Source organism: Paraburkholderia sp. BR13439, from assembly GCF_040948805.1.
GTDB classification, from domain to species: domain Bacteria; phylum Pseudomonadota; class Gammaproteobacteria; order Burkholderiales; family Burkholderiaceae; genus Paraburkholderia; species Paraburkholderia youngii.
This window is the reverse complement of sequence record NZ_JBFPKN010000013.1, coordinates 115,344-230,201: the sequence shown is the minus strand read 5'-3', so window position 1 is coordinate 230,201 and position 114,858 is coordinate 115,344. Positions and strand designations below refer to the sequence as shown.

97 protein-coding genes, 3 tRNA genes, 1 pseudogene and 1 riboswitch (1 of these 102 cut by a window edge) are annotated in these 114,858 nt (G+C 64.7%); of the genes and pseudogenes, 59 read left to right on the top strand and 42 right to left on the bottom strand.

What is annotated here, in order from left to right; genetic code table 11:
- From thrS to AB3X96_RS25125, 9 genes are all read left to right on the top strand, one after another.
- Positions 1 to 372: the end of a threonine--tRNA ligase gene (gene thrS, locus AB3X96_RS25165; protein ID WP_176368087.1), read on the top strand. 1,536 nt of this gene lie to the left of the window's left edge; 372 of the gene's 1,908 nt are visible here — the last part of the coding sequence; the start codon falls outside the window, past its left edge; it ends in the stop codon at positions 370 to 372.
- A gap of 48 nt (positions 373 to 420) precedes the next feature.
- Positions 421 to 945 carry a translation initiation factor IF-3 gene (gene infC / locus AB3X96_RS25160; RefSeq protein ID WP_075643713.1) on the top strand — a complete coding sequence of 175 codons (525 nt, stop codon included), beginning with the start codon at positions 421 to 423 and terminating at the stop codon, positions 943 to 945.
- 258 nt (positions 946 to 1,203) lie between these two features.
- A complete protein-coding gene (rpmI, locus tag AB3X96_RS25155) occupies positions 1,204 to 1,401 on the top strand; it encodes a 50S ribosomal protein L35 (RefSeq protein WP_006052501.1) in 198 nt (65 codons plus the stop codon).
- A gap of 29 nt (positions 1,402 to 1,430) precedes the next feature.
- The gene (rplT, locus tag AB3X96_RS25150; RefSeq protein ID WP_006052502.1) at positions 1,431 to 1,790 is read left to right on the top strand and encodes a 50S ribosomal protein L20; all 360 of its coding nucleotides are present in this window, start codon (positions 1,431 to 1,433) and stop codon (positions 1,788 to 1,790) included.
- Between the two features lie 158 nt (positions 1,791 to 1,948).
- A complete protein-coding gene (gene pheS, locus AB3X96_RS25145) occupies positions 1,949 to 2,962 on the top strand; it encodes a phenylalanine--tRNA ligase subunit alpha (RefSeq protein WP_368591845.1) in 1,014 nt (337 codons plus the stop codon).
- A 159-nt stretch (positions 2,963 to 3,121) separates the two neighbouring features.
- Positions 3,122 to 5,557, top strand: coding sequence for a phenylalanine--tRNA ligase subunit beta (gene pheT, locus AB3X96_RS25140; RefSeq protein WP_368591844.1), 2,436 nt, complete (start codon positions 3,122 to 3,124; stop codon positions 5,555 to 5,557).
- Positions 5,558 to 5,626: 69 nt separating this feature from the next.
- Positions 5,627 to 6,037 carry an integration host factor subunit alpha gene (locus AB3X96_RS25135; protein ID WP_176108086.1) on the top strand — a complete coding sequence of 137 codons (411 nt, stop codon included), beginning with the start codon at positions 5,627 to 5,629 and terminating at the stop codon, positions 6,035 to 6,037.
- A 43-nt stretch (positions 6,038 to 6,080) separates the two neighbouring features.
- Positions 6,081 to 6,497, top strand: coding sequence for a MerR family transcriptional regulator (locus tag AB3X96_RS25130; protein WP_176108087.1), 417 nt, complete (start codon positions 6,081 to 6,083; stop codon positions 6,495 to 6,497).
- A 75-nt stretch (positions 6,498 to 6,572) separates the two neighbouring features.
- Positions 6,573 to 6,649, top strand: a tRNA-Pro gene (locus AB3X96_RS25125).
- A gap of 101 nt (positions 6,650 to 6,750) precedes the next feature.
- Here the strand turns inward: AB3X96_RS25125 and AB3X96_RS25120 are convergent.
- From AB3X96_RS25120 to AB3X96_RS25110, 3 genes are read right to left on the bottom strand one after another with little or no spacing between them, the layout of a single operon-like run.
- Entirely contained in the window at positions 6,751 to 7,914 is a 1,164-nt protein-coding gene (locus tag AB3X96_RS25120) for an acyl-CoA dehydrogenase family protein (protein WP_368591843.1), read from the bottom strand.
- A 12-nt stretch (positions 7,915 to 7,926) separates the two neighbouring features.
- Positions 7,927 to 9,135, bottom strand: coding sequence for an acyl-CoA dehydrogenase family protein (locus tag AB3X96_RS25115; RefSeq protein WP_368591842.1), 1,209 nt, complete (start codon positions 9,133 to 9,135; stop codon positions 7,927 to 7,929).
- Between the two features lie 30 nt (positions 9,136 to 9,165).
- On the bottom strand, positions 9,166 to 11,286 hold the full coding sequence (locus AB3X96_RS25110; protein ID WP_368591841.1) for a 3-hydroxyacyl-CoA dehydrogenase NAD-binding domain-containing protein: 2,121 nt from the start codon (positions 11,284 to 11,286) through the stop codon (positions 9,166 to 9,168).
- A 126-nt stretch (positions 11,287 to 11,412) separates the two neighbouring features.
- Here AB3X96_RS25110 and AB3X96_RS25105 point away from each other — a divergent pair, with 126 nt between their 5' ends.
- Complete coding sequence (locus AB3X96_RS25105) at positions 11,413 to 12,321, top strand: LysR family transcriptional regulator (RefSeq protein ID WP_184226607.1); 909 nt, start codon at positions 11,413 to 11,415, stop codon at positions 12,319 to 12,321.
- A gap of 10 nt (positions 12,322 to 12,331) precedes the next feature.
- Here AB3X96_RS25105 and AB3X96_RS25100 read toward each other — a convergent pair whose 3' ends face one another.
- Positions 12,332 to 13,198: a hypothetical protein gene (locus tag AB3X96_RS25100; RefSeq protein ID WP_368591840.1), complete on the bottom strand. Its 867-nt coding sequence runs from the start codon at positions 13,196 to 13,198 to the stop codon at positions 12,332 to 12,334.
- Positions 13,199 to 13,523: 325 nt separating this feature from the next.
- On the opposite strand from AB3X96_RS25100, the gene AB3X96_RS25095 reads away from it, so the two are divergent.
- Complete coding sequence (locus AB3X96_RS25095) at positions 13,524 to 15,200, top strand: acyl-CoA synthetase (RefSeq protein WP_368591839.1); 1,677 nt, start codon at positions 13,524 to 13,526, stop codon at positions 15,198 to 15,200.
- Between the two features lie 49 nt (positions 15,201 to 15,249).
- A complete protein-coding gene (locus tag AB3X96_RS25090) occupies positions 15,250 to 15,630 on the top strand; it encodes a DUF5594 family protein (RefSeq protein WP_368591838.1) in 381 nt (126 codons plus the stop codon).
- A gap of 110 nt (positions 15,631 to 15,740) precedes the next feature.
- Here AB3X96_RS25090 and AB3X96_RS25085 read toward each other — a convergent pair whose 3' ends face one another.
- The 5 genes from AB3X96_RS25085 to AB3X96_RS25065 all read right to left on the bottom strand — a co-directional run bounded on the left by AB3X96_RS25085 (position 15,741) and on the right by AB3X96_RS25065 (position 21,414).
- A complete protein-coding gene (locus AB3X96_RS25085; RefSeq protein ID WP_368591837.1) occupies positions 15,741 to 17,858 on the bottom strand; it encodes a phosphocholine-specific phospholipase C in 2,118 nt (705 codons plus the stop codon).
- Positions 17,859 to 17,978: 120 nt separating this feature from the next.
- A complete protein-coding gene (locus tag AB3X96_RS25080; protein WP_368591836.1) occupies positions 17,979 to 18,290 on the bottom strand; it encodes a hypothetical protein in 312 nt (103 codons plus the stop codon).
- Between the two features lie 121 nt (positions 18,291 to 18,411).
- Positions 18,412 to 19,272: an alpha/beta fold hydrolase gene (locus AB3X96_RS25075; RefSeq protein WP_368591835.1), complete on the bottom strand. Its 861-nt coding sequence runs from the start codon at positions 19,270 to 19,272 to the stop codon at positions 18,412 to 18,414.
- A gap of 11 nt (positions 19,273 to 19,283) precedes the next feature.
- Positions 19,284 to 20,873: a benzoate-CoA ligase family protein gene (locus AB3X96_RS25070; RefSeq protein WP_368591834.1), complete on the bottom strand. Its 1,590-nt coding sequence runs from the start codon at positions 20,871 to 20,873 to the stop codon at positions 19,284 to 19,286.
- A 73-nt stretch (positions 20,874 to 20,946) separates the two neighbouring features.
- Positions 20,947 to 21,414, bottom strand: a complete 468-nt coding sequence (locus tag AB3X96_RS25065; protein WP_176108099.1) for a DUF4863 family protein — start codon at positions 21,412 to 21,414, stop codon at positions 20,947 to 20,949.
- Between the two features lie 229 nt (positions 21,415 to 21,643).
- Between AB3X96_RS25065 and AB3X96_RS25060 the strand changes: the two genes are divergently transcribed.
- The 5 genes from AB3X96_RS25060 (at position 21,644) to AB3X96_RS25040 (ending at position 28,201) form a co-directional block, all read left to right on the top strand.
- Positions 21,644 to 22,633, top strand: a complete 990-nt coding sequence (locus tag AB3X96_RS25060; RefSeq protein WP_368591833.1) for a helix-turn-helix transcriptional regulator — start codon at positions 21,644 to 21,646, stop codon at positions 22,631 to 22,633.
- A 114-nt stretch (positions 22,634 to 22,747) separates the two neighbouring features.
- The gene (gene boxC / locus AB3X96_RS25055; protein ID WP_368591832.1) at positions 22,748 to 24,427 is read left to right on the top strand and encodes a 2,3-epoxybenzoyl-CoA dihydrolase; all 1,680 of its coding nucleotides are present in this window, start codon (positions 22,748 to 22,750) and stop codon (positions 24,425 to 24,427) included.
- Positions 24,428 to 24,524: 97 nt separating this feature from the next.
- Complete coding sequence (gene boxB / locus AB3X96_RS25050; RefSeq protein WP_368591831.1) at positions 24,525 to 25,952, top strand: benzoyl-CoA 2,3-epoxidase subunit BoxB; 1,428 nt, start codon at positions 24,525 to 24,527, stop codon at positions 25,950 to 25,952.
- Between the two features lie 59 nt (positions 25,953 to 26,011).
- Entirely contained in the window at positions 26,012 to 27,250 is a 1,239-nt protein-coding gene (gene boxA / locus AB3X96_RS25045) for a benzoyl-CoA 2,3-epoxidase subunit BoxA (RefSeq protein ID WP_368591830.1), read from the top strand.
- A gap of 171 nt (positions 27,251 to 27,421) precedes the next feature.
- Positions 27,422 to 28,201, top strand: a complete 780-nt coding sequence (locus tag AB3X96_RS25040; RefSeq protein WP_368591829.1) for an amino acid ABC transporter substrate-binding protein — start codon at positions 27,422 to 27,424, stop codon at positions 28,199 to 28,201.
- 127 nt (positions 28,202 to 28,328) lie between these two features.
- Here AB3X96_RS25040 and leuA read toward each other — a convergent pair whose 3' ends face one another.
- Positions 28,329 to 30,035: a 2-isopropylmalate synthase gene (gene leuA, locus AB3X96_RS25035; RefSeq protein ID WP_368591828.1), complete on the bottom strand. Its 1,707-nt coding sequence runs from the start codon at positions 30,033 to 30,035 to the stop codon at positions 28,329 to 28,331.
- Positions 30,036 to 30,365: 330 nt separating this feature from the next.
- Here leuA and AB3X96_RS25030 point away from each other — a divergent pair, with 330 nt between their 5' ends.
- A complete protein-coding gene (locus AB3X96_RS25030) occupies positions 30,366 to 30,698 on the top strand; it encodes a hypothetical protein (protein ID WP_368591827.1) in 333 nt (110 codons plus the stop codon).
- Positions 30,699 to 30,714: 16 nt separating this feature from the next.
- Here AB3X96_RS25030 and AB3X96_RS25025 read toward each other — a convergent pair whose 3' ends face one another.
- On the bottom strand, positions 30,715 to 31,332 hold the full coding sequence (locus AB3X96_RS25025; protein ID WP_368591826.1) for a cadmium resistance transporter: 618 nt from the start codon (positions 31,330 to 31,332) through the stop codon (positions 30,715 to 30,717).
- A 145-nt stretch (positions 31,333 to 31,477) separates the two neighbouring features.
- On the opposite strand from AB3X96_RS25025, the gene AB3X96_RS25020 reads away from it, so the two are divergent.
- Positions 31,478 to 31,921, top strand: coding sequence for a hypothetical protein (locus AB3X96_RS25020; protein WP_368591873.1), 444 nt, complete (start codon positions 31,478 to 31,480; stop codon positions 31,919 to 31,921).
- A 48-nt stretch (positions 31,922 to 31,969) separates the two neighbouring features.
- Here the strand turns inward: AB3X96_RS25020 and AB3X96_RS25015 are convergent, their stop codons facing one another.
- Both AB3X96_RS25015 and AB3X96_RS25010 read right to left on the bottom strand, forming a co-directional pair.
- On the bottom strand, positions 31,970 to 33,226 hold the full coding sequence (locus AB3X96_RS25015) for a DUF3443 domain-containing protein (RefSeq protein WP_368591825.1): 1,257 nt from the start codon (positions 33,224 to 33,226) through the stop codon (positions 31,970 to 31,972).
- Between the two features lie 70 nt (positions 33,227 to 33,296).
- Positions 33,297 to 33,761: a DUF2844 domain-containing protein gene (locus AB3X96_RS25010; protein WP_368591824.1), complete on the bottom strand. Its 465-nt coding sequence runs from the start codon at positions 33,759 to 33,761 to the stop codon at positions 33,297 to 33,299.
- Between the two features lie 397 nt (positions 33,762 to 34,158).
- Between AB3X96_RS25010 and bamC the strand changes: the two genes are divergently transcribed.
- On the top strand, positions 34,159 to 35,388 hold the full coding sequence (gene bamC, locus AB3X96_RS25005; RefSeq protein ID WP_176108111.1) for an outer membrane protein assembly factor BamC: 1,230 nt from the start codon (positions 34,159 to 34,161) through the stop codon (positions 35,386 to 35,388).
- An 83-nt stretch (positions 35,389 to 35,471) separates the two neighbouring features.
- On the opposite strand, the gene AB3X96_RS25000 is transcribed toward bamC, so the two are convergent.
- The 6 genes from AB3X96_RS25000 to AB3X96_RS24975 all read right to left on the bottom strand — a co-directional run bounded on the left by AB3X96_RS25000 (position 35,472) and on the right by AB3X96_RS24975 (position 42,287).
- Positions 35,472 to 36,401: a DMT family transporter gene (locus tag AB3X96_RS25000; RefSeq protein ID WP_368591823.1), complete on the bottom strand. Its 930-nt coding sequence runs from the start codon at positions 36,399 to 36,401 to the stop codon at positions 35,472 to 35,474.
- Positions 36,402 to 36,692: 291 nt separating this feature from the next.
- Positions 36,693 to 38,291 carry an L-lactate permease gene (locus AB3X96_RS24995; protein ID WP_368591872.1) on the bottom strand — a complete coding sequence of 533 codons (1,599 nt, stop codon included), beginning with the start codon at positions 38,289 to 38,291 and terminating at the stop codon, positions 36,693 to 36,695.
- Positions 38,292 to 38,509: 218 nt separating this feature from the next.
- Positions 38,510 to 38,989 (bottom strand): hypothetical protein, encoded by a 480-nt coding sequence (locus AB3X96_RS24990; RefSeq protein ID WP_368591822.1) that lies wholly within the window; start codon positions 38,987 to 38,989, stop codon positions 38,510 to 38,512.
- Positions 38,990 to 39,233: 244 nt separating this feature from the next.
- Positions 39,234 to 39,458, bottom strand: a complete 225-nt coding sequence (locus AB3X96_RS24985) for a glycine zipper 2TM domain-containing protein (protein WP_176368061.1) — start codon at positions 39,456 to 39,458, stop codon at positions 39,234 to 39,236.
- A 148-nt stretch (positions 39,459 to 39,606) separates the two neighbouring features.
- Positions 39,607 to 41,538, bottom strand: a complete 1,932-nt coding sequence (thiC, locus tag AB3X96_RS24980; RefSeq protein ID WP_368591821.1) for a phosphomethylpyrimidine synthase ThiC — start codon at positions 41,536 to 41,538, stop codon at positions 39,607 to 39,609.
- An 88-nt stretch (positions 41,539 to 41,626) separates the two neighbouring features.
- Positions 41,627 to 41,744: riboswitch (TPP riboswitch) on the bottom strand.
- A 141-nt stretch (positions 41,745 to 41,885) separates the two neighbouring features.
- A complete protein-coding gene (locus tag AB3X96_RS24975; RefSeq protein WP_368591871.1) occupies positions 41,886 to 42,287 on the bottom strand; it encodes a GreA/GreB family elongation factor in 402 nt (133 codons plus the stop codon).
- A gap of 586 nt (positions 42,288 to 42,873) precedes the next feature.
- On the opposite strand from AB3X96_RS24975, the gene AB3X96_RS24970 reads away from it, so the two are divergent.
- The 6 genes from AB3X96_RS24970 to AB3X96_RS24945 all read left to right on the top strand — a co-directional run bounded on the left by AB3X96_RS24970 (position 42,874) and on the right by AB3X96_RS24945 (position 47,591).
- Positions 42,874 to 43,332, top strand: a complete 459-nt coding sequence (locus AB3X96_RS24970) for a hypothetical protein (protein WP_368591820.1) — start codon at positions 42,874 to 42,876, stop codon at positions 43,330 to 43,332.
- Positions 43,333 to 43,440: 108 nt separating this feature from the next.
- Positions 43,441 to 44,304, top strand: coding sequence for a DUF1223 domain-containing protein (locus tag AB3X96_RS24965; RefSeq protein WP_368591819.1), 864 nt, complete (start codon positions 43,441 to 43,443; stop codon positions 44,302 to 44,304).
- Between the two features lie 49 nt (positions 44,305 to 44,353).
- Entirely contained in the window at positions 44,354 to 45,004 is a 651-nt protein-coding gene (locus tag AB3X96_RS24960) for a cytochrome b/b6 domain-containing protein (protein ID WP_176108120.1), read from the top strand.
- A 75-nt stretch (positions 45,005 to 45,079) separates the two neighbouring features.
- Entirely contained in the window at positions 45,080 to 45,883 is an 804-nt protein-coding gene (locus AB3X96_RS24955) for a molybdopterin-dependent oxidoreductase (RefSeq protein ID WP_368591818.1), read from the top strand.
- Positions 45,884 to 45,976: 93 nt separating this feature from the next.
- On the top strand, positions 45,977 to 46,225 hold the full coding sequence (locus AB3X96_RS24950; protein WP_368591817.1) for a pentapeptide MXKDX repeat protein: 249 nt from the start codon (positions 45,977 to 45,979) through the stop codon (positions 46,223 to 46,225).
- A 436-nt stretch (positions 46,226 to 46,661) separates the two neighbouring features.
- A complete protein-coding gene (locus AB3X96_RS24945; protein ID WP_368591816.1) occupies positions 46,662 to 47,591 on the top strand; it encodes an EamA family transporter in 930 nt (309 codons plus the stop codon).
- A 35-nt stretch (positions 47,592 to 47,626) separates the two neighbouring features.
- On the opposite strand, the pseudogene AB3X96_RS24940 reads toward AB3X96_RS24945, so the two are convergent.
- Positions 47,627 to 48,631: pseudogene (locus AB3X96_RS24940) on the bottom strand (FAD-dependent oxidoreductase); the annotation flags it as partial.
- A gap of 452 nt (positions 48,632 to 49,083) precedes the next feature.
- On the opposite strand from AB3X96_RS24940, the gene AB3X96_RS24935 reads away from it, so the two are divergent.
- Positions 49,084 to 49,881, top strand: coding sequence for a DUF4397 domain-containing protein (locus AB3X96_RS24935; RefSeq protein WP_368591815.1), 798 nt, complete (start codon positions 49,084 to 49,086; stop codon positions 49,879 to 49,881).
- Positions 49,882 to 50,140: 259 nt separating this feature from the next.
- Here AB3X96_RS24935 and AB3X96_RS24930 read toward each other — a convergent pair whose 3' ends face one another.
- Both AB3X96_RS24930 and AB3X96_RS24925 read right to left on the bottom strand, forming a co-directional pair.
- Positions 50,141 to 50,278 carry an entericidin A/B family lipoprotein gene (locus tag AB3X96_RS24930; protein WP_013089876.1) on the bottom strand — a complete coding sequence of 46 codons (138 nt, stop codon included), beginning with the start codon at positions 50,276 to 50,278 and terminating at the stop codon, positions 50,141 to 50,143.
- Between the two features lie 218 nt (positions 50,279 to 50,496).
- On the bottom strand, positions 50,497 to 51,984 hold the full coding sequence (locus AB3X96_RS24925) for a sensor histidine kinase (protein ID WP_368591814.1): 1,488 nt from the start codon (positions 51,982 to 51,984) through the stop codon (positions 50,497 to 50,499).
- Between the two features lie 189 nt (positions 51,985 to 52,173).
- On the opposite strand from AB3X96_RS24925, the gene AB3X96_RS24920 reads away from it, so the two are divergent.
- The 5 genes from AB3X96_RS24920 to AB3X96_RS24900 all read left to right on the top strand — a co-directional run bounded on the left by AB3X96_RS24920 (position 52,174) and on the right by AB3X96_RS24900 (position 54,631).
- Positions 52,174 to 52,350 carry a DUF1328 family protein gene (locus AB3X96_RS24920; RefSeq protein WP_368591813.1) on the top strand — a complete coding sequence of 59 codons (177 nt, stop codon included), beginning with the start codon at positions 52,174 to 52,176 and terminating at the stop codon, positions 52,348 to 52,350.
- 93 nt (positions 52,351 to 52,443) lie between these two features.
- The gene (locus AB3X96_RS24915) at positions 52,444 to 52,605 is read left to right on the top strand and encodes a DUF1328 domain-containing protein (RefSeq protein ID WP_006052455.1); all 162 of its coding nucleotides are present in this window, start codon (positions 52,444 to 52,446) and stop codon (positions 52,603 to 52,605) included.
- A 218-nt stretch (positions 52,606 to 52,823) separates the two neighbouring features.
- Positions 52,824 to 53,369 carry a bacterioferritin gene (locus AB3X96_RS24910; protein ID WP_368591812.1) on the top strand — a complete coding sequence of 182 codons (546 nt, stop codon included), beginning with the start codon at positions 52,824 to 52,826 and terminating at the stop codon, positions 53,367 to 53,369.
- A 181-nt stretch (positions 53,370 to 53,550) separates the two neighbouring features.
- Positions 53,551 to 54,183 (top strand): response regulator transcription factor, encoded by a 633-nt coding sequence (locus AB3X96_RS24905; protein ID WP_062129555.1) that lies wholly within the window; start codon positions 53,551 to 53,553, stop codon positions 54,181 to 54,183.
- 16 nt (positions 54,184 to 54,199) lie between these two features.
- On the top strand, positions 54,200 to 54,631 hold the full coding sequence (locus AB3X96_RS24900) for a response regulator (RefSeq protein ID WP_368591811.1): 432 nt from the start codon (positions 54,200 to 54,202) through the stop codon (positions 54,629 to 54,631).
- Positions 54,632 to 54,705: 74 nt separating this feature from the next.
- Here AB3X96_RS24900 and AB3X96_RS24895 read toward each other — a convergent pair whose 3' ends face one another.
- The 7 genes from AB3X96_RS24895 to AB3X96_RS24865 form a co-directional block, all read right to left on the bottom strand.
- Positions 54,706 to 55,905: an MFS transporter gene (locus tag AB3X96_RS24895; RefSeq protein ID WP_368591810.1), complete on the bottom strand. Its 1,200-nt coding sequence runs from the start codon at positions 55,903 to 55,905 to the stop codon at positions 54,706 to 54,708.
- A gap of 142 nt (positions 55,906 to 56,047) precedes the next feature.
- A complete protein-coding gene (locus tag AB3X96_RS24890) occupies positions 56,048 to 56,872 on the bottom strand; it encodes a phosphodiesterase (RefSeq protein WP_368591809.1) in 825 nt (274 codons plus the stop codon).
- Between the two features lie 57 nt (positions 56,873 to 56,929).
- Positions 56,930 to 57,976: an ABC transporter ATP-binding protein gene (locus AB3X96_RS24885; RefSeq protein ID WP_368591808.1), complete on the bottom strand. Its 1,047-nt coding sequence runs from the start codon at positions 57,974 to 57,976 to the stop codon at positions 56,930 to 56,932.
- Complete coding sequence (locus AB3X96_RS24880) at positions 57,973 to 58,911, bottom strand: ABC transporter permease (protein WP_368591807.1); 939 nt, start codon at positions 58,909 to 58,911, stop codon at positions 57,973 to 57,975. The genes AB3X96_RS24885 and AB3X96_RS24880 overlap by 4 nt, the downstream gene beginning before the upstream one ends.
- 14 nt (positions 58,912 to 58,925) lie before the next feature.
- Positions 58,926 to 59,750, bottom strand: coding sequence for an ABC transporter permease (locus AB3X96_RS24875; RefSeq protein ID WP_368591806.1), 825 nt, complete (start codon positions 59,748 to 59,750; stop codon positions 58,926 to 58,928).
- A complete protein-coding gene (locus AB3X96_RS24870; RefSeq protein WP_368591805.1) occupies positions 59,747 to 60,829 on the bottom strand; it encodes an ABC transporter substrate-binding protein in 1,083 nt (360 codons plus the stop codon). Before AB3X96_RS24870 ends, AB3X96_RS24875 begins: the two co-directional genes overlap by 4 nt.
- 97 nt (positions 60,830 to 60,926) lie before the next feature.
- Positions 60,927 to 61,994, bottom strand: a complete 1,068-nt coding sequence (locus AB3X96_RS24865) for a LacI family DNA-binding transcriptional regulator (RefSeq protein WP_368591804.1) — start codon at positions 61,992 to 61,994, stop codon at positions 60,927 to 60,929.
- A 141-nt stretch (positions 61,995 to 62,135) separates the two neighbouring features.
- On the opposite strand from AB3X96_RS24865, the gene AB3X96_RS24860 reads away from it, so the two are divergent.
- From AB3X96_RS24860 to AB3X96_RS24850, 3 genes are all read left to right on the top strand, one after another.
- Positions 62,136 to 62,220, top strand: a tRNA-Leu gene (locus tag AB3X96_RS24860).
- Positions 62,221 to 62,255: 35 nt separating this feature from the next.
- Positions 62,256 to 62,411 carry a hypothetical protein gene (locus AB3X96_RS24855; protein ID WP_368591803.1) on the top strand — a complete coding sequence of 52 codons (156 nt, stop codon included), beginning with the start codon at positions 62,256 to 62,258 and terminating at the stop codon, positions 62,409 to 62,411.
- Positions 62,412 to 62,567: 156 nt separating this feature from the next.
- Entirely contained in the window at positions 62,568 to 63,071 is a 504-nt protein-coding gene (locus tag AB3X96_RS24850; protein ID WP_368591802.1) for a M48 family metallopeptidase, read from the top strand.
- Between the two features lie 36 nt (positions 63,072 to 63,107).
- Here AB3X96_RS24850 and AB3X96_RS24845 read toward each other — a convergent pair whose 3' ends face one another.
- Positions 63,108 to 65,444: an FdhF/YdeP family oxidoreductase gene (locus AB3X96_RS24845; RefSeq protein ID WP_368591801.1), complete on the bottom strand. Its 2,337-nt coding sequence runs from the start codon at positions 65,442 to 65,444 to the stop codon at positions 63,108 to 63,110.
- A 140-nt stretch (positions 65,445 to 65,584) separates the two neighbouring features.
- On the opposite strand from AB3X96_RS24845, the gene AB3X96_RS24840 reads away from it, so the two are divergent.
- The gene (locus AB3X96_RS24840; protein WP_368591800.1) at positions 65,585 to 67,003 is read left to right on the top strand and encodes a PLP-dependent aminotransferase family protein; all 1,419 of its coding nucleotides are present in this window, start codon (positions 65,585 to 65,587) and stop codon (positions 67,001 to 67,003) included.
- A gap of 47 nt (positions 67,004 to 67,050) precedes the next feature.
- Positions 67,051 to 67,341 (top strand): helix-turn-helix domain-containing protein, encoded by a 291-nt coding sequence (locus tag AB3X96_RS24835; protein ID WP_176108142.1) that lies wholly within the window; start codon positions 67,051 to 67,053, stop codon positions 67,339 to 67,341.
- A gap of 66 nt (positions 67,342 to 67,407) precedes the next feature.
- Here the strand turns inward: AB3X96_RS24835 and AB3X96_RS24830 are convergent, their stop codons facing one another.
- On the bottom strand, positions 67,408 to 68,001 hold the full coding sequence (locus AB3X96_RS24830) for a lysozyme inhibitor LprI family protein (protein WP_368591799.1): 594 nt from the start codon (positions 67,999 to 68,001) through the stop codon (positions 67,408 to 67,410).
- 260 nt (positions 68,002 to 68,261) lie between these two features.
- Here AB3X96_RS24830 and AB3X96_RS24825 point away from each other — a divergent pair, with 260 nt between their 5' ends.
- From AB3X96_RS24825 to AB3X96_RS24790, 8 genes are all read left to right on the top strand, one after another.
- Positions 68,262 to 69,146, top strand: a complete 885-nt coding sequence (locus AB3X96_RS24825) for an SH3 domain-containing protein (protein ID WP_368591798.1) — start codon at positions 68,262 to 68,264, stop codon at positions 69,144 to 69,146.
- A 283-nt stretch (positions 69,147 to 69,429) separates the two neighbouring features.
- Complete coding sequence (locus AB3X96_RS24820) at positions 69,430 to 71,745, top strand: putative bifunctional diguanylate cyclase/phosphodiesterase (protein ID WP_368591797.1); 2,316 nt, start codon at positions 69,430 to 69,432, stop codon at positions 71,743 to 71,745.
- A 135-nt stretch (positions 71,746 to 71,880) separates the two neighbouring features.
- Positions 71,881 to 72,069 carry a hypothetical protein gene (locus AB3X96_RS24815; protein ID WP_008922008.1) on the top strand — a complete coding sequence of 63 codons (189 nt, stop codon included), beginning with the start codon at positions 71,881 to 71,883 and terminating at the stop codon, positions 72,067 to 72,069.
- Positions 72,070 to 72,238: 169 nt separating this feature from the next.
- Positions 72,239 to 73,636: an FAD-containing oxidoreductase gene (locus AB3X96_RS24810; protein WP_368591796.1), complete on the top strand. Its 1,398-nt coding sequence runs from the start codon at positions 72,239 to 72,241 to the stop codon at positions 73,634 to 73,636.
- Between the two features lie 28 nt (positions 73,637 to 73,664).
- A complete protein-coding gene (locus tag AB3X96_RS24805) occupies positions 73,665 to 74,018 on the top strand; it encodes a cupin domain-containing protein (protein ID WP_368591795.1) in 354 nt (117 codons plus the stop codon).
- Positions 74,019 to 74,165: 147 nt separating this feature from the next.
- On the top strand, positions 74,166 to 74,741 hold the full coding sequence (locus tag AB3X96_RS24800) for a TMEM175 family protein (RefSeq protein WP_368591794.1): 576 nt from the start codon (positions 74,166 to 74,168) through the stop codon (positions 74,739 to 74,741).
- 2 nt (positions 74,742 to 74,743) lie between these two features.
- Positions 74,744 to 75,562: a hypothetical protein gene (locus AB3X96_RS24795; protein ID WP_368591793.1), complete on the top strand. Its 819-nt coding sequence runs from the start codon at positions 74,744 to 74,746 to the stop codon at positions 75,560 to 75,562.
- Positions 75,559 to 76,047, top strand: coding sequence for a metallophosphoesterase family protein (locus AB3X96_RS24790; protein ID WP_184226637.1), 489 nt, complete (start codon positions 75,559 to 75,561; stop codon positions 76,045 to 76,047). The genes AB3X96_RS24795 and AB3X96_RS24790 overlap by 4 nt, the downstream gene beginning before the upstream one ends.
- Positions 76,048 to 76,115: 68 nt before the next feature.
- On the opposite strand, the gene proP is transcribed toward AB3X96_RS24790, so the two are convergent.
- The 3 genes from proP to argA form a co-directional block, all read right to left on the bottom strand.
- Entirely contained in the window at positions 76,116 to 77,585 is a 1,470-nt protein-coding gene (gene proP / locus AB3X96_RS24785; protein WP_368591792.1) for a glycine betaine/L-proline transporter ProP, read from the bottom strand.
- Between the two features lie 735 nt (positions 77,586 to 78,320).
- The gene (locus AB3X96_RS24780) at positions 78,321 to 78,593 is read right to left on the bottom strand and encodes an oxidative damage protection protein (protein WP_026228676.1); all 273 of its coding nucleotides are present in this window, start codon (positions 78,591 to 78,593) and stop codon (positions 78,321 to 78,323) included.
- A 131-nt stretch (positions 78,594 to 78,724) separates the two neighbouring features.
- A complete protein-coding gene (gene argA, locus AB3X96_RS24775; protein WP_176108152.1) occupies positions 78,725 to 80,113 on the bottom strand; it encodes an amino-acid N-acetyltransferase in 1,389 nt (462 codons plus the stop codon).
- Positions 80,114 to 80,323: 210 nt separating this feature from the next.
- Here argA and AB3X96_RS24770 point away from each other — a divergent pair, with 210 nt between their 5' ends.
- Positions 80,324 to 80,464 carry a hypothetical protein gene (locus AB3X96_RS24770; protein ID WP_368591791.1) on the top strand — a complete coding sequence of 47 codons (141 nt, stop codon included), beginning with the start codon at positions 80,324 to 80,326 and terminating at the stop codon, positions 80,462 to 80,464.
- On the top strand, positions 80,461 to 84,819 hold the full coding sequence (hrpA, locus tag AB3X96_RS24765) for an ATP-dependent RNA helicase HrpA (protein WP_368591790.1): 4,359 nt from the start codon (positions 80,461 to 80,463) through the stop codon (positions 84,817 to 84,819). Before AB3X96_RS24770 ends, hrpA begins: the two co-directional genes overlap by 4 nt.
- Positions 84,820 to 84,902: 83 nt before the next feature.
- Here hrpA and AB3X96_RS24760 read toward each other — a convergent pair whose 3' ends face one another.
- The gene (locus AB3X96_RS24760) at positions 84,903 to 87,326 is read right to left on the bottom strand and encodes a YadA family autotransporter adhesin (protein ID WP_368591789.1); all 2,424 of its coding nucleotides are present in this window, start codon (positions 87,324 to 87,326) and stop codon (positions 84,903 to 84,905) included.
- A 579-nt stretch (positions 87,327 to 87,905) separates the two neighbouring features.
- Between AB3X96_RS24760 and AB3X96_RS24755 the strand changes: the two genes are divergently transcribed.
- From AB3X96_RS24755 to AB3X96_RS24740, 4 genes are all read left to right on the top strand, one after another.
- Positions 87,906 to 88,925, top strand: a complete 1,020-nt coding sequence (locus tag AB3X96_RS24755) for a beta-propeller fold lactonase family protein (protein ID WP_176108156.1) — start codon at positions 87,906 to 87,908, stop codon at positions 88,923 to 88,925.
- 82 nt (positions 88,926 to 89,007) lie between these two features.
- Entirely contained in the window at positions 89,008 to 90,006 is a 999-nt protein-coding gene (locus tag AB3X96_RS24750) for a sterol desaturase family protein (RefSeq protein WP_368591788.1), read from the top strand.
- A gap of 210 nt (positions 90,007 to 90,216) precedes the next feature.
- Positions 90,217 to 91,050: an EI24 domain-containing protein gene (locus tag AB3X96_RS24745; RefSeq protein WP_368591787.1), complete on the top strand. Its 834-nt coding sequence runs from the start codon at positions 90,217 to 90,219 to the stop codon at positions 91,048 to 91,050.
- 19 nt (positions 91,051 to 91,069) lie between these two features.
- Positions 91,070 to 91,924 carry a competence/damage-inducible protein A gene (locus tag AB3X96_RS24740; protein ID WP_368591786.1) on the top strand — a complete coding sequence of 285 codons (855 nt, stop codon included), beginning with the start codon at positions 91,070 to 91,072 and terminating at the stop codon, positions 91,922 to 91,924.
- 176 nt (positions 91,925 to 92,100) lie between these two features.
- Here the strand turns inward: AB3X96_RS24740 and AB3X96_RS24735 are convergent, their stop codons facing one another.
- Positions 92,101 to 92,565 (bottom strand): rhodanese-like domain-containing protein, encoded by a 465-nt coding sequence (locus AB3X96_RS24735; protein ID WP_013089841.1) that lies wholly within the window; start codon positions 92,563 to 92,565, stop codon positions 92,101 to 92,103.
- Positions 92,566 to 93,020: 455 nt separating this feature from the next.
- Between AB3X96_RS24735 and glnA the strand changes: the two genes are divergently transcribed.
- The 4 genes from glnA to AB3X96_RS24715 all read left to right on the top strand — a co-directional run bounded on the left by glnA (position 93,021) and on the right by AB3X96_RS24715 (position 99,599).
- Complete coding sequence (glnA, locus tag AB3X96_RS24730; RefSeq protein WP_368591785.1) at positions 93,021 to 94,436, top strand: type I glutamate--ammonia ligase; 1,416 nt, start codon at positions 93,021 to 93,023, stop codon at positions 94,434 to 94,436.
- 199 nt (positions 94,437 to 94,635) lie between these two features.
- Entirely contained in the window at positions 94,636 to 95,778 is a 1,143-nt protein-coding gene (glnL, locus tag AB3X96_RS24725) for a nitrogen regulation protein NR(II) (RefSeq protein WP_176124098.1), read from the top strand.
- Positions 95,779 to 95,814: 36 nt separating this feature from the next.
- Positions 95,815 to 97,353, top strand: a complete 1,539-nt coding sequence (ntrC, locus tag AB3X96_RS24720; protein ID WP_176108161.1) for a nitrogen regulation protein NR(I) — start codon at positions 95,815 to 95,817, stop codon at positions 97,351 to 97,353.
- A 140-nt stretch (positions 97,354 to 97,493) separates the two neighbouring features.
- Complete coding sequence (locus AB3X96_RS24715; RefSeq protein WP_368591784.1) at positions 97,494 to 99,599, top strand: prolyl oligopeptidase family protein; 2,106 nt, start codon at positions 97,494 to 97,496, stop codon at positions 99,597 to 99,599.
- Between the two features lie 51 nt (positions 99,600 to 99,650).
- Here AB3X96_RS24715 and xth read toward each other — a convergent pair whose 3' ends face one another.
- Complete coding sequence (gene xth, locus AB3X96_RS24710; protein ID WP_368591783.1) at positions 99,651 to 100,427, bottom strand: exodeoxyribonuclease III; 777 nt, start codon at positions 100,425 to 100,427, stop codon at positions 99,651 to 99,653.
- A 260-nt stretch (positions 100,428 to 100,687) separates the two neighbouring features.
- On the opposite strand from xth, the gene AB3X96_RS24705 reads away from it, so the two are divergent.
- Positions 100,688 to 100,764, top strand: a tRNA-Met gene (locus AB3X96_RS24705).
- Between the two features lie 147 nt (positions 100,765 to 100,911).
- Here AB3X96_RS24705 and AB3X96_RS24700 read toward each other — a convergent pair.
- The gene (locus tag AB3X96_RS24700) at positions 100,912 to 101,613 is read right to left on the bottom strand and encodes an aspartate/glutamate racemase family protein (RefSeq protein WP_368591782.1); all 702 of its coding nucleotides are present in this window, start codon (positions 101,611 to 101,613) and stop codon (positions 100,912 to 100,914) included.
- Between the two features lie 163 nt (positions 101,614 to 101,776).
- On the opposite strand from AB3X96_RS24700, the gene AB3X96_RS24695 reads away from it, so the two are divergent.
- On the top strand, positions 101,777 to 103,078 hold the full coding sequence (locus AB3X96_RS24695; protein WP_368591781.1) for an amidohydrolase family protein: 1,302 nt from the start codon (positions 101,777 to 101,779) through the stop codon (positions 103,076 to 103,078).
- Between the two features lie 74 nt (positions 103,079 to 103,152).
- Here the strand turns inward: AB3X96_RS24695 and AB3X96_RS24690 are convergent, their stop codons facing one another.
- The 4 genes from AB3X96_RS24690 to fixL form a co-directional block, all read right to left on the bottom strand.
- The gene (locus tag AB3X96_RS24690) at positions 103,153 to 105,258 is read right to left on the bottom strand and encodes a M3 family metallopeptidase (protein WP_368591780.1); all 2,106 of its coding nucleotides are present in this window, start codon (positions 105,256 to 105,258) and stop codon (positions 103,153 to 103,155) included.
- A 320-nt stretch (positions 105,259 to 105,578) separates the two neighbouring features.
- Positions 105,579 to 106,442 (bottom strand): bifunctional methylenetetrahydrofolate dehydrogenase/methenyltetrahydrofolate cyclohydrolase FolD, encoded by an 864-nt coding sequence (folD, locus tag AB3X96_RS24685; RefSeq protein WP_176124105.1) that lies wholly within the window; start codon positions 106,440 to 106,442, stop codon positions 105,579 to 105,581.
- A 439-nt stretch (positions 106,443 to 106,881) separates the two neighbouring features.
- Positions 106,882 to 107,526, bottom strand: coding sequence for an oxygen response regulator transcription factor FixJ (gene fixJ / locus AB3X96_RS24680; RefSeq protein WP_008922736.1), 645 nt, complete (start codon positions 107,524 to 107,526; stop codon positions 106,882 to 106,884).
- Positions 107,523 to 110,039: an oxygen sensor histidine kinase FixL gene (gene fixL / locus AB3X96_RS24675; RefSeq protein ID WP_368591870.1), complete on the bottom strand. Its 2,517-nt coding sequence runs from the start codon at positions 110,037 to 110,039 to the stop codon at positions 107,523 to 107,525. Before fixL ends, fixJ begins: the two co-directional genes overlap by 4 nt.
- A gap of 275 nt (positions 110,040 to 110,314) precedes the next feature.
- Between fixL and aceE the strand changes: the two genes are divergently transcribed.
- Together aceE and aceF are read left to right on the top strand one after the other, a co-directional pair.
- On the top strand, positions 110,315 to 113,020 hold the full coding sequence (aceE, locus tag AB3X96_RS24670; protein WP_368591779.1) for a pyruvate dehydrogenase (acetyl-transferring), homodimeric type: 2,706 nt from the start codon (positions 110,315 to 110,317) through the stop codon (positions 113,018 to 113,020).
- Positions 113,021 to 113,103: 83 nt separating this feature from the next.
- Positions 113,104 to 114,756 carry a dihydrolipoyllysine-residue acetyltransferase gene (gene aceF, locus AB3X96_RS24665; protein ID WP_368591778.1) on the top strand — a complete coding sequence of 551 codons (1,653 nt, stop codon included), beginning with the start codon at positions 113,104 to 113,106 and terminating at the stop codon, positions 114,754 to 114,756.
- The last annotated feature ends 102 nt before the right edge of the window (positions 114,757 to 114,858 follow it).

Genomic DNA, 114,858 nt, shown 5'->3' with positions numbered 1-114,858 from the left:
ATCGTGGGATCGATGGAACGCTTCCTTGGGATTCTCATCGAGCACCATGCTGGTGCAATGCCCGCCTGGCTCGCGCCGATCCAGGTCGTCGTGATGAATATCGCGGAAAGTCAGGCCGAATATGCGCAGTCGCTAGCCCAATCGTTGCAAAAACAAGGGGTTAGAGTCGAGGCCGATTTGCGCAACGAGAAGATTAGCTATAAAATACGCGAGCACACGCTGGAAAAGGTGCCGTACCTGCTGGTGGTCGGCGACAAGGAGCGTGAAGCGCAAACGGTAGCCGTGCGTGCCCGTGGTGGTGTCGATATGGGTGTGATGCCTGTTGACGCCTTCATTGAGCGTCTGCGCCAGGACGTGCAGTCGTTCAACTAACCACTCGGTACCCGGCTCGTTTTTTTTAATTTTTAGAGGAAACGTAACATCGCTACTGATAAGTCTGCGCACCGCATCAACGGTGAAATTACAGCACCCGAGGTGCGTCTGGTCGGCGTCGAGAACGAACCGCTCGGCATCGTGAAACTCGCTGATGCGTTCCGCATGTCGGAACAGCAGGACGTGGATCTGGTCGAAATCGCCCCGCAAGCGGTTCCGCCGGTTTGCCGCTTGATGGACTACGGCAAGTTCAAGTACCAGGAAGCGAAGAAGCAACACGAGGCCAAGCTCAAGCAGAAGGTCATTCAGGTCAAGGAAGTCAAATTCCGCCCGGGTACCGACGACGGCGATTACAACGTCAAACTGCGCAACCTCGTCCGCTTCCTCGAAGACGGCGACAAGACGAAAATCACGTTGCGTTTCCGTGGCCGCGAAATGGCTCACCAGGAAATCGGCATGCGCATGCTCGAACGCCTGCGCACCGACCTCGACGAAGTCGGTCAGGTCGAGCAGATGCCGAAAATGGAAGGGCGCCAGATGATCATGGTGCTCGCTCCGAAGAAAAAGAAGTAAGCGCGAAGCAGTTGGCCGGAGCGGCGGCGTGCCATGCGGCCCGCTCTCCGGTAGCGCAAGGTTGTTTGATGCTGTGCTGGGTGTCTGGCGCGGTGTTGGAAAATTTCGGAACGTCGCGCATGCAAGCGCGCAGTCGTTCCCGAAAAGCGGCCGCTGGCGGTATCGGCGGTCTGCATACCAAGTGGAATGGGTTTCGAAGGGCGGGAAATGGCCATCTGGCCGACCGCACACCCATGTCCATCTAATAATGGAGTTGTCATGCCGAAGATGAAGACCAAGAAGAGCGCTGCAAAGCGCTTCGTGGTGCGTCCGGGCGGTACCGTTAAGCGCGGTCAGGCCTTCAAGCGTCACATTCTTACCAAGAAGACCACCAAGAACAAACGCCATCTGCGCGGCTCCACGGCAGTTCACGATTCCGATCTGAACTCCGTTCGCGCAATGCTGCCGTTCGCTTAACCCTTAACCGACACTCATAGGAGCGAAACATGCCTCGAGTAAAACGTGGGGTTACCGCACGGGCCCGTCACAAGAAGATCATCAAGCTGGCCAAGGGTTACCGCGGCCGTCGCAATAACGTCTATCGCATCGCCAAGCAGGCGGTCATGCGCGCAGGCCAGTACGCCTACCGCGATCGCCGCAACAAGAAGCGGGTGTTCCGCGCACTGTGGATCACGCGTATCAACGCGGCGGTGCGTCAGCACGACATGACGTACAGCGTGTTCATCAACGGCCTGAAGAAGGCGTCGATCGAACTGGACCGCAAGGTGCTGGCCGACATGGCTGTATTCGACAAGGCTGCTTTTGCTGCGATCGTTCAGCAGGTGAAAGCCGCCGTTGCAGCCTGATTGCGCTTCTGGCAATTAAAACTGCGTGGTTCGTTGCAGCGAACATCCGGTAGTCTCGGTGACGCTGCAACAAAAACGGGGCTCCTCACCGAGCCCCGTTTTTGTTGGTAGAACCAGTTTTGTTTCGATAGAACACTGACGTTGAAATGATGGGATCAATGGATCTGGACCAGATTGTCGCCGACGCGCAAAAAGCCTTCGCAGAAGCCCCCGACGTCACCACCCTCGAGAACGAGAAAGCGCGCTTTCTCGGTAAGGCGGGTGCGCTGACCGAGATGTTGAAAGGCCTTGGTAAACTCGATCCCGAAACGCGCAAGACAGAAGGCGCTCGGATCAATCTCGTCAAGCAACAGGTCGAAGCCGCGCTGACGGCACGTCGTCAGTCGCTCGCCGATGCGCTTCTGAACCAGCGCCTCGCCGCTGAAGCGATCGACGTCACGCTGCCGGGCCGCGGCTCCAATGCTGGCAGCCTGCACCCGGTGATGCGCACCTGGGAGCGCGTCGAGCAAATTTTTCGTACGATCGGATTCGACGTGGCCGACGGCCCCGAGATCGAAACCGACTGGTACAACTTCACTTCGCTGAACAGCCCGGAAAACCATCCGGCGCGTTCGATGCAGGATACCTTCTACGTTGACGGCAAGGACGCCGACGGCCGCCCGCTGCTGCTGCGTACGCATACGAGTCCGATGCAGGTACGCTACGCGCGTACCAACACGCCGCCGATCAAGGTGATCGTGCCCGGCCGCACGTATCGCGTGGATAGCGACGCCACGCATTCGCCGATGTTCAACCAGGTCGAAGGCCTGTGGATCGACGAGAACATCAGCTTCGCGGACCTGAAGGGTGTCTATACCGACTTCCTGAAAAAATTCTTCGAGCGCGACGACATTCTCGTGCGCTTCCGTCCGTCGTATTTCCCGTTCACCGAACCGTCGGCCGAGATCGACATGCAGTTCGAAACGGGCAAGAACGCGGGCAAGTGGCTCGAAATTTCGGGCTCCGGTCAGGTGCATCCGACCGTGATCCGTAACATGGGTCTGGACCCGGAGCGCTACATCGGCTTCGCTTTCGGCAGCGGCCTCGAGCGTCTCACGATGCTGCGTTACGGCGTGCAGGACCTGCGCCTGTTCTTCGAAAACGACCTGCGTTTCCTGCGTCAATTCGCGTGAACCGGCGCGCGCGAGCGCGACAAAGCATAGAACGCGGCAGCGCACCCGGTGCGCGCCGCGAGCGTCCCCGGCAGAGCTCGCTGAACCGGCGCAAGACCACCGGCTTTACGAAGCACCTGCCGGACGTGGACCTAACCTGATCAGAACGTACACAGAACCATGCAATTTCCGGAATCCTGGCTCAGAACTTTTGTCGATCCCCGACTGACCACCGACGAACTGTCGCACGCGTTGACGATGGCGGGTCTCGAAGTCGAGGACCTGCGGCCGGCCGCGCCGCCGACCTCGAAGATCGTCGTCGGCCAGGTGCTGGAAGTCGTCAAGCACCCGGATGCGGACAAGCTCAACGTGTGTCAGGTCAACGCCGGCACCGGCGCGACGCTGAACATCGTATGCGGCGCGCCGAATGTCGCGCCCGGCATCAAGGTGCCGGTCGCGCTGGTCGGCGCGCAACTGCCGCCGGCCGAAGAGGGCGGCGCACCGTTCGCGATCAAGCTGTCGAAGCTGCGCGGCGTCGAAAGCCAGGGCATGCTGTGTTCGGCGCGCGAGCTGAAGCTCTCCGAAGATCACAGTGGTCTGATGATCCTGCCGGAAGATACCCCGATCGGCCAGGACATCCGCGAGACCCTCAATCTCGATGACACCGTTTTTGAAATCAAGCTGACGCCGAACAAGGCCGACTGTTTGTCGGTATTCGGCGTCGCGCGCGAAACGTCGGCGATTACCGGGGCACCGCTGCGCTCGCTCGACATCAAGCCGGCTCCGGTGAAGCTGAATGAAACGCTGCCCGTGAAAATCTCGGCGCCCGATCTGTGCGGCCGTTTCTCGGGCCGCGTGATCCGCGGCGTCAATGCGCGCGCGAAGTCGCCGCAATGGATGGTCGAGCGTCTCGAGCGCTCGGGCCAGCGTAGCATCTCCGCGCTCGTCGACATCTCGAACTATGTGATGCTCGAGCTGGGGCGTCCGTCGCACGTGTTCGATCTCGATAAGATCCACGGCGGCATGGACGTGCGCTGGGGACGCAAGGGCGAAACGCTGAAACTGCTGAACGGCAACACGGTCGAGCTCGATGAAACGGTCGGCGTGATCGCCGACGAGCAGCATATCGAAAGCCTCGCGGGCATTATGGGCGGCGACAGCACCGCGGTCACGCTCGACACCACCAACATCTATCTCGAAGCCGCGTTCTGGTGGCCCGATAGCATTCGTGGCCGCTCGCGCAAGTACAACTTTTCGACCGATGCAGGCCATCGCTTCGAGCGCGGCGTGGATTACGCAACGACCGTCGATCATATCGAGCGCATCACGCAGTTGATCCTCGACATCTGTGGCGGCGAAGCGGGTCCGGTCGACGATCAGATCGTCAACGTGCCAAAGCGCGCGCCCGTGAAGATGCGCGTTTCGCGCGCGAACCGCATCATCGGCGTCGCGATCGGCGCCGATGAAATCGGGCAGATCTTCACGCGCCTCGGCCTGTCGTTCGAGCGTGACGGCGATACGTTCTCGGTGATGCCGCCGTCGTACCGCTTCGATATCGAAATCGAAGAGGACCTGATCGAAGAAGTCGCACGTATCTACGGCTTCGAAAAGATTCCGGCGCGCCCGCCGGTCGCGACCAGCGAAATGCGTGCGACCAACGAGACGCAACGCTCGATCCACGCGATCCGGCATGCACTCGCCGCGCGCGACTACGCGGAAACCGTGAACTTCAGCTTCGTCGACGCCGAGTGGGAGCAGGACTTCGCGGGCAATAGCAACCCGGTGCGTCTGATTAACCCGATCGCAAGCCAGCTGTCGGTGATGCGCACGACGCTGTTCGGCAGCCTGATTCATGTGCTGCGCACGAACCTGAACCGTCGCGCGGCGGACCGCGTGCGCGTGTTCGAAGCGGGCCGCGTGTTCCTGCACGATCCGTCGATCAAGGCCGGCGAGCTGACGGTCGAAGGTTTCGCGCAGCCGAAGATGATCGGCGCGCTCGCCTATGGTCCCGCGCTCGACGAGCAGTGGGGCGCACCGACGCGTGCCGTCGACTTCTTCGACATGAAGGGCGACATCGAAGCGCTGCTCGCACCGGCGCTCGCGCGGTTCGTAAAGGCCGAGCATCCGGCGCTGCATCCGGGACGCAGCGCGCGTATCGAATTGAATGGTCGCGCAGTGGGCTGGATTGGCGAATTGCATCCGCGCTGGATGCAAAAATATGATTTGCCGCATGCGCCGATTCTGTTTGAAATCGAAGCGGAAGCATTAATGCAACGGGTATTGCCGGTTCCGTCGGAAGTTTCAAAATTCCCGCCGGTACGACGTGATATTGCGGTGGTCGTCGATCAGAAAATCGAGGTTCAGGCGCTGCTCGACGAGCTCCAGAAGGCCCAGTCCGAACCGGCCTGCAAGGCTGTCCAGAAGGTTGCGCTTTTCGACGAATTTCGTCCAAAATCAAACACTTCCGGTGGTCTGGCCGCGCACGAGAAAAGCCTTGCGTTCCGGGTGACCTTGCAAGATACTGGCGGAACCCTTCAGGATGAAACGGTCGATCTGGCTATTCAAACTCTGGTGGAACGTCTGGCTCGAGTATATGGCGCACGGTTGCGCGGATAACCCGCATTTAACATTTGCACGGCTGTTTCCGCATCCATTGTTTTACGCTTGGCGCGCCATTTGATAGATATGAACGAAATGAACTCGAGTGATTTCGAAGCCCTTCTTACGGCGCAACGCAGCGCCATGATTCGAGAAATTCCGACATCACCCGCCGTCGTTTCCAATGAAACGCCGACGCTCACCAAGGCGGAACTTGCCGAGTTGCTGTTCGACAATGTCGGGCTCAACAAGCGGGAAGCGAAGGACATGGTCGAGGCGTTCTTCGAGGTGATCCGCGATGCGCTCGAGAGCGGCGACAGCGTCAAGCTGTCGGGCTTCGGCAACTTCCAGTTGCGCGACAAGCCGCAGCGTCCCGGAAGAAATCCGAAGACGGGCGAGGCGATTCCGATCGCCGCGCGTCGCGTGGTGACGTTTCATGCAAGTCAAAAACTGAAGGCGCTCGTCGAAAACGGCGCCGAAGCGAGCTTCGCGCGCTGATCGACTGGCGCGCTTTCGGGCAACCCATCACGGCTAACTGACGATGACAGCGACGATCGAAAAAGTCGTCTTGCCTCCGATTCCGGCGAAGCGATACTTCACGATTGGTGAGGTCAGCGAACTTTGCGGCGTGAAGCCCCACGTGCTGCGTTACTGGGAGCAGGAGTTCACCCAGTTGAGGCCGGTCAAGCGGCGCGGTAATCGTCGGTATTATCAGCATCACGAGGTGCTGCTGATCAGGCGGATTCGAGAGTTGCTGTACGAGCAGGGTTTTACGATCAACGGCGCCCGCAACCGGCTCGATTCGCATGGCAGCGGTGGGCCGGATGCCGTCATCGAAGAGGGTGAGGCTGCCGCCGGAGCCGCAGGGCAGGTCCAGGCATCGGCGGCAACGGTTGCTGTCGATGTCGAGAAGTTGCGCGAGGAACTGCAGAGCGTAATCGATCTGCTGGGCCACTAGTTAATGGCTCGTTCGCTTTGTTCGTGTCGGGCAGTTCTAATCGAATGAAGTGTCTGTTATAATTTTTCTTCTGTTCGGGGCGTAGCGCAGCCTGGTAGCGTACCTGCATGGGGTGCAGGTGGTCGGAGGTTCAAATCCTCTCGCCCCGACCAAGATCAAAAAAGGACTTACGGTGAAAGCCGTAAGTCCTTTTTTCTTGCCCGTCGCGGATAACTGCGACGCCCCGCGTCTCCGACAGGCAGGTGCCTGATGATCAGGCCTGCGCGAGCGACGCCGCAGCTCCCAGCGCCACAAACCGCTCCAAATGATGATCCTCATCCCCAAGCTGATGATCGATCATCACGAGCCGCTTCGCGTAATGCGCAAGCGGCAACTCCCATGTCATGCCGATCCCGCCGTGCATCTGGATGCATTCCTCTGCGACCCGGGTGCCGATCCGGCCGATGCTGTACTTCGCCGCCGAGACCGCGCGCTCGCGCGCATTGCGATCACCATCGAGAACCGCCGCCGCATTGATCACCGCCGAGCGCGCCTGCTCGATTTCGAGCAGCAAATCGGCCATGCGATGCTGCAACGCCTGGAAGCTGCCGATCGGCACGCCGAACTGCCTGCGCGTGCGCAGATAGTCGAGCGTGTAGTCTTTCGCGACGTCCATGGCGCCGACCGCTTCCGCGCACAGCGCGAGCACGCCGCAGCTCATCGCATATTCGAGCGTCGCAAAGCCCTGGCCGACTGAGCCGAGCACGGAGTCGTCGTCGAGCGTGACATTGTCGAACGTCACTTCGGCCGCGCGTCCCCCGTCGATCTTCCGATAGCCGCGCACGCTCACGCTCGCCGCGTTCCTCGGCACCAGAAACAGCGTGATGCCGGCTTCGGCATCGTCTTCGCCGCTCGTGCGTGCCGAGACGAGGAACACCTGAGCATGCTCGCCATGCTGAACGACGGCCTTCGCGCCATACAAAGTCCACGCGCCGCTGTTGCCCTTAACGCTGCGCCGCGCGCGCGTCGCTGCGACACGAGCCAGTTCGTAATGACTGTCCGGTTCGCCATGCGCGAGCGCAACGATTCGCGAGCCGTCGATCAACGAATCCAGTGCCGATTTTTGCGCGTCACTGCCGCTGCGAGCGATCGCCCGGCCGACGATCAGCGTATCGAGAAACGGCTCGACGACGAGCCCCCGGCCGATACTCTCGAACACCACGGAAATATCGAACCCGCCGCCGCCAAAACCGCCGCTCGCTTCGTCGAACAGTGCGCCGATCACGCCAAGCTCTGCGAAGCGCGCCCACAATTCGGTGCTGAAGCCTTGCGTCGAGCGCGCGATCTGGTCGCGCGTCGCGAAGCCGTACTGCTCGCTGATAAACCGGTTCAGCGTATCCGCCAGCATGCGGCGGTCTTCGGTGTGCTGGAAATTCATGACGCGCGCCTCTTACAGTCCGAGGATCGTTTTGGAAATGATGTTCTTCTGGATTTCGTTCGAGCCGCCGAAGATCGACAGCTTGCGATTATTGAAGTACTGCGACGCGGCACTCGCGGCTTCGTCGGGGCCGACCGGCACGCCGTCGAAGCCTTCGTACAGCGCTTCCTCGACGAATGGCTGCGCAAAAGCGCCCATCGCGCGCCGCGTCAGCGACGAGATTTCCTGACGGATTTCGGTACCGCGAATCTTCAGCATCGAACTCTCGGCACCAGGCACGCCGCCGCCCGCCACTGCCGCGATCACGCGCAGGTTGGTCGTCTTCATGTTCTCGAGATTGATCTCGACGCGCGCCATGCGTGCCGCGAACGCGGGATCCTCGGCGAGCGGCCGGCCATTGCGCAGCTGCTTCGCGGCAATCTTGCGCAGACGGTTGAACGCGGCGACCGAAAAGCCGACGCCCGCGATATTGGTGCGCTCGTACGTGAGCAGATATTTCGCGTAGGTCCAGCCCTTGTTCTCTTCGCCGACGAGATTTGCGGCAGGCACGCGCACGTCGGTGAAAAACACTTCATTGACTTCGTGCTCGCCGTCGAGCGTGATGATCGGCCGCACTTCGACGCCCGGCGTATTCATGTCGATCAGCAGAAAGCTGATGCCTTCCTGTTTGCGCACGTCGGTCGCGGTGCGCACGAGGCAGAAGATCATGTTCGCGTAATGCGCGAGCGTGGTCCACGTCTTCTGGCCAGTGACGATGTAGTATTCGCCCTGCGCATCCTTGCCGCGCACCGCCGTCGTTTTGACTGACGCGAGGTCGGAGCCCGCGCCCGGCTCCGAATAGCCCTGGCACCACCAGTCGGAACCATCGAGAATGCGCGGCAGCCAGTGACGCTTCTGCGCTTCGCTGCCGTACCTGATCAGCACGGGCCCGAGCATGTTGACGCCGAACGGTACGACGCGCGGCGCGCCGGCCAGCGCGCATTCGTTCTCGAAGATGAACTTCTGCACCGCGTTCCAGCCCGGGCCGCCGTATTCCTTCGGCCAGTGATGCGCGAGCCAGCCCTGCGCGTTCAGTATCGCGTGCCACTCGGCCATGTCGTCGCGCGTCAGACGCCGGCCGGCGTGCACCTTGCCGGCGAGGCGTTGCGGCAGCTTGTCGCGCAGAAACGCCAGCACGCTGGCGCGAAACGCTTCTTCTTCAGGGGTGAAGTTCAGATCCATCGCAGTCGTACCGTCCGGGTTCGTGGCGGCTCAGGCCGTCGTGTTCAGGCTCGCGAAATCCGCTCCGCGCTCGACCAGTTCAACGAGCAGCGGCGACGGCCGCCAGAACAGCGGGTCTTCCTTCGCGTACTCGCGGATGTCGGCGAGGATCGTCGCCAGGCCGACGCTGTCCGCGTATTTCATCGGACCGCCGCGGTAGCGCGGAAAGCCGTAGCCGTACAGCAGCGTCACGTCGACGTCGAGCGGGCGCAGCGCGATGCCTTCGTGCACGACGTTCGCGCCTTCGTTGATCATCGCGGCCATATAGCGGCGCATGATCTGCTCGTCTGTGAAGCTGCGCGGCGTGACGCCCGCGCGCTTACGTTCGGCGTCGATGATCGCCTCGACTTCGGGATCGGGCATGCCGCCGCGTGATCCTTCGGGGTACAGATAGAATCCGCGGCCCGTCTTCTGGCCGAACCAGCCACGCTCGCACAGGCGGTCGGCGATCTGCACGTAGCGTGCGTTCGGGTCGCGCGTGGCCGCGCGGCGTTTGCGCGCCGCCCAGCCGATGTCGCCGCCCGCGAGGTCGACCACCTGGAACGGGCCCATCGGCAAGCCGAACGCGCGCACGGCCGCGTCGATCTGATACGGCGACGCACCGTCTTCCATCAGCGCGTCCGCGGCGGCGCGATAAACGGCGAGCAGGCGATTGCCGATGAAACCGTCGCACACGCCCGCGCGCACCGGCGTCTTGCGCAGCTTCTTCGCGAGCTCGAACGCGGTCGCGACGACGTCGGCGCTTGCCTGCTTCGGCACCACGACTTCGAGCAGCTTCATGATGTTGGCGGGCGAGAAGAAGTGCAGGCCGATTACATCGGCGGGGCGCGAGATGCTGGCCGCGATCGCTTCGATGTCCAGATACGACGTGTTGGTCGCGAGCACCGCGCCGGGCTTGCAGACGCGATCGAGCTCGGCGAACACGGCCTTTTTGACGTCGAGATCTTCGAACACGGCTTCGATCACGAGGTCGACGTGAGCAAGCGCATCGTACGACGTGCTGCCGCTCCAGCGCGCCATGGTCGCGGCTTTCTTTTCGGCGGTGAGGCGGCCTTTGGCGATCAGCCCGTCGTAGACCTTGTCGATGTGCGCGCGGCCGCGCGCGAGCGACGCTTCGTCGCGTTCGATCATCGTGACGGGCAGACCCGCGTCGAGCAGCGCGACCGCAATGCCGGCGCCCATCGTGCCGCCGCCGATCACGCCTATCGCCTCGAGCGCGCGCGGTTTCGCGTCGCGCGTTTCGGGCGCTTTCAGCACTTCGCGCTCGGCAAAGAACGCGTGCACGAGACCTGCGCGCTGCGGGCTGTCGAGGCATTGCAGGAACAGCTTGCGTTCGAACTTCAGGCCTTCGTCGAAGGGCTGTTCGATCGCGGCTTCGACGGCGTCGACGATTTTTAGCGGCGAGAACAGGCCGCGCGCTTTCTTCGCGGTTTCGTCACGCGCTTTCGCGACGGCGGCGAGGCTCGCGGCGCGATCGTTCAATGCGGCGGCGTCGCGCGTGCGGCGCACCGGCGCATGCGCGGCAAGCAATTCGTGCGTGTAGGCGAGTCCTTCGGCGAGGATGTCGTCGCTGTCGCCGAGACGGTCGATCAAGCCCAGCGCGAACGCTTCCTTCGCGCTCGCATGACGGCCGCTCAGGATCAGATCGAGCGCGGCCGGCGCGCCGATCAGGCGCGGCGTGCGTTGCGTGCCGCCCGCGCCGGGCAGCAGGCCGAGCTGCACTTCGGGCAGGCCGAGCTTCGCGCCCTCGACGGCGATCCGGTAATGCGCGGCGAGCGCCACTTCGAGCCCGCCGCCGAGCGCGGCGCCATGCAACGCGGCAATCACGGGTTTCCCGCAGGCCTCGATGCGATTGCACACGTCCGGCAGCGAAGGCGGCACCGGCGGCTTGCCGAACTCGCGAATATCGGCACCGGCGATGAAATTGCGCCCCGCGCCGACGATCAGCACGGCTTCGACGGCGCGATCGGCGTCGGCGGCTTCGATCGCGGCCAGCAGGCCGCGCCGCACGTCGGCAGAGAGCGCGTTGACCGGCGCGTGGTCGATCGTGACGAGCAGGACCTTGCCGCGCAATTCGCGCGTGACGACGTCTGCTGTGGGGGAATGGTTCATCGTGGTTGTCTCCGTATGAGGGTGGCGAAGTGCGCCGGATCGCCCCATTCTGGAGTGGTCAACGTTCATTGACAATCACATGGCTGATTGACAGACTGTCAAAATTATTTTGACAACGACATGCCAATGGACGTCAACTCGCTGACCCTGCTCGTCGACATCCTCGATGCCGGCAATCTGAGCGAAGCGGCGCGCCGGCTCAAGATGAGCCGCGCGAACGTTAGCTATCATTTGAACCAGCTCGAGCGTTCGGTGGGCCTGCAATTGGTGCGGCGCACCACGCGCCGCGTCGAGCCGACCGAGATCGGTCTGCGGCTCTACGAGCACGGCCGTACTATTCGCAACGCATTGCTGGCCGCGCGCGAGTCGGTGACGACGCTGGGCCAAAGCCTGCAAGGGCGAGTGCGGCTGAGCGTGCCGAGCGGCTATGGCCAGCTCGTAATGTCCGACTGGCTGATCGCGTTCAAGCGGCTATATCCGGGCATCGTGCTCGACGTAATGTTCGAGAACCGCGTCGAGGATCTGATGCGCGACGAGATCGACATCGCCGTGCGCGTGATGTCGGAGCCGCCACAAAACCTCGTCGCTCGGGACATGGGGCCGGTCCGGTACGTGGCCTGCGCATCCCCCGAATTCGCGCGGACGCACGGCATGCCCGCGACGCTCGACGACCTGCGCACCGCGCCGTTGATTACCGCGGCCGTGATCGGCAAGCAATTGCGGCTCGCAGCGTATCTGCGCGACGAGCGTCATGAAGTGCTGCTCGAACCGACGATTATTTCGGAAAACTTTCTATTTTTGCGGCAGGCGGTGCTGGCCGGTCTGGGCGTCGGACTCGTGCCGGACTACGTGGTGCAGGACGATCTGAAGCGCGGCGCCGTGCTGAGCGCGCTCGATGCCTGGCGGCTCAGCATCTTCGGCACCCACATGTACATGCTGTACATGCCGAACCGGCACCACACGCGCGCGGCCGCGACGTTCATCGACTTCGTGCTGGAGCAGGCGCAGGGCTCGGGCAGGGGCGGCGCGAACTGAAGCGGCGAACTCAGGCGCCGAGTCTGCGCGCAATGGCCGTCGTGACCATCGGCACGCCGACGCGCAGCAACTTGCGCACGCCTTCGTCGCTGCCGACTTTCTCCACCGCGTTGTCGATCATCGCCTGCATCACGCTCGCCGGATAAAACTCGCGAAACAGCTCGTTGGCGCCGGTTTGCTCGAAGACGTGATGCAGGAACGACCCAACGGGCGGGCCGATGCGCTTGAAGAGTCCCATCTTGACGACACGGTTGTTCCACAGATGCAGCGTGTACGCGTCGGAACAGAGCGCCGCGCACTCTTCGAAATAGCGCGGCAGGAACACCTTGTAGTAATCGTTGAAATGCACCGGATAGAAGAGGCTGTCGGGAAGACCGGCCTTCACGCCGTAGACGGCGGTCAACAGACGAGGGCCGGTGTCGCCCCACTTGATGGCCGTACCCTTCATCGCTTCGACCCGTTCAATCAACTCGTGCAGGCGCGGCTGATCCGGATCGAGCCGCAGCAGCGCCGTGCAGATACTCGAAGGCGTCTCGCGGCCGATCAGGTCGCCCTTGGCGTTCAGGTCGAAATCGCGCAACAGCAGCATATCGGTGTCGACCCAGATCTCGTCGGTCTTCGTGAACATCACGAAGCGGAAATAGTCGGTGAAATGCGCCATGGACCGCACCCCGCGAATCGGGAAGTCGTTCAGCGAATCGCTCGGCAGGATCGTGGTCGCATCTTTCGCACTCACGCCGGGCGGCAATTCAGCGATCGGCTCGTAGCTATAAAGCGCGACCTCGCTGCCGTACTGCGTGAACGAACTGAGACAGGCGACTTCATAGGGAGATAGTTCCGGACCGTGCCAGAACGATGCAAATCTTGCCTTGCGCATATGTCATCCGGGGTAGCGATCATGCGGCGCAACATAGGCGCCGAACCTGTGTAACGATCCTAGACGGGGACGGCACTGGTCAGACCTAAAGGGCTTGAATCACACAGGAGTTGTCGCAAAACGTTGAGTTCAGCGCGACGCGTCGGCGATTATGTGCGGGACTATGTCGTATTTGGCGAATCCAATTGCGCAAGGCGACGCGGCGAACGGGACAGGCAAGATAGTGGGCTAAACTGCGGAGCACCGGCCATGCGCGCGCAGCAGAAGCAAGCAATGGGCCATGCATTACTCCATGCAGCGATACCGACGATATTCAGGAGACGCGATGAACCTCGACGGCGAGACTTACGATTCGCTCACGGCCAATTTCACGTGGCGCATTCCACCGCGCTACAACATCGGCGTCGATGCATGCGACAGGTGGGCCGATGGCTCGGGGCGTCTCGCGCTGATCTACGAAGATGCCGGCGGCCGCGCGACCCGCTATACGTTCGACGAACTGAAAGCCCTGTCCGACCGCTTCGCCAATGCGCTGCTCGCGGCGGGCGCACGGCGCGGCGAGCGCGTCGGCATCTTCCTGTCGCAATCGATCGAAACGGCCGTCGCGCATCTCGCGGCCTACAAGGCCGGCATGGTCGCGGTGCCGTTGTTCGCGCTGTTCGGCGTGGACGCGATCGAGCATCGGCTCGGCGATAGCGGTGCGGTCGCACTTATCACTGATCACGCCGGCGTGCAAAAGATCGACACAATCCGCGGCGCGCTGCCGGAGTTGCGACACGTGTTCAGCGTCGATATCGAACAGGATGACGAAGCATCGGACACGCCCGTGAGGTCGTTCTGGCAGGCGTTGCATAGCGCTTCCGCTGAGTTCACGCCGGCCGATACCGCCGCGGACGATCCGGCGATCATCATCTATACGTCGGGCACGACCGGAAAACCGAAGGGCGCGCTGCACGGGCATCGCGTGTTGCTCGGCCATCTGCCCGGCGTCGAGATGTCGCAGCAGGGCTTTCCCGCGCGCGCGACGCTGATGTGGACGCCCGCGGACTGGGCGTGGATCGGCGGTCTGTTCGATGTGCTGCTGCCGTCGTGGCATCACGGCGTCGCGGTGCTCGCGCGCCGTTTTGCAAAATTCGACGGCCACGCCGCGTTCGATCTGCTCGCGCGTCACGCGGTCTCCCATGCGTTTTTACCGCCGACCGCGCTGAAGATGATGCGCGGCGTCGAGCGGCCCGCTCATCTGCGGCTCGCGTTGCGATCGGTCGCGAGCGGCGGCGAATCCCTTGGCGAGGAACTGATCGGCTGGGGGCGCGATGCGCTCGGCGTGACGATCAACGAGTTCTACGGGCAGACCGAGTGCAACGTCGTGGTGTCGTCGTGCGCGGCGCTGTTCGAGCCGCGCTTCGGCGCGATCGGGCGCGCGGTGCCGGGGCACCATGTCGCGATCGTCGATGCCGCCGGCAACGAACTGCCGCCCGGCGCGATCGGCGATATCGCGGTGGCCGCGCCCGATCCGGTGATGTTTGTCGGCTACTGGCGCAACGAGGCGGCGACGCGCGAGAAATTCCGCGGCAAGTTTCTGCTGACCGGCGATCTCGGCACGCGCGACGCGGACGGCTTCATCCGCTTCGTCGGCCGCGGCGACGACGTGATCACGAGCGCCGGCTACCGGATCGGGCCCGCGTCGATCGAGGATTCGCTGCTGCGTCATCCGGCCGTCGCGATGGCCGCCGTGGTCGGCGCGCCCGATCGCGACCGCACCGAAATCGTGATGGCGTTCGTCGTGCTGAAAGCGGGCTTCGTCGGCGACGATGCGCTGGTGCGCGAGATCCAGCAGCACGTAAAGACGCGTCTGGCTGCGCACGAATATCCGCGCGAGATTCGCTTCGTCGAAAGTCTGCCGATGACGGCCACCGGCAAGGTGATCCGCAAGGCGCTGCGCGAGGCGCTGGGGGAGACCGGCGCGCACGACCCGGACGCGATCCCACCGGCGAAAAACTGAGTCTGCTACGATGACCCACCCACGATGAGAATCACAGCGGAGACATGGAATGGGCCCCGAGAGTGCAATTCGTTTCGACCACGAGTTCGCGCCGCGCATTGCCGAGGCGATCGCCGCGTGTGTCGCGAAGACCGTTCACACCGACGTGCTGCCGCATGGTGAACCGGGGCAGCCCACCCGCGTGCGGATTCACGCCACGCCGCTCGATGAACTCGGTCATTACCCTCATCCATTGAATCTGTATCTGACCTGGGACAGCGATGAAATAGAAAGACTGATGGGCGAGCAGGGCGCGACGCGTTTCGCCAGATATCTGGCCGCGTTGCCGCGCAAGCTTAACGCGTGGACCCAGGCGCGCGAACTCGATTTCTCCACGCACACGCAGGGTGAACCGGTTACGTTGATCGGCGGGCTCGATTTCGAAGCGTAGACGCTCGCGCGCGTTTGCGGGTTTGCGCTCGAGATAGCTGGATAAAAAACGGCCGCTGTGCTCGAAGAGCCAGCGGCCGTTGCTTTTGCAGCGTTGGGTGAGCGCGACGTTCAGCCGCCCAGCGCCGGATCGCTGATGCTGTCATTGCCCGTCTCGACGTGACCGGCGATGCGGCGGGCAAACGTCGGGTCCGTATCGACGGTGATCGCGAGATCGTACCAGCCGTATGCTTTGCGCAGATCGAGGTACAGATTGTCGGTGTCGCCGCCGCGCACCGAATGCTTGATCACATGGTCCTTGTCGTACGCGTTGACGATCGTGAACTGGCACCGCGCGCTGCCGACGTTCTCGAGCCGCAGTTGGAGATTGCCGTTCGCGACATCATAGCCTTCGACGACGGCCGGCCGTGCGGTGTCCGAACCATTCCACCCGTTACGCGTGACCACATTGCCCGCGAAGCGGCGCAGAAACCCATTCGGTCCGTGCACGCTGAAGTCGTAGCTGCCATCGGCGTTGAGCATCAGCCTGTCCTGCAGATGCTTGCCCGCTTCGACGGTATAGCTGCGCGGCGCGTCGGCGCTATCGGCCGCGTACACGAGGAACACCGCGCCCGCGCGGCCCGTGTTGACGAAGCGCATCGTCAGCTTGCCGTTCGAGCCTTCGTCGACGCGCACGAACAGTTCGTACGGCAGCGCGCGTGCCGGGCGCACGCCCGCTTCCTGCTTCGGCACCGTCTGCACCGTTGGCGCTTGCGGCACGTAGTCCGGGTGACGGTTCTGGTCGGGCGGCACGTAGCCGCTCGTGCTCGGCAGCGACGGCACCGACGCGTTCGGATTCGCGAAATTGAACGCAGAGGTCAGATCGCCGCACACCGCGCGACGCCACGGCGTGATGTTCGATTCGCCGAGATTGTGCTCGCGGCCGAAGCGCTTTTCGATGAAGCGGATCACCGACGTATGGTCGAACACTTCCGAGCATACGTAGCCGCCTTTGGACCAGGGCGACACCACCAGCATTGGCACGCGCGGTCCGAGCCCGTACGGCCCGGCGACGTTCTTCGGATCGCCCGGATAGATTTCATTCGCGATCTCGACGGTCGACAGACCGTTCGCGCTCGACGCGGCCGCGAACGGCGCGGCGATGTGATCGAAGAAGCCGTCGTTTTCGTCGTAGTTGATCAGCAGCACGGTCTTGCTCCACACGTCCGGGTTCGACGTGAGGATCTGCAGCACCTGGTCGATGTACCACGCGCCGTAGTTGGTCGGCCAGTTCGGGTGTTCGCTGTACGCTTCGGGCGCGACGATCCACGATACCTGCGGCAGCGTGCCGTTTTGCACGTCGCGCTTCAGGATGTCGAAGTAGCCGTCGCCGTTCGCCGCGTTGGTGCCGGTACGCGCGTTGTCGTACAGCGGGTTGCCCGGCTGTGCGTTGCGATACTGGTTGAAATAGAGCAGCGAGTTGTCGCCGTAGTTGCCGATGTACGCGTTCTGCGTCCAGCCCCAGGAGCCGTTCGCGTCGAGCCCGGTGCCGATGTCCTGATAGATCTTCCACGAGATGCCCGCGTTCTGCAGCACTTCGGGGAAGGTCGACCAGCCGTAGCCGAGCTCCGAATTGTCGATCACCGGACCGCCGCCGCTGCCGTCGTTGCCGACCCAGCCGCTCCACATGTAGTAGCGGTTCGGATCTGTCGGACCCATCAGCGAGCAGTGGTACGCGTCGCAGATCGTGAATGCGTCGGCGAGCTGATAGTGGAACGGGATGTCGTCGCGCGTCAGGTAGGCCATCGTGGTCGCGCCTTTCGACGGTACCCACTGATTGTTGCGGCCGCCGTTCCATGCGGCGTGCGTGGTGCCCCAGTCGTGCGCGAGATCCTGCAGGAATTGCAGGCCGAGGTTCGGCGCGCTCGGACGGAACGGCAGCACGTGGCTGGCGCCGGTGGTATCGGTGGTGAGCGGCTGATACCACACCGGCTGGCCGTTCGCGAGGTTGATCGCACGCGTGTCGCCGAAGCCCCGCACGCCCTTGAGCGTGCCGAAGTAGTGGTCGAACGAGCGGTTCTCCTGCATCAGCACGACGATGTGCTCGACGTCGCGGATCGTGCCGGTGCGGTTGTTGGCCGGAAGCGCGAGCGCATTGCGGATGCCGGGCGGCAGCATGCTCAACGCGGTGAAGGAAGTGGCGGCTTGCGCGGCCGAGCGCAGAAAATCACGGCGATTTGTTGAGGTCATGGTTGTGGCTCAGATCTTCGGTGGAGGAAAAAGGCACGGGGAAGACGAATTGCGGTACTGAAACGGCAATGTTGCGTCGGACGCGCGAAGGCAGGCTAGTCTCCGCGCGCGGCGCAATTCTCAATCGACGGTATGGATGACGGGGCGGGCAAGCGGCGGTGAGGCGGCGGACAGCGCCGTGCCGGCTTCGGATGCCGGTGCCGCCGGTGTCTGGATCGTCAGTGTCGGCGGCGCGGAGTCGGCCGGCGGCGGGGCGATCGACGGGTCGCCGGGGTTAGCGGCGGAATGTTCCGTTGAACTGATCGTATTCGTGCTCGCGGGCGGGTCGTCGTTGCTGCATGCTCCCGCTAGCGCGCACAGCGCGATGACCGTCACGGCGCCGCTCAAACGTTTGCGGCGCGGCGCACGAATCGGCTTCGACACGAAAGGCATGGCACAGTCTCCGGGCGGGGAAGGGATGCCTCGCCATCGATGTGCCGAGGTCAGCGATGCCGCAGCATAATCGCCGATCCGTGTAATTTTTATGAAGTATCGGTAACAGCCAGGGCGCCGCTTATCGCTGCGCGCGAACAAACGCAGCGATCGCGTCGTTGAGCGCCGCGGGCGCATCGCGATGCGGCGAGTGTCCGCATGCGTCGAGCTTCACGAGTTGCGCGTGTGGCACGCGCGCGGCGATCGTGTCGATCTGCGCCATCGTGCCGTAGTTATCGTCGCGGCCTTGGATCGCGAGCAGCGGTCGGCGGATCGGCGCGAGCGCCTCGACGATCGACCACTGCCTGAACTCGGGATCGAGCCAGATATCGTTCCAGCCATAGAACGCGGAATCGACGTCCGCGTGATAGCGGGCGAGCTTCGCCCGCAGATCGGTGGTTTCGTAAAGCTGCTTCGTCTGCGCGATGCTTTGCACCGAGATGTCTTCGACGAATACGTGCGGTGCGATCACGACCGCGCCCGCGAGCGCATCGGGATACAGCGCCGCGTACAGCAGCGCGATCGAGCTGCCGTCGCTATGGCCGATCACCCACATCCGCTGGCGTTGCCGCAAGTCGATATCGAGCGCGTCGAGCAAAGCGGGGAGAATGTCGCGCGCCTGCGCGGTCATGAAATCGACCGGCCATTTCTCGTCAGGCGCACGCGGGGTCGAGAGTCCGTAACCGGGCCGCGAATAGACGAGCCCGCGCATGCCGAGCCGCTCGCACAACGTCTGCGGCCAGTCGCGCCACATCGCGATTGAGCCGAGACCTTCGTGCAGGAAGACCGCGATCGGCGCATCGTCCTGTTGAGCATTCGCCTGCTCGTTGACCCAGCAATACTCGATGTGCAGCGAGCCGTGCGACGCAGTCGCCGGCAGTTCGGCGAAGCCTCCCGCGGCCCCCGCGGAGGAAGTGGCAGGGGCTGTACTTCGGTTCTGCATCAATGAAACACCTATGACAGTTCGCGTAGTTTGAAGCGTTGAATCTTGCCGGTGGCGGTTTTCGGCAGATCATCGGTGAACACGATATCGCGCGGGTACTTGTGCGGCGCGAGCCGTTCCTTGACGAAGGCCTTCAGTTCGTCGGCGAGCATCTCGGACGGCATGAAGTCGCGCTTGAGCACGACGAACGCGCGCGTCTTAACGAGTCCGCCATGATCGACGCCGACCACTGCCGCTTCGAGTACCGCCGGATGCGCGACGAGCACCATCTCGACTTCGACCGGCGACACATACTGGCCGCTTACTTTCAGCATGTCGTCGCTGCGGCCGGCGTAAACATAACAGCCGTTCGCGAGACGCCGATACTTGTCGCCGCTTCTGATCCATTCGCCGAGAAACGTCGCGCGCGTTTTCTCGCGATTGCTCCAGTACATCAGCGCCGCGCTCGGCCCTTTGATGAACAGATCGCCGACTTCGCCATCGGGCACTGGCCGCCCAGCTTCGTCGCGCAACTCGACTTCGTAGCCCGGCACGGGGCGTCCGGTCGTGCCGTATTCGACTTCGCCCGGACGATTCGACAGGAAGATGTGCAGCATTTCCGTCGAGCCGATGCCATCGAGAATCTCGGCACCGAAGTGCGCGGTGAAGCGTTCGCCGACATCGCGCGGCAACGCCTCGCCGGCCGACGCGCACACGCGGATCGCGACGTCGGCGCGCGCGGGCAGATTGGGCGACACCAGCATGTTCGCGTACAAGGTCGGCACGCCGCAGAACACGGTCGGGCGCTGCTTGACGAGGCGCGTGAAAATCGCGTCGGCGGTCGGGCGCTCGGCCATCAGGATCGCGGTCGCGCCGACCGACAGCGGAAACGTCAGCGCGTTGCCGAGCCCATACGCAAAGAACAGCTTCGCCGCCGAAAACACCACGTCGCTCTCGACGATGCCGAGCACCGGCTTCGCATACAGCTCGGCGGTCCAGTACAGATTCGCGTGCGTGTGGACGGTGCCTTTCGGCTTGCCGGTCGAGCCTGACGAATAGAGCCAGAAGGCGATGTCGTCCGCGTTGCTCGCGCAGCCTTTGACGGCGGGCGGTGCAGCGTCGAGCAGCGTTTCGAAGCGGGGCGCCGTGAGCGGCTTTCCGGTGGCAGCATCAGGCTGCGAGACGATCAGCTGACAGCCATCGTCGTCGATGCTGCTCAGCGCCTGCGTCACGTTGGGTAGCAACGGTTCCGACACGATCACCGCGCGCGCATGGCTGTGCGTCAGCATGTACGTATAGTCGGCGGCGGTCAGCAAGGTGTTCGCGACGACCGGCACGATGCCCGCGTACAGCGCGCCGAGAAACGCGACCGGCAACGATACGGTGTCGAGCATCACGAGCAGCACGCGCTCCTCGGGATGCACGCCGAGCGCACGCAGTGCGCTGGCGCAGCGCCGCGCGCACTGTTCGAGTTCGCCGTAGGTCGTCGCGCCGTGGTCGTCGATATAAGCGACTTTGCTCGCGCGCGCTTCGTTCAACTGGAACAGGTGCCTCGCGAAGTTGAACAGCGGGGGCGGCGGCGCAACCGGCTTGCGCGCGTCCGTTTCCAGCAGGGCTTCCATATGTCTCCTCCATCCGTGGATGCGGTCCGGCTTTTGTCTGCTCGTGATCCGCTCGATGCTTGCCGCTCGCGGCTCACGCGCGCGTGAATTCGATCGCCCCTTGCGGCAGCAGGTACAGCACCAGCGCCTGGCCGTTCGCGACGGTCGGCCGATGCGCTGAGCCGGGGCCGTACACGCACCAGCCGGCCGGATGGCCGTCGAACGTCGCGCCTTCGGTGAGCGGCATGATCAGATCGATCTCGCCGTGCGGATGGACGTGATGCGGACCGGCAATGTCCTGCATGTCGACGACGTCGACGGAAAAGCCGTGCGTGTCGGGCAACGCCTTGAAGATGCGGCCGTAGCGGATGCCGCCGGCCTCGCGGTTGCACAGCCAGCCTTCGGCGACGCCTGTGCGGCATGCGTTCGCGAGTTCGTGAAAGGTGGGACTGTCGGCGGGCCAGGTATCGTTCAGCCAGTCTGCGAGCGCGGCGTCGAGCGGCCGCCCGGCGAGTTGCCCAGTGACGCCTGCGATCAGGCGCTGGAATTCCTGTGCGGACATGCGAGCCTCCAGAAGCGCGCTCACGCAGGCCGGTTGGCCGGCCCCCGGATGGCCGGCCCCCGGAACTTTGGTGCATGCGCGGTGCGGCGCCGTCTCCGTGACGCGGCCGGAATGCCAGGGCGGCGCGCGACTGTTTGTGATTGGATCAGCTTTTGGCGAAAATTAAACCGTTCAGCCGGTGCGTGTCAAGCACTATAGTACATATGTCGTAGTCACGAGGTCGGAAAACATGAACCAAAAGTACCCTCCCGCACCGTTGGACGCAACCGACGGCGACGCGGCCCGCGCCGAACGCACCGAGCGCGCGGCCGAACGCGGCGGCGATCGCGAAGAACGCGACCCGTTCCTGACCGCGATGGGCGAGCGCGTGCGTTTGCTGCGCGCTCGCCGCGGCATGACACGTAAGACGCTGGCGGCCGAAACCGGTTTGTCGGAGCGGCATCTGGCGAATCTCGAATCGGGCGTCGGCAATGCGTCGGTGCTGGTGCTGCGGCAGCTCGCGGCCACGCTGAACTGCCCGCTCGCCGAGGTGATCGGCGACGAAACCACTGCGTCGGCCGAATGGCTGCTGATTCGCGAACTGCTGCAGGGGCGCGACCAGGCGGCGCTGCAGCGCGCGCGCATCGCGCTCGCGGAGATGTTCGCGCAGGCGCCGCGTGACCCGCATCGCAAGGACCGTATTGCGCTGATCGGTCTGCGCGGCGCGGGCAAGTCGACGCTCGGACGCATGCTCGCGCAGGAGCGCAAGGTGCCGTTCATCGAACTCACGCGCGTGATCGAACAGCTCGCGGGTTGTCCGCCGTCGGAGATTCATTCGCTATACGGCGCGAGCGCGTATCGACGCTACGAGCAGCGCGCGCTAGAGGCGGTGATCCACGAACATTCGCGCGCGGTGATCGCGTCCCCGGGCGGGCTGGTGTCGGAATCGGGCACGTTCAACGTGCTGCTGTCGCACTGCTTTACCGTGTGGTTGCAGGCGACGCCCGAAGAACATATGCGCCGCGTCGTCGCGCAAGGCGATCTGCGGCCGATGTCCGGCAACCGCGAGGCGATGGACGACCTGAAACGCATCCTTGCCGGGCGCGCGGAGCTGTACGGGCGGGCCGACATGACGTTCGACACCAGCGAAAAGACGCTCGCCGATGCGTACCTGCAGTTGCGCGACCGTCTCGCCGCGCGTCTCGCGGCGGAAGCGCCCGACGAAGCGCGCATGAACTGACCGATCGGGAGCGCCAGGGTTTCCCCGTAAAAATGCACTAAAGTGCTTTACGCTGGTATGTTGATGCACTATTGTTCAAAAAACAGATTGCATCGTCCAGTCAGGAGACGCCCCATGTCCACAGCACCTACCGTCGTTGCCGAGGCCGCGCCGGTCGACTACCGCACCGAGCCGTCGCAGTACAAGCACTGGAAGCTGAGCTTCAACGGCCCGGTTGCGACGCTCGGCATCGACATCGCCGAGGACGGCGGCATTCGCGGCGGCTACAAGCTGAAGCTCAATTCGTACGACCTCGGCGTCGATATCGAGCTGCACGATGCGATCCAGCGGATTCGCTTCGAGCATCCGGAAGTCCGCACGGTGGTGGTGACGAGTCTGAAGGACCGGGTGTTCTGCTCGGGCGCGAATATCTTCATGCTGGGGCTGTCGTCGCACGCTTGGAAGGTCAACTTCTGCAAGTTCACGAACGAAACGCGCAACGGGCTCGAAGATTCGTCGCGCCATTCGGGGCTGAAGTTTCTCGCCGCGGTGAACGGCGCATGCGCGGGCGGCGGTTATGAGCTCGCGCTCGCCTGCGACGAAATCTATCTGATCGACGATCGTTCCTCTTCGGTGTCACTGCCGGAAGTGCCGCTGCTCGGCGTGCTGCCCGGCACCGGCGGTCTCACGCGCGTGACCGATAAACGCAAGGTGCGCCACGATCGCGCGGATATTTTCTGCACGGTGGTCGAGGGTGTGCGTGGCGAGCGTGCGAAGGCATGGCGTCTCGTCGACGAAGTCGTGAAGCCCAACCAGTTCGAGCAGGCGATTCAGGCGCGCGCGCTCGAACTCGGCGCGCACAGCGATCGTCCGGCCGATGCCAAGGGCGTCGCGCTCACGCGCATCGAACGCACGGATCGCGAAGACGGCCTCGGCTATCAAACCGTGGACGTGACCATCGATCGCGCGAAACGTGTGGCGACCTTCACCGCGCGCGCGCCGCGCACCGAGCAACCGACCGACCTGGCCGCGATCGTCGCGGCCGGCGCCAACTGGTGGCCGCTGCAATTCGCCCGTGAACTCGACGACGCGATCCTGTCGATGCGCACCAACGCGCTCGACATCGGCACCTGGGTGTTCAAGACCGAAGGCGACGCGCGCCATCTGCTCGCCGTCGATGCGACGCTGCTGCGGCACAAGGATCACTGGTTCGTGCGCGAAACGATCGGCATGCTGCGCCGCACGTTCGCGCGCCTCGACGTGTCGTCGCGGTCCATCTTCACGCTGATCGAGCCGGGTTCGTGCTTCGCCGGCACGTTCGCCGAACTCGCGTTCGCCGCCGATCGCGCCTACATGGCAGCGCTGCCCGACAACGAGGACGAGGAGCCGGTGATCACGCTGTCGGAAGTCAACTTCGGTCTGTATCCGATGGTCACGCATCAATCGCGGCTCGGGCGGCGCTTCTACGAGGAAGCCGAGCCGCTCGACACGGTGCGCGCGCTGATCGGCCAGCCGGTCAAGGCGCTCGATGCCGAGCGCCTCGGTCTCGTCACCGCGTCGCCGGACGATATCGATTGGGCCGACGAAATCCGCATCGCGCTCGAAGAGCGCGCGGCGATGTCGCCCGATGCATTGACCGGCCTCGAAGCGAACCTGCGCTTCAACGGGCCGGAGACGATGGAGACGCGCATATTCGGCCGTCTCACCGCCTGGCAGAACTGGATCTTCAACCGGCCGAACGCAGTGGGCGACAAGGGTGCGCTCAAGGTGTACGGCAAGGGCAGCAAGGCGCAATTCGATGTGTCGCGCGTGTAATCGGCATCGCGCTCACACCGACTAAACGACGCCGCCTGCCGATACGCGCCTTTCGCACTGCAGCTTCCGAACAGGGAATTGACCCAGGGAACCGACCATGTCCTCGATCAACTTCAGCGAAAAGATTCCGAACAACGTCAACCTCGCCGACGACCGAGCGCTGCAACGCGCGCTCGAACAGTGGCAGCCGAACTTTCTGTCGTGGTGGTGCGATATGGGCCCGGAAGGCTCGCACAGCTACGACGTGTATCTGCGCACCGCGGTCAGCGTGGACGCGGGCGGCTGGGCGCACTTCGACTACGTGAAGATGCCGGAGTACCGCTGGGGCATTTTCCTCACGCCGGGCGAGCAGGATCGCAAGATCCACTTCGGCGAGCACAAGGGCGAGGCCGCGTGGCAGGACGTGCCCGGCGAGCATCGCGCGAACCTGCGCCGCATCATCGTCACGCAGGGCGATACGGAGCCGGCTTCGGTCGAGCAGCAGCGTCACCTCGGCTTGACCGCGCCGTCGCTGTACGATCTGCGCAACCTGTTTCAGGTCAACGTCGAGGAAGGCCGTCATCTGTGGGCGATGGTGTATCTGCTGCATCGCTACTTCGGCCGCGACGGTCGCGAGGAAGCCGAAGCCTTGCTCGGCCGCCGCTCGGGCGACGAAGACAATCCGCGCATTCTCGGCGCGTTCAACGAGAAAACGCCGGACTGGCTCGCGTTCTACATGTTCACGTACTTCACCGACCGCGACGGCAAGTTCCAGCTGTCGGCGCTCGCGGAGTCGGGTTTCGATCCGCTCGCGCGCACCACGAAGTTCATGCTGACCGAGGAAGCGCATCATATGTTCGTCGGCGAGTCGGGCGTGTCGCGCGTGATCCAGCGCACCGCGCAGGTGATGAACGAGATCGGCACCGACGACGTCGCGAAGATCCGTGCGGCCGGCGTGATCGATCTGCCGACCATCCAGCGCTATCTGAACTTCCATTACTCGGTCACGATCGACCTGTTCGGCGCCGATCATTCGTCGAACGCGGCGACGTTCTATAGCTCGGGCCTGAAGGGGCGCTACGAGGAAGGCAAGCGCGACGACGATCATCGCCTGAACGAGCATAGCTACAAGCTGCTCGACGTGCAGGACGGCAAGCTCGTCGAGCGCGAAGTGCCGATGCTCAACGCGATGAACGAAGTGCTGCGCGACGATTACATCAAGGACTCGGTCGCGGGCGTCGGGCGCTGGAACAAGGTGCTCGAGAAGGCCGGCATCGACTTTCGCATGACGGTGCCACACAAGGCGTTCAACCGGCAGATCGGCACGTTCGCGGGCACGCGGGTGTCGCCCGATGGGCGCGTCATCAGCGAAGCCGAATGGGCCGCCAACGAAGCGAAGTGGCTCGCCACGCCGGAAGACCGCGCGTTCGTCGCTTCGCTGATGGGTCGCGTTGCCGAACCGGGCAAGTTCGCGAACTGGATCGCGCCGCCCGCGATGGGCGTGAACCGTCAGCCGGTCGATTTCGAATACGTGCGCTTCAACTGAAGCAAGCGAAGCACGAAAGGCGCGCCACGCAAGCGCCGTATTGCCAGGTGGAGGAAGTCATGAACGGCCCAGTATCGGTCGAAGTCTTGCGGCAACATCTGATCGATCCGGAGATCTGCATTCGCTGCAATACCTGCGAAGAGACCTGTCCGATCGATGCGATCACCCACGACGACAACAACTACGTCGTAAAGGCCGACGTCTGCAACGGCTGCATGGCCTGCGTGCCGCCTTGCCCGACCGGTGCAATCGACAACTGGCGCACGGTGCTGAAGGCCGACGCGTATTCGATCGACGAGCAGTTCACATGGGACGTGCTGCCGGAGCAGAACACGATGGCGGTGCCGGCTGAAGAAACGGCGGCCGCGTCCGCCGCGGGCGACAGTTCCGACGAAGCGGACGGCCTCGAAGTCGATATCGTGCGCGGCGCGGTCGTGCCGCCGTGGTCGGCCGCGAAGCCGTACGTGAATCTGTACACGCACAAGGCGCCGACCACCGCGACGGTGGTCGGCAACTACCGGCTCACCGACAGTGCGACGTCAAGCGACATCCATCACATCGTGCTCGACTTCGGCTCGATGCCGTTTCCGGTGCTCGAAGGCCAGTCGATCGGCATTCTGCCGCCGGGCACCGCCGCCGACGGCCGCGTGCACCACGCGCGCCAGTACTCGATCGCGAGTCCGCGCGACGGCGAGCGGCCCGGCTATAACAACGTGTCGCTGACGGTGAAGCGCGTGTCGCAGCAGCACGGCGACGCGATCGACGGCGTCTGCTCGAACTATCTGTGCGATCTGAAGAAGGGCGACGTGGTCAACGTGATCGGTCCGTTCGGCAGCACCTTCCTGATGCCGAATCATCCGAACTCGCATCTGCTGATGATCTGCACGGGCACCGGTTCCGCGCCGATGCGCGCAATGACCGAGTACCGTCGGCGCAAGCGCCTCAAAGGCGCGACCGGCAAGCTGATGCTGTTTTTCGGCGCGCGCACCAAGGAGGAGCTGCCGTACTTTGGACCGCTGACGAATCTGCCAAAGGACTTCATCGACACCACGCTCGCGTTTTCGCGCACGCCGGGACAGCCGAAGCGCTATGTGCAGGACGCGATGCGCGAACGTTCGGCCGACGTCGCGAACCTGCTGAAGGACGATAACACCTATATCTACGTGTGCGGCCTCAAAGGCATGGAGGACGGCGTGCTGCAGGCGCTCAAGGACATCGGCGAGCAGCATCAGCTCGATTGGCAAGCGTTGTGGGCGAAGCTGAAGCGGGAAGGGCGGCTGCATCTGGAGACGTACTGACGTACTGACGTACTGACGGACTGACGGACTGACGGACTGATCGCGCGCGCGACGCTTTGAAAATCGCGGACGGTTTGCTACAGTCGGCCCACGCAGCCGGCCGCGCGCCGGCGTCCCCTCGTCGAACGCGGCAGGCCGCCACCTGCGCAGCCACTCAGACGGAGCCGTCCGATGAAGCCGATTCGTTCACTCGCGATGCTCGCGCTATTGCAGGCAGTGCTGGCGCATCCGGCGAGCGCCGACGACCTCGCGAAGATCAAGGCAGCGGGGGTGTTCCGGATCGGCACCGAAGGCACGTACGCACCGTTCACTTACCACGACGAAGCGGGCAAGCTGACCGGCTTCGACGTCGAACTCGCCCGCGCGATCGCGCAGCGTCTCGGGGTCAAGCCGCTATTCATCGAAGCCAGATGGGATGGGTTGATCGCCGGTCTCGACGTCAACCGCTACGACGCGGTGATCAACGAGGTCGCGATCACCGACGAGCGCAAGCTCAAATACGATTACTCGGACCCGTACATCACGTCGCACGCGGTGCTGATCGTCGCATCGGACAATACGACGATCAAATCTTTCGATGACCTGAACGGCCGCAAGTCGGCCAATACGCTGACCAGCAACGTCGGCAGGATCGCGGCAGCGCACGGCGCGCAGGTGATTCCGGCGCAGGGCTTCGACGAATCGATCGATCTGCTCGTCACGGGCCGCGTCGATGCGACCGTCAACGATTCATTGTCGTTTCTCGACTATAAGAAGCGCGTGCCCGACGCAAGAATCAAGGTCGTCGCGGTCGATACGTCGCCCGATAGCAGCGACAAGTCGGCGGTACTGATCCGCAAGGGCAATCCGAAGCTGCGCGTCGCGATCGACGACGCGCTCGCCCGCATGAGAAAAGACGGTACCTATCAGCGGATTTCGCTGAAGTACTTCGGCCGCGACGTGTTTCATTGAATCTCGGCCTGCGGTGACGCGGACAAATTCACGAAAAAAAGGGGTGTCGTCGAGACACCCCTTCTTCATTGCCATCAGCCCGTTGAACATGCGGCGGGACGCGCGTTCAACGCGGCAGACTCAGGCATCACACCGTCGCGTCGCTCAGCGCTGCGTCGAAGAAACGCTCCTGTGCATCCGCGTTCACGCGTGCATACGCGCGGTTCACGCCGCTGATCACCGCGCGAATCGACGCGGTGATCAGGTTCGCATCGACACCGACGCCGAACGCGCTGCCGGCCACATCGGCGCCGGCCATTTCGGCGATCGCGATCGCGCGCGCATCGGCGCCCTGCGTGAGCGCGCGTTCCTCGTAGTGCTGGATGCGCACGGGCACGTCGAACGCGTGCATCAGCGCGTCGAGCGGGCCGTTGCCGGCGCCCGTCAGCACGCGCGGCGTGCCGTTGATTTCGACGTTGAGCTTGATGTGCTCGCGGCCGTCATGTTCGGACAGGCTGTGGCTGACATAGCGGACCGGCTCGGCCGTGCGCACGTATTCCTGCTGGAACAGTTCCCAGATCTGCGCGGGCGTGACTTCCTGGCCGCTGTCGTCGGTGAAGCGCTGCACAGCCGAGCTGAAGTCCACCTGCAGCCGGCGCGGCAACACGACGCCGTAGCTCTGCTCGAGCAGATATGCGATGCCGCCCTTGCCCGACTGGCTGTTCACGCGAATCACGGAGTCGTAGGTGCGGCCGAGGTCGCTCGGATCGATCGGCATGTACGGCACTTCCCAGATCGCGTCCGGCTTCTGCGCGGCGAAGCCCTTCTTGATCGCGTCCTGGTGCGAGCCCGAGAACGCGGTGAAGACGAGATCGCCGACATACGGGTGACGCGGATGGATCGGCAACTGCGTGCATTCCTCGGCCGTGCGCGCGACTTCGTTGATGTTCGAGAAATCGAGCTCGGGATCGACGCCTTGCGTGTACAAATTCAACGCGAGCGTGACGAGATCGACGTTGCCGGTGCGCTCGCCGTTGCCGAACAGGCAGCCTTCGACGCGATCCGCGCCCGCCATCACGGCGAGCTCCGCGGCGGCGACGGCCGTACCACGGTCGTTATGCGGATGGACCGAGACGATCAGCGAATCGCGGCGTGCGAGATTGCGGTGCATCCATTCGATCTGGTCCGCGTAGACGTTCGGCGTGGCCATTTCGACGGTGGCCGGCAGATTGACGATCGCCTTGTGCCCGGGCGTCGGTTGCCAGATGTCGAACACCGCGTCGCAGACTTCCTTCGCGAATTCGAGTTCGGTGCCGCTGAACACTTCCGGGCTGTATTGCAGCGTGAAGTGCGTTTCCGGCTGCGCGTCGGCGAGGCGCTTCACCGTGCGCGCGGCCTTCTGCGCGAGTTCGATCACGCCGCTCTTTTCGAGGCCGAACACGATCTTGCGGAAGTCCGGCGCGGTCGCGTTGTACAGGTGGACGATCGCGCGCGGGGCGCCGCGCAACGATTCGAACGTACGCTCGATCAGATCGTCGCGCGCCTGCGTGAGCACTTCGATCGTCACGTCGTCGGGAATATGGCGACCCTCGATCAGCTCGCGCACGAAGTCGAAATCGGTCTGCGAGGCTGACGGAAACCCGACTTCGATTTCCTTGAAGCCGATCTGCACCAGCGTCTTGAACATGCGCATCTTGCGCTCGGCGTTCATTGGCTCGAACAGCGCCTGGTTGCCGTCACGCAGGTCGGTGCTCATCCAGATCGGCGCGCGCGTGATGGTGCGCGACGGCCACTGGCGATCCGTCAAATTGATCGGCTTGAACGAACGGTACTTGGTAGCGGGGTTTTTCAACATTTTCATCATCCGAGGGAGAGACCGTGGAACGGGTGTCGACCGGACGACGAAAACGCGATACTGGGCCGCCGGTCGGAAACCGGGGCTGGGTCAGTTACTGGGGATTCAAGCGATGCTTCGGTGTATCAGAGAGAAGCGGACGCGCGCAGCAGCAGACCTAGCCCGGTAGAGCGGGCTAGTAGTAGCGATAGGGTGGTCTGGGCGCGGTACATAGTGCGCAATGGGAACATATTATTGAGATTGCGTCAAGGGCACGCAGTGTGCTCGTGCCGCGTTCGATTCACGGGTGAGCTCACGAGGCATCGTCAAATCACTGAGCAGGAGGCGAACATGAAAAGAGTAGCGTGGAAATCCGCTGTCGCAAGGATCGGCGCGTGCGCGGCGTTGGCGTGCGGGTTCGTCGGGCAGGCCGGCGCGCAGGGGCTCAGCGCGCAGAACGACATGAACGCGCCGCAGAACAGCACGCGCCTGATGCCACATGCGGCGCTCGGCAGCGAGTATCCGACGCACGGCAACCAGCAGGCGGGCGAGTTGAATCTGAATCCGACCGATCCTCGCGCGCAACTGGTCAACGGCTTGCCGAACAACCCGAGCGCGGGCGGCTATGGCGCGCCGCTGGCCGGCGTGCGTACTTACGTGCAACCGCTGCGGCCGGCAAATTGACTTCGTCGACGCTTGCTCACCCGCCGGACAAAAGGCGCAGCGTATCGCTGTTCAACAACACCGATACGCCTATCGCGAACAGGATCAGCGGCAGCACCGCCGAGCCGTACCGCCGGATCGGCCCGCCGAGCAACGGATGGTCGACGAGCCATGCCGCGCCCGCGCACCACAGCCCGATCATCACGATGAACACGAGCGAAACCAGCGCGTTCTCGGCGGGTGTATGACTGGCGTACAGCGGCACGTAGACGGCGAGGTTGTCCGAGCCGTTGGCGATGGCGACGCTCGCGACGGTCCAGCTCGATGAGCCGCGAATGGATGGCGGAGCGCTTGTACGGCCGTCCTCGCTATGCCTATTCAGTGCGTGGCCAGAACCGAAGCGCTGCCACGCCTTGTGCAGTCCCACGACGATCGGCAGCAAGCCGAGCAGGCCGACATACCCGGCTGGCAGGCGCGTGAGCAAGGCCGCGAGCACGAGCGCCGCGGCGACGAGGATCAATGATCCCGCGTACTGTCCCGCGACCACGCGACGCCGTTTTGCGCCCGCTTCGGCCAGAAAGCCGAGCAGGACGAACAGGTTGTCGATATTGGTCGCGGCATAGGCGACGATTGCGAGCAGGACGAGGCTGAGCATGAAGAAGCCGGAATCGTTACCGGGGGGAGTCGCTTGGAATTCGCCGCGCCATGTGGGCAACCGGGCGGCCGGCCAACACGATGCCGATGCGCCGCGTCAAGGTCAAGCGGCTACAATGGCCGGGACCTCGAACAACGGAATATCGATGAAGATTCGCCTTCTCTCTGTCGCCTGTCTCGCGAGCGCCGCGGCGCTGCTGGCGGCCTGCACCATCGTCACCCGCAACTCGAGCGCCTGTGAACAATTGATGCGCAGCAAGCTGGCCGAGCCGTCGTCGGGGATGTCGTCGGATCGGCTGCGGGTCACGCATCGCGGGGCCGCGATTCGCGGCTCGCGGGTCGTGGTGGAGGGGACCATAGAGCATGCGGTGAGCGCGTCCGCGACCGCGGCTTCCGCGCCGCTCACGGCATCGGCGTCGCAAGCGGCCTCCGAGGCCAAGGTGGCCGCGAAGCCGGCCCAGCCGTCGAGGGTCCGCACGCCGGCATCCGCCGAGTGCACATTCCACGGCGAACAGCTCGACGTATTCCGCTGGCTCGCGCCGCCGCAGCTGGCCACGCCGGCAGCACAACCGGCCAGCGCGGCGGGCTGAGTTCGCAGCCGCGCGCCGCACCGTCGCTCCATCCAACCCAGGCAACCCTCAGAACGCGTAATACGGTCCCTGGCCGGCCGACGTATTGCGCGTCGCAATCGCCGTGTAAATGCGTTTGCCGTAAAAGAACGGCAAGCCCCAGCCGAAACCCAGACTCGAATTGCCGGCGAGATTGTCGAACGCGTTGTTCGACGACGAGAACAGCGTGTTCGAATTGGCGATGTCGAACGAAACCGTGCTCGACACGCCATCGATGCCGGTGATCGACGCGCTTGCCGACTGCGTCGAAGTCGGGCAGTACCAGAAGCCGCACAACGGGAACTGCGTCGAGTGGAAGAAGAGGCCGTTCGAGCCGCTGTCGAGATAGCTCACCGCATAGGTCAGGCCGCCCGTGTTCGTCGTCACGTAACCGGTCGCCGAGTTCGCCCTCAGAACGTTCGTGCCCGTGAGCGTATTGTTCGACTGGGTGCCGATGCCGAAGATCAGCGAGCCCGACACGCTCGCCGCGCCCGCATCGGCGACGGCTGGCAGGTCGATCACGACGCCGTTGTTATCGAGCGGGAAGCTGCTGACCGGATTGGTCACCTGCTGCGCGAGCGGCTGCGCGGTCGGGCTGCAGCCGCTCGTCGTGCAACTGTAGTACCAGCGCGGCAACGCGGAGTTCGCGCAGCCGTTGCCGCAGTCGACCGGGAACAGGCCCACGCCGAGGATGCCATTCGCGTGCAGGCTCGATACGGTCAGCAGCGACGCGCCGCCGGAGTTCGCGCAGTCGGCGGGTGCGCCGGGCAGCGCGCTGTCGGCGATCAGTTGGAGCGGAATCGATGACGCCTGTTGGCCAGCCATGCGTACGTCCGCGGTGTGGATCGAGCCCCACGCGTAGCCGCTGCCGAACACCGCACATTCGGCGCTTACGCCGCTGCCCGCGGCGATGGTCGGCAGCGACAGGGTCGTCGGCAGCGCCGATGCGAGGATGCGCAGGCCGTTCGAGCCGGTGTCCACCTGGATGTCGTCGATCGTCGCGCAGTTGCCGGTGCCGGCCTGGCAGACGGTGACGCTCGTCATCAGCATGTTGCGCGTATTGCCGGGCGATACGCCGACCGTGACCGGCTGCACGTTGGGCGTGGTCGATTGCGGCACGTTCGCGCTCGGAGTCGGCGCGGTCGCGGAACTGGTGGGCGCGCTCGCGGACGGCGTCGAGCCGGAGCCGGACGAGCCGGAAGAGGAACCGCCGCCTCCGCCGCCGCAGCCGACCAGGGCCACGCAGACGATCATAAGCAGGGCATGGAAACGCAAGGCGGATTTCATGGCGTGGCGGTCCGTCTGGTGGAACTCAGGCGTGAAAGGGGGCGCGAGCGACGCGTGCAGGGCGCGCGCGTCACTGGATGTCGTCGGAGGTGACGCCGGCGGGCAAGGCCGCCGGCAACCACGCGCGGCCGACGTAGCCACGCATCGGTCCGCCGGACTCGACGATCACGTCGGAGCGCGCGACCCGCGACGAATGCAGATTGCCGCTGCCGGCCGCCGCAGCGGCGCCGGTCGTGTACGAGTCGCCGTATTTGCCGAGCAGCGCGTGCAGATCCGGCATCGTCGGGCCTTGCCATGCGTAGGCGACGATCAGGCCGGTGCTGGTCGCGTATTCGTTGATGGTGGTATTGCCGGCGTCGGTCCACGTGCGCTCGCGCAGGGCGCCATTGAGCAGCGTGCGCGGCGCGCTCGCGCCCACCACCGCCTGGCTCGGCATCGTGCCGCCCAATTCGGCATGCGCGCCGAAGCTCGCGCAGCACGCGACGACGGCGATCACCGAGGTGATCGCGGATGGATGGAGACTGCACTTGGACATGAGGCCTTCCTCGTTTGGTGCCGGATTTTTATTGAGATAACTCGATTAACGTAGCACCGGTTTTCTTCTGTCTTTGCACATTGCGGCGGACAGAACCGCACACCATGTTGAAAAACAAGCCGCATGCAAACCGGAAGCCCTTATTCGGCGGGCCTCCGGCGAAGATTTGGGAATACTCCCAAGGTCAACTCGAAAGTGTCATTGAGTGTTAAATTTACCTTATAAGAGGGCAAATAGCGTGACGGGCACGGCCTTTTTTCCCGTGGCCGTTGTGTCGCCGTGGCATGCGGCGAGTCCCGGGCAAACCCCAGTTTTTGCACACGCCTCGCCGGGACCGGTAAAATGTTGGGTTGATCCACGGAAACTTGCCGTGGCGTAGCGGAAGGATTCCCCGAACATGACTGATTTTCGTCTCACCAAGCGGTTTGCAGTAATGCTCATGGCAGGCGGGCTGGTCGCCGGCTGCGGTACCTCGTCGCCGACCAAAATCGACTATAGGAGCGACTCCCGTTCGAAGCAGGTATCGCTTGCCGTACCGCCGAACATGATCGACGAGACGGCCGATCAGCGTTCGCTGCCGCCGCAGGGCGGCGAAACCTCGCTGTCCACGCTGAAACAGGTGCAGGCGCAGGCGCCGGCCGGCGACGCGGTTGCGGTCGTGCCGCCCGTCCAGGGCATCCACATCCAGCGCGACGGCACCGAAAGCTGGCTCGTGATCGACAACAAAACGCCCGACCAGGCCTGGCCGCAAATCCGCCGCTTCTGGCAGGAGCAGGGCTTCCTGCTCGTCGTCGACCAGCGCGACAAGGGCGTGATGGAAACCGACTGGAACGAAACCCACGCGCAGATCAACGACGGCTTTATCCGCAACACGCTGTCGAAGGCGATGGGCAACAGCTACGTGAGCTCGGAGCGCAACAAGTTCCGCACGCGCCTCGAAGCCGCGCCGAAGGGCGGCACCTACGTGTTCGTCAGCCAGAAAGGCATGCGTGAGGCGATCACCGGTACGAACAACGAGTCGACCCAGTGGCAACCCAAGCCGAACGACCCGGCGCTCGAACAGGAATATCTGAAGCGCCTGATGGCCTCGCTTGCGCGGGCTGAATCGGGTGCGGGTGGTACGCAGAACGCCGAGCTGTCGCCTGCGGGCACGCAGATCGCGCCGAACGCGGCGACGGCGGGTGCGAAGTCGGCGACGGCCGCCGTTGTCGCGCAGAACGTCGCGCTGGCGGCCCAGCCGTCGACGCCGGACGTGGATTCGGCCAACAACACGTCGGCGCAGCTGTCATCGACCGAGCTCACGCTCGGCGAGCCGTATGACCGTGCGTGGCTGCGCGTGGGCCTCGCGCTCGATCGCAGCAATTTCACGGTCGACGACCGCGACGTGAGCCGCGGCCTGTATTTCGTGCGCTACGTCGATCCGAAGGATATGTCGTCGGCCGAGCAGGGCTTCTGGAGCCAGGTCTTCCACGGCCGGAAGGAGAAGGTCGCCAAGGAGTATCGCGTGAACGTGCGCGCGGTGACGCCGAACCAGACCCGCGTGGCCGTGGTCGACGACAAGGGGCAAGTCGACGAAAGCTCGCAGGCCAAGCAGATCATGAGCCTGATGGCCTATCAGTTGCGCTGATACGAGAGCCTCGCGGCCAACGCCGCTGGTTCGACGAAAAAACCGCCCGGAGCAATCCGGGCGGTTTTTTTTCGACCGCGCCCTCAGGTATCCGCGCGCCGCCGCGTGCCCACCCACGGCAGCCGCTTGATCACACCGGTCGCCAACGCGGTGCCGACCAGAATCACCGCGCACCCTTCGAGCATGCCGGGCGACACCGTCTCGCCCAGAAACAGCGCGCCCCACAGAATGCCGAAGATCGGAATCACGAAGGTCACGGTGATCGCGCGTGTCGGCCCGGCGACCGCGATCAGATGGAAGAACAGCATGTACGCGATGCCGGTGCAGGCGACGCCGAGCGCGATCACCGCGCCCCACGCGCGCAGCGAGATCGGCGCGGCGGGCCAGTAGATCACCGCGAGCGGCAGCAATACGATCGTCGCGCCGATCATCGTGCCGGTCGCGACGCTGAGCGCGTCGACGCCAGTCAGGTGACGCTTCGTGTAATTGGCGGCGATGCCATAGAGCAGCGTGGCACCGAGCGCGGCGCCGGCCGCGAGTGCGACGGTGAGGGGCGAGGCGGCCGAGCCGTCCGGCGCCGCGATCTGGTCCCACACGAGCATCAGCACGCCGAGAAAGCCGACCACGAGGCCGAGCGTGCGCAGTGCGCTGAGCCTGTCGCGCAGCCACAGAAAGCCGACCAGCGCGCCCCACAGCGGCGCGCACGCATTGATCACCGACGTGACGCCCGCCGACAGCGTCAGCTCGGCATACGCGAACAGGCAGAATGGCGCCGCCGAATTGAGGATCCCGACCACGAGCAGCGGCAACGCATGCGTGCGCAACACCGTGGCGGACTGTTGCAGCGGCCGTCGCGCGATCAGCACGATCGCGAGAAAGAGGGCGCCGATGCCGACGCGCAGCGCCATCAGCGGCGCGACGCCGAAGTCGGTCACGCCGACGCGGATGAACAGGAACGATGCGCCCCACAGGGCGGCGAGGATCAGCAGTTGCAGAAGGTTTCTGGCTTTCATTGGAATGGCGCCGCGCGCAGTTGAGTCGAGACGCCAGCTCATCCTAACAGTGCGATCGCGCGATTCGTTTCAATGCGGGATGAAACGGCAAGATCCGGGAGATGGCCGCGTCCGGGTAGGTCGATCGTAAACGCCGCGAGGGTGCGCGCCAAACGAGCAATTCTCACCGATATGTGAGAAAAATTGCGATACGGCGGAGCGGTAGCGGGGACGGAATTGCAAACGGCGCCTGCGATGCGCGGGCGCCGTCGGAAACAATGTGAACTGCGTTGCGCCGTCAGCGGCGCGAGCTCAGTGCGGAATCATCCATTGCAGGAAGTTCTGCTGCGCCCACACGAGCACGCCGAGCAGCACCGTGAGCAGAATCGAATGCTTGAAGGTCTTGGCGAACACGACGCCTTCCTTGCCCTTCAAGTCGGTGGTCGCGACGCCGGTCGAAATGTTCTGCGGCGAGATCATCTTGCCCATCACGCCGCCCGACGAGTTGGTCGCCGCCATCAGCACCGGATTCAGATTGAGCTGCTTGGCCGCCACCACCTGCAGATTGCCGAACAGCGCATTGCCCGACGTATCGCTGCCCGACAGGAACACCGCGACCCATCCAAGGAACGCCGACACGAGCGGAAACACCGGCCCGACCGACGCGACCCCGAGGCCGAGCGTGTAGTTGAGGCCCGAGTAGTTCATCAGATACGCGAGGCCGACGATCGTCGCCACGGTCAGAATCGCGATGCGCGTTTGCACCCACGTGTCGGAGATCGCCTTGCCGAACTCGACGGGGGAGAGCCGCACGACGAACGCGGTGATGAGCGCCGCGACGAGGATCGCGGTGCCGGTCGCAAGCGGCTGGAAGTCCCAGATCGCGCTGTACGGCGTGTTGTACAGCGTGATGAACACGGCCTTGTCGAGACCCGGCCACGATACCTTGACGTCGCCGATCGTGAAGATCCTCGCGACCGTCCAGACGATCACGACAACCGACACGATGATCCACGGATACCAGCCCTGCACGCCGCCGATTTTGCCGCGCACCTCGTTGATGCGATCGACGTTGATCGCAAATTTCGGATCGGCGACGGGCTTCCAGACCCGCAGGAACGCCACGGTCAGGATCAGCGAAACCAGCGAAGACAGCACGTCGGTCAGGCTGTAGTTCACGAAGTTCGAGACGACGAACTGGGTCAGCGCGAAGCTCAGGCCCGACACCAGCAGCACCGGCCAGATCCGCAGCATGTTGCGAAAGCCCGCGTACACGCCGATCACATAGAAGGGCAGCAGGACTGCAAAGAACGGCAATTGCCGCCCGACCATCTTGCCGAGCACATCGGACGGCAAATGCGTGACTGCGCCGAGGACCGTGATCGGCACGCCGAGCGCGCCGAACGCGACCGGCGCGGTATTGAAGATCAGCGTGAAGACCAGCGCTTCGAGCGTTGGAAAGCCGAGCATGATCAAGAGTGAGCTCGTGATCGCGACCGGAGTGCCGAAGCCCGAAATGCCCTCGAGCAGCGCGCCGAACGAAAAGCCGACCACGACGAGCACGATGCGCCGGTCGTTCGGCAGGTTGTCGATCATCCACAGGCGGAAGGCCTCGAAGCGTCCCGAGCGCAGCGCGATGTTGTACAGCAGGATCGCGGTGAACACGATCCACATCACTGGCCAGATCGCAAAGACGACGCCGGCCGCGACCGAGTTGAACGCGAGCCCGAGCGGAAACTGCCAGACGAAAATCGCTACGATCAAACCGACGATCAATCCCGCGAGCGACGCCTGCCACGCTGGCCTGCGCGCCCAGCCGAGCAGCGCGAGCACGACGATGATCGGCAGCGCGGCGACGATAAACGACGCAAAAAGCGAATTACCGACTGGAGTGAGCAGTTGATGAAACATCATCTCTCCTTCGTTGTTGTGTATTTCGACGCGGGAGATTGCGCATGACGGCGCGTCGCTCTGGCATGGCGGACGCTCGCGAGTGGCCTCGACCAAGCGGCGGCGCCTGATTTAAGCGGGTGCTGCGTGCAACCTTTCCAGAATAGAGCGCCATATCGGCGAGTCAAGCCGGGAAAGTACGGGCGGGTGTGCGCGGTGGCGGGCGAACGAAAGACAGGTCAATGCCAATGGCCGCCCCAATGGCCGCCCCAATGGCCCCCCCAGTAGCCACCAATGCCGATCGCAATCGACGGTCCATAGTAGGCGGGATAGCCGTAATAGGCGGGATAAGGATAAGCGGGCGGCGGATAGTAGGCGGGATACACCGGCGGCGCCACATACACGGGCGCGGCGGCTGCATAACCGGGCGGCATGTCCTGCGGCGCGACCTGCATTTGCGCCTGGGCTTGAGGTGTCTGCTGTGGATCGGTGGCCGGTGCGGTTTGGTCCGCTGTGGTCGCGGGCGCGGTCGAATAGTACGACGTGTAATAGCCCGCGGGATAGTAGCCGGCGGGGTAATAGCAGCCGGCTAAAAACAGACTGGAGGCGAGCGCGGAAATCGCGGCGGCGGGCCGCGCGAACCTTGCGGAAAAACTGGATGCCTCGCGTGGCGTCGAGAGGCGCACCGCGCGAAGATGGGTGACGACGCGGGACTTCATAACGCGCTCCTCGATGAACCGATGCCGCCTCGCGCGACGTCGTTATGAGGAGCTTACGCTTCCGCCGCGGCAGCGCTGTGGCAAAACCGCAACCGCATATTTCAGTCTATTTCCACGCGCGCTGTCGGGACGAGGGCGCACCGCATTCGCGGCCCTCGTCAGTCCAGTGCGTGGTCGGAATAAATGGTTGGCTGTCCTTTATGAATCGTCAGACGCATCATCGGACGCCACGCTCGCTTGCCGCTCACTTGCCGATCTGGTTACCGATGACACCGCCCACGGCCGCGCCGCCCAACGTCGACAAGCCGCTGCCGCCGATCGCCGCGCCGGCCGCGCCGCCGACACCCGCGCCGATCGCGGTATCGCGTGTGCGTGGGGACATGTCGCCGCATGCCGCGACACCCGCGACGAGCGAAAGCGCGACTGCGACCGTGCCAAGACGAGTACCGAGTTGACGGATCGATTTCATGATGCTGACTCCCTTCGGTGTTGGAAGTAGTTGTTTCTTTCTGTCAGCACACAACGTGCCTGCTCGACGCAGCGGAAAAAAAAGCCCGCCATGCCGGCGGGCTTCGATACTGCAGGGCGTTACTTCGCGCGCGCGTCGCGCAAGCCGCTTATTGCCGCTGATAAATCTCCGCGCCTTGCTTCATGAACTCGATCGACTTGACTTCCATGCCTTTCTGCAGCGCTTCGTTATCGCTGACGCCTTGTTGCGCGGCGAACTCGCGCACGTCCTGGGTGATCTTCATCGAGCAGAAGTGCGGGCCGCACATCGAGCAGAAATGCGCGACCTTGGCCGAATCCTTCGGCAGCGTCTCGTCGTGGAATTCACGCGCCTTGTCCGGATCGAGACCGAGATTGAACTGGTCTTCCCAACGGAATTCGAAGCGTGCCTTCGACAGCGCGTTGTCGCGTACCTGCGCGCCCGGATGACCCTTCGCGAGGTCCGCTGCGTGCGCGGCGAGCTTGTACGTGATGATGCCGGTCTTCACGTCGTCCTTGTTCGGCAGACCGAGGTGTTCCTTCGGCGTCACGTAGCACAGCATCGCGGTGCCGAACCAGCCGATCATCGCGGCGCCGATGCCCGACGTGATGTGGTCGTAGCCCGGCGCGATGTCGGTGGTCAGCGGCCCGAGCGTGTAGAACGGCGCTTCGTCGCACCAGTCGAGCTGCAGGTCCATGTTCTCCTTGATCAGCTGCATCGGCACATGGCCCGGACCTTCGATCATCACCTGCACGTCGTGCTTCCATGCGATTTGCGTGAGCTCGCCGAGCGTCTTCAGCTCGCCCAGTTGCGCTTCGTCGTTCGCGTCGTAGATCGAGCCGGGACGCAGGCCGTCGCCGAGCGAGAAGGCCACGTCGTAGGCCTTCATGATTTCGCAGATCTCTTCGAAGTGCTCGTACAGGAAGCTTTCCTTGTGATGCGCGAGACACCACTTCGCCATGATCGAGCCGCCGCGCGACACGATGCCGGTCATCCGGTTGGCGGTGAGCGGCACGTATTGCAGACGCACGCCCGCGTGGATCGTGAAGTAGTCGACGCCCTGCTCAGCCTGTTCAATGAGGGTGTCGCGGAAGATTTCCCACGTCAGATCTTCGGCCTTGCCGTTGACCTTTTCGAGCGCCTGGTAGATCGGCACCGTGCCGATCGGCACCGGGCTGTTGCGGATGATCCATTCGCGCGTTTCATGAATGTGCTTGCCGGTCGACAGATCCATCACCGTGTCGCCGCCCCAGCGGATCGCCCACGTCATCTTGTCGACTTCCTCGCCGATGGAGGAGGTCACCGCCGAGTTGCCGATGTTCGCATTGACCTTCACGAGGAAGTTGCGGCCGATGATCATCGGCTCGCTCTCCGGATGATTGATGTTGTTCGGGATGATCGCGCGGCCGCGCGCGATTTCCTCGCGCACGAATTCCGCGGTGATTTCGCTGAGACCGTTCGGACCGAACGCGCTTGCGCCGAATGCCTGGCCGGGGTGTTGGCGGCCCATCATCGCGGCGAGCTTCGCGCCGTTCGGGCCGCTCGCCTTCAAGGTCTCCAGATACTCGGCACGACGCTGGTTCTCGCGAATCGCGATGTATTCCATTTCCGGCGTGATGATGCCTTGCTTCGCATAGTGCATCTGCGTCACGTTCTTGCCGGCGATCGCGCGGCGCGGCGTGCGATGCAGGCCCGGAAAGCGCAGTTGCGCGGTGGCCGGATCGGCGGCGCGCTCGCGGCTGAAGCTGCTCGACAGACCGGTCAACGGCTCGGTGTCGCCGCGCTCCTCGATCCACGCCTGACGCAGCGCGGGCAGACCCGCGCGGATGTCGATCTTCGCCTCGGGGTCGGAGTAAGGGCCCGACGTGTCGTACACGTAGATCGGCGGATTCTTTTCGCCGCCGAAGCTGTCCGGCGTGTCGGCCTGCGAGATTTCGCGCATCGGCACGCGGATGTCGGGGCGCGAGCCCGTCACGTAGACCTTGCGCGAATTCGGCAGCGGCGCGACGGCCGCTTCGTCCACGTGGGCTTCGGCGGAAATAAACTTCGGATTGGCGTTCATGTAAGTCTCCGTACAAAGTGGGGCGGCTAAGCAGGAGACTGAGATGGAAGTGGTCGGAAATCGCTAAGAGGTGAGGCTGTTGAGGCTGGTGCGAGATCCGTACGCTTCCCTGCGCTGGCATTATCCAGATCAGGTTCAAAGGGTATTTCTCACCCACGCAACACGGACCTCCAGCTCCGCGCTACGCAGGACCCCCGCGTTAGCAGCGCACACGATACACCGCCCGCCCGCGGTTTGGCAACCTGTCTGAGTGATTCAAAAAACCGGTCCAGATGAATCCAGACATCTCCTATGCTTATTTCGAGACCGCATCAGACAGGGCAACTTACAGCAATGGAACAGCCGGCTTACAGCGAAAAATCGTCGGCGGCTTCGGGCTGATACAGAATTTTGTCGATCTTGAGCACTTGCTGATCGCCGCTGGGTGGCGTAAAGCGGATGCTCTCGCCGCGGCGCGCGCCGAGCAGCGCGAGGCCAGCCGGCGAGAACACGTTCAGCCGCCCGTGCGCGAAATCGGCGTTGGGCGGATAGACGACGGTCCACGTCATTTGTTCGCCGCTCGCCGAATCGATCAGCGTTGCTTGCGAGTTCATCGTGACGACGTCGGCCGGGATGTCGTGCGAGTCGACGATTACCGCACGTTCGAGCACGTCGTCGAGCATGTGCTGCAGCTTGGCGTTGGCGGCCGCATGTTTCTCGAGGCGGGTCACGTCGAGTTCGGTCAGATAGCAGGTTTTGATCTTCTTCATCATCAGGACTCCGATAAGGCGGTGAAGGATGGCCGCGTGCGACGATCCCATGCGGGTGGTCGGCGGATGAGTGCGAATGGGAAAGCCCGGAGCCCGGCGACGCGGCCCCCGGATATCGGCAGGCTACGTCAGCGAGGGCGCCGGGCGGCGTGAAGCGGGAGCATTCGGGACGTCTCGCCGGTGCCGTGCGGCGCGACGCCCGCGCAGCCGCCTGCGCGGCATGGGCGCAAGCGGGCGAGAGCACGGAAAGTCGGACGACGCAGCGAAGTCACGGGCAAAACGACCAGGTGATGGGAATAGCGAACGGCAGGTTGCCGCGCAGCAAAACGTGAAGCCCGCGACACCAGCGACGAAAGCTTGATGTTAGCACGCTGTCTCGGGCACTTCCGCTGGCGACATCGCGCTCCGTCGATCGGCCGTCTTTGTGCGGTGCCAGAAGAAAGCGACGTGATCCGCATTGCGTTCAAGCCAGTCAAAGGATTGCCGTTAAACAAAGTGCAGCGAAGGCCACACTCCAGCGAAGCGATTCGCGGGATGGCGCGTGAATGGCGCGATGCGACTCGCGCCGATTGACAGAGAGGTGCACATGAAAGCGGAAACAATGCGGTGGCGAACGTTCGGTCGCACAGCCGCGGTGGTGGCATTGCTTGCCGCGCCGCTGGCGGCGCCGGCGGCATCGACGGTGACGGGCGGCGTGATCCGGTTCGTGGGGATGATCGTCGCACCGCCGCTGCAGATCAGTGTGGATACGGCGCCCACTGGCGTCGCCGTCGATAGTGCGAGCGTGGCCGGTCAGCGCCTCTCGCGCACGGTGACGTTCAGCGCGCCGCCGGGCCTCGTCAGCGGGGCCGATGTCGCGCTCGACGTGAACGGCGGTACGCAGTCGCGCGATCTGGTGGCAGCGCGTTTCGTCGATGGCGCCGGGCACGGCGTGCTGGCCCGCGACGGCCACTACGCGGTCGATCGCGCGGGCGGCGTGCTGTCGCTGAACGCGCGGCGCACCGATACGGACACGCGCGTGACGGTAGTGGTCAGTTACGACTGAGTCGCGGCGAGCCTTGGCTCGCTACCCATGCCGGAAAAAAATTAAAAGAGGCTTGTCATAACCGGCCGCGCGGTTCGACAAACGTGCAGATTACGATCGGAGCACGTCATGTCGACCGCGCACAATCGCTCGCTACTTCAGCGCTTTACGACTTTTTCCAGGCGCGCCGCCGGCCTTGCGCTCGTTGTGCTGAGCGCTTCGGGCATCCGTGCGGCCGATGCGGCCGGGCCCCTATGCGCGACGCACAGCCCCGCGCACCGGTTAGCGCTCGTCGAGCTGTACAGCAGCGAGGGCTGCGATAGCTGCCCGCCCGCCGACCGTTGGCTCGGTCAATGGAAAAGCAACGGCGTCGCCCACGGCATCGTGCCGCTCGCACTGCACGTCGACTACTGGAACAGCCTCGGCTGGAGCGACCGGTTTTCCCAGCATCGCTTCACCGAACGTCAGGAGACGCTGACACATCTCGGGGGCGCGCACGCGATCTATACGCCGGAAGTGTTCGTCGCGGGCCGCGAGTTGCGCGACTGGTCGCAACGCGACAGTTTCGAGCGCCGCATCGACGAGCTCGTCGCCGCACCCGCGCAGGCCAATGTCGCGCTCGCGCTGAGCCCGCGTGCGCCCGGCGCGTTCGATGTCGACGCGCAGTTCAGCACGACGGCAGCCGCCATCACGGGTCCGTTGAGCGCCTATGTTGCGGTCTACGAGAACGCGCTGACGACGCAGGTCGGCGCGGGCGAAAACCGCGGCGCGACGCTGCATCACGAACGGGTCGTCCGTGCCTGGTTCGGGCCCGTGCCACTCGTCGCCGGTCACGCACGGATTCGTCAGGACATCGATCTACGCGAAGCGAGCGTCGACGCGAAAGCCGATCCGATCGACAACGCCGCCGACCGCTTCGGCGTGGTCGCGTTCGTCGAAAGCGACGCGAGCGGCGACGTGCTGCAAGCGGCCGATCTTCCCGCGTGCCGTTGATCGACATCGCACGCGCCGCATTCTCTACCACTGCCCGAGGAGAGCCGCCATGTCCACACCCACACCGCACGCGTTGCGCCCCGGCGCACCCTCCGCGCCAGCCGCACCCAAGCGCGGCGTCATTCACCCGCTGTGGCTGCGCATCACGCATTGGCTGAACGCGCTCGCGGCGATCGTGATGATGCTGTCGGGCTGGCGCATCTACGACGCGTCGCCGATCTTCCCGGCGTTCAGCTTTCCGACCGCGATCACGCTGGGCGGCTGGCTCGGCGGCGCGCTGCAATGGCACTTCGCGGCGATGTGGCTGCTGGTGTTCAACGGCCTCGTGTATATCGCGCTGAATCTCGCGAGCGGGCGTTTCGTGCGCAAGTTCCTGCCGCTGACGCCGCGCGCGGTGCTGCGCGATTTCATCGCCGCGTTGCGCGGGAAGCTGTCGCACGACGATCTGCGCGTCTATAACGCGGTGCAGAAATTCGCCTACCTGTTCGCGATCGCCGATCTGATCGTGCTGGTGCTCTCGGGGCTCGCGATCTGGAAGTCGGTGCAGTTTCCGCTGCTGCGTGACCTGATGGGCGGCTACGACAACGCACGCGTCGTGCACTTCACCGCGATGTCGCTGTTGGCCGCGTTTCTTGCGGTTCATCTGGCGATGGTCGCGCTCGTGCCGCGGTCGTTGCTCGCGATGCTGCGCGGACGTTGAGCCGCGGCTGCTGACGGCCATGCTGATGTTCACGCTCATCGAGGCGCAACGCGAACTCCCTACGGATACCGAATCATGAACAAGCCGATCGACAAACCAGCAAACCAACCCACGCAGCGTGTTGGCCACACGCTCGACCGCGCATCGATCCTGCTCGATGCGAAGCGCGAACTGGCGATGCCGTCGCGACGTCTGTTCGGCAGGCAGCTATTGACGCTCGGCGGTCTATCGATGCTGAGCGGCTGCTCGCTGACCGACGACGCTTCCGTGAACCGCTTCCTCACCGCCGTGTCGCGGCTGAACGATCGCGCCCAGGCCGCGCTGTTCGACCCCAAGCAGCTCGCGCCGACCTACACGGAAGCGCAGATCACGCGACCGTTTCCCTTCAACGCGTACTACGGCATCGACGACGTGCCGCACGTCGACGGCTCCGATTATCAGCTGAAGCTGAGCGGGCTCGTGACCGGCAAGCGCGTGTGGACGCTGCCCGAACTGTACGCGCTGCCGCATGCCGAGCAGATCACGCGGCATATCTGCGTCGAAGGCTGGAGCGCGATCGGCCGCTGGGGCGGCACGCCATTCGGCGATTTTCTGCGGCGTGTCGGCGCGGATACGACGGCGAAGTACGTCGGCTTCAAATGCGCGGACGACTACTACGAAAGCATCGACATGCCGACCGCATTACATTCGCAAACGCTGCTGACGTTTTCTTACGACGGCGAGCGACTACCCGCGAAATACGGCTACCCGATGAAGCTGCGCATGCCGACCAAGCTCGGCTACAAGAATCCGAAGCACATCGTCGAGATATTCGTCACCAATACGTATCCCGGCGGCTATTGGGTCGACCAGGGCTACAACTGGTTCGGAGGCTCCTGACGCATGCGGGCGCACGCGCGCTTGCGGCAGCGGCTTCGGAAGCACGCCGGCACGAGCCGGTTTCGATTCATCCACCACCAACGGAGTCATCCCATGAAGAAGATTGCAGTCACCACGATCGCACTGCTGATGCTGGCAAGCAGCGGCGCTGCATTCGCGCAGGCAAGCGGCGCGATGTCAAACGATGCGATGTCGAAAGACGCGACGTCGAAAGATTCGATGTCCAAAGACAGCATGTCGAAGGACAGCATGAAAAAGGACGCGATGAAACACGATTCGATGAAAAAGGGCGGCGGCGCGATGGGCATGAAGCACGAGGCGTCCGGCGCGATGGGCAACTGAGTCGGCGCCCACGGTGCTTAGCGATCCTGCCGATGCGTGGAGCATCGAACGGGTGCGACATCGAATGCAAGCCGGGGATGCGTCCCCGGCTTTTCTGTTGCGGGAACACCGAAAAGTTACGATTCTGTCGCGCGGCGCACTCGGCGCTTACTGCATAATGCGTTGCGCGCCGTGGCTTTCGCCCGCGGCGTCGCCGCGCATCGCGGCCGGGTTCCATCGGGTCGTTTTGACCGATTCCGCCGCCACAGCCGTTTCTGGCGCTTCCTGCGCCGCCCATCGTCTTACTGTTCCACCGACATGTCCGCCAGCCTCACCCGTCAGACCGCATCGCCGATGCGGTGTCCGCCATCCCGCCCGAAAGGCATCGACGCAGGCGCGGCGCCTCGCGGGCATCGAGCGCAGCGCGCGGGTCGAGTGGCGACGGCGGGCTGAACGCATGTCGCTGCAACGCTCGGTTTTTTCTCCGTCTGGCTGGCCGCTGCGTCTGCCGCAGTCGCGCAAAGGGAGGGTCGCGCTCGCGCTTGCCGTCGTTTATCTGGTGTGGGGCTCGACCTATCTCGCCGTGCACGTCGCGCTCGGCTCGTTCCCGCCGCTGCTGATGTCGGGCTTGCGCAACCTGTTCGCGGGCATCGGTCTGTTCGTGTTCGCCGCGCGCCGCAAGCCGGTCTGGCCGAGCGTCGCCGAAATTCGCAACGCGGGCCTCGTCGGCACGATGCTGGTGGGTCTGTCGAGCGGCATGCTCGCGTACGGCATGCGCACGGTCGGCACCGGCACCGCGGCCGTGATGGTCGCGACCGTGCCGCTGTTCGCGACCGTGATCGCGGCCGTCGCCGGACAGAAGATCGGCCGCGGCGAATGGTTCGCGGTCGGGCTCGGGCTCGCCGGCATCGTGATTCTGAGTCACGGCGACAGCACGCCGGGCTCGGTGGGAGGCAGTCTCGCGATTCTGTGCGGCGCGCTGTTCTGGGCCGGCGGCGCGCATCTGGCCGGGGTGTTGAAGCTGCCGTCGGACCTGTTTCTATCGACCTCGCTGCAGATCGGCCTCGGCGGCGCGATCTCGACGCTGGTCGCGTGGGCGGCGGGCGAGCGGATGCTCGAGCTGCATTTCCTGCCGCTCGTCGCGTTCCTGTATCTGATGCTGATCGGCACGATGGCCGCGTTCGTCGCGTACGGTTATCTGATTCGCCACACGAGCCCGACCATCGCGAGCAGCTGCATGTACGTGAATCCGATCGTCGCGGTTGCATTGGGTGCGCTGCTGCTCGGCGAGCCGGTCACACGCTCGACGGTGATCGCGACGATCGTGATCCTGAGCAGCGTCGGCTTGTCGTTCTGGTTCGATTACCAGAAGAAGGGCAGCGCCTGAGCGCGGTCGGTTCTCGTCGAACCGCGCCGCCGTTGTCAAAGCGCCGCCGCCAGCTCTGCGCCCTCGCGGATCGCGCGCTTCGCATCGAGCTCGGTGGCGAGCTTCGCACCGCCGATCACATGAAAACGCGGGCCGCCGCTGCCGTGCTTGCCATCGACGGTCGACGGCATTAGCTCGCGCAACGACTCCTGCCCCGCGCACACGACGATCGTATCGACGTCGAGCCATTCGTCGGCACCGTCTCGCGCGATCCTCAGACCGCGCGCGCTGATCTCCCGATACTCGACGCCGCCTAGCATCTGCACGCCGTGCCTCGTGAGCGCCGCGCGATGCACCCAGCCCGACGTCTTGCCGAGACCACCACCGAGCTTGCCGGCCTTGCGCTGCAATAGCCAGATCTGCCGCGCCGGTTGCGCGGCAACGGGCGGCTTCAGGCCGCCGCGCTCGCGCACCGCGAGGTCGACGCCCCATTCGTCGAGCCACGTATCGCGCGGCACCGGCAGCGGCTCCCCCGCGAGATGCAGCAGAAACTCGCTGACGTCGAAGCCGATGCCGCCCGCGCCGATCACCGCGACGCGCGCGCCGACCGGCGCACCGCGCAGCACGTCCACATACGACAGCACGTTGGACCCGTCGATGCCGGCAATCGCCGGCCGCCGCGGCACGATGCCGGTCGCGACGATCACGTCGTCGTAGGCACCCGCGGCGAGCAGCGCGGCGTCGACGCGCGTGCCGAGCCGCACGTCGACGCGATGGCGTTGCAACTGGCTGCGGAAGTAGCGGATCGTTTCGCTGAACTCTTCCTTGCCCGGCACGCGCATCGCGAGATTGAACTGGCCACCGAGCGTGTCGCTGGCCTCGAACAGCGTCACGCGATGCTCGCGCGAGGCCGCCACCGTCGCGGCCGATAGCCCGGCCGGCCCGGCGCCGACCACCGCGATCGAGCGCGCCTGTCGCGCGCTCGCTAGCGGCCGGTAGACGAGTTCGGTTTCGCGTCCCGCGCGCGGATTGACGAGGCAGCTCGCGCGCTGATTCCTGAACGCGCGCTCGCGGAAGTACGCGGCCAGTTGCGGGTAATGCCAGAAGCGGTCTTCCATGCCCGTGTGCATCGAGCCCATCACGACGCGGTTGGACAGACGTGTGAAGCCCAGGTCGAGCTCGGCGAGTAAGTGTTGGTAAGACATGCAGGGACCGTGTAAGTGGGGGGCCGCACGAACGATACACCGCGCGCCGGACCAGACCGCCGAGGAAAAATTCTAAATCGCGGCAATCCATTGATTCGCAAGACCTGGGTCGGTTGTCTCAGGCCAGCTATTTGGGGCACGGCACACCCATTGCTGATTTTGAGCGTCCATCGACACGGACGCGCCACCGACAAAACCAGCGCGCCGTGCGGCACGGATGGGAGGAGGGCGACCGCGAGGCTTCCCGCGGCCGCCCGCGTATCAATGGGCGATGAGCGTCAAGCCCTATATCGAGACAGGTGAACACAATGAAAATTATCCGAATCATGGTGGCGGTCGTTGCGGCCGCGGCGGTACTGAGCGCGTGCGGCGGCGGTGATGGCAGCGATGCGGGCAAGACGCTGGGATTGACCAATCCCGAGATCCATTTCGTTCACGCGCTTCCGGGTGGCCCCGCGGTCGACTTCCTTGTCAATGGCAGCGCGCCTTCCGGACAGACCAACATCTCGTATAAAGGCGTGACCAACCTCACCAATATCGACACGGGCCCGACGACCGTCGCGTATGCGGCGACCGGCACGAAGAACGCGCTCGCGAGCGGCAGCTTCCCCGATGTCGCGAAGGGCCACGTGTACACGGTGCTCGCGTTGCCGGGTCTGTCGGCGCCCGACATCGGCCTGATCGACGATCCGTTCGACAAGGGCCTGCTGACCAACGACGCGCGCGTGCGCGGCTTCAATGCGTCGGCGAACGCGCCGGACCTCGACCTCTACCTCGTGCAGGCCACCGCCACCAGCATCACCAACGTGTCGCCGACGCTCGCCGGCGTGTCGTTCAAGAACGCGGTGCCGGCGAGCGGGCATGATTCGATCTACGTGTCGGGTGGCCAGTACGTGCTGATCGCGACGGTGGCCGGCAGCAAGACGCCGATCTTCCAGTCGAACTCGTTCTCGCTGGCGAACAATGCCGACTGGCTGATCACCTCGGTGCCGATCGCGGGCGTGCTGAGCCAACTGGCGCCGGGCCAGATTCATCTGCTGGTCGTACAGAACGGCAATACGAGCACGCCGAGCGTGGAGCTGTCGAATACGTTGACCGGGCAATGACGGGGGCCGCCGATCGCCGGATGAGCCTCGCGCGGCGCGAGCATCGATGAGCCGCTCGCGCCAGCCGGACAATCAAGGAACTCCGGATGGTCGGAAAGTGGGAGGACGGCACGGCGATCCACGAGAGTGGGTCGCCGTTCTGTTTGATCGGGTTCCGAAAACGCGTCGCGTCGCTAGCCAGCAAGCCAGCATGCACGAAAAAAAAGCCCGCCGCGGCATCCCGCGACGGGCTCTGCAAAACCTGCTGCCATGTGCCGGCTTATTTTGCCTTTTCCGCCTCGTTCGTGATGGCGTGGCCGCCCTTCGAAATGTCCTGGCCGGCGCCCGCCATCGTGTTGCAACCCGTGACGAGCATGGCGGTTCCTGCGAGCACAAGCAAAGCGATCAGTCGAGTCATGAAACTTCTCCTTGTCGAGAATGCATCGGTTGATGTCGTCCGACCGGGGCCATGCCAGTCGATCAGGTTTCGATCCGGTTTCGAACCGGCCTGATTGCATGGTAAAAAAAGGGTGGGGGCGGCGCTGTCGGCCGTGCCGCGATTTTGTTGTAGGCGTGCTCCGGTGTTTGCGTCGGCGCACTCCTACAACGGCTTTGCGGTGCCACGGCCAGCACGCGTCAGACGGGGTTTTGCGACGAAGTGGTCGGTGTGGCCGGCGACGCCGGCGGCTGATCGATCGAAGGCGTCGCCGTGCTTGCGCTCGGCATCACGACGTCGATTTCGGTGCCGTTTTGCGCGCCACGGCGGATGTCGAAGCGTCCGCCATGCGCGGCCACGCGCTGGCGCATGCCGAGCAGGCCATGCGTATGCGTGCGTTTCAGATCGGCCGGCATGATGCCGACGCCGTTGTCCGCGATATGCAGCGCGACCTCGCCATCGCCGACCCGCAGCGCGATGCCGACCTTCGAGGCCCGCGCGTACTTGGCGGCGTTCGTCAGCGACTCCTGCGCGACCCGAAAGAGCGCGATCTCGGTCTGTTCGTCGAGCTGGACATCGTCGGCGGGCAGGTGCAGTTCGAGCGTCCAGTTGTTGCGCTGCGCGGCTTCGTCGGCGAGCGTGCGCAGCGCGGTGACGAGCCCGAAATTGGCGAGTACGGTCGGCCGCATGTCCTCGATGATGCGCCGCTTCAACGCGATACCCTGGTCGAGATTGGCGAGCGCGCGCTGCAGCTTGTCGGCGATGTCCGGCTCGCTATCCTTCAGCTTGCGGCGCGCCCACGCGACGTCCATCCGGCATGCGGTCAGAATCGCGCCGAGCTCGTCGTGCAGCTCGCGTGCGAGCTGGGTCTTTTCGTTTTCGCTGACCGCCTGCAGATGCCAGCCGAGCGCTTCGAGCTGGCGCGTGCGCTCGCCCACCAGCTGGTCGAGTTCCTCCTGCTGCGTAATCAGCTGACGCTGCGCGCGCGCCTGCCGGTCGATCTGGATGCCGAGATTGCGAAACAGCAGAATGAACAGCACGATGTTCAGCGCCGACAGCCCCGCCGCGCACAGCGTCGACAGCCGCTGATCGGCGCGGCTCGCGGCCAGCGCGTGCTGCGCGCGGCGCTCCTCGTTGTCGCGCAGCAGCGTGAGCGTGCTGTCGATCAACGACGCGTCCGCCGGATTGACGTCGCTCGCGGGCCCGCATCCGCCGAGTTCGAGCGGATGCGGCGCCAGGTGCTGCATCGCGGCGGTGCCCGCGCCGATGCGCGCGTCGATCAGCGCGAGAATCTGCGTAAAGCTCGCGAGCTCCGCGCTGTCCGCGCGGCCGCCGCGATAGAAGTGGTCCAACTGCCGGGTGGTCTCGCGAATGCGCGCGGCGCTCGCGCAGAACGCTTGGGCGGATGCGTCGTCCTTCGTCAGAAGAAACTGGTTTTGTTGTGCGCTCAGGCGCGACAGGTCGCTCGCGAGCGTGCTCAGTTGCACGGTGACGTCGCGCGCTTCGAGCGCGGTCTCGTACTCGGCGGTGATGCGCTGACGCGCGCTCTCCAGAATCACGAGGCCGCCCACCGTGATCACGATCGCGACCGTCATCGCGATCGCCCAGCTGCGCCTGCGCATCCAGTCGGCGAGCCGCGCCGTGGCGCGCGCGCCAGGCTGTTCCGGCGGGTTCTGCAGATTCGACACTTGCTGCTCCGGAAAGAGGGCATCGACTCGGCGTCGACTTCAGCATCGAGCGAAGCCGCGCGTAACGTCGTCGTAATCCAATGTAAGCGGATTCTCACACGAAAAACGGCGAGCGTCGGAATGCGCGCGGCGCCGCGCATCGATAGCATGGACCCGATCGTTCATTCAATGTTTCGGGAGAAAACCATCATGCTGAAGTGGGCGCTGTTCTTCGCGATCGTCGCGGTGATCGCGGGTCTTCTCGGCTTCACCGGCATTGCGGCCGGCGCGGCGGCGATCGCGAAGTTCCTGTTCTTCGTGTTTGTCGTGCTGTGCGTGCTGTTCCTCGTACTCGGCTTCGTCGTGACGAAGAAAACGATCGATTAACGCGGCCATCGCAGTGGCGGCAAGCCGCGCCTTCATAGCAGGCGAGGGGTTTGCTGGTAGTCGATTGCAGGGCCAACAAAAGGGAGAAATGCCATGCTTCACTATGCCATCGTCTTCTTCGTGATCGCGATCATCGCGGCGGTGTTCGGCTTTACCGGCATCGCGGCCGGCGCGGCCGAAATCGCGAAGATCCTGTTCTACATCTTCCTCGTCGTGTTCGTGGTCACGTTGCTGCTCGGCGTGTTTCGAACCTAGCCACGCGAGCCCTGGATGAACGTAACACGAGATCGGCAGCGAAGTACGCAATACGTATACGTAGGTACAGGTAGTCAACAAGGTGCGGGAACGCGCGGCGTTTGAATCCTCGATCGAGGCGCCCGCGTTCGAAGCGCGCCGTCATTCCACCGTCGGCGCATCAGGCGCGATTCGTGCTGATGCGCGATTCCCCCAATACCGGATAAAGGAGAAGTTCGATGACGAAGCAATCTGGCGACACGTTCGTGATGGACATCAAAAAGATCCGCGAGGACGCGCGCAAGCATATGTCGGATGGTCCGGTCACGCCGAGCTACGGCGCGAATCGCGACACGGTGCTCAAGCTGCTCAACGACGCGCTCGCCACCGAGCTCGTCTGCACGCTGCGTTACAAGCGTCACTACTTCATGGCGAAGGGCATCAACTCCGAAGCGGTCGCGACGGAATTCGCCCAGCACGCGAGCGAGGAGCAGGAACACGCCGATCGCATCGCCGAGCGCATCGTGCAGCTTGGCGGCGAACCCGATTTCGCGCCGGACGGCATCAAGGCACGCGCGCATTCGGAATACAAGGAAGGCACCGATCTGACCGACATGATCCGCGAGAACCTGATCGCGGAGCGCATCGCGATCGACACGTACCGCGAGATCGTCCGCTATCTCGGCGAGAAGGACGTGACCACGCGCCGGCTGTTCGAGGAGATTCTCGCGGTCGAGGAAGAGCATGCCGACGATATGGCGGATCTGCTCGCGGGGCGTGAGTAGCGCGCCAAAGTGACAGGGAAGCGACGAAGACGCGGCGCAATAGTGTTGACCGGGTGCCAGCGAACTCGGGAATGCCGGCGGCTGCGGTGCGAAGCCGCCCTCGCAGTCCACGTTCTGCGGTGGCCGCGGATCACTACAATGTCGGCTTAGGAGCGACTCCCTTTGCACGGACACCCAACCGATGATTCGAGTGCTGATAGCTGACGATCATGCGATCGTTCGAGGTGGTTTCAGACAGTTCGTCGCCGACGAGCCGGATATGTGCGTCGCCGCCGAGGCCGCGACCGGCGAGGAAGCGATCGTCCTCGTGCGCGAGCAGGCATTCGACGTGGTGCTGCTCGACATCGCGATGCCGGACAAGAACGGCATCGATACGTTGCGGGTGATCAAGCAGGTGCGTCCGGAGCAGGGCGTGCTGATCCTGTCGGGCTACCCCGAGAGCCAGTACGCGATCAATCTGCTGCGCGCGGGCGCGAACGGCTATCTGAACAAAGACTGCGAGCCGGAGGAAATCGTGCGCGCGATCCGCTCGGTTGCGCGCGGTCACCGCTATCTGTCGGAGGCGGTCGCCGATACGCTTGCCGACAATCTCGACAAGCCCGCCGCCGGGCGTCCCCATGAAGCGCTATCGGAGCGCGAATTCCAGATCTTCTGCAAGCTCGCGGCAGGGCAGTTGCCGACCGAGATCGCGGAAGAGCTGCATCTGTCGGTCAAAACGGTGAGCACGTATCGCGCGCGGGTGCTCGAGAAGATGCGACTCGCGAACAACGCGGACCTCACGTACTACGCGATCAAGAATGGTCTGATCGAATGACGATCGAGACATCCTGATGAACAGCGAATCGAACCCTGCTACCGATCCAGCCAGCCGCGCGCCGTTGCGCGTGTTGCTGATCGAGGATTCGCCGCTGATCCGCCGCAGCCTCGTCGAGGCGATCGATGCTTCGGGCTTGCTGCGCGTGGCCGCTTATGCCGATTCCGCCGATCAGGCGATCGCGTTGCTCGGCGACGAAGCGTTCGACGCGGTAATCGTCGATTTGCAGCTGAAGCGGGGCTCGGGTGTGCCGGTGCTCGCGTATCTGCAGCGCGAGGGGCTGATCGATTCGATGTTCGCGGCGGTGCTGACCAATCATGCGTTGCCCGCGTATCGAGCGCGCTGCGAGCAGTACGGCGTGCGGCACTTTTACGACAAATCGTTCGAGTTCGATCGTGTGCTCGACGCGCTGCATGAGTATGCGTTGGGGCGGGGGGGCGGCGTTTGAACGCTCGCAGCAAGGGCTGAAAAATGCACGGCGTCTGCGTGACGCCGGCATCAATCAAAGATGGAATCGGGCGTTCAATGCCCCGCCCGCGCCGGCAAGCGCAAATGATTCCACGCGCCGAGCCCGGCAAACCCGATCCCCGCGATAGTGACGCCGATCCACCCGAACGCCGGCCACACGATCGCGCCGACACCCGAGCCCAGCGCCCCGCCGATGAAATACGCGACCATGTACACGGTATTCACGCGGCTGCGCGCATCGGGCTTCAGCGCATAGATGCGCGACTGATTGGAAATCTGCGCGGCCTGCACGCCGATGTCGAGAATGATCACGCCGACCACGAGTCCCGCGATGCTCTTCGCCGATGCGCCGAAGATCACGAACGCGATCACGACCAGCACGAGCGACACGGTGATGATCGCGCGCGGGCCACGCCGGTCGGCGAACTTGCCGGCCAGCGGCGCGGCCAGCGCGCCAGCCGCGCCGACGATACCGAACAGCCCCGCCGCCTGCGGCCCGAGATGAAACGGCGCACCCGCGAGCAACAGCGCGAGCACCGACCAGAAAAGGCTGAACGCGCCGAACAACGCCGCACCGGTCAGCGACGCCTCGCGCAGCGCGCGATGCTCGGTCACCAGATGCCACATCGACACGAGCAGCTTGCCGTACGGCAGCGTCGAGGTCGGCTGGCTCTTCGGCAGACGCAAAATGATGACGACCGCGAGCGCGAGCAGCGCGACGACCGATGCGCCAAACACCGCGCGCCAGCCGAAGTATTCACCGACGATGCCCGCCGCGGTCCGCGCGAGCAGGATGCCGAGCAACAGGCCGCTCATCACGGTGCCGACCGCGTGGCCGCGCTCGGACGGCAACGCGAGTTCGGCCGCGAACGGCACCGCCTGTTGCGCGATCGTCGCGAGCACGCCGATCGCCAGACTCGTGACGATCAGCACCGCGAGCGTCGGCGCCGACGCCGCGACGATGAGCGCGACGCACATGCCGGCGATCTGCAGCAGGATCAGCAAACGCCGGTCGAAGCGGTCGCCGAGCGGCGCGAGCAGCAGCATGCCGGCGGCGTAGCCGAGCTGTGTGACGGCAGGCACCGCGCCGACCCAGGACGCGCTGTCCGGAAACGACTGGCGCAAATTGTCGAGGAGTGGCTGATTGAAGTAGATGTTCGCCACAGAGACACCGGCGATCGTCGCGAGCAACAGCAACACGCCGCGCAACGACCGGGCGGAGGAAGCGGAAGTGGAAGCGTCGGAAGTGGACATGACAGAGGCGGATCGACGGACCGGCCCATGCGCGGTCCTCAAGCGTGCCGATCATACCGGAGCGGCGGGGTTCCTGCTGACGGTCGCGCGAGCGCTCGCCCGCGCGGCCGCCATCCGGTTGCAGATAGATCTGCCGCTCCTGTCAGTCGATCAACGCGCCAGCATCGTAGAACGGATACGGGCCGTCGGCCGGATCGACATACGCGTGATGCGTGACGATGCCCGTCGCCGGCGCGTAGTAATGCAGCGCGTAAGCGGGGGGCTCCATCACGAACGCCGACGGTCCTTCCTCGCGAAAATCGAGCGCCACCTGGTGCGCGGGCGCGGGAATCGCGCTCGCGATCGTGCCGCCGAAGCGCACGAACATCGAGCGATGCACGTGCCCGCAGAGCACGCGCTCAACGTTGGGATAGCGGGCGATCAACGCGGCGAGCTTGTCCGATGCCGCCGGGTCGAGCCGGATCTCGTCCATATGTCCGATGCCGCACGCGAACGGCGGATGATGCAGCGCGACCACGACCGGCTTGCCGCGCGCCGCATCGAGCTGCTGCGCGAGCCACGCGAGCCGCGTGTCACACAGCATGCCGGCGCTCGAACCGGGCACTAGCGAATCGAGCGCGATCACGCGCAGCGGGCCGACGTCGACCGCGTACTGAACGAACTCGCCGCCGCTTTGCAATTCCTTGCGCTCGGGAAACGCCGCGCGCAGCGCGTTGCGTTCGTCGTGATTGCCGACTATCAGGAAGTAGGGGATCTCGAGCGGCGCGAGCAGTGCCTTCAGGTGCGCATACTGCTCTGGGTCGCCCTGATCGACGAGGTCGCCGGTCATCAGCACCGCGTCGGGGCGCGGTGTGAGCGCGTTCAGCGCGTCGATGCAGCGCGCGAGGTAGGGAGCGGTATCGACGCGGCGATACGCGAGTGCGCCGGGTTGCTTGATATGCAGGTCGCTAATTTGAGCCAGCACCATGACAGAGGTCCTTCGGGTTGCTTCGTGTTGAGCGCCAGGCTGCGGCGCTGTTTGTACCTACGATAGCGCAATCAGTGCGTCCCGCTCGATCGAAATGCCGACCGGCGTGCCACGCGCAAGCTCGATACGGCCCGCGACGTCGACGACGAGCGGCTCGGGCGCTGCGCCGCCAATCGTCAGACGCGTGCGTTCGCCGAGGAACGCGGTGCTTTCGATCAGGCCGCGCAGCTGCGCGAGCGCGGGGTCGGTGAGCCGCGCGTCCTCGGGGCGAAAGAAGATTTCGTGCGGGCCGGTCGCATTCGATGCATGCGCGGGCACCGGCAGGGCGCCGCCGCTCGTCGTCAGCATGCCGTCGCGCGGCTCGCCCGCGATACGGTTGATCGTGCCGACGAACTGCGCGACCGTGCGATTGGCCGGACGATAGTAGATGTCACGCGGCGAACCGATCTGCTCGATGCGTCCCGCGCTCATCACGACGATCCGATCGCCGAGCTCCATCGCCTCGGCCTGATCGTGCGTCACGTAGACGGTGGTGATGCCGAGCTCGCGCAACAGCGCGTTCATTTCCGTGCGCAATGCGTCGCGCAGACGCGCGTCGAGCGCGGTCAGCGGTTCGTCGAGCAGCAGCACGCGCGGCTGCACCGCGAGCGCGCGAGCGAGCGCCACACGTTGACGCTGGCCGCCCGACAGTTGATCGATCGGTTTGTCCGCGTGCGCTGCAAGCCGCATCATGCCGAGCAGTTCGTCGACGCGTTGGCGGGCAGTTGCCGCCGGCACGCGCCTGATCTTCAGACCGTAGCCGATGTTGCCGCGCACGGTCAGGTTCGGAAACAGCGCGTAGCTCTGGAACACCATGCCGACCGCGCGTTTTTCGATCGGCAGCGTGGTCACGTCGTCGTCGCCGAATGCGATGCGGCCGCCCGCGTCCGGGGTTTCGAGGCCCGCGATCAGGCGCAGCGTCGTCGTCTTGCCGCAGCCCGACGGTCCGAGCAGCACGAGGGTTTCGCCCGCGCCGATCGACAGGTCGAGCGGTTCGAGCACGCGCGTGCCGCGAAACGTCTTGGCGCATTGCGTGAGCGTGATGGGAACCGAGGTGAGTTTCATGGCGTGTCGATGGGTTTCGCGAAAGAGGCGGCGCCGTGCCTGTTCGACGCTCTGCGCTGGCCGGTCGCATCGACGCCGAGCCATTGCATCGCGACGAGCAGCGGCATCGTCATGATGAAGAACAGGATCGTGTACGCGCTGCCGATCTCGATGCGCATCGACGCGTAGGTATCGGCGAGGCCGACCGGCAGCGTCTTCGTATCGGGCGTGTGCAGCATCCACGTGAGGTTGAATTCGCCGATCGACAGCGTCAGCACCGCGAGCGCGCCCGCGACGATGCCGGGCCGCGCGTTCGGCAGCACGATCGTCACGAAGCGCGTGAAGAAGCCCGCGCCGAGGCTTGCCGCACCTTCTTCTAGCGTGCGCAGATCGCTGCTCGCGCAGACCGCCGCGACCGCGCGCACCATGAACGGCAGCGTGAATACCACATGCCCGACCACGATGAACGCCGCGCTCATCCGGAACGCCGTGAAGCCGCCGTAGATCACCAGCAGCGCGAGCGCCGATGCGAGGCCGGGCAGCGCGATCGGCAGCACCAGAAACTCCTCGACGATGCGTGCGAAGCGTGTCTTGCTGCGCGCGAGCACGTAGCCCGCGGGTACACCTGTCAACAGCGTGACGACGAGCGTCGCGGCGGCCACTTCGAGCGACAGCCACACCGAGCCGTGATACTGGCTCCACACTTCGACGAGCCAGCGCAGCGTGAGTCCGCTCGACACGCCCTTGAAGTAGTTGACCGTCAGCCCCGCGACGATCGACATGACGACCGGCACGATCAGGAACGCGCACAGCAGCAGCGTGACGAACCATTGACCCGCGGCGAGCCAGGTTCGCGAGGAAGGCCACGCGCGTCGCGCGCGCGGTCCCGCTGCCGGTTGCGACGGCGAGGAGGGCGAGGAGGACGATGAGGCCGAGGAGGCCGTGACTGAGTTCATGGATAGGTTGTCGTTCATGCGCTCGCCGCCACGCCCGAACCGCTCGCGCTGCGCGCGATCGCCAGCACCGCCCACGTGACGATGCCCAGCACGATCGACAGCCCCGCGGCGGTCACCATGTTCGCGTTCAGCGTGAACTCGGTATAGATGGTCATCGGCAGCACGTCGATGTCGGTGGCGAGCGTGAACGCCGTGCCGAACGCGCCCATCGCGGTCGCGAAGCACACGGCGCCTGCCGCGATCAGACCGGGCGACAGCGCCGGCAGCACGATGTCGCGCATGATGCGCCACGGCGATGCGCCGAGCGAGCGCGCGGCCTCTTCGAGCGATTGATCGAGCTTGGTCGCGGAGGCCATCACGGTGACGATCACACGCGGAATCGAGAAGTACAGATAGCCGAGAAACAGGCCGCTCATCGAATACGCGAATACCCAGCGATCGCCCGCGAGTTTCAGCGAGAGCGCGCCGATCAGCCCCTGACGCCCGGCGAGCATGATGACCATGAAGCCCACGACGACACCGGGAAATGCGAGCGGAAACGTCAGCAGCGCGAGCAGCGTGCGCTTGCCGGCGAACTCGCGGCGCGCGAGCAGCAGCCCCGCGATCACCGACAGCACCAGGGTGGCCGCCGTGACCGCCGCCGACAGCACGACGGTCGCGCCGAGGCTCGACATATAACGCGGATTGGTCAGCATCGCGCGATAGGTCGCGAACGCGTGGCCGCCGCCGGAGAGCTGCGCGAGCGCGCCCATCGGCAGCAGCCAGAACGCGATGAATACCGCGAGCGCCGGCGCGAGCAACGCGATGCGCCAGCGCAGCGGGAACGTGACGTCGTTCAATGCATCACCTGCAGATAGCGCTCGCCGAAGCCCGACTGCTTCTCGGCCATCTTCGCGAAGTCGACCGGCTTCGCGCGCGCGTATTCGCTCGCGGGCAGGAACTGCGCGGCGGTCTCGGCATTCATCGCGCTCGCGCGCACCGGCCGCAGATACGCCTGCGCCCACAGCTTCTGGCCTTCGTCGGACAGCACGAAATCGAGCACCTTCTTGCCGTTCGTTTCGTGCGGCGCGCCCTTCACGAGGCTCATCACGTACGGCACCGAGATCGTGCCTTCCTGCGGAATCACGAATTCGACGTTCGCATGATCCTTGTACTTCGCGCGATACGCGTCGAAGTCGTAGTCGAGCAGGATGGGAATTTCGCCGGACAGCACGCGCGCGTACGCGGTTTGTTTCGGCACGATCGGCGCGTTCGCCTTGAGCTTCCTGAACCAGTCGAGGCCCGGCTCGAAGTTATCGAGCGTGCCGCCGAGCGCCTGGTTCACCGCGACCGCGCCCGCATAGCCGACGAACGCGCTCGACGGATCGAGGTAGCCGATCATCCCTTTGTATTCGGGCTTCAGCAGATCGGCCCACGAGCGCGGCACCGGCTTGCCTTCGAGCGCGTCCTTGTTGACGAAGAAGCCTAGCGTGCCCGAGTGGATCGTGAACCAGTAGCCTTGCGGGTCTTTCAGGCTTGCCGGAATGTCGTCCCAGTGCGCGGGCTTGTACGCCTGGATCACGCCCTTGTCCTTGGCCTGGAACGCGGACGACACGCCGAGATACACGACGTCGGCAACCGGGCTTTTCTGCTCGGCCATCAGCTGTGCGATCGATTGGCCCGAGTTCTTGTTGTCGAACGGCACGCGAATGCCGGTCTTTTGCTGGATCGCCTTGATCTGGCTCGCCCAGTCGGCCCATTCGGGCGGGCAGTTGTAGCAGATCGCGGTTTCATCGGCGCGCGCGGTTTGCGGCGCGAACGTGACGAGCGCCGCGCCGGCGACGAGCAGGCTCGCCGGCAGCACGGTCGCGGCGGCGTGCGACAGCTTCTGCCGGAGCGGTTTGAGCGAGGATGCGAAGCGTGAGGTCGAACGGGTCACTGCAGGTCTCCTGTGTCGATCGGTGCAAGTGCTTGCGCACTCACGCCGGGCCCGTAAAAGGTGGTGGTTGCAAGCGGTTGTATTGCGCGAGGGCTGCCTAGGCGGTCAGCCCGCGCGTTGGTGATGCCCCGTAGTGATCTGTCTGCGGCCCAAGCGCCGCGATCGTCGCGCCTTCGCGCACGCTGTGCGGCAGGGTCAACGCGAGTGAGGTGGCGGGGAATGCGCGATCGTCGCGCGCGCCGCCGATGCTTGCGAGCAAGCGCTGCCACGCCGCGCAGCCGATCTCGCGATTCGGCGCGCAGATGCTGGCGAGCGCTGGCGACAGCAGTTCGCCCATCGCGAGTCCGTCGAAGCCGAGAATCGACATGTCCTGCGGAATCTTCAGACGCGCGCGACGCAGGCCGCGCATCACGACCATCGCGAGCAGATCGTTGCTGCAGAAGAGGGCGGTCGGACGGTTTGCGCCGTGCGTCAGGTGCGCGAGCACGGACGGCGCGAGTTCGTCGGCGTTGAAATCGACTTCGAGCGCGGGCGCGGCCGTGAGGCCGGCTTGCTGCATCGCCTGCGTGTAGCCGAGATGCCGCTGACGCGCGCGATCCGACGCGGCGAGCGAGCCGGCCAGCATCAGGATGCGGCGATGGCCGTTGGCGATGAGCCGGCGTACACCGTCGTAGGCGGCGAGGCGATTGTCGACCGACACCGACGGGCGGCGCACCGTGTCGTTGTGCATCAGCACGTACAGCAGGCCGTCGCGGTCGAGTTCGTCGAGCAGCGGATGGGTGTCGGCATCGGCGACGGTCAGGATCAGGCCTTCGACGCGATGCTCGCGCAGCGTTTCGATTGCGTGGCGTTCGCGATCCACGTCGTACTGCGTGGTCATCAGCATCAGCCGGTAGCCTTGCGCCGACGCGAGATCGTCGATGCCTTGCAGGCATTCGGCGAACACCGGGTTCGCGAGCGTCGGCAGGACGACGCCGATCAGGCGCGTGCGCTCGCCGCGCAATTGCCGGCCGAGCGGGCTCGGGCGGAAGTTCAGCGCGTCGATCGACTGACGTACCTTGTCGAGCGTGATGGGGTTCACGGTATGCGGCGCGTTGATCGCGCGCGATACCGTGGCGATGGAAAAGCCCGCGTGGGCGGCGACATCCTTGATCGTCGGCGTCATCGGTTTGCGGCCCGCTGTAATCGTTTTCGTGAGCGGATTATCGGCAAGGTTTGTGACTTGGGGATGAACGTGGTGTCGGGCGTTCTTGGGGCTCCGGCGAGGCGATGGTAGAATTCGCGACCACGCGCGATTGCGACCCTTGCCGGGGTGATGAAATTGGTAAACATAGCGGACTTAAAATCCGCCGCCTTCGGGCTTGCCGGTTCAAGTCCGGTCCCCGGCACCAGAGTTGCAAATCACAGGCACGATGCGCGCACGCCGATGACCGCCGTGCCGATCTCGCTCTCCAGTTTTCCCGATCAGAAATCCAGTTGCTTCGCGCTGATACCGAGCTCGAAAGTACAGGTCAATATTTTTTTACGTATCACTGGAGGCAGCGTGCTGCTCGAATCTGCGGCGCATCGCACGGGAGCGTGAATCTCGTTGGCCTATGCGGACAAAATCGAGTGAGAAACTGTCACGCCGCATAACGCGATGAGCCCCCAGAACTGGGCGTTAATCCGGACAAGCGCTCGACCTTGTCGATCGGCGCGACCCTGCGTAATATCTCCTCGCCAACCTCGATCCGCCTTCATGTCTTCGCTCAAATACCTGACCGGCTACCCCGCACCTCTGCAAGAGAAGGTGAGAACGCTGATCGCCGACGATCAGCTCGGCTCCTATCTCGCGCAGAAGTACCCGAACACGCACGAGGTGCAAACCGACCGCGCGCTGTACGAGTACTGCGGCGAGCTCAAACGCGAATACCTGCGCAACGCGGAGCAGATCGACAAGGTCACTTACGATAGCAAGCTCGATGTGATGCGCCACGCGCTCGGCCTGCATACGAGCATTTCGCGCGTGCAGGGCAGCAAGCTGAAGGCGAAGAAGGAAATCCGCATCGCGTCGCTATTCAAGGGCGCGGCGCCGGAGTTTCTGAAGATGATCGTCGTGCACGAACTCGCTCATCTGAAAGAGAGCGATCACAACAAGGCGTTCTATCGTCTGTGCGAGTTCATGCAGCCGGGATACCACCAGATCGAATTCGATCTGCGTCTGTATCTGACGCATCGCGATCTGGCGAAGAAGCCGGTGTGAGGGACGCCGCGCAAGCCGCGGAAGATAGAGCCGAGTTCAGGCCGCCAGAACAGCGGCATTCTCCGCCGCCGACGCGGTCAACAACACCGGAATCGACTTCGACGTCGGCGTACCCGCGCCATCCGCGACCGAGGAGAGCGGTACCAGCGGATTCGTTTCGGGGTAGTAAGCGCCGAGGCAGCCGCGCGGAATGTCGTACTCGACCAGCAGAAAACCGTCCACCCGTCGCTCGATGCCATCGGCCCACACACTCGTGATATCGACACGCTGACCGGCCGCGAACCCGAGCATCGCGAGATCGTCCTTGTTGGCGAACAGCACGCGCCGCTGTCCGTACACGCCGCGATAGCGATCGTCGAGACCGTAAATCGTCGTGTTGTACTGATCGTGTGAGCGGGTGGTCATCAGGGTCATCAGGCGTTCGCCGTGACGCTTCTTCGCCTGATGAATCGGCGTGTCGAGCGCGATCGCGTGGACGATGAACTGGGCCTTGCCGCTCGGCGTTTTCCAGATGCGATCGCGCGACGCGACGCCGAGATGGAAACCGCCGGGCTTCTTCAGGCGCTCGTTGTAGTCGTCGAAACCGTCGATCACCTTCGCGATGCCATCGCGAATCAGCGCATAGTCGGCCGCATGCGCGAGCCAGTCCACCTTGCCGCTGCCCAAAGTCGCATGCGCCATGCGCGCGACGATCGCCACTTCGGATAGCAGATTGTCCGACGCCGGCTTGTTCATCCCATACGAGATGTGCACCATGCTCATCGAATCCTCGACGCTGACGCCTTGCGCCACGCCGTTCTGAACATCGATCTCGGTGCGCCCGAGCGTCGGCAGGATGAGGGCGTCGCGGCCATGCACGAGGTGGCTGCGGTTGAGCTTCGTCGTCACGTGCACGGTCAGCTCGCATGCGCGCATCGCGTCCCACGTGCGCGGCGTATCCGGCGTCGCGATCGAGAAATTGCCGCCGAGGCCGATGAACACTTTCACCTTGCCATCGAGCATCGCCTGAATCGTGTTGACGACGTCGAGACCGTGCTCACGCGGCGGCGCGAACTCGTAGGCTGCGCCAAGCTTGTCGAGAAACGCTTCGGTAGGCTTTTCCTCGATGCCGACCGTGCGGTCGCCCTGCACGTTCGAGTGGCCGCGCACCGGGCACAGCCCCGCGCCGCGCCGGCCGATATTGCCGCGCATCATCATCAGATTCGACAGCAGTTGCACCGTCGCGACAGAGTTCTTGTGCTGCGTGAGACCCATGCCCCAGGTCGAAATCACCGCGCGGCCCTTCACGTAGATATCGGCGAGCTTCAACACCTCGTCGAACGGCACGCCGGCCTCGGCGACGATCGTGTCCCAGCGCTCGGCGCGCAGATCATCGGCGAATGCGGCGAAGCCGACCGTGTGCTGGGCGATGAAGTCGACGTCGAGCACGCGCTCGAGGCCTGACACGAGCGCTTCGTCGTCGAGTTCGAGCACGCGTTTGGCGACGCCCTTGATCAGCGCGAAATCGCCGCCGACCTTCGGACGGATGAACACGGAGCTGATTTTCGTGCTGCCCATCGTCAGCATTTCGACCGGATGCTGCGGGCTCGCGAAACGTTCGAGGCCGCGCTCCTTCAGCGGATTGATCGACACGATCGTGGCGCCGCGCTTCGCGCATTCGCGCAGCTCGCCGAGCATGCGCGGATGGTTGGTGGCCGGGTTCTGGCCGAAGATCAGCAGCGTATCCGCGTGTTCGAAGTCGTCGAGCGTGACCGTGCCCTTGCCGACGCCGACCGTGTGCGGCAGGCCACGGCTCGTCGCCTCGTGGCACATGTTCGAGCAATCAGGAAAATTGTTGGTGCCGTACATGCGCACAAACAGCTGGTACAGGAACGCGGCTTCGTTGCTCGCGCGGCCCGACGTATAGAACGCGGCGCGGTTCGGATCGTCGAGGCGCTTCAGATGGCTCGCGATGAGCTCGAACGCGCCGTCCCAGCCGATCGGCACGTAGCGGTCGCGCGCGGCGTCGTAGACGAGCGGATCGGTCAGGCGGCCGTGCTGCTCGAGCTCGAAGTCGGATTGCGTCATCAGCTCGGCGACGCTGTGCTGCTCGAAGAATGCCGGCGTCACGCGCTTGCCGGTGGCCTCGGCGGCCACCGCCTTCACGCCGTTTTCGCAGAACTCGAACGTCGACGCGTGCTCGCGATCCGGCCACGCGCAGCCGGGGCAGTCGAAGCCGTCAGGCTGGTTCTGCTTGAGCAGCGTGCGGTAGTTGCCGCCCGCGACCTTTTCCTTGAGCAGGTTGATGGCGACATACTTCAGCGCGCCCCAGCCGGCGGCGGGGTGCTTGTACGGCTCGATGCGGGGTTCGGCTTGTGCTTCGTTCTTCTTCATGACGTGACGATGGACAGATTCGACAGATTTTGCAGACCAATGCCCGCAAGCGTACTGTGTTCCACAATCCACGTCGGATACAGAAAATCGGAAAGAATAGGAGTACAGTTGCGCGACGATCCCTGAACCGCCCAAATCGCATGAAGCTCTACGAAAAACTCGCCGACGAAATCACCGAAGCCGTGCGCCGCGGCGTATTCGCGGCCGGCGAGCGGATTGCGTCGGTGCGGCAGGCGAGCCAGCAGCACGGCGTCAGCATCAAGACGGTGCTGCATGCGTATGCGCTGCTGGAGAGCCGCGGCGTCATCGAGAGCCGGCCGCAGTCAGGTTATTTCGTGCGCGACGCTGCCGCGCCGGTGCCCGCCGCGGCGCGCGCGGGCCGCAAGTCCGCGCCGCCGATGCCCGCGACGGTCGACGTGAGCCGGCTCGTGCTGTCGACCCTGCGCAGCATCCGCGCGCACGACGCCGTGCCGTTCGGCTCGCCGTATCCCGATCCGTCGCTGTTCCCGTGGCGGCGCATCAACCAGTACGCGAACGCGGTCGCGCGGCGGCACGCGAGCTGGAATCTGATCGACGATCTGCCGCCGGGCAACCCCGAGCTGATCCGCCAGATCGCGCGGCGCTACGCGGAAAACGGTCTGCCGGTCGATCCTGGCGAAATCGTGATCACGCTCGGCGCGACCGAGGCGATCAACCTGAGCCTGCAGGCGGTCGCAAAGCCGGGCGACACCGTCGCGGTCGAATCGCCGACCTTCTACGCGATGCTGCACGCGATCGAGCGCCTCGGCATGCGCGCAATCGAGGTGGCGACGCATCCGGTCGACGGCATCGACATCGAAGCGCTCGCGAAGGTGATCGCGCGGCAGAAGATCGCCGCGTGCATGGTGATGCCGAACTTCCAGAATCCGCTCGGTTTCTGCATGTCCGACGAGCGCAAGCGGCAGCTGGTCGAACTGCTGGCTGCGCACGAGATTCCGGCGATCGAAAACGACGTCTACCAGGAGCTGTATTTCGGCGACGCGCGGCCATCGACGCTGAAGACGTTCGACACCAAAGGGCTCGTGCTGCACTGTGCGTCGTTTTCGAAAAGCCTGAGCGCGTCGTACCGGATCGGCTGGGCGCTGCCGGGGCGTTATCGCGCGCAGGTCGAGAAGCTCAAGTTCCTGAATACGCTGACGACGCCGTCGGTGCCGCAGGTCGCGGTCGCCGATTATCTGCGTCAGGACGGCTACGACCGGCATTTGCGGCATCTGCGCCGCGTGTACCGGCAGCAGGCGAGCATCATGAGTGCGCTGGTGCTGCGCTTCTTCCCGGTCGGCACGCGCGTGTCGACGCCGCGCGGCGGCTACGTGCTGTGGGTCGAGCTGCCAGTTGCGATCGACTCGATGCGGCTTTATCAGGCCGCGCTCGAACGCGGTATCACGGTCGGGCCGGGGATGATGTTTTCGACGCGCAACGATTATCGGCACTTCATCCGGCTCAACTACAGCTATCCGTGGACCGCGCAGGCCGAGGCGGCGTTGAAGACGCTCGGCGAGCTGGCTAGGGCGATGGCGTGAAGGGCGCAATCGCGATACGACCGACACCTCACAACTGCGAGACCGACGTGAACGACGACGACATCGACCCGCAACTCGCCGCGATACTCGCGCAGCTATGGCGCGCGCATCGCGAGACACCCCGGCGCGCATGGTCGCTAGCGAAGCTGTCGAAGCAGGCCGGCGTGCCGATGAGCAGCTTGCGGCGGCAATTGACGGCGCTATCGGGCGGCGGTCTCGTCGATACGATGTTCCACGACGATGGCACCGGAGCCGCGTCGCTGAGCGAAATCGGCGCGCAGCTTTGCGCGGAGCTGTTCGGCACAGGCGAGGGCGGTGAGCCGTCGGCCGCTGACTGAGCTTTGCGCGCGCAATTCACCCGGCGCACAGGTTGATCGCCGTCGTGGCCAGTGTGTTTCGCCGTCTCATTGCCCAACGCTCGCCCGCACCTGCGGTTGCATCGGCATCGCCGCTTGTGCTTGCGGCGGCGCCATGTCCACAGCCTCGAGCGTGGCCACGCCGCAAAACCAGTCGCCATCGTGCGGCTGATACTTCCAACGCTTGCCCGACTGTCCGATCACGCTCGCACACTGCTCGTTGACGACGAGGCCGGGCTTCGCGGCCGTGCATTGCAGCGTCGACGGGTCCGGGTGCGCGTCCACATCCGCACCGGCGGACGCCGCGTGCCGCGAGCCGCCCGGCAAGCTCGCCAGCAGCCGCTGCAATTCGTCGATGCGCGTCGTGTACCACGTCCGCAGACACGCGGCGTCACGGCAGTTCGCTTCGCGCCAGGCCCACTTGCTGTCGCTGTCGTCGATGAACGCGCGGCGCTGGGCGACTCGTCGACGCGCTTTCCAATAGAGTTGGCCCAACGTGTCGTCGAGCGCCGACAGCGCGGAGTCACCGCAAATCATGCGCTCGGCCGGCGAGCGGCCGCGCTGGCAGTCGAAGCTGGTGGCGTTGGCATACGGATGCGCGAGCAGCAGTCCGGCGATCAGGAGGGGGCGGAAGAGGGTCATCAGGGTCCCGGCGGTGCATCGATTGATCATGCCGCCGATGATCGACCGGTCGCGCGCCTCGCGGACGTCCGAACAACGCGGGAGTTCGAGCGGGTCGTTACCAGATGTTGCCGCGCGGGCTTGCCGGCCGGCATGTGCCGTGCGCGAGTACGGCGCGCGCACGTTCGCGTGTCATGAAGAAGGCGCAATGTCTATATATTGGAAGTGGGGGCACATAGGCCGGCGTGGTCAAAAGGTGGCCATCGAAATAGGAACAACGAATGCAACGACAACTCGTGATCGGTCTTTACATGGCAGCGGGCCTGCTGATTTTGCCCGGCGTGGCCAGCGCGCAGTCGCAGGCCTATACGAATAGCGGCACAAACATGCGCGCGGGCCCGGCGTCCGACTACCCGATCGTCGCGCAGCTACCGGGCGGCGTTCCGGTGACGGTGATGGGGTGCCTGAGCAACTACCAGTGGTGCGACGTCGCCACACCGAATCTGCGCGGCTGGGTGTATGCGTCTCGGCTCAGTTCGCCGTACCAGGGCTACAACATGCCGCTGAACTACGGCGCCGCGCTCGGCCTGCCGATCCTCGCGTTCTCGATCAATGATTACTGGGGCAACTACTACCGCGGCCAGCCGTGGTACGGCCAGCGCTCGCGCTGGGCGCGTCATGCGCCGCCCCCGCCGCCGCGACCGGGCGCCGGGCATCCGCCGCCGAACTGGCGGCCGTTGCCGGGGCATGTCGGCGGGCGTCCTCCGGGCGGGCCGCCGGCGAACAACGCGGGCGGGCGTCCTCCAGGTGGGCCGCCGCCGGGCCATGCAGGCGGACGGCCTCCAGGTAACGAGGGCGGCCGACCACCGGGCAACGCGGGCGGCCGACCACCGGGTGGCCCGCCTACGGGCAGCGCCGGCGGCCGTCCTTCCGGCGCGCAGCAGGGCGGTGGGGCTGGCCGGCCACCGGGCGGCGGACCGCAAGGCGGCGGAGGCGGTCGCCCGCCGGGCGGCGCTCAGCAGGGCGGCGGCAATCGTCCCCCAGGTGGTCATCAAGGCGGACCTCAAGGCGGACCTCAAGGCGGACCTCAAGGCGGTCCTCAAGGCGGTCCTCAAGGCGGAGGTGGCGGCGGAACACGGCCACCAGGAGGCGGCGGCAACAATTGACAATTGAGACATTGACGCCGCCACGGCACTGAAGACAATGGTGCCAATCGGGCCGCCGCAACGTGCCGCAGCGGCCGGGCATCGAGCCGCTGCGGCGCCTGCGGGCCACGAACCGACGGCCTCAGACCTGCCGTCGCCCGTCGTACCCGCGTCAACCGATGCTTGCACACTACACCCGTAGCCGTCCGTACGCGATGCGTGGCAGATTTTCACGCCGTGCTTAGCGTAAACCCCGGTGTGCCGCGTACACTAACTTGCCGATGTTGGGTTGGGGGGCGCAACTATGATTTGCGAAGCGACATCACGTGGCACGACGACAGCCGCGCCGGAGGGCGCCCGCTATCGCCCGGAACGGGCCGAGGAAGTACTCGCATCCGAGCGCAGCGTGTTGCGGCTGATTACGCGCAACACGCCGCTGCCCGAGCTGCTCGACGAAGTCTGCCGTCGCGCCGAGGCGCTGCTCGGCGACGGCGCGTGCTGCTCGATCCTGCTGCTCGACCCCGACGGCTTGCACGTGCGCGTCGGCGGCGCGCCGTCGCTGCCGCCCCCGTTCAGCGCCGCGATCGAGGGCGCCGCGATCGGTCCGCGCGCCGGCTCGTGCGGCACGGCGATGTTCGAGCGCCGTCTGGTGATCGTCGACGACATCGAATCCGATCCGCTGTGGGAAAACTTCCGCGCTTTCGCATTGCCGCACGGCTTGCGCGCCTGCTGGTCCGTGCCCTTCGAAAACGATGCCGGCAACGTGCTCGGCGCGTTCGCGGTCTACTACCGCACCACGCGCCGTCCGACCCCCGAGGAAGAGGCGATGCTGCGCGACATCGGCAGCAGCGTCGGCCTCGCGGTCCATCAGGACGCGATGGCGCAGCGCCTCGCGCATAGCGAGGAGCGTCACCGGCTGGTCGTCGATCATCTGAGCGAAGGCATCGTCGTGCAGTCGCGGGCCGGCATCGTGCTCGCCTGCAATCCGAGTGCGCAGCGCATGCTGCACGTGACCCAGCAGGTCGTCGGCCGCAGCATGCAGACCGTGATGACACGCGCGTTCGGCGAGGACGGCTCGGTGATCGGCGACGCCAACCGTCCGGTCACCCAGGTCTTCGCGACCGGCAAGCCGATGCTCGGCGTGACGATCGGCCTCGAGCTGATGAGCGGCGAAGTCGTGTGGATCACGGAAAACGTCGTGCCGATCCTGCGCCCCGGCGACAGCGAACCGGACTCCGTGCTGATTTCGTTTTCCGACATCGGGCCGGTGCGCGAGGCGCAGCGCCAGCTGAAGTACCTCGCCACGCGCGATTCGCTGACGGGCCTCTACAACCGCGCCTACCTGACCGAGCGGATGCGCGACCTGTTCGCGCCGCGCCCCGGCGGCGAGCATGGCGGCGAACTCGCCAGCGTCGCCGTGCTGTTCGTCGATCTCGACGGCTTCAAGAAGGTCAACGACACCGCCGGTCACGAAGCCGGCGATGCCCTGCTGTGCAGCGTCGCCGAGCGGTTGTCGGCCTGCGTCGGGCGCAGCGACACGCTGGCGCGGGTGGGCGGCGACGAGTTCGTGATCGTCTCCAGTGCGTGCGGCAATACCGGCGAGCTGATCGGCCTCGCGCATCGTGTTCTCGACATGATCGCGGTGCCGTTCGCAGTGGCGGGCAACGAGTACTACCTGGGCGCGTCGATCGGCATTAGCCTCTTTCCCGAAGACGGCCGGGACGTCGCGACGCTGATGCGCAACGCCGACTCGGCGATGTATCACGCGAAGCAGCGCGGCCGCAACAACTTCCAGTTCTTCACCGCCGAGCTGAACCGGCATCTGCAGCGGCGTTTCACGATCGAGCAGTCGCTGCGGCGCGCGCTCGCGGGCAACGAGCTGAGCCTCGTGTACCAGCCGATCGTCGATAGCCAGAGCGGCCGCACGATCGGCGCGGAAGCGCTGCTGCGCTGGTACAACAGCGAACTGGGCAACGTGTCGCCGGGCGAATTCATTCCGGTCGCCGAGGACGCCGGGCTGATCGTCGAGATCGGCGACTGGGTGCTCGAACACGCCTGCCAGCAGGTCGCGCAGTGGCGGCGCACGTTGGCGCCGCATCTGGTCGTCGCGGTGAATCTGTCGCCGCGGCAGTTCAACGACGGGCTGCTCGAGCGCATCGAGCGCTGTCTCGCGCAGTCCGCGCTCGAACCGGCCGCGCTCGAACTCGAAATCACCGAGCGGCTGCTGATGAGCGACAGCGACACCGTGCTGCCGATGCTGAGCGCGCTGAGCGCAATGGGCGTGCGCGTGTCGGTCGACGATTTCGGCACCGGCTATTCGTCGCTGTCGTACCTGAAGCGCTTTCCGCTGCACAACCTGAAGATCGACCGGTCGTTCGTCGCGGGGCTGCCGGATCATCGCGATTCGATCGCGATCACGCAGGCGGTCGTCGCGATGGCGCACTCGCTCGGCATGAACGTGACCGCCGAGGGCGTCGAGACCGCCGAGCAGGCGGCGTTTCTGCGCGCGATCGATTGCGACAAGCAGCAGGGCTACCTGTACAGCCGGCCGGTCGGGGCCAGCGCCTATGCGCGCACGCTGTACGACGCGCAATTGATCGGCATGGCGAAGGCGTCCTGATGCGATTGTTCAGTTTGCCGAACAAGTGACTTCGCGTTGCCGCTATTTATCGGCGGCGACGCGCTCCCTAGAATTCCCCCATCGAAACGTTATTGGTGCGCGGTGCCGAAGCGGCGCTCCGCAATGGGGGTCGTGATGTCAGAGTTGATCAGAAACCAGCTTTACCGGCCATCGGTCGTGTTGCCGATGGTCGCCTTGATGCAGGTGATGGTGTCGCAAGACTTCAATCTCGGCCAGGTCGGCTGGGTGTTCGCGGCGCGCGGCGCGCAGGCCGCATTGCAGCGTTCGCGCGAGTTGATTTGCGCGGTTCATTGCCACGCCTGAGAAGTCCCGCGAAGTACCACCCAGTAATCCAGACTAATTGGCGCCGCCTCGCGCGGCGCGCGGCGAAACGGGCCGTCGCCAAAGCGCCCGCGCAATCCGACATCGCATGGCAGCCCGGGGCACTAAGCGTAAGATGCTACGACCTGCACCCAGACCCGGGAGAGTTGCCATGCCACAGCACTTCGACGCAGTCGTGATCGGTACGGGGCAAGGCGGCTCGCCGCTCGCCGTGCGGCTCGCTCAAAGCGGGCGCCGTACCGCGGTGATCGAACGCGCGGACTTCGGCGGCACCTGCGTAAACGTTGGCTGCACGCCGACCAAATCTTATGTGGCGAGCGCCCGCGCGGCGCACGTGGCGCGGCATGCGGCGGACCTCGGTGTGCAGGTGGGCTCGGTCAGCGTCGATATGGCGGCCGTCAAGGCGCGCAAGGACCGGATCATCGGACAGTCGCGCAGCGGCGTCGAAAAATGGCTGCGCGGCACGGAAAACATCACGGTGTTCAATGGCCACGCGCGCTTCACCGGCGCGCGCACGCTCTCGATCATCGGGCGCGACGGCCAACTGCTGGACGAACTCAGCGCCTTCGAAATCTTCATCAACACCGGCACGCGCGCGGTCGTGCCGCCGCTCGAAGGCATCCAGCGGATTCCGTACTACACGAACTCGACGCTGCTCGAACTGACCACGTTGCCGAATCATCTGGTGATCGTCGGAGGCAGTTATATCGCGCTCGAATTCGCGCAGGTGTTTCGCCGCTTCGGCAGCCGCGTCAGCGTGCTGGTGCGTGGCGAGCGCGTGCTCAACCGCGAGGATGCCGATTTCGCGGAATCAGTGCAGAAGGTGCTCGCGCGCGAGGGCGTCGAGTTTCATTTCGGCGTGCAGCCGACGCGCGTCGAGCCGCATCCGCATCGCGCAAACGACGTGTGCATCGGCTTCGAGCAGAACATTCCGGCGATGGAGGCATCGCATCTGCTGATCGCGACCGGCCGCACGCCGAATACCGATGACCTCGGTCTCGACGTCGCGGGCATCGAGACCGACCCGCACGGCACGATCATCGTCGACGGCCAGCTGCGCACCAGCGTGCCGGGCGTGTGGGCGATCGGCGACGTGAACGGCCGCGGCGCGTTCACGCATACGTCTTACGACGACTACCAGATCGTCGCGGCGAACCTGCTCGACGGCGGCGCGCGCAGCGTCGACACGCGGATCATGACGTACGCGGTGTTCGTCGATCCGCCGCTCGCGCGTGTCGGCATGTCGGAAGAGGAGGTGCGCAAGAGCGGCCGCAAAGCGCTGATCGCGACGATGCCGATGTCGCGCGTGGGCCGTGCGCGCGAGCGTGGCGAAACCGACGGCTTCATGAAGGCGCTCGTCGATGCCAACAGCAAACAGATACTCGGCGCGGCGATTCACGGCGTCGAGGGCGACGAGGCGATCCATACGTTCGTCGACATCATGACGGCGGGCGCGCCATATCCCACTTTGCAATACGCGATGCACGTGCATCCGACCATCAGCGAACTCGTGCCGACGCTGCTCGATGGACTCAAGCCGATGCAATGAACTGCGTTGACACCGGCGCGACACGCCCATGAGAAGCTCGCTCAAACCCGCACGTAGCAGCGGCAACCTGTTCGACGCCGTCGTGCGGTCGAGGACGACGGCCGATGAGCAGGTCGACGCGCTCGTCGAGCGGGGCGGCGTGACGATCGAGCGGATCGTCTCGACAGGGCAGGCGAGTCCGCCGGGCTTCTGGTACGACAGCCCGCGCGCCGAATGGGTCGTGCTGCTCAGCGGCGCGGCGGTGCTCGAATTCGACGGCGACCCCGAGCCGCATCCGATGAAGCCAGGCGATCACGTGCTGATCGAAGCGCATTGCCGGCACCGCGTCGCATATACGAGCGACACCGAGCCAAGCGTGTGGCTCGCCGTCTACTACCCGTGAGCCCCGGCGCATAGAGCCATTCGCGCGGCCGGCTCCGCGCATCGACAAATCCTCACGCCATCGCGGATAATCGGCAGCGGCGCGGCCCGGGCGCAACGCGCGGGCGGGCTGTGCGCCCCACCGCATTCATCTTCGGGACAACGCAGCATGGGCAAGGGACGCGTCGAAGCCTTCAGCGATGGCGTAATCGCCATCATCATCACGATTATGGTGCTCGAGCTGAAGGTGCCCGAGGGCTACGATCTCGCGGCGCTGCGCCCGGTCGTACCGGTGTTCTGCGCTTACGTGCTGAGCTTCATCTACGTCGGCATCTACTGGAACAATCACCATCACGTGTTTCATGCGGTGCAGACGGTCAACGGCAAGGTGCTGTGGGCGAACCTGCATCTGCTGTTCTGGCTGTCGCTGCTGCCGGTCGTCACGCACTGGGTCGGCCGAAACCATCTGGCCGCGTGGCCGACCGCGATGTACGGCATCGTGCTGTTCATGTCGGCGATCGCGTATTTCATCCTGACGCGTGCGCTGATTTCTCAGCATGGACGCGATTCGGCACTGGCCAAAGCGCTCGGCAACGACTTCAAGGGTAAGGTCTCGGTCGTCATTTACCTGACCGGCATCGGGCTCGCGTTCGTGGTGCCGTGGGCGTCGGCGGCGCTGTACGCGCTCGCGGCCGCGTGGTGGTTCGTGCCGGACCGGCGCATCGAACACGTGCTGGAGGCCTGAGCATGCTGCTCGCGCTGAAGCTCGTGCTGGTGCCGGCCTTTCTCGCCGCGCTGACGGTGGCCGCGCGCGTCTGGGGACCATCGGTCGCGGGATGGCTCGCGGGGCTGCCGGTCGTCGCCGGACCGATCATGCTGCTGCTCGCGCTCGAGCGAGGGCCGGCGTTCGCGGCGCAGGCGTCGGCGGCGTCGATTGCGGCGATCGCCGCGTCGGAGGCGTTCAATCTTGCTTATGGTTGGACCTGCCGGCGTTTCGACTGGCCGCTTGCACTGGTCGTGGGGGTGGCCGGCTGGCTCGGCGCGGCTCTACTGATCGTGCGGCTGCCCGGTTCGGCCGGGTGGGCGCTGGCGGCGGCGTGTGTGGGCGTCGCGGTGTCGCAGAGCAGCTTGCCGCGCGCGACCGGTCATGTACCGGCGGCGCGCGTCGGGCGCGCGGATCTGGCGGTACGCATGCTCGCGGGCGCGCTGCTGACGCTCGCGGTGACGACGGCCTCGGCATCGATGGGCGCGGCGTGGAGTGGCGTGCTGTCGGTGTTTCCGCTGCTCGGCATCGTGCTCGCGGTATCGGCGCAGCGTGCGCATGGCGCGGACTTCGTCGCGCTGCTGATGCGCGGCATGGTGGTCGGGCGCGGCTCGTTCGCGGCGTTCTTCGCGGTGACGGCGTTGCTGTTGCCACAGTACGGTGTGGCGACGGGCTTTGCGTGCGCGGCGGTGGTGTCGGTCGTCGTGCAGGGGTTGACGCGGCGCATGCTGGCTGGGCAGCGGCGCACCCCAGCAGCGGCGCGTGAGTTTGCGCCGCCGCAGACTGAGCAGGACTGCGCATGACTTCACGTCGCCCACCATCGACTGCTGCCCGCATCGGGCTCGTCTCCGATACGCACAACCTCGTGCGTCCCGAAGCGTTGCACTATCTCGACGGCTGCGACGCGATCATTCACGCGGGCGATATCTGCAAGCCGGACGTTCTCGACGCGCTCGCGCGGATCGCGCCGCTGACCGCGGTGCGCGGCAATAACGATACCGGTGAATGGGCGGCGTCTTTACCGACGCATGCTCGGCTGACCGTCCAGCAGGTGACGATTCTGGTCGTGCACGATATCGCCGAACTGGGCTGCGTACCGCACGACGAAGGCATTCGCGTCGTGGTGAGCGGCCACTCGCACAAGCCGTCGATCGCCGAGCGAGACGGCGTGCTGTACGTCAATCCGGGCAGCGCGGGGCCGCGGCGCTTCAAGCTGCCGGTGTGCGCGGGCAGACTGATCGTCGAAGGCGCGCAGGTCAGCGCGACGTTCGATGCGCTGCTGACGTAAAAAAAAGCGGGCCGGCGAAAATCGCCGGCCCGCTTCGAGACTACTCTCGCGAGGGATGACTGCGCCGATCAGGCACGCGCGGTCGCAGCCGCCGCGAACCGTTCATCCATCTCCTCGGCCTCGCGTTCGCCGCGCAGCACCGCGTGCGCTTCGGCGCGCGTCGCGACGCACGGGCCCGAGCCGAGCAGCGGCTTACGCGCGGTTTCGCGCAGCGCAAGCACCGATACGATGCCGATCAGCGATGCGCCCATCAGGTAGTACGCGGGCATCATCAGATTGCCGGTGCGGTCGACCAGCCATGCGGTCACGAGCGGCGTCGTACCGCCGAACAGCGACACCGAGACATTGAAGCCAATCGCGAGCGCACCGTAGCGGATCCGGGTCGGGAACAGCGCCGGCAGTGCCGACGGCATCACGCCGGTGAAACACGACAGCAGCACGCCGAGAATCATCAGACCGGCGAACACCGGCAGCACCGTGCCCATGCGAATCAGCAGCAGCGCGGGAATCGACAGCGCAAACAGACCGACGCAGCCGAGCAGCATCACCGGCTTGCGGCCGATCGCGTCGGACAGACGGCCGGCGGCGAGCGTCATCGGCATCATCAGGATCATCACGAGCAGCACGAGGAACAGGCCGTGCGTTTCGTTGAAGTGCAGCGTCGCCGACAGATAGCTCGGCAGATACGACAGCGCCATGTAGTCGGTCACGTTGAAGATCAGCACGAGGCCGACGCACAGCAGCAGCGGCTTCCATTGCTGCGCGAGCAGCTGGCCGAACGACTGCTTGGGCCGCGCGCGGTCCTCGGCTTCACGCTGTTCGGCCTGCTTCTTGAACGCGGGCGTTTCCTCGAGCTTCATACGGATGTAGAGACCCATGAGGCCGAGCGGACCGGCGATCAGGAACGGCACGCGCCAGCCCCAGGACAGCAGTGCGTCGGTCGACAGCGTCGCCGTCAACAGCGCGACCGTGCCCGCGCCGAGCACATAGCCGATCAGCGTGCCGAACTCGAGGAAGCTGCCCATGAAGCCGCGGCGCTTGTCGGTCGAGAATTCGGCAATGAAGGTCGCGGCGCCGCCGTACTCGCCGCCGGTCGAGAAGCCCTGCACGAGGCGCGCGAGCAGCAATAGCGCCGGCGCGAGAATGCCGATCGTCGCGTAGTTGGGGATCAGGCCGATCGCGAAGGTGCCCGCGGCCATCATGATCATCGTCATCGCCAGCACGCGCTGACGGCCGATACGGTCACCGAGCGGCCCGAACACCATGCCGCCGATCGGCCGCACGAGAAACGCCGCGGCAAACGTGCCGAAGGTCGCGATGAGCTGCGCCGACGGGCTCGACGAGGGGAAGAACACCTTGCCGAGCGTCACCGCGATATAGCTGTACACGCCGAAATCGAACCATTCCATCGCGTTGCCGAGCGCCATTGCGCCGACCGCCCGTTTCAGGAGGGAGTGATCGACGACGGTGATGTCGTCGAGGGTAAGGCGTTGTTCTTGTTTGTGATGTCGCCAGAAGCCGTTGCTGGAAGCGGTCAAGGTTAAAAACTCCAATGACTGCGACGAAACTCGTGATGCGTTCCGCCTCGGTTGCTGGAAGTGCAATTTCGTGAGCGTGGCGAGGGTATCCGCGGCGCTGGTTATGCGGCGGCGGAACAGTTGGCGAAATGAAGCAAACGCCAGTGCCTCGCGATAAGTTCGCGAAAAAACACTCGTCTAGATTGTGCTGACAGTTGCACCTGCGTGGCCGTGGAAGGGGGGCAGGTGCATGAAGGACGCGGGGCTGCGGAAGCCGACCCATGCGCCACTGAAGGCTTGAAACGAAAAAGGCCGGTCTTGAATTTATCCGCGTTAGGCGGGGAAACGACCGACGAGCCTTCTTGTTTAAAAACAGCTCGATTCAGGATGACGCACGCGCGGAAAATGCACGACGAGCCAATCTGAAAAGAACACGAATGAAGGTGAATTGCAGCTGAAACGGGGCACATATTAGCACGATGACAGAGGATCATGCAAACCGGGGTGCGGGCGAAGGCCGCCGGTGTGGCTCAATCCATTGCGGGGCGGGGGTTCTGGCGGGGTCGAAACGGGTTTGAAAACGGACCGCTTAGAACATTCGCGGGGCGATTTTTTGACGTGCCGACGAAGTGAATGCAGACACGATGCGAGGCCGATGTCGGGGCGAAAAAAATCCGCGCTCGCGGCGCGGATTTTTAGGCGTGTGTTCACCCGGTTCGGGCGACGCGTGCTGGTGTCGCTCTCGATGTGGCAAGCTCAGGCCGACGGCGGCACGTAGCCCGATGCGGTATCCGCGCCTTCGCCGAAGAAGAACTTTTCGGTCTGCTTCATCAGATACTGACGCGCGCGCGGATCGGCCATGTTCAGGCGGTTTTCGTTGATCAGCATGGTCTGCTGCTTCAACCAGGCCTGCCAGGCTTCCTTCGAGATACTTTCGTAGATCCGCTTGCCGAGTTCGCCCGGCAGCGGCGGGAAATCGAGGCCTTCGGCTTCCTTGCCGAGCTTCGCGCATTGAACCATACGAGTCATGCTGTGCTTCTCCTGTGTCGACCTGAGTCAGTGCTTTGGCACTGACTCAGGTCCCATGAAAAATAATTACTGTATCAATGTGGGGCGGGCAAACGCCAGTTCGGATCAAATGGGGACGATCACGCAGTTACTCAAAGCTGTTTCATCAGCACGAGCGACTTACGCTGCCAGTTATAGAGTCGGCGGCGGTCTTCGGGCAGGTCGTCGACCGTAGCCTTGACGAAGCCGCGTTTCAGGAACCAGTGTTCGGTGCGCGTGGTGAGCACGAAAATGCGCGTGAGGCCGCGTGCCCGCGCACGCTGCTCGATCCGCTTGAGCAGACGCTCGCCGTCGCCGGTGCCTTGCGCTTCGGGCGCGACCGTCAGGCACGCCATTTCGCCGATGCGCTCCTGCGAATACGGATACAGCGCCGCGCAGCCGAACAGCACGCCGTCGTGCTCGATTACCGAGAAATGGTCGATGTCGCGTTCGATCTGGTGACGGCCGCGCCGTACCAGCGTGCCGTCGGCTTCGAGCGGCTCGATCAGCGCGAGAATGCCGCCGACGTCGTCCGGTGTCGCTTCGCGCAGGCTTTCGAGGTTCTCGTACGAGATCATCGTGCCGACGCCATCGTGCAGGAACAGTTCGAGCAGCAGGCTGCCGTCGAGCGCATACGGGATGATGTGCGCGCGCGGTACGCCGCCGCGGCAGGCGCGGATCGAATGCTTCAGGTAGAACCCGGCGTCGCCGGTGACTTCGCCGCTTTCGTGCAGCTTGTAGGCGTCGTCGAGCGACAGTTCGCGGATCAGCTCCGTACCGCTTTCGCTGGTCTCCATCAGACCCGCGGTTTCGGTCAGGAACACGATCTTGTCGGCGCGCAGCGCGATGGCCGCGGCCGAAGCCACGTCTTCCATCGACAGATTGAACGCTTCGCCGGTGGGCGAGAAGCCGAGCGGCGACAGCAGCACGAGCTTGCGGCTCGCGAGCGAATGTCGGATCGAATCCGCGTCGATCTTGCGCACGAGACCCGTGTGCTGGAAGTCGACGCCATCCAGAATGCCGACTGGGCGCGCCGTTACGAAGTTGCCCGACACGACGCTGATGTGCGCGTGCGCCATCGGCGTGTTCGGCAGACCTTGGCTGATTGCGGCTTCGATGTCGAGACGCACTTCGCCGGCCGCTTCCTTCGCGGACTCGAGCGCGCGCGCGTCGGTAATGCGCATGCCGTGCGAAAACTCCGATTCGACGCCGTGGAGACTCATCTGCTCCTCGACCTGCGGGCGCGAGCCATGCACCAAAACGATCTGGATGCCCATTGCCTGTAGCAGCGCGATGTCGGACACGAGCGCATTCAGCAGCCCCTGATGCACCACTTCGCCCCCGAATCCGACGACGAATGTCTTGTTTCGGAACGCGTGGATATACGGAGCGACTGAACGCATCCAGTCGACGAATTGCGCGTGCTGGGCGAGGGTTTCCGGCGAGTCGGCCGGGGCCGGAACGCTCGCGGGCGCGGGGACGAGGTCGGTTTGGGAATTCATGCCGGGGATTATAATGCGCCCCCATGTCGAATGTACCCAAAAGTCCCGCTGGGGCGAACGAGAAACCGGCGTCGGCCGGTGAGCCGGCCAGGCCCGGCGACACGATGCGCCGCCCAGCGCAGGATGCGAGACCAGAGCAGGCGCGAGACGCGCGTCGGGAGGCGGGCGCGTCTGCGCAAACAGTGTCGCCGGAAGGTGGCGGTGCGGGTCGTGAAGATCGCGAAAAGCACGCTCGCGCGCGAGGCGCGGCGCATGATGAACGGCGCGGTGAATCTCGCGCTGAATCGGGTGAAGCGTCCGGTGCCAAGCGCGGCGGTGGGGCTCGTGGCGAGCCACGTGGCGCTTCGTTGAGCGAGCAGCTTGGCCAATTCCGTTCCGCGCTTCAAAACGCGGCCCGTGAGCAGCAGAGCGGTGGGCCGCAAAGCGAGCAACAGCACGGGCCGCAAAGCGAGCACCGCAGTACGCCTTCGACCGCGCCTCGCGGTGCGCATGGCCGCCAGGCTCGCGATGAGCAAGTTGGTGCGCGGCAAAGCGGGCAACGTGGCGAAGTCCGCGACGCGCGCTCGGACACGCCGCGCGTTGAACGGCATCGTGCGCCTCGTAACGAACAGGAAGAGCGCGGACCACGTGACGAGCAACGCGGGTCTAGCCGCGGCGAGCAACGTCACGGTTCGCGCGCCACGCACTCGCACGACAAACAATCGGGCGAGCCGCGCAAGGAGCCTCGCGCGCCGCGCGAACCGCGGTCGCCGCGGATCGTCGAGCCGAATCCGATTCCACCGATCACGTTCCCCGAAGCACTTCCCGTTTCCGGTCGTCGCGACGAGATCGCGCGGGCGATCGCGGAGAATCAGGTCGTGATCGTGTCGGGCGAAACTGGGTCGGGCAAGACCACGCAGTTGCCGAAAATCTGCCTCACGCTCGGCCGTGGTCTGGGCGCAGGCGGCAAGGGTCTGATCGGCCATACGCAGCCGCGCCGGATCGCCGCGTCGGCGACCGGGCGCCGTATCGCCGAGGAACTCGGCACGCCGTTCGGCGAAGTGGTCGGCTACAAGGTGCGCTTTAACGACAACCTCGCGCCGGGCGCATCGGTCAAGCTGATGACCGACGGCATTCTGCTTGCCGAAACGCAGACCGATCCGCTGCTGAAAGCCTACGACACGCTGATCATCGACGAAGCGCACGAGCGCAGCCTGAACATCGATTTTCTGCTCGGCTACCTGAAGGAGATTCTTCCGAAGCGTCCCGACCTGAAGCTGATCGTGACCTCGGCGACGATCGACGCCGACCGTTTCGCGCGCCACTTCGGTAGCGACGATAAGCCCGCACCGGTGATCGAAGTGAGCGGGCGGCTTTATCCGGTCGAGGTGCGTTACCGACCGGTGGTCGAGGACAGCCCGGCGGTCAAGGCGGCGCAAGGGACCTCGGGTGTGGCGTCGTCTGGCCGCGAGCGCCCGAAGACGCAGCGCGAGACCGATCGCGATCTGATGGAGGCGATCGTCGAGGCCGTCGACGAACTGTGCCGCGAGGGTCACGGCGATGTGCTGGTGTTCCTGCCCGGCGAGCGTGAGATCCGGGACGCCGCCGAGGCGCTGCGCAAACATCACCCGCCCCATACGGAGATTCTGCCGCTGTTCGCGCGGCTCTCGGCGGCCGAGCAGGAGCGCGTGTTCCGCGCGTCGAACGCGCGCCGCATCGTGCTCGCGACCAACGTCGCCGAAACTTCGCTGACGGTACCCGGCATCCGCTACGTGGTCGACACGGGCCTCGCCCGCGTGAAGCGCTACTCGTATCGCAACAAGGTCGAGCAGCTGCAGGTCGAGTCGATTTCTCAAGCCGCCGCGAATCAACGGGCGGGGCGTTGCGGACGGGTTGCCGATGGCATCTGCATTCGTCTGTACGAGGAAAGCGACTTCCAGGGCCGCGCGCGCTTCACCGATCCGGAAATTCTGCGCTCTTCGCTCGCTTCGGTGATTCTGCGCATGAAGTCGCTGCACCTGACGGCGATCGAAACGTTCCCGTTTATCGAGCCGCCGCCGGGCCGTGCGATTTCCGACGGCTACCAGTTGCTCAACGAGCTCGGCGCCGTCGACGACGACAATCACCTGACGCCGCTCGGCCGTGAACTCGCGCGACTGCCGCTCGATCCGCGCGTCGGCCGCATGATCCTCGCCGCGCGCGACCAGCAGGCGCTGAAGGAGGTGCTGATCATCGCGAGCGCGCTGTCCGTGCAGGACCCGCGCGATCGGCCGATCGACGCGCAGGAGCAGGCCGACCAGGCGCATCGCCGGTTCGCTGACGAGCGCTCCGAATTTCTGCAGTGGCTGAAGATCTGGAACTGGTTCGACGAAGCGATCGCGCACAAGAAATCGAACCGGCAGTTGCAGGACGAGTGCCGCAAGAACTTCCTGTCGCAGTTGCGGCTGCGCGAGTGGCGCGATGTCCATTCGCAACTGCTGACGGTCGTGCGGGAGCACGGCTGGCGCCTGAACGAAGCGGAGGCTACGTTCGAGCAGATCCATCTTGCGCTGCTGACCGGCCTTCTCGGCAACATCGGCCTGAAAGCCGACGATGAGCCGTACTATCTCGGCGCGCGCGGCATCAAGTTCTATTTGTGGCCGGGCTCTGCGCTCGTGAAAAAAGCGGGCAAGTGGGTGATGGCTGCCGAGCTGGTCGAAACGAGCCGGCTTTACGCGCGCTGTATCGCGAAAATCGAGCCGGAGTGGGTCGAGAAGGTCGGCGCGCATCTGCTGAAAAAGTCGCTCTCGGAGCCACATTGGGAAAAGCGCGCGGCGCAGGTTTCCGCGTTCGAGCGCGCGATGCTGTACGGCCTGCCGATTTATCACCGGCGGCGCGTCGCATTCGGCAAGCAGGACCCGGCGCGGGCGCGCGAGCTGTTTATTCGCGGTGCGCTTGTTGAAGGGGAGTTCGACACGAAGCTTGCGTTCTTCGCGCACAACCGCAAGCTGCTTGCCGACATCGAACAGCTCGAGCACAAGTCGCGCCGCCAGGACGTGCTGGTCGACGACGAATTGATCTACGCGTTCTACGATCAGGCGCTGCCGGATGGCCTCTATACCGGCGCGTCGTTCGAGCGCTGGTATCGCGACGAAGTCAAAAAGAGCGGCCAGGCGGAGGACAAGCTGCGGCTGTTGTATTTGTCCCGCGACGATCTGATGCGGCACGAAGCGGCGGGTGTCACGACAGATCTGTTCCCGAAGCGGCTGACGATGGCGGGCATCGAGATGGCGCTGACCTATCACTTCGAGCCGGGCACGCCTCGCGACGGCGTAACGCTCGCGGTACCGCTGTATGCGCTGAACCAGGTCGACGCGCGCCGTTGTGAGTGGCTCGTGCCCGGCATGCTGAAAGAGAAGGCGCAGTTGCTGCTGAAGTCGCTGCCGCAGAAGCTGCGTCGGCATTGCGTGCCGCTCCCTGAATACGCGGCAGGTTTCGCCGAACGGCACAGCGCCCAGCGCTTCGGAGCAGGCGGCTTGCTCGAAGCGCTGATCGCCGACGTGCGCGAGCAGACCCAGGTCGCGATGAAGCAGTCCGACTTCAAGCTCGAGACGCTGCCCGCGCATCTGTTCATGAACTTCAAGGTCATCGACGAACATGGCCGGCAGCTCGCGATGGGACGCAATCTGTCGCAACTGCGCGCAGAACTCGGCGGTCAGGCGCAGCAGCATTTCCAGAAGCTCGTTTCGGGCGCGGCAGGCGCCGCCCTGGCCGATGCAGGCGGCGGTGTCGCGACACCTGCGCGGTCTCCCGATCTGGCTGCGAGCGGCCCGGCGCGCGGCAAGGGCGCGGCCGCGCCACAACCCGCGACGCCGGATGGCGCGCCAGCCACCGCGCTGTACGAAAACCTGACCACGTGGAATTTCGGCAAGCTGCCCGAGTTGCTCGAAATTCGCCGTGGTGGCCAGACGTTGTTTGGCTACCCGGCGCTCGTGGACCGTGGCACGCACTGCGACGTCGAAGTATTCGATTCGCCCGAAGAAGCCGCGCGGATTCATCGGGCGGGCCTGCGTCGGCTTTTCGCGCTGCAGTTGAAGGAGCCGATCAAGTATCTGGAGAAGAATCTGCCGGGCCTGCGCGAAATGGCCATGCAGTTCATGCCGCGCGGCACGCAGGAAGAACTGCGCGATCAGCTGATCGACACCGCACTCGACCGCGCGTGTCTGCAGGACCCGCTGCCCGACGACGATGCGAGCTTCCATACCCGCCGTGACGAAGGGCGTAGCCGCCTCACGTTGCTCGCGCAGGAAATCTCGCGGCTGGTCGGCCAGATCCTCGGCGAGTACGCGAGCCTGACGAAGAAGCTTCTGCAGGCGAAGCCATTCGCGGCCGCGTACACCGATCTGCAGAACCAACTCGATGCGCTGATTAGCAAGCGTTTTGTCGTCGATACGCCGTATGCCCAACTCGCACATTTCCCGCGTTATCTGAAGGGGATGGCGCTGCGTATCGACAAACTGCGCGCGGACGCCACCCGCGACGCGCGGCAGTTCGCCGAATTCCAGCCGCTGTTGCAGCACTATCAGCGGGCGGTGTCGCAGCGCGGCGGCGTCACGGATCCGCGGCTTGCGGAATTCCGCTGGCTGCTCGAGGAGTTGCGCATCTCGCTGTTTGCGCAGGAGCTGCGTACCCCCATGCCGGTTTCGGTGAAGCGCTTGTACAAGGTGTGGGAGTCGATGCAGCGGTAAAGTCAGGCCGCTCGCACGCAGACGCGGGACACTGGGTGTGCACGGCGGCCGGGCTTTGCCCGACACGATCGCCCAAGCTGATTTCACCAATGCATCCCCGCGCCGATCGATGCGCCGAACTGCCCGCGTGAGTCGGCGCTGCCTTGGGCCTTGTAGATCCATTTGCCGGTGTCCGACAACTGCGACACGCTAATTGCGAGCGCGGATTGACCGCCGTACGTGCCGCCCGCCATCGCGACCATGCCGTGTCCGGGCAGGACCGCTTGCGGCAAGCCTGCCATCGCGAGCGCCGATGCCGTGCCCCCGTAGCTGTCCCGGCGGGCGGAACGGATCTGATCGTCCGTATAGCGATTCGCCGCGCTGATCGCGCCGCTCATGCTTTGCTGCAACTGATTGACGTTGACCGCGTCGCTGCCTCGCGCGCCGGCTGCGACGTTGGTGATCTGGCGCTCTTGGCCCACCGACCCAACCGATACTGAATTCGCTCGGTCTGCGATGGAGCCCTGGCCCAAGGCCACCGAGTTGTCGGCGCTCGCGCTGGCCGCGGCGCCGACCGCCGTCGCGTTGTTGCCGCTGGCGATGGCGTTCGCTCCGATGCTTGTCGCGTTGGCGCCGCTTGCCCGCGCATTCGCCCCGGCCGCAATCGCGTGTGCACCGGATGCTTGCGCGGTTTCAGTCGCGCTTTCCCCCGCAGCACCGAATAGCGCGCCGACCGAACCGCTCGCCGCGTTATTGATCGCCCCTTCGAGCGCCGCGTTCAGCTGACCGAGGTTGACCGCGTCGGACGCCAGCACGCCGTTCGCGACGTTGTGGATGGCGGTGCCCTCCGTGGTATCGCCGCCGAGCGTAATGCTGTTCCGATTGATGCTGCCGTCGGCGTTCGTGTCGTACATGACCGCGCCGTCGAGTTTCGCCGCGCTCGCGCTGCTCTGATCGCTCACCGCTTTCAGCTGGGCGACGTTGACCGCATCGGTGTCCGCGGTGCCGGCCGCGACGTTGGTGATCTGACGCTCGTTGCCCGCTGACCCCACCGATACGGTCCCCGCGCGATCGGCGATCGAGCCCTGACCAAGCGCGACGGCGTTTGCGGCCAGCGCGCTCGACTGATAGCCGAGCGAAAGTGCGTTGTCGGCGGCTGCGCTGGCACCGGAGCCGATCGCGAGCGTGCCGTCGCCGTTCGCCGTCGCGCTGGCCCCGAGCGCCGTGGCCCCTGAGCCGTACGCCGACGCTGACGCGCCCAGCGAGGTCGCGCCGGCCGTGCCGGCGACGGCGCCCGCGCCTATCGCGGTCGAGTCCGTTGCGCTCGCGCTGGCGCTCGTGCCGAATGCGCTCGCGTTGGCGCCGACGGCGCTGGCGTTGCTGCCCACGGCGAGCGCGTGCGTGCCTTCCGCGAGCGCGTTGTTGGAGCCGTCGGCCGGGTCGGCGGCGCTGAGGAAGTGCAGCGCGCTGCTTTCAGCGAGTGCATCGACCTTGTTGTCGACCGCGTTCAACTGGCTCACGTTGACCGCGTCAGTGGGCGCAGCGCCCGCGGCGACGTTGGTCAGGCGACGCTCATTATTCGCCGAGCCAAGTGAGACTTCGCCTGTCGCGATGGGGGCCGCGACCGGGGTAGCTCCCGCTCCCCCGGGCGCAAATGCGCTTCGCGACAGATCCGTCGTGGTGCTGGCATTGGCGCCCAGCGCGACGCTATTGTCGGCGCTCGCGTTTGCGTTGCTGCCGAGCGCGATCGCGCCGGCTCCCGCCGCCGTTGCGCCGAAGCCGATTGCGCTGGCATAGGCGCCGCTCGCCTGCGCAGCGACGCCGAGGGCGATGGCGCCGACACCGCTGACGAGGGTGTTACTACCAAGCGCGACGCTCGAGTCCGCCAGTGCCGAGGCCCATGCTCCAGCGGCGAGCGAGTTGGTGCCTCCGGCCTGCGCGACATAGCCGAGCGCGGTCGATCCGACGCTGGTTGCCGTGGATTGGGAGCCAAACGCGGAGGCGGCCGAATTCGCCGCCATTGAACCGGAGCCCGTTGCGACCGAGTCGACACCGAGCGCCGACGCGTCCAGACCGACCCCGGTCGCGCGGTCCGCCTGCGCATTCGCATAGGGCCCAAAGGCGCTTGCGCCTTCGCCTTTTGCGGAAGAGGAGAGACCCACGGCGACTGCGCTGTCGCCCTGCGCCGTGGCGCCTGCCCCTACCGCGAGCGCGCCGTCGTTTTGCGCGTTCGCCTGCGAGCCGATCGCCAGCGATGAGTTGTCGCTTGCGATGGCCTGTGCGCCTATCGCGACCGCGGCGTCGCCGGGCGCGCTGGCCGTGCCTACCTCGACGGAATCGACGCCGGCGCCGTTCGCTTCCGTGACGCACAGGGCCGCCGCTATGGCAACACCGGCAGTACGTCGAACTGCTCGGGCGATGCTTTTCTGGCGCGCGGAAGCACGGTGTGTTTGCAGGCAGGCAGTTTGCGCCGCTGCGACTTTTCTTTGAGATGTGGTACGGCCAATTATCGAAATATTCTTGTTCATCAATTTGAAATCCTCCGCATTATTTTGGTTCGTGGCGTGTGGTGCGTAATTGGAGATTGGCGTGACGTTATTGCTTAGGTAAGTTTGAAAATCTCGTAAATAAAAAACGCTGGCCATTGGTGAAGCTTGCTCTATTTGGTCGAGCGCGCGTCGTCCCCGCGTTATACGCGTGGTTCGCACGGATGAGGCGCTGGCGGGACGACGCGCAGGAAGAATTCTCCGATGCCCGCGCGCAATTCAGATATCAGCGAACTCCGAAATTCAATTGGGCTAAAAAATATATTAATACAGGTAGATTTATTGGCGCGAAAAAAGGAATATTCCTATTGTTTTGGTTATTGCTTTGGGCGATATTGGCGTGTGGCTGATGCATGATTGATTCTGGCAAGGAGAGCACATTGATTCCTCACTCGAAAACCCGCGGCCCGAGCATCAAACGGGACGTGGCAGACGATCTTTCCCGCGCGCGGCCGCACTTCATCACATCCGTCATTTTTCGCTCGTCGCCCGGTGACTTACGTCAACCGCTCGGACCGGCAAACGTTCTACAATGACCGTTGTTCTCCGAAGCGAGTTTTCATGCGTAAATTTCTTCTTCCCGGCTTGACTGCCACGTTCGCCGCAACTGCGGTGCTGGTCGCCGCCGCAGGCTTTTTTTCTCCGGCGGCGCACGCCAATAACGTGATCGTGCTCAATTCCGGTGAGGCCACGCTGAGCCTGATCGACGAGAACAGCCGCCAGGTCATCGGCACCGTGCCCACGGGCAAGGAACCGCATCACCTGATGGCCACGCCGGACAATTCCTCGCTGATCGTCGCCAATTCGGTGTCGAACAGCCTGATGTTCGTCGATCCGAAAACGGGCCAGTTGCAGCGCTGGGTCGAGAACATCGAAGATCCCTATCAAATCGGTTTTTCGCCGGATCGCAAGTGGCTCGTCACTACGGGCTTGCGGCTCGACCGCCTCGACATCTACCACTACGACAACCAGAAAAACCAGATGACGCTGGCTTCACGGCTGCCGCTCGCGGTGATGCCCAGCCATATGGCGTTCACGAATGACAGCAGGACGGTGTTCGTTTCGCTGCAGATCTCGGGCGAACTCGCCGCCATCGACCTGCCCACGCAAACCGTCAAATGGAAGATGAAGGTCGGCAAGGTGCCCGCGGGCCTGTGGATGACGCCGGGCGAAAAGTACCTGCTCGTCGGCATGACCGGCGAGGACTACGTCGCCGTCGTGGATTGGCGCAACCAGAAAGTCGTCAAGACGATTCACACGGGCAAGGGCGCTCACAACTTCCGCTCGCTCGCCGACGGCAAGCATGTCGCGGTGTCGAACCGCGTCGCTAGCACGATCAGCATCATCGACGAAGACACGCTCACCAACGTCGGCGATATCACCGGCCTGATGCCGGGACCGGACGACATGGAGCTTTCCGCCGACAAGCGCTATCTGTGGGTGACCTTCCGCTTCGCGAAGCACATTGGCATCATCGATCTCAACACGCGCAAGCTGATCCAGACGATTGCGGTCGGCCGCTCGCCGCATGGCATCTATTTCTTCAACCGCGCGCCGGTCACGGCGCCGAACGGTGCTTGAGGGGTCTCAGGGGGTGCCTGGGAGCAACGCAGCAGAGCCCCGGCGCCACGAGCCACCAAGGATGAAGTAACAGGCCAGCATCATGTTCCATCTGATTTTCTCGACACTCGACAGCTTCGTTTCAGCCACGCAGACGTGGCTGTACGTCGACGTGGTACAGCCGCTGCTGTTCCGGTTCAATCTGATGGACTATGACGAGGACACCTACGACAGCCTGTACTGGCTCATCGTCGGTGTGCTCGAGGTGCTCGCGATGTACGCGATCCTGCGTCCGCTCGAGGCGCTGCGTCCGGTCGAGCAATGGGAGAACCGCAAGGCAGTGCGGGTCGACGTGCTGTACACGTGGATCGCCAAGCTCGGCATTCTGAATCTTTTCTTTTTCTTCGCACTGCAGCCGTTCTTCGACAACGTGCAAGGCTGGCTCAGGCTTCACGGCATCGCGAACCTGAACTTCGACAACCTGTGGCCTGGCGTGACCACGCAGCCGCTCGTCACGTTCGTCATGTATCTGCTCGTGCTCGATTTCGCCGGCTACTGGTATCACCGCGGGCAGCACCGCTTCGGCGTGTGGTGGGAACTGCATGCGGTACACCATAGTCAGCGGCAGATGTCGCTGTGGTCCGACGATCGTAACCATCTGCTCGATGATTTGCTGCAGGCGTCGTTCTTCGCGGTGATCTCGCTCGCGATCGGTGTGCCGCCGTCGCAGTTCGTCGTGCTGGTCGCGATCACGAACCTCGCGCAGAGCGTGCAGCACGCGAACATCCGGCTGTATTACGGCTGGCTCGGCGAGCGGCTGCTCGTCAGTCCGGCGTTCCATCGCCGTCACCACGCAATCGGCTTAGGTCATGAAGGGCTCAAGTACGGCTGCAATTTCGGCGTGCTGTTCCCATGGTGGGACATGCTGTTCCGCAGCGCGTCGTGGAGCCGCGACGTGGAGCCGACCGGGATCAGCGATCAGCTCGAAGGCCGCCGCTATGGCGATGGCTTCTGGGCGCAGCACTGGTTCGCCTTCGTGCGCATCGCGCATCGCCTGGTATCGAAGCGCCGCGCAACCGGCAACGACACCGCTGCCGTTTGAGTCCATTCAGAGTTCATTCAGAGTTCATTCTGAGTCCATTGCAGATCCTCTCGAGCACGCGCTCCGCCGCGCCGCCCACTTCCGCCGGCGGCGTGTCCCTTGGATTATGCTGTGCACGTTCGTGCGCACCTCCAGTGCCCCACCAGCATGCCAGGCCGGCGCGCGGCGCGTTTTTCCTGTCCATCGTTTCGTTCGCAGGCATTGGCTCGCATGAATGATCTGTTGCGCTCGTTTGGGCGTGCACTCGCAAGCGCGTTGCATCCGCGCATGCTCTGGCTGACCTTCAAACCGTTTATCGTCGCGACGGTCGGCTGGGGCTTACTCCTGTGGTTCTTCTGGCAGACGGTGACCGGCGCGACCCGCACCTGGCTCGACGACTGGTCTTTCACCGCCACGCTTTATCATCTGTTCGACGTGCTCGGTTTCTCGACGCTGCACGCGGTCATCGCGCCGTTCATCGTAATTGCAATGGCGATCCCGTTGATCGTCGTCACGGTGCTGCTGCTGATCGCCATGCTGTCGATGCCGGCCGTGATCCGCTTTCTCGCGGCGCGCCAATTCGCCGGGCTGGAGATACGCCGCGGCGGAACATGGTACGGTAGCCTCGGTCAGGCGCTCTGGACCACGCTGCTGTGTCTCGTGCTGCTGATCGTCACGTTGCCGCTGTGGCTCGTACCGCCGTTCTTCGCGCTGATTCCTCCGCTGCTGTGGGGCTGGCTCACGTATCGGGTGATGAGCTACGACGCGCTCGCGTTGCATGCGACGCGCGACGAGCGGCGCGAACTCGTGCGGCGCCACCGCTTGCCGCTGCTGCTGATCGGTGTCGTGAGCGGCCTGCTAGGTTCGCTGCCGACGCTGCTGTGGGCGTCGTCGGTCTGGCTGATCGTGCTGTTCCCGGTGATTACCACGGTGACGATCTGGATTTACGCTTTCATCCTCGTGTTCTCGGCGCTATGGTTCGGCAACTACTGCCTGCGCGCGCTGCAGCGTATGCGGGCGGAAGCGTCTGGCGGCGCGCGCGAGGTCGCGCCGGTTCCCTATTGATCAAACGAAAGAGGCGGCAATGGCATTTGGCGTCATCATCATCGGCGATGAAATCCTGTCGGGCAGGCGCGTCGACAAGCATCTACCGAAGGTCATCGAGTTGCTCCGGGCGCGCGGGCTGTCGCTCGGCTGGGCGGAGTACATCGGCGACGATCCGGAGCGCATCACGGCGACGCTGCGTCGGACGTTCGCGTCGGGCGACATCGTTTTCTCGACGGGCGGCATCGGCGCGACACCTGACGACCACACGCGCCAGTGCGCGGCGGCCGCGCTCGGCGTGCCGCTCGAGCTGCATCCGGAGGCCGCGAAGCTGATCCAGGAGCGCATCCGCGACATGTATCCGGCGACTTCGACGACGCCGCTCGATCTGAACTCGCCCGAGAACCGGCATCGCCTGAACATGGGCACGTATCCGCAGGGCGCCGACATCATTCCGAACGGCTACAACAAGATTCCGGGTTTTTCGATCCGCCAACACCATTTCGTGCCGGGTTTCCCGGTGATGGCCTGGCCGATGATCGAGTGGGTGCTGGACACGCAGTACGCGCATCTGCATCACACCACGCCGCACGCCGAAAAGTCGCTGCTGGTGTTCGAGCTGCCGGAGTCGCGCGTGACGCCGCTGATGGAGAAAATCGAGCGGGATTTTCCCGGCGTGCGGGTGTTCAGCCTGCCGAGCGTCGGGGATGCGGAGCGCGGCGGCGTGTATGCGCGGCATCACATCGATCTCGGGGTGAAGGGTGAGCCGGAGGCCGTCGCCGCGGCGTTCGTGAAGCTGCGCGAAGGGGTGCATCTGCTCGGTGGCGACATCGTCGAGCCTGAAGTCGCGGCAGCGGCAGCGGCGGCGGCCGCCACGGGGAAGCCGCGAAGCTGAGAAGGCGACAGCGGTTCGCGCCGGAGGGTTGGGTCGGCGCGAGCCGCGACATCGCAGTGTCACAACCCGCGCCGACGATGCAATCAGTGCGTGGTCGGCGCGTCCTGTTTCGATTAGCCTGCCTCAGCCCCGCTAGACAGGACTTGCGCATGTGAGGGCAGTGCGCCAGTCCGCCATCAGGCGCCGATCCACGGCAAGCCGCGAAAACACCATCCCGACACCGTCTTGCGATGCCCCTGGCCGTCCTTGTCGCCTTCGAAGCCTTCCAGCAGGTCGTACGCCTTCGTGAAGCCGGCCTGGGTCGCGGCGATCGCGGCGAGCTTCGAGCGCGCGGCGCTGCGGCACAGGAACAGCACCGGCGTGTCGGGCGAGGCGACCTGCGCGAGTTGCTGCATGAACTCCTGATTGGGCACCGCGCCCGGATAGCGCGTCCATTCGACATGCGCGTATTGGCCATCACCGATCACCGGCCGGCCGACCCAGTCGAGTTCGGCGCGGGTACGCACGTCGACGAGACGCGTGCGCGGATCGAGTTCCAGCAATTCGAACGCCTCGGCCGGCGATACCGCGCCCGCGTAGGGCAATTGGTTCTCGGCGCGACGGGCGTCCGCCTTCGCGTAAAGCTGTTCGAGCGTGCTCATGAGCGTCAATCTCCTTCGGACCAAATGATCATTCTAGCGCGCGACAGGCACCGCGCAGACATGGGTAGACTGGGCGTCGTGGGGCAGTCGCCGGGCGCTGCCCCAACCTCGATGCGCAAATTTGGTGCGCTTTTGTCGGGATGCACCACAATGGAATATGGCGCGTTTTCCAAAGCGGTGAATGCACGAAACTGGTGCGCAAGGAGGCTCAGGCGTTTCCTGGTAGCGCAGCCCGCGCTTCGTGCGTAGCCCGCGCACGTAAGCGCAGTAACGAGGTGCGCCGAATTGGCCCATAGTGGGCCCAGAGGTGGCACACTATCTGCTTTATTGGTGCCGATCGATTTGTCCCGCAGAATTTTCCGCCTGCGACGCCGTATAAGTGGACGTTCCGGGACGGGTCAGCTAGATTGGGCGGCGGCTGAAATCCGCCGAAATTGTTAATCAGGAGATAGGTTATGAGTAAATCCGTGGCCGACGTCGTTCAACTCGTCAAAGACGAAGACGTCAAGTTTGTCGACTTCCGCTTCACCGACACGCGCGGCAAAGAGCAACACGTTTCGGTGCCGGTGTCGGCATTCGATGAAGACAAGTTCGAAAGCGGCCATGCGTTTGACGGTTCGTCGATTGCCGGCTGGAAGGGCATCGAAGCATCGGACATGTTGCTGGTCCCGGACGCGAACACGGCCTTCATCGACCCGTTCTACGAAGAATCGACCCTCGTGCTGACCTGCGACGTCGTCGAACCGGCTGACGGCAAGGGCTACGAGCGCGACCCGCGCTCGCTCGCGAAGCGCGCTGAAGCGTACCTGAAGAGCTCGGGCCTCGGCGACACCGCGTACTTCGGTCCGGAGCCGGAATTCTTCATTTTCGACTCGGTGCAGTGGAACACGGACCAGTCGGGCTGCTTCATCAAGATCGGTTCGGAAGAAGCACCGTGGTCGTCGGCGAAGGAATTCGAAGGCGGCAACACCGGCCACCGTCCGGGCACCAAGGGCGGCTACTTCCCGGTCGCGCCGGTCGACACGTTCCAGGACATCCGCTCGGAAATGTGTCTGCTGCTCGAACAGATCGGCATTCCGGTCGAAGTGCACCACCACGAAGTGGCAGGCCAGGGCCAGAACGAAATCGGCACCAAGTTCTCGACGCTCGTGCAGCGCGCGGACTGGCTGCAGCAGATGAAGTACATCGTCCACAACGTCGCGCACACGTACGGCAAGACGGCGACGTTCATGCCGAAGCCGGTCGTCGGCGATAACGGTTCGGGCATGCACGTTCACCAGTCGATCTGGAAGGACGGCCAGAACCTGTTCGCGGGCAATGGTTACGCAGGTCTGTCGGAATTCGCGCTGTTCTACATCGGCGGCATCATCAAGCACGCTCGCGCGCTGAACGCGATCACCAACCCGGGTACGAACTCGTACAAGCGTCTCGTGCCGCACTTCGAAGCGCCGGTCAAGCTGGCTTACTCGGCTCGCAACCGTTCGGCATCGATCCGTATTCCGCACGTGTCGAGCCCGAAGGGCCGCCGTATCGAAACGCGCTTCCCGGATCCGCTGGCGAATCCGTACCTGTGCTTCTCCGCGCTGATGATGGCGGGTCTGGACGGCGTACAGAACAAGATTCACCCGGGCGAAGCTGCCGACAAGAACCTGTACGACCTGCCGCCGGAAGAGGATGCAAAGATCCCGACCGTATGCGCCGGCCTCGACCAGGCTCTCGACGCACTCGACGCGGACCGCGAGTTCCTGACGCGCGGTGGCGTGTTCACGGATTCGATGCTCGACGCGTACATCGAACTGAAGACGGGCGAGCTGCAACGCTATCGTCAGTCGGTGCACCCGATCGAATTCGAAATGTACTACTCGCTGTAAGCGGCGATGGCGCTTCGCCCTTCACGCGGCGAAGCGCTTTGCCCGACGCTCGCGATCGGTCACGAAGGGACGGCGGCGCCGTCCCTTTTTCGTTAGGCCGTACGCACGGCCGGCCGCGCGCGGGCGACATGCGTTGCGACGAATCACCAACAGGCCGCACTCCTGATTTATCACCATCTCCTACCGGCCACACTGCAAGATGGTTCTCAAGAATCTGATCAAGGCAAGGAAAGGACACGAACAGACGCTGTCGGATGACGCGCAGCTCGTGAGCTCTGGCTTGCTGCCAGGCTTCGAGGCGTTGCCCACCGTCGTGCTGGTGCTCGAGAAGCGCACGCTGCGCGTCGCGTTCGCGAATCCGTCGGCGGAGTCGATGCTGGAGATGTCGCGCAAGCAGCTCACGCAGATGGCGTGGCCGGACATCTTCTCGAATGCGGACGAACTGGTCGCGACGATCACCGCGATCGCCGCGCACCGTTTTCACGCGACGCATCTGGACGCCGTGCTCGAGCGTCCCGGCCACGAGCCGCTGCACGTGCATGCGATCGTCGGCTTTCTGGAAAGCGCGCAGGACTACGTGTTGCTCGAACTGTTCGAGAACGAGCGGCATCTGCGCACCGACCGCGAAGAGCGCATCAACGACCTGACGGCCGTCAACAAGCATCTGATCCGCAATCTCGCGCACGAAATCAAGAATCCGCTCGGCGGCATTCGCGGCGCCGCGCAACTGCTCGAATTCGAACTCGGCGAGCGTCAGCGCGACGAGTTGCGCGAATACACCCAGGTCATCATCAAGGAATCGGACCGGCTGCAGACGCTGGTCGACCGCCTGCTCGAACCGCACCGGCATCCGCATATCGTCGGCGACGTGAATATTCACGAGGTGTGCGAGCGTGTGCGTCAGGTGATTCTCGCGGAATTTCCGCGCGGCCTGACGATCGAGCGCGACTACGACGTCAGCGTGCCGGATCTGCGCGGCGACAAGGAGCAGCTGATCCAGGCGCTGCTGAACATCGTGCGCAATGCGGCCGAGGCGTTGCGCGAGCGGATCTCGCAGGGCGATGCGCGCATCGAGTTGCGTACGCGCATCGCGCGCAAGGTCACGATTTCAAAACGCCTGTGCAAGCTGGCATTGGACTTGCATATCGTCGACAACGGCCCAGGCATTCCGGAAGAGATTCGCGACCGCATTTTCTATCCGCTCGTATCGGGGCGCGAGGACGGTAGCGGTCTCGGTCTAACGCTTGCGCAGACCTTCGTGCAGCAGCACGAAGGTCTGATCGAGGTGGACAGCCGGCCGGGCCATACCGAGTTTCAGATTCTGCTGCCGCTCGACCTCTAGCTACCACAAGCACCTCAAGACTTCTGACCGAACCATATGAAGCCGATCTGGATAGTAGACGACGATCAATCAATTCGCTGGGTGCTCGAGAAAGCGCTGGCGCGCGAGAACTTCGCGACGCGCAGCTTCGCCAACGTGCGCGAAGCGTCGGCCGCGCTCGATCACGACAGCCCGCAGGTGCTGGTCTCCGATATCCGCATGCCCGGCGGCTCCGGGCTGGAGCTGCTGCAAACCGTCCGCGACAAGGTGCCCGGCTTGCCGGTCATCATCATGACCGCGTTCTCGGATCTCGATAGCGCGGTGGCCGCATTCCAGGGCGGTGCGTTCGAGTATCTGGCGAAGCCGTTCGATGTCGACAAGGCCGTCGAGCTGATTCGCCGCGCGGTCGACGAAAGCATGCGTGGCGAGCAGACGTGGGACGAGCGCGTCGCCGAAGCGCCCGAGATGCTCGGCCAGGCACCCGCGATGCAGGACATGTTTCGCGCGATCGGTCGCCTGTCGCATTCGGCGGCCACCGTGCTCATTACCGGCGAATCAGGCACCGGGAAGGAACTGGTCGCGCGTGCGCTGCACCGACATAGCCCACGCGCGAACGGCCCCTTCATCGCGTTGAACACGGCCGCGATTCCGAAGGATCTGCTGGAGTCCGAACTGTTCGGTCATGAGCGTGGGGCCTTCACCGGCGCGCAGGCGATGCGCCAGGGACGCTTCGAACAGGCCGAGAACGGCACGCTGTTTCTCGACGAAATCGGCGACATGCCGTTCGATCTGCAGACGCGCCTGTTGCGCGTGCTGTCGGACGGACAGTTCTATCGCGTGGGCGGCCACAATCCGCTGCGCGCGAATGTGCGCGTGATCGCGGCGACACACCAGAATCTCGAAGCGCGCGTGCGGCAGGGGCTGTTTCGCGAGGACCTGTATCACCGTCTGAACGTGATCCGCCTGCGCTTGCCCGCGTTGCGCGAGCGTAGCGAGGACATTCCTCTGCTGACGCGACATTTCCTGCAGAAGAGCGCGCGTGATCTCGGCGTCGAACCGAAGCGCGTGTCCGACGAGGCGCTCGCGTATCTGGCGTCGCTGCCGTTTCCGGGCAACGTGCGGCAACTCGAGAATCTCGCGAACTGGCTCACGGTGATGGCGCCCGCGCAGACGATCGAAATCAAGGATCTGCCGCCCGATCTCGGGCCCGCGCACAGCGGCGGGAGCGAGCCCGGTGCGGGCGCCGCCGCGGGCGCGACGACGGATGGCGCCGTGACGATCAATACGGGATTCACGGTCGGTGCGCCGCTCGCTGGAGCGAACGCCAGCACGCTCGTGCATCCGGTCGGTGCGGGCGGTGCGTCGGTCGCCACCGCGCTGAGCGCATGGGAAGGCGGCCTGCGCACCGAAGTCGCGCGCATGCTGCGCGAGAACGCGGCCGACGTGATGGACGAACTCGCGCGCCGCTTCGAAGCGGCCGTGATCCGCGAGGCGCTCGACTTCACGCGCGGCCGCAAGGTCGAGGCGGCCGAGCGGCTCGGTATCGGGCGCAATACGATTACGCGCAAGATTCAGGAGCTCAATCTCGAGCCTTGATGCGGTCGTATTGAGCGATCCTGCATCGCAGGCGAGGGCGGCTCAGGCCGCCTTCGTCGTTTCTGCATCGCGCGTTGCGGCAAACCGGCAACTGTCGTGCACGAGGCATAATCAACGCTGTTCCGATCCGACAGCCGACGATGCCAGCTTCTCCCGCTTCTCCCGCCCCGTTCGAGTGGCCGCTTTCCCCCGATCCTTTCCTGTCGCTCGAAGAGCTGTACGACACCGACGCACTCGCATGGGTCGACGCGCAGAATGCGCGCACCCGTGCGGCGTGGTGCAGCGGCGCGTCGTTCGACGCGCTCAGACGCCGGCTCGCCGATGCCTATCTGCCGCGCGAGCGCCCGGTGATTCCGGATCGCTGGAAGGACTGGGCCTACGATCTGTGGCAGGACGCGAGCAATCCGCGCAGCATCTGGCGACGCACCGCGTGGGCCGCATGGCGCGCCGGCGCGCCGGTGTGGCAGAACCTGCTCGATTTCGACGCGCTCGGCGCGGCCGAAGGCACACCGTGGGTGTGCGTCGATCTCGACATCCTTTATCCGGACGGCGACCGCGCGCTGATCACGATGTCGCCGGGCGGCTCGGACGCGCTCGTCGTGCGCGAGTTCGATCTCGACGCGCGGCGTTTCATTGACGATGGTTTCGCGATAGCGAAGGCGGGCAAGCACACGGTGTCGTGGATCGATCGCGATACGCTGTACGTTGGCTGGGACAACGGGCGCAAGACGCTGACGCGTTCCGGTTATCCACGCGACGTGCGGCGCTGGACCCGTGGCACCGCGCTCGCCGACGCGCCCGTCGTGTTTCGCGGCGAGTTCGACGACATCGGCGTGGAGGCGAACTACGATCCGCTCGATCGCCGGCATACGGTGACGAGCAGCGTCGACTTTTTCGATTCGCACACCTATTACCTCGACCACATCAGCGATGCCTGGCATCGTTACGAGGTGCCGTCGCATGTCGCGGTGGGGGCGTGGCAGGGCTGGCTGCTGCTGGAGCCACGGCTCGACTGGGACGGCAATCGCGCGCGCTATCCTGGCGGCGCGCTGCTCGCGATTCGCGAGGACGCGTTTTTGCGCGGCGAGCGCGACGTGACGCCGCTTTTCACGCCGACACCGCTGACCTCGGCCTGCGACTGGTCGCATACGCGCCATCATCTGATCGTGTCGTATCTCGACGACGTACGCGCCAAGACGCTGATCTGGACGCCTTCGCAGCGCGAGGACGGCACGTGGCACTGGCGCGAGCGCGTGTTTGCGTCGCGCGGCGACGCGCAGGTCGATGTGTCGCCGGTCGAGTCGACGCTGAACGACGAAGTGTTCGTCGACACCGACGATTATCTGCAACCGCCTGCCTACTGGCTCTCCGATCTCGCGCGCGACGAGCCCGGCGAATGGGAGTTGCTCGACCGTTGGCCGACGCAGTTCGACGCGACGAGCGTTGCCGTGACGCGCGGCCACGCGGTATCGGCCGATGGCACGCGCATACCGTACACGGTGATTGGGCCGAAGGAAGCACCGTCATCGCCGGGCGATCGACAACCGACGCGTCCGTGTCTGCTGAGCGGCTACGGCGGCTTCGCGATTCCGCTGTTGCCGAGCTATCTGACGGGGCAGGGCATCGGCTGGCTCGAACGCGGCGGCGTGTACGTGGTCGCACATATTCGCGGCGGCGGCGAGTTCGGCACGCGCTGGCACACGGCGGCGCAGGGAGAAAATCGCCAGCGCGCGTTCGATGATTTCATCGCGGTCGCCGAAGCGCTGATCGCGAGAGGCGTGACGAGCGCCGCGCAGCTCGGCATTCAGGGCGGCAGCAACGGCGGTCTGCTGGTGGCCGCTTGCATGGTGCAGCGGCCGGAGCTATTCGGCGCGGTCGTGTGCGAGGTGCCGTTGCTCGATATGAGCCGATATCACCTGCTGCACGCGGGCGCATCGTGGATCGACGAGTACGGCGACCCGGACGAACCCGATGAAGCGCGCACGCTTGCCGCGTATTCGCCGTATCACAACCTCGCGGCGGGCGTCGCGTATCCGCCGGTGCTATTCATGACGTCGACCGCCGACGATCGCGTGCATCCCGGCCACGCACGCAAGATGGCCGCGCGCATGCAGGCGCTGGGCGCGCAGAACGTGTGGTACCGGGAGAATACGGAAGGCGGACACGGCGGCTCCGATGAGCTGGAGCAGGCCGAGCATGATGCGATGGTGTTCGAGTTCTTGTGGGGTGTGCTGGGCGACGCTTGAAGCAATAGTGGAGCGAGGCCGCACTGCCTCGCTTCGTGGCTGTGTTCCGGATCAACCGAGCTGCGCGAACACCGGCGCGTGATCCGACGGCTGCTCCCATTTGCGCGGCACCTTGTCGATGTCGCACGCCTTGCAGATGTCGGACAGCGCCTTCGACAGCAGGATGTGATCGATGCGCAACCCCGCGTTGCGACGGAACGCCATCATCCGGTAGTCCCACCACGAATAGATTTTTTCCTGCTGCTCGAACTGGCGGAAGGCGTCGAGCAGACCGAGGCCGATCAGCCGCACGAACGCGGCGCGCTCTTCGGGCGACACCAGATTCTGACCTTCCCATGCCTTCGGGTCGTGCACATCGCGATCTTCGGGCGCGATGTTGTAGTCGCCGAGCAGCGCGAGCTTCGGATGCAGTGTCATCTCGGTTGCGAGCCAGTCGTGCAGCGCGTCGAGCCAGCGTAGCTTGTACGCGAACTTGTCGGTGCCGGGCGCCTGACCGTTGGGGAAATACGCGGAGATGATGCGCACGCCGTCGACGGTCGCCGCGATCACGCGCTGCTGCGGGTCCTCGAAACCGGGGATGTTGCGCACGATGCTGGTTTCGTCGACGTTCAACCCTTCGCGCACCAGAATCCCGACACCGTTATACGTTTTCTGACCCGCGTACCAGCTTCGATAGCCGACCGCCTCGAGTTCGGCGCGCGGAAACTTTTCGTCGGGGAGCTTCAGTTCCTGCAGGCACAGCACGTCGGTGCCGCTGCTCGCGAGCCAGTCGATGACGTGCTGCTGGCGGACTTTGAGGGAGTTGACGTTCCAGGTGGCGATTTTCACGAAAATATCCGGTGCGTGCGTGATGAGAGCGAGGCCGATTATAGCGGGGGCCTCGCCGGTCAAAGTCGGCGACATTCTACTTGCTGTGTGCGTCGCGCCATGCGTGGAATACGAGGCTGCGCCGCATCTCTTGCGCTCACGGCGCATGCTCATGCGTGTTCATCGAGGCTCGAATCTCATCGCGACGACGTCGTTCGGTAAATGTTCTGCGCATAGGTTTGACGTTTTGCTAGCAAGCTTATATAATCTTTTTTCTCTGACGCGGGGTGGAGCAGTCTGGCAGCTCGTCGGGCTCATAACCCGAAGGTCGTAGGTTCAAATCCTACCCCCGCAACCAAAGCATTGTTGAAAGCCCGCATCGCGCAAGCCATGCGGGCTTTTTGACTTTCAGCGCTTCGTTTCGCTTGTGGTGCTCGCTGCGTATGGCGCACGCGCGCTTGAACAGACGCAACAGGATTCGCGCGCGATCGAAGCCTCTAACCCATCACCACTCCGCTCCAATCGCCCACTCCACCGCGGCCTGCGCATGCAACGCAGTCGTGTCGAACACAGGCAGCAGCGAATCTTCCGGCTTGATCAGCAGCGTGATCTCCGTGCACCCGAGTATCACCGCCTGCGCGCCACGCGCGGCCAGATGTTCGATCACGCGTTGATAGACCTTGCGCGACGCGTCGTCCACGTTACCGTGGCATAGCTCGTCGTAAATGATGCGGTGCACGTCCGCGCGTTCATCGTCATCAGGCACGAGCGTGTCGAGTCCATAGCGATCGCGCAGCCGGCCCGTATAGAACGTCTGCTCCATTGTGTAGCGCGTGCCGAGCAGGCCCACGCGCTCGATGCCCGCCGCGCGCAACGCGGCGCCGGTCGGATCGGCGATGTGCAGGAATGGCACCGTGATCGCCCGCTCGATCGATTCGTACACGCGATGCATCGTGTTCGTCGCAAGAATCACGAGATCGGCCCCACCGCGTTCGAGCTGGCGCGCGGCGTCGGCCATCTGTTCGCCGAGCGCTTGCCAGTCGCCGGCGCGCTGATTCGCCTCGATCGACGCGAAATCGACGGTCAGCAGCAGACTGCGTGCGTTGTGATGACCGCCGAGCCGCACCTTCGCGTGGCGATTCAGCAGCCGGTAATACTCGCTGGACGACTCCCAGCTCATTCCGCCGATCACGCCGATCGTTTTCATCTGTACGCTCCGTCAATGCATGGCCGAAACGGCGAGTATAGGCGCGTCGCATCGCACGCAGCCGATACGGATTGCCGCGCGTGCGCCGGTACGCATCGGCGCCCGCATTATTCTGGCGCCGATAGAATCGTAGCGAGTCCAAACGCGATCAACCGGAGCGAACATGGATCTGATCATCCGCCGCGCGGCGCTGCCGCGCAGTGCCGCACAGCTGTCCTCGCATCACCCGTCCCCAGTCGACATCGGCATCGCCGCGGGTCGCATCGTCGCGGTCGAGCCGAACCTGGCCGTGAGCGCGCGCGACGAAATCGACGCGGCCAGTTCGCTCGTCACGCCGCCTTTCGTCGATCCGCATTTCCATATGGATGCGACGCTGTCTTACGGTTTGCCGCGCGTGAACGCGTCGGGCACGCTGCTCGAAGGCATCGCGCTATGGGGCGAGTTGAAGCCCGAGCTCACGCAGCAAGCGTTGATCGAACGCGCGATGCAGTATTGCGACTGGGCCGTCGCGCGCGGGCTGCTCGCGATCCGCAGCCACGTCGACGTGTGCGATCCGCGTCTGCTCGCGGTCGAAGCACTCCTCGAAGTGAAGCGCCGCGTCGCGCCGTATCTCGATCTGCAACTGGTCGCTTTCCCGCAGGACGGTCTGCTGCGCAGCGCCGGCGCGTTCGACAACCTGAAGCGCGCGATCGGCATGGGCGTCGACGTGGTCGGCGGCATTCCGCATTTCGAGCGCACGATGGCCGACGGCGCGCAGTCGGTGCGCATGCTGTGCGAGTACGCGGCCGGGCAGGGTCTGCGCGTCGACATGCATTGCGACGAATCGGACGATCCGCTGTCGCGCCACATCGAAACGCTCGCGGCCGAAACCCATCGGCTCGGCTTGCACGGACGCGTCACCGGTTCGCACCTGACGTCGATGCATTCGATGGACAACTACTACGTGAGCAAGCTGTTGCCGCTGATGCGCGAGTCGGGCGTCGCGGCGATCGCCAATCCGCTCATCAACATCACGCTGCAAGGCCGCAGCGACACGTACCCGAAACGGCGCGGCATGATGCGAGTGCCGGAAATGTTGGCAGCGGGCATCACGGTCGCATTCGGCCACGACTGCGTGATGGACCCGTGGTACAGCCTCGGCTCGGCCGACATGCTCGAAGTCGCGCAGATGGGCCTGCATGTTGCGCAGATGACCAGCGTCGACGGCATGCACGCCTGTTTCGACGCGGTGACCGTGAACGCCGCGCGCATTCTCGGTCTGGAAGACTACGGCATCGCGCCCGGATGCGCGGCCAATCTCGTCGTGCTCGATGCGCGCGACGAGATCGAGGCGATCCGCCTGCGCGCCGCGCGGCTCGCGGTGGTGAGCCGGGGCAGGGTGGTGAGCCGCGCGCCGGCCGCGCGCGCGTCGTTATCGCTCGAAGGGCGGCCTGAACAGGTCGATTTCAAGCTGCATCGCGCGTAGCGCGGTATTTCGCGGATGAATGAAAAAACCGGCGGCCCGCTCGCGCAGACCGCCGGTTTTTCTATTGGCATCGCTCAGTGTGCGGCACCCGGCGCCATGCCGTTATGCCGCAGCAGCGCATCGATATTCGGTTCGCGGCCGCGGAACGCCTTGAACGATTCCATCGCCGGACGGCTGCCGCCCACTTCGAGAATCTCGCGACGATAGCGCATGCCGGTCGACTGATCGAGCACGCTGCCCGCGGCTTGCGCGGCTTCTTCGAATGCCGCGTACGCATCGGCCGAGAGCACTTCCGCCCACTTGTAGCTGTAGTAGCCGGCCGCGTAACCGCCCGCGAAAATATGGCTGAACGTATTCGGCCAGCGCGAGAACGGCGCTTGCGGCACGACGTGGAAGCGTTCGTTGATTTCGCGCGCGAGGTCGTTGGCGCTCTTCGCACCGTTCGCATCGAAGCCGGTATGCAGTTGCATGTCGAACATCGAGAACACGATCTGCCGCAGCGTGCCGAGACCGCTCTGGAAGTTCTTCGCGGCGAGCATCTTGTCGAACAGATCACGCGGCAGCGACTTTCCGGTATCGACGTGCGAGGTCATGTCGGACAGCACGTCCCATTCCCAGCAGAAGTTCTCCATGAACTGCGACGGCAGTTCGACCGCATCCCATTCGACGCCGTTGATTCCCGACACGCCGAGCTCATCGACGCGCGTCAGCATGTGATGCAAGCCGTGGCCGAACTCGTGGAACAGCGTGATCACTTCGTCGTGCGTGAAGCAGGCGGGCTTGCCGCCGACCGGCGCTGAAAAATTGCACGTCAGGTACGCGACCGGCGTTTGCACCGCGCCGTGCGCGAGCTTATGACGGCCGCGCGCGTCGTCCATCCAGGCGCCGCCGCGCTTGCCTTCGCGTGCATACAGGTCGAGATAGAACTGCGCGACGAGGCCGCCGTCCTGATTCTCGACGCGGAAAAAACGCACGTCCGGATGCCAGACCGCTGCCTCGTCGCGGCGGATGCGCACACCGAACAGCGTCTCGGTGACCTTGAACAGACCCTTGAACACCGCGTCTTCCGGGAAGTACTGCTTCACTTCGTTTTCCGAGAACGAATAGCGCTTCTGGCGCAGACGCTCGGCGGCGAACGTCATGTCCCACGGCTGCAGATCGGCCATGCCGAGTTCGCTCGCGGCGAATTCGCGCAGCTCCTTCCAGTCCTGCTCCGCATGCGGACGCGCGCGCTTCGCGAGGTCTTCGAGGAAGGCCATCACCTGAGCCGGCGATTCGGCCATCTTCGGCGCGAGCGACACTTCGGCGAAGTTGCCGTAGCCGAGCATCTGCGCTTCTTCGGCGCGCAGCTTCAGTTCGTCGGCGAGCACCTGGGTGTTGTCCCACTCGGTCTTGCCGTTGCCGTATTGCGCGCCGAGCTCGGACGCGCGGGTCACGTACGCGCGATACATCGCTTCGCGCATCGGACGGTTTTCCGAGTACTGCATGACCGGGAAATACGACGGGAAGTGCAGCGTGAACTTATAGCCGGTCTTGCCGTCGCGCTCGGCGGCTTCCTTCGCGGCTTCGATCACGTCTTCCGGAAGGCCCGCCAGTTGCGCCTCGTCGCCCGCATCGACGATGTACGCATACGCGTTGGTCGCATCGAGCACGTGATCCGAAAACGCCTTCGACAGCGCCGCCTGGCGCTCCTGCAATTCTGCGAAACGCGGCTTCTGGTCTTCCGGCAGCTCGGCGCCGGACAGGCGGAAGTCGCGCAGCGCGTTGCTGAGGATCTTCTTGCGTTCGCCGTTCAGCGATGCAAACTCGTCGCTCGCGTTCAATGCCTTGTACTTCTCGTAGAGCGCGAGATTCTGGCCGACGCTCGACCAGAACTCGGTCACGCGCGGCAGGTTGTCGCCGTACACGGCGCGCAGCTCGGGCGTATCGGCGACGGCATTCAGATGGCCGATCACGCTCCACGCGCGCGACAGCGGCTCGGTGGCGCGCTCGACCGGTTCGACGACGTCGGCCCACGACGCGGGCGTGACCGGCAGCGCGGCACGCTCGACGGCGGCCGCCGCGTCGGCGAGCAGCACGTCGAGGGCGGGCGTCACATGCTCGGGTCGGATGGAGCCAAAGCGCGGCAGATCGGAAAAATCGAGGAGCGGGTTGTCTTGAGGCGTGGTGGTGGTGGACATAGGGCTTCCTGTCTGACGCGGGTGAAGGGGGCGGTGCGGCGGCGCTCGCGCGAGCCGTCTCGTGGCGTGTCGCTCGACGATCGGCGCACGGCGCGCGGCGGCACCGGCAAAGGACAGTATTGGGGCGGGAGGCGCCGATTCCAATCCATCGGCTGACAAATTAACAGATGTTGCGGTGCGCTGGCGCGCGTTGGGGCGGGGTGTCGGCCGCGGGATCTGGCGGCGCGGTGATGAGCGGGGCTGCGAGAGAGGGGGGGTGATGAGCCCGTGGACGAGGCGGAAGAGTCACCTCACTCCGCCTCGCACTGATCGCCCGGCGCTTACGCCTTGGCCGCGTCCGCCTCGCGCTCGGCCGCTTCGATCGTGTTGACGAGCAGCATCGTGATCGTCATCGGGCCGACGCCGCCCGGCACCGGCGTGATATGGCCGGCCACTTCCTTGACACCCGCGAAGTCGACGTCGCCGCACAGCTTGCCGGCGTCGTCGCGATTCATGCCGACGTCGATCACGGTCGCGCCCGGCTTCACCATGTCGGCGGTCAGGATGTTGCGCAGACCGGTCGCGGCGACCACGACATCGGCGTTGCGCGTGTGCGCGGCCAGATCGCGCGTCTTGCTATGGCAGATCGTAACGGTCGCGCCCGCTTCGAGCAGCAGCAGCGCCATCGGCTTGCCGACGATGTTCGAGCGGCCGATCACCACCGCGTTGGCGCCCTTCAGCTCGATGCCGTAGGCCTCGAACATTTTCATCACGCCGTACGGCGTGCACGGACGGAACAGCGGCTGGCCGGTCAGGAGCGCGCCCGCGTTGGCGACGTGGAAACCGTCGACGTCCTTCTCGGGCGCGATCGCCTCGATCACCTTGTGGCTGTCGATGTGCTTCGGCAGCGGCAGTTGCACGAGGATGCCGTGGATGGCTGGGTCGCGGTTCAGCTCGTCGATGCGCGCGAGCAGGTCGGCTTCGGGCAGGTCGGCCGGATAGCGGTCGAACGACGAGCCGAGGCCGTTGTCGTGGCAGGCTTTCACCTTGTTGCGCACATACACTTCGCTGGCCGGATTGTCGCCGACCAGAATCACGGCGAGGCCCGGCTGATGGCCGCGGGCGGTCAGGGCTGCGGCGCGCGCCGCGACGTCGGCGCGCAGGGTCTTGGAGAGGGCGAGGCCGTCGATCAGTTTGGCAGTCATGGTCGGTCGAACGTTGAGTCGAGGTTGGGATCGGGAATCGATTCGGGGCAGGCGGTTTTGGCTGGCGGGGCGAAGCGCTCGCGCGGAGGGGGCGCGCGACGGCGTGCTTCGGCTGCTTGACGAAGCCGGGTCGCCCTGCGACAGGCGCGTTACCGGTTCGGGCAAGGCGCCGCTGCAAAGTCCGACATTATACCGGCGCGGAAGGCGCGCTTCCGCAGCGGATTCGGGGCCCGTGTCGCGAGCGGAAGCGTACGGGAGGGGAGGGGGCGGGACGTGTGACGGCAAGAAAGCGCAACGCGGGCGGCGGGGCAGGCCGCTCGCACGCCACGCGCACGCCGGGCCCGGCGACGCTCACGCCGTCACGAACCGGCGACGCAACTGCCACTCATGGCGGTCACGCAGAAACGGCCCTCCGGGCGAAGGGCCGCCCATACCGACGTTACTGCGCCGTTTGCGGCTTGTTCGACAGCGCGAGTCGCAGCAGATCGGCGACCGTGTTGACGTTCAGCTTTTCCATGATGTTCGCGCGATGCGCTTCGACCGTCTTGATGCTGATGCCGAGGTCGTCGGCGATCTGCTTGTTCAGGCGGCCCGCGATGATCCGCTCGAGCACCTGATGCTCACGCGCGGTCAGCTTGCCGAGGCGCTCGGCCGCGGCACGCTGCTGCTGGACGCTGGTGCTTTCGCTGCGCGCCTTGTCGAGCATGCGCTCGACGAGCTTGCGCAGTTCGGCTTCGTCGAACGGCTTTTCGATGAAGTCCATCGCGCCTTTTTTCATCGTCGACACCGCCATCGGCACGTCGCCGTGACCCGTCACGAAGATGATCGGCAGCGAAGCGTTGTCGGCGATCAGGCGTTCCTGCAACTCGAGCCCGCTCATGCCGGACATCCGCACGTCGAGGATCAGGCACGCGATCTGGCCCGGATGTTGATGCGGCTGCCATGCGTCGAGGAACTGTTCGGCGCTCAGGAAGCATTGAACGCGGTAGCCGTTCGCCTCCAGCAGCCAGCGCAGCGAATCTCGCACGGCCTCGTCGTCGTCGACGACAAAGACGGTTTCCTGGGTGGTGACTGGGCTGTTCATAGCTCTCCCGTAACGGTTTGTGGTGTCGGCGCCTCGGACCCGCCGTTGCTCGGGCCGTCAGGCTCCCCAATAGGCAGACTGCAATGGAACGTGGCGCCCGTGATGTGGCCGTCGGATTCGACATTATTGACCACCCACAGACGCCCGCGGTGCGATTCGATAATCGAACGGCAAATGTTCAGCCCCATGCCCATACCATCGGACTTGGTGCTGTAAAACGGTTCGAACAGACGCTCGGCGGTCGTTTCGTCGACGCCCGGCCCCTGATCGACGACGCTGATGCAAACGAAGCCGCTCTCCAGCCGCACGACAACCCGGATCACTGGGTCGACCGCATTCGGGCGCGCTTCGGCCATCGCCTCGACGCCGTTCTTCAGCAGGTTCACCAGCACCTGCTCGATCAGCACCGGATCGACGTAGATCACCGGCAGCCGCGAGCGCAGATCGGTGACGATGCGAATCCGCCGCTTCCTTGCCTCGATTTCGGCGAGACCCACCGCGTCGGCGATGATATCCGCGACCCGCGTGGCCTGACGCTTCGGCTCGCTGCGCTTCACGAACTCGCGGATGCGCTTGATGATCATGCCGGCGCGCACCGCCTGCTGTGCGGTCTTTTCGAGCACCGGCAGCAGATTGTCGGGGGTCGTCCGACCGGATTTAACCAGTGCGACGGTCCCGGAGCAATAGTTATTGATCGCGGCGAGCGGCTGGTTCAGCTCGTGCGCGAGCGACGAGGCCATTTCGCCCATCGTCATCAGGCGGCTCGTGAACTGCAGCTTTTCGTCCTGCTGGCGCGCAAGCTCCTGCGCGCGCTTGCGGGTCGTGATGTCGGTCGCGATCTGCATTTGTGCGAGATGGCCATCGACCCACTGGATGTACTGGCGCCGCACCTCGAACCATTTCTGGATGCCGGGGATGTAGATTTCCTGCGCGTCGGCGGTGCTTTCGGTCAGCGCGGCGGCAGGCAGGCCGACGAAGGTGTCGACCATGTCGATCGAATCGGACGACGCCTGCGAGCTGTCGAAGCCGCCGCCCGCGAGTTCGAGGTGGCCGTCCGGGCGGATCCCGAACAGATGCCGGTAGTAGCGGTTCGCGAACAGCAGCTCGGCTTCGTCGGCGGCCAGAACGGACACCGCCGCATCGAGGCTTTCGAGCACGGTGGTGAAGCGTTCGTGGGCGGCGGCGAGTTCTTCGCGCGCGCGCTTCGGCTCGGTGATGTCGGTCATCGACGACATCCAGCCGGTCTGGCGGCCCGAGCTGTCGATCAGCGGCGACACGTAGAGCCGTGCGTGGAACGTCGAGCCGTCCTTGCGCCGCACGCGCAGCTCGAAGCCGGACGAGGGCGCCTTGCCGCGCAGCGTCATGTCGAGCTGGCGCTGCATCTCGGGGTACGCGTCGCGCGGCCAGTAAGCGAACGGCGCGCTCTTGCCGACGAGGTCGCTTTCGTCCCAGCCGGTCATGCGGCAGAACGCCGGGTTCACGTGCGTGATGCGGCCGTGCATGTCGAGCACGCGCATGCCGATCAGCACCGAGTTTTCCATCGCGCGGCGGAAAAACGCTTCCGCGTACAGCGCCTGCTGCGCCTCGAAGCGCTGCCGGGTGTGCTTCCACAGACTCCACAGGCTCCACAGCACGAAGCAGGAGAGGCCGGCCACCAGCCAAACCAGCGTGTTGTTCGTGAAGTTGGTGATCTGCGGGAACGCGTACACGCGCACCGAGATGCCCTGGCCCGGCGGGTCGAGCGGCAGGTCGTAGAACATGTCGCGCGGCAGGCGCGGGCGGGTCGACGTGGTGGTCAACTCGCGGTTGTTCACGTCGATGATCGAGATCTTGTATTTGGCCGACAGCTCGGGCGGGATGTCGCGCTTCAGAATGCCTTCCACCGAGAACACCGCGGCGATCGTGCCAAGGAAATCGCGATCGCGGAAGATCGGCGTTTGCAGCGTGATGAAGCCGTTGCCGAGGTCGTCGTAGATGAGCGGCGAGTACACCTGGCGGCGCGTGTTGCGCGCCTCGGCGAAACCGGCTTTGACCGCTTCGTCCATTTGCGCGTCGTTCGGGCGCGCGAGCCGCTGGCCGAGCACCGGCGGCGCGGCATTGGGCCAGCGCGGCTGCTGCTGAGCGGTGTACCAGTTCATGTAGAGGATCTCGGGGTGCCCCTGCATGATGTCCGTGGTGTTCACCTGGAACGAATGCTCGTCGGCATGGCCGGCGGCGAGGTCGCGTGCGAGCGCCTGGATCTGTTCCTGCGCGCCTGTCATCGACAGGCGGATCTGCTGCTGCGCCCACGCGACGTTGCGGTACAGCGTGTCTTCCTGCTGCTGCTGTTCGCGCCGGTTCAGACTCCAGAGAATCAGGCTCATGACGACCAGGAATACCAGGATCGACAGCAGCGGCGTCAGCAAATAGGAATTGGACCACCAGGGTCCGTGGTGCCAGCGCGGGGACGGCGACGAATCCGCCGGCGAACCCGCGGTGCGCGCCGAGCGAGAGAAAAGCCGTTCGGTCAACATGCGTGGCATTGTAGCTCAGCACGTCCCCGATAAATGGCGCAAAAAAGCGCGGAAAGTGCAGTTAATCGGCGCAAACTAGCCGACGGATCAGTCTAATGGCAGTCAAACCAGGTTGCGTTGCAGCAATTTTCCGCATTGTGAGAATTGATCTCGTAATTTGAAAATTTGATTGCGTTGACGTCGGGACCCTTATTACAATCAGCCGGTGCTGCCGCGGCCTATCCTGCGTCCGCGTGGTCTGTTCAAAGTGCGTTGCCCATACCCAGGAGACGAGCATGTCCGCTGTACCCGACGAAGTCATGAAATATGTCGCCGCCGAAAAAGACGACGATCCCCAGGAAACCGGCGAATGGCTGGAAGCGCTGGATGGCGTGATTTCTGCTGTAGGCCCTGACCGTGCCCACTACCTGATCGAAAAGCAGATCGAGTTTGCACGCGTGCACGGCGAACATCTGCCGTTCTCCGCCAATACGCCTTACATCAACACGATCCCGGTCGCGCGCCAGGCCAAGAACCCCGGCGACCAGGACATCGAACACCGCATCCGCTCGTACACCCGCTGGAACGCAATGGCGATGGTGCTGCGCGCCGGCAAGGAAACCAACGTCGGCGGCCACATCGCATCGTTCGCGTCGGCCGCCACGCTGTACGACGTCGGCTACAACCACTTCTGGCACGCACCGTCGGCCGAGCACGGTGGTGACCTCGTGTTCGTGCAGGGCCACTCGTCGCCGGGCGTCTACTCGCGCGCGTTCCTGCTCGGCCGCCTGACCGACAAGCAGCTCGACAACTTCCGCCAGGAAGTCGGCGGCGAGGGCATCTCGTCGTATCCGCATCCGTGGCTGATGCCGGACTTCTGGCAATTCCCGACCGTGTCGATGGGCCTCGGCCCGATCATGGCGATCTACCAGGCACGCTTCATGAAGTACCTGCAGGCGCGCGGCATCGCGAAGACCGACGGCCGCAAGGTCTGGGCCTTCCTCGGCGACGGCGAAACGGACGAGCCGGAATCGCTCGGCGCGATCGGCATGGCCGGCCGCGAGCGGCTGGACAACCTCGTGTTCGTGATCAACTGCAACCTGCAGCGTCTCGACGGTCCGGTGCGCGGCAACGGCAAGATCATCCAGGAACTCGAAAGCGAATTCCGCGGCGCCGGCTGGAACGTGATCAAGGTCATCTGGGGCAGCCGCTGGGATGCCCTCTTCGCGCGCGACAAGTCGGGCGCGCTGATGCGCCGCATGATGGAAGTGGTCGACGGCGAGTACCAGACGTACAAGTCCGAGTCGGGTGCGTTCGTGCGCGAGCACTTCTTCAACACGCCGGAACTGAAGGCGCTGGTCGCCGACTGGTCCGACGACGACATCTGGAATCTGAACCGCGGCGGCCATGATCCGCACAAGATCTACGCGGCGTTCACGGAAGCGACCAATTCGAAGGGCCAACCGACCGTCATCCTCGCGAAGACGATCAAGGGCTACGGCATGGGCGAAGCCGGCCAGGCGATGAACATCACCCACCAGCAGAAGAAGATGCAGGTGGAGCAGCTGAAGAAGTTCCGCGACCAGTTCCGTCTGCCGATCACGGACGAGCAGATCGTCGACGTGCCGTATCTGACGTTCGAGGAAGGCTCGAAGGAACTCGAATACATGCGCCAGCGGCGCATGGACCTCGGCGGCTATCTGCCGGCGCGTCGTCAGAAGGCCCAGTCGCTGCCGGTGCCGGAGCTGTCGGCATTCGAGCCGCTGTTGAAGGGCACGGGCGAAGGCCGCGAGATCTCCACGACGATGGCGTTCGTGCGGATCCTGAACATCCTGCTGAAGGACAAGGCGCTCGGCAAGCGCGTCGTGCCGATCGTGCCGGACGAGTCGCGTACGTTCGGTATGGAAGGTCTGTTCCGTCAGATCGGCATCTGGAATCAGGACGGCCAGAAGTACGTGCCGGAAGATTCCGACCAGCTGATGTTCTACCGTGAGTCGGAAACCGGTCAGATCCTGCAGGAAGGCATCAACGAAGCCGGCGGCATGGCCGACTGGATCGCGGCCGCGACGTCGTACTCGACGCACGGCGAGATCATGATCCCGTTCTACATCTTCTACTCGATGTTCGGCTTCCAGCGCATCGGCGACCTCGCATGGGCCGCTGGCGACATGCGCTCGCGCGGCTTCCTGCTGGGCGGTACTGCCGGCCGCACGACGCTGAACGGCGAAGGTCTGCAACACGAAGACGGCCACTCGCTGCTGTGGGCGGCTTCGGTGCCGAACTGCATCAGCTACGACCCGACCTTCGGCTACGAACTCGCGGTCATCGTGCAGGACGGTCTGCGCCGCATGGTCGCCGACCAGGAAGATGTGTATTACTACATCACGGTGATGAACGAGAACTACGAGCACCCGGCGATCCCGCAGGGCGCGGGGCTGGAAAGCGTGGCGACCGACATCATCAAGGGCATGTACTCGTTCAGCAAGACCGCTGCCGATAAGAAGGCGCCGCATGTGCAGCTGATGGGCGCGGGCACGATCTTCAACGAAGTGATCGCCGCGGCCGACCTGCTGAAGAACGACTGGGGCGTGAACGCCGACCTGTGGAGCGTGCCGAGCTTCACCGAGCTCGCGCGCGAAGGTCACGAAGTGCAGCGCTGGAACCTGCTGCACCCGACCGAAGAGAAGAAGCTGTCGCACGTCGAGAAGCTGCTGAAGGATGCGCCGGGTCCGGTCATCGCATCGACCGACTACGTGCGTGCGCTGACCGAGCAGATCCGCGCGTTCGTGCCGCAGAAGTTCGTCGTGCTGGGCACCGACGGCTACGGTCGTTCGGACACGCGCGAGAAGCTGCGTCACTTCTTCGAAGTCGATCGCTACTGGGTCACGGTCGCCGCGCTCAACGCGCTGGCGGACGAAGGCACGATCGAACGCAAGGTGGTCGCCGAGGCGCTCAAGAAGTACAACCTTGATCCCGCCAAACCCAACCCGATGACCGTCTAAGGCATCACCCGTGTGCCACGATGCACGCGCCTGCTCCTCGTCGCGAGGGGCAGGCGGCGTGCGCGGCCCAGGAGACACTAACAATGAGTCAAGCGATCGAAGTCAAGGTGCCGGACATCGGCGATTACAAGGACGTCCCTGTGATCGAGGTGCTGGTAAAGGCGGGTGACACCGTCGAAAAAGAGCAATCGCTCGTTACGCTGGAATCCGACAAGGCGACGATGGACGTGCCGAGCTCGGCTGACGGCGTCGTCAAGGAAGTGAAGGTCAAGGTCGGCGATGCGGTGTCCGAAGGCACGCTGATCGTCGTGCTGGAAGGCGCCAACGCGGCTGCCGCGGCGCCCGCGCCGGCGGCAGCTCCTGCGCCCGCACCGGCACCGGCGCCGGCGGCAGCTCCCGCCGCGGCGCCCGCGGCGGCAGGCGGCGGCGTGCAGGAAATCAAGGTGCCGGATATCGGCGACTATAAAGACGTTCCCGTGATCGAGATCGCGGTGAAGGTCGGCGATCGCGTCGAGAAGGAACAGTCGCTCGTCACGCTCGAATCCGACAAGGCGACGATGGACGTGCCGAGCTCGGCCGCCGGCGTCGTCAAGGAAGTGAAGGTCAAGGTTGGCGATACCGTGTCGGAAGGCTCGGTCATCGTCGTGATCGAAGCGGAAGGCGGCGCTGCCCCGGCACCCGCGCCGGCGCCGGCCGCGAAGGCGCCGGCCGAAAAGCCGTCCGACGCACCGGCCACGCCGAGCCCGGCACCGGCCGCGCCGTCCGCGCTCGCGCAGGCGCCGCTGATCCCGGCCGGCGAAGGCGGCACGCGTCATCCGAGCCACGCTTCGCCGTCGGTGCGCAAGTTCGCGCGCGAACTCGGTGTCGACGTGAGCCAGGTGAAGGGCACGGGTCCGAAGGGCCGCATTACGCAGGCCGACGTGACCGCGTTCGTGAAGGGCGTGATGACCGGCCAGCGCGCGGCGCCGGCAGGAGCCGCCGCGCCGGCCGCCGGCGGTGGCGAACTGAATCTGCTGCCGTGGCCGAAGGTCGACTTCACGAAGTTCGGTCCGATCGATCCGAAGCCGCTGTCGCGCATCAAGAAGATCTCGGGCGCGAACCTGCATCGCAACTGGGTCATGATCCCGCACGTCACGAACAACGACGAAGCGGACATCACCGAGCTCGAAGCGCTGCGCGTAAAGCTGAACAAGGAACACGAAAAGGCGGGCGTCAAGTTCACGATGCTCGCGTTCGTGATCAAGGCCTGCGTGGCGGCCCTGAAGAAATTCCCGACTTTCAACGCGAGCCTCGACGGCGACAACCTGGTGTTCAAGCAGTACTACCACATCGGTTTTGCCGCGGACACGCCGAACGGCCTCGTCGTTCCGGTGATTCGCGACGCGGACAAGAAGGGTCTCGTCGACATCGCGAAGGAAATGGCCGACCTGTCGAAGGCCGCGCGCGAAGGCAAGCTGAAGCCGGACCAGATGCAGGGTGGCTGCTTCTCGATCTCGTCGCTGGGCGGTATCGGCGGCACGCACTTCACGCCGATCATCAATGCGCCTGAAGTCGCGATTCTCGGCCTGTCGCGCAGCGCGATGAAGCCGGTGTGGGACGGCAAGCAGTTCGAGCCGCGCCTGACCATGCCGCTGTCGCTGTCGTACGACCATCGCGTGATCGACGGAGCGGAAGCCGCGCGCTTCAACGCATACCTCGGTTCGATTCTTGCCGATTTCCGGCGTGTGATTCTTTGACCGGCTGATGAGGTCCGCCGGCGCGGGCGCGGATAGTTCCGAACGATCCGCGTCGCGCCGTCCGCGCGTTCGCGTGCGCCATGCACGCCGAACGCGCCGCTC

Bases quoted from the DNA above. Each gene is read 5' to 3' on its own strand.
- AB3X96_RS24975 (WP_368591871.1), bottom strand. From the start codon at position 42,287: ATGAAGAAGATCAAAACCTGCTATCTGACCGAACTCGACGTGACCCGC.
- AB3X96_RS24985 (WP_176368061.1), bottom strand. From the start codon at position 39,458: ATGAAATCGATCCGTCAACTCGGTACTCGTCTTGGCACGGTCGCAGTC.
- fixL (WP_368591870.1), bottom strand. From the start codon at position 110,039: ATGTTGACCGAACGGCTTTTCTCTCGCTCGGCGCGCACCGCGGGTTCG.
- AB3X96_RS25065 (WP_176108099.1), bottom strand. From the start codon at position 21,414: ATGTCCGCACAGGAATTCCAGCGCCTGATCGCAGGCGTCACTGGGCAA.
- AB3X96_RS24890 (WP_368591809.1), bottom strand. From the start codon at position 56,872: ATGGTGCTGGCTCAAATTAGCGACCTGCATATCAAGCAACCCGGCGCA.
- glnL (WP_176124098.1), top strand. From the start codon at position 94,636: ATGGTTCTCAAGAATCTGATCAAGGCAAGGAAAGGACACGAACAGACG.
- argA (WP_176108152.1), bottom strand. From the start codon at position 80,113: ATGAATTCCCAAACCGACCTCGTCCCCGCGCCCGCGAGCGTTCCGGCC.
- AB3X96_RS24990 (WP_368591822.1), bottom strand. From the start codon at position 38,989: ATGAAGTCCCGCGTCGTCACCCATCTTCGCGCGGTGCGCCTCTCGACG.
- AB3X96_RS24840 (WP_368591800.1), top strand. From the start codon at position 65,585: ATGAAGCTCTACGAAAAACTCGCCGACGAAATCACCGAAGCCGTGCGC.
- AB3X96_RS25130 (WP_176108087.1), top strand. From the start codon at position 6,081: ATGACAGCGACGATCGAAAAAGTCGTCTTGCCTCCGATTCCGGCGAAG.
- ntrC (WP_176108161.1), top strand. From the start codon at position 95,815: ATGAAGCCGATCTGGATAGTAGACGACGATCAATCAATTCGCTGGGTG.
- AB3X96_RS24960 (WP_176108120.1), top strand. From the start codon at position 44,354: ATGTCCACACCCACACCGCACGCGTTGCGCCCCGGCGCACCCTCCGCG.
- AB3X96_RS25040 (WP_368591829.1), top strand. From the start codon at position 27,422: ATGAAGCCGATTCGTTCACTCGCGATGCTCGCGCTATTGCAGGCAGTG.
- AB3X96_RS25020 (WP_368591873.1), top strand. From the start codon at position 31,478: ATGAAGATTCGCCTTCTCTCTGTCGCCTGTCTCGCGAGCGCCGCGGCG.
- AB3X96_RS24910 (WP_368591812.1), top strand. From the start codon at position 52,824: ATGACGAAGCAATCTGGCGACACGTTCGTGATGGACATCAAAAAGATC.
- rpmI (WP_006052501.1), top strand. From the start codon at position 1,204: ATGCCGAAGATGAAGACCAAGAAGAGCGCTGCAAAGCGCTTCGTGGTG.
- AB3X96_RS25115 (WP_368591842.1), bottom strand. From the start codon at position 9,135: ATGGATCTGAACTTCACCCCTGAAGAAGAAGCGTTTCGCGCCAGCGTG.
- AB3X96_RS25015 (WP_368591825.1), bottom strand. From the start codon at position 33,226: ATGAAATCCGCCTTGCGTTTCCATGCCCTGCTTATGATCGTCTGCGTG.
- bamC (WP_176108111.1), top strand. From the start codon at position 34,159: ATGACTGATTTTCGTCTCACCAAGCGGTTTGCAGTAATGCTCATGGCA.
- AB3X96_RS24760 (WP_368591789.1), bottom strand. From the start codon at position 87,326: ATGAACAAGAATATTTCGATAATTGGCCGTACCACATCTCAAAGAAAA.
- AB3X96_RS25080 (WP_368591836.1), bottom strand. From the start codon at position 18,290: ATGCCTTTCGTGTCGAAGCCGATTCGTGCGCCGCGCCGCAAACGTTTG.
- AB3X96_RS25060 (WP_368591833.1), top strand. From the start codon at position 21,644: ATGAACCAAAAGTACCCTCCCGCACCGTTGGACGCAACCGACGGCGAC.
- AB3X96_RS24715 (WP_368591784.1), top strand. From the start codon at position 97,494: ATGCCAGCTTCTCCCGCTTCTCCCGCCCCGTTCGAGTGGCCGCTTTCC.
- pheS (WP_368591845.1), top strand. From the start codon at position 1,949: ATGGATCTGGACCAGATTGTCGCCGACGCGCAAAAAGCCTTCGCAGAA.
- AB3X96_RS24695 (WP_368591781.1), top strand. From the start codon at position 101,777: ATGGATCTGATCATCCGCCGCGCGGCGCTGCCGCGCAGTGCCGCACAG.
- AB3X96_RS24920 (WP_368591813.1), top strand. From the start codon at position 52,174: ATGCTGAAGTGGGCGCTGTTCTTCGCGATCGTCGCGGTGATCGCGGGT.
- boxB (WP_368591831.1), top strand. From the start codon at position 24,525: ATGTCCTCGATCAACTTCAGCGAAAAGATTCCGAACAACGTCAACCTC.
- AB3X96_RS25105 (WP_184226607.1), top strand. From the start codon at position 11,413: ATGGACGTCAACTCGCTGACCCTGCTCGTCGACATCCTCGATGCCGGC.
- AB3X96_RS24950 (WP_368591817.1), top strand. From the start codon at position 45,977: ATGAAGAAGATTGCAGTCACCACGATCGCACTGCTGATGCTGGCAAGC.
- AB3X96_RS25095 (WP_368591839.1), top strand. From the start codon at position 13,524: ATGAACCTCGACGGCGAGACTTACGATTCGCTCACGGCCAATTTCACG.
- AB3X96_RS24795 (WP_368591793.1), top strand. From the start codon at position 74,744: ATGCTGCTCGCGCTGAAGCTCGTGCTGGTGCCGGCCTTTCTCGCCGCG.
- AB3X96_RS24810 (WP_368591796.1), top strand. From the start codon at position 72,239: ATGCCACAGCACTTCGACGCAGTCGTGATCGGTACGGGGCAAGGCGGC.
- AB3X96_RS24790 (WP_184226637.1), top strand. From the start codon at position 75,559: ATGACTTCACGTCGCCCACCATCGACTGCTGCCCGCATCGGGCTCGTC.
- AB3X96_RS24865 (WP_368591804.1), bottom strand. From the start codon at position 61,994: ATGACGCCGACGATCAAGGATGTCGCCGCCCACGCGGGCTTTTCCATC.
- AB3X96_RS24740 (WP_368591786.1), top strand. From the start codon at position 91,070: ATGGCATTTGGCGTCATCATCATCGGCGATGAAATCCTGTCGGGCAGG.
- aceF (WP_368591778.1), top strand. From the start codon at position 113,104: ATGAGTCAAGCGATCGAAGTCAAGGTGCCGGACATCGGCGATTACAAG.
- AB3X96_RS25090 (WP_368591838.1), top strand. From the start codon at position 15,250: ATGGGCCCCGAGAGTGCAATTCGTTTCGACCACGAGTTCGCGCCGCGC.
- aceE (WP_368591779.1), top strand. From the start codon at position 110,315: ATGTCCGCTGTACCCGACGAAGTCATGAAATATGTCGCCGCCGAAAAA.
- AB3X96_RS24820 (WP_368591797.1), top strand. From the start codon at position 69,430: ATGATTTGCGAAGCGACATCACGTGGCACGACGACAGCCGCGCCGGAG.
- AB3X96_RS24930 (WP_013089876.1), bottom strand. From the start codon at position 50,278: ATGACTCGACTGATCGCTTTGCTTGTGCTCGCAGGAACCGCCATGCTC.
- AB3X96_RS24780 (WP_026228676.1), bottom strand. From the start codon at position 78,593: ATGACTCGTATGGTTCAATGCGCGAAGCTCGGCAAGGAAGCCGAAGGC.
- folD (WP_176124105.1), bottom strand. From the start codon at position 106,442: ATGACTGCCAAACTGATCGACGGCCTCGCCCTCTCCAAGACCCTGCGC.
- AB3X96_RS24935 (WP_368591815.1), top strand. From the start codon at position 49,084: ATGAAAATTATCCGAATCATGGTGGCGGTCGTTGCGGCCGCGGCGGTA.
- AB3X96_RS24805 (WP_368591795.1), top strand. From the start codon at position 73,665: ATGAGAAGCTCGCTCAAACCCGCACGTAGCAGCGGCAACCTGTTCGAC.
- AB3X96_RS24880 (WP_368591807.1), bottom strand. From the start codon at position 58,911: ATGAACTCAGTCACGGCCTCCTCGGCCTCATCGTCCTCCTCGCCCTCC.
- AB3X96_RS24690 (WP_368591780.1), bottom strand. From the start codon at position 105,258: ATGTCCACCACCACCACGCCTCAAGACAACCCGCTCCTCGATTTTTCC.
- AB3X96_RS24855 (WP_368591803.1), top strand. From the start codon at position 62,256: ATGACCGCCGTGCCGATCTCGCTCTCCAGTTTTCCCGATCAGAAATCC.
- AB3X96_RS24815 (WP_008922008.1), top strand. From the start codon at position 71,881: ATGTCAGAGTTGATCAGAAACCAGCTTTACCGGCCATCGGTCGTGTTG.
- AB3X96_RS24825 (WP_368591798.1), top strand. From the start codon at position 68,262: ATGCAACGACAACTCGTGATCGGTCTTTACATGGCAGCGGGCCTGCTG.
- AB3X96_RS25000 (WP_368591823.1), bottom strand. From the start codon at position 36,401: ATGAAAGCCAGAAACCTTCTGCAACTGCTGATCCTCGCCGCCCTGTGG.
- AB3X96_RS24845 (WP_368591801.1), bottom strand. From the start codon at position 65,444: ATGAAGAAGAACGAAGCACAAGCCGAACCCCGCATCGAGCCGTACAAG.
- AB3X96_RS25100 (WP_368591840.1), bottom strand. From the start codon at position 13,198: ATGCGCAAGGCAAGATTTGCATCGTTCTGGCACGGTCCGGAACTATCT.
- AB3X96_RS24800 (WP_368591794.1), top strand. From the start codon at position 74,166: ATGGGCAAGGGACGCGTCGAAGCCTTCAGCGATGGCGTAATCGCCATC.
- AB3X96_RS24970 (WP_368591820.1), top strand. From the start codon at position 42,874: ATGAAAGCGGAAACAATGCGGTGGCGAACGTTCGGTCGCACAGCCGCG.
- AB3X96_RS24745 (WP_368591787.1), top strand. From the start codon at position 90,217: ATGAATGATCTGTTGCGCTCGTTTGGGCGTGCACTCGCAAGCGCGTTG.
- AB3X96_RS24965 (WP_368591819.1), top strand. From the start codon at position 43,441: ATGTCGACCGCGCACAATCGCTCGCTACTTCAGCGCTTTACGACTTTT.
- AB3X96_RS24895 (WP_368591810.1), bottom strand. From the start codon at position 55,905: ATGTCCACTTCCGACGCTTCCACTTCCGCTTCCTCCGCCCGGTCGTTG.
- AB3X96_RS25135 (WP_176108086.1), top strand. From the start codon at position 5,627: ATGAACGAAATGAACTCGAGTGATTTCGAAGCCCTTCTTACGGCGCAA.
- leuA (WP_368591828.1), bottom strand. From the start codon at position 30,035: ATGTTGAAAAACCCCGCTACCAAGTACCGTTCGTTCAAGCCGATCAAT.
- AB3X96_RS24750 (WP_368591788.1), top strand. From the start codon at position 89,008: ATGTTCCATCTGATTTTCTCGACACTCGACAGCTTCGTTTCAGCCACG.
- AB3X96_RS25075 (WP_368591835.1), bottom strand. From the start codon at position 19,272: ATGCAGAACCGAAGTACAGCCCCTGCCACTTCCTCCGCGGGGGCCGCG.
- boxA (WP_368591830.1), top strand. From the start codon at position 26,012: ATGAACGGCCCAGTATCGGTCGAAGTCTTGCGGCAACATCTGATCGAT.
- AB3X96_RS24900 (WP_368591811.1), top strand. From the start codon at position 54,200: ATGAACAGCGAATCGAACCCTGCTACCGATCCAGCCAGCCGCGCGCCG.
- AB3X96_RS24995 (WP_368591872.1), bottom strand. From the start codon at position 38,291: ATGTTTCATCAACTGCTCACTCCAGTCGGTAATTCGCTTTTTGCGTCG.
- AB3X96_RS24905 (WP_062129555.1), top strand. From the start codon at position 53,551: ATGATTCGAGTGCTGATAGCTGACGATCATGCGATCGTTCGAGGTGGT.
- AB3X96_RS24885 (WP_368591808.1), bottom strand. From the start codon at position 57,976: ATGAAACTCACCTCGGTTCCCATCACGCTCACGCAATGCGCCAAGACG.
- AB3X96_RS24755 (WP_176108156.1), top strand. From the start codon at position 87,906: ATGCGTAAATTTCTTCTTCCCGGCTTGACTGCCACGTTCGCCGCAACT.
- AB3X96_RS25085 (WP_368591837.1), bottom strand. From the start codon at position 17,858: ATGACCTCAACAAATCGCCGTGATTTTCTGCGCTCGGCCGCGCAAGCC.
- boxC (WP_368591832.1), top strand. From the start codon at position 22,748: ATGTCCACAGCACCTACCGTCGTTGCCGAGGCCGCGCCGGTCGACTAC.
- rplT (WP_006052502.1), top strand. From the start codon at position 1,431: ATGCCTCGAGTAAAACGTGGGGTTACCGCACGGGCCCGTCACAAGAAG.
- glnA (WP_368591785.1), top strand. From the start codon at position 93,021: ATGAGTAAATCCGTGGCCGACGTCGTTCAACTCGTCAAAGACGAAGAC.
- pheT (WP_368591844.1), top strand. From the start codon at position 3,122: ATGCAATTTCCGGAATCCTGGCTCAGAACTTTTGTCGATCCCCGACTG.
- thiC (WP_368591821.1), bottom strand. From the start codon at position 41,538: ATGAACGCCAATCCGAAGTTTATTTCCGCCGAAGCCCACGTGGACGAA.
- AB3X96_RS24735 (WP_013089841.1), bottom strand. From the start codon at position 92,565: ATGAGCACGCTCGAACAGCTTTACGCGAAGGCGGACGCCCGTCGCGCC.
- AB3X96_RS25025 (WP_368591826.1), bottom strand. From the start codon at position 31,332: ATGCTCAGCCTCGTCCTGCTCGCAATCGTCGCCTATGCCGCGACCAAT.
- AB3X96_RS25010 (WP_368591824.1), bottom strand. From the start codon at position 33,761: ATGTCCAAGTGCAGTCTCCATCCATCCGCGATCACCTCGGTGATCGCC.
- AB3X96_RS24945 (WP_368591816.1), top strand. From the start codon at position 46,662: ATGTCGCTGCAACGCTCGGTTTTTTCTCCGTCTGGCTGGCCGCTGCGT.
- AB3X96_RS25070 (WP_368591834.1), bottom strand. From the start codon at position 20,873: ATGGAAGCCCTGCTGGAAACGGACGCGCGCAAGCCGGTTGCGCCGCCG.
- AB3X96_RS25030 (WP_368591827.1), top strand. From the start codon at position 30,366: ATGAAAAGAGTAGCGTGGAAATCCGCTGTCGCAAGGATCGGCGCGTGC.
- AB3X96_RS24700 (WP_368591782.1), bottom strand. From the start codon at position 101,613: ATGAAAACGATCGGCGTGATCGGCGGAATGAGCTGGGAGTCGTCCAGC.
- fixJ (WP_008922736.1), bottom strand. From the start codon at position 107,526: ATGAACAGCCCAGTCACCACCCAGGAAACCGTCTTTGTCGTCGACGAC.
- AB3X96_RS25110 (WP_368591841.1), bottom strand. From the start codon at position 11,286: ATGAACCATTCCCCCACAGCAGACGTCGTCACGCGCGAATTGCGCGGC.
- AB3X96_RS24915 (WP_006052455.1), top strand. From the start codon at position 52,444: ATGCTTCACTATGCCATCGTCTTCTTCGTGATCGCGATCATCGCGGCG.
- AB3X96_RS24850 (WP_368591802.1), top strand. From the start codon at position 62,568: ATGTCTTCGCTCAAATACCTGACCGGCTACCCCGCACCTCTGCAAGAG.
- AB3X96_RS25120 (WP_368591843.1), bottom strand. From the start codon at position 7,914: ATGAATTTCCAGCACACCGAAGACCGCCGCATGCTGGCGGATACGCTG.
- AB3X96_RS24830 (WP_368591799.1), bottom strand. From the start codon at position 68,001: ATGACCCTCTTCCGCCCCCTCCTGATCGCCGGACTGCTGCTCGCGCAT.
- AB3X96_RS24955 (WP_368591818.1), top strand. From the start codon at position 45,080: ATGAACAAGCCGATCGACAAACCAGCAAACCAACCCACGCAGCGTGTT.